Genomic DNA, 111834 nt, shown 5'->3' on the forward strand with positions numbered 1-111834 from the left:
GGCGGCGCTCGCCGCGCTGCTGGTCGGCGACGGGCGGGATCGCCACGTGACCGCCGAATGGCTGCACCAGGCGGCCGAGGATGCGGGCGAGCGCGTCAGCCTGGCCACCGTCTACAACACGCTGCGCGCCTTCTGCGAGGCAGGCCTCGTGCGCGAGATCACCGTGGACGGCTCGCGCAGCTATTTCGACACGCGCGTGGACGACCATCCCCATTTCTACTGGGAGGACACCGCCACCCTGTCGGATGCGCCCGCCGCCGACCTGGAGATCGCGCGCCTGCCCGAGGCGCCCCCGGGCGCGGAGATCGCCGCCGTGGATGTGGTGATCCGCCTGCGCCGGACCTGAGGACGGCGCCGCGTCAGAACCACTGGCCCGGTTCCATCAGTCCGAGGTCGAGAAGCTGCTGGCTGTGCCAGGTGAAGCGCGTGGAGTTGCGCCACCGGAACGTGTCGATGTCGAAGGTGGAACCCGGATTGCGGCGCAGCGCCTTGGCGGTGCGAAACGAGCAGAGCGCCGCCGTGATCGAGTGATGCCACGGGCAGGCATAGGTGTTGTATTCCTCGATGCTGAAGGTGTGATCCGGCCGGAGCCTCAGATCGGGTCGCGCACGGAACAGGCTGATGCGGTCGATGCGGCGGCGCGCGGGAGGGACGTGCTCCTCGAAGCGCCAGCGCAGGCCGCCGAAGAAGTCGAGCTGCCGCTCGCGGGCATGGCCGTCGCGCGTCTTGCGGGCCAGCGCGTAATAGCCCGTCCGGTCGAGATGCGCGTCCTCGATCGACACGGCGGAGGGATGGCGGTCGAGGTCGCCCGCATACAGGTCCACCACATAGGTGAGGATCGCATCCCGCCGCTCCTCGGCCGCGAAGGTGCACATCTCGCCCACGGTCCGGTGTTCGCAGAACGGATAGAACAGGTATTCCGCGTTGTAGAAGTAGCAGAGCCACGTCCCCCGCGGCGTCGCCCCGATGCAGCCGTTGACGATGCGGGTCAGCGCGTCGGGAGCCAGGGTATCCGTCGCGACGGTCCGGATGCGCGGATCGTCCGCTTCGGGGGGCAGGGCGATCTCGGGATGGGCGAAGACGACGATCGCGCGGAAGCCCGTGTCGAGATGGTGCCGCAGCGTGGAGCCGATCTCCGCGTCGTCCTCCACCAGCATCAGCCCCACCGGACCGCGCGCCAGCACGTCGCGGCCGCGGCGCAGGAACTGCTCGAGCGAATCGTGCCGCATGGACCCCCTCCTGCCGGGGCGCACCATCGCGTCGGCGGCGCCGTTCTTGCAAGATGGCGCCTGCACCGCTAGGACAGGCCGCCCCGCCCCTCCCGAGCCCCAGGTCCGCCCATGCCCCGGTTCCACGTCAAGACCTATGGCTGCCAGATGAACGTCCATGACGGCGAGCGCATGGCCGAGACGCTGGTCGCCCGCGGATGGACCGCGGCCGACAGTCCCGAAGATGCGGATCTGGTGGTCCTCAACACCTGCCACATCCGCGAGAAGGCGGCAGAGAAGGTCTATTCGGACATCGGCCGGCTGCGCCCCCTCAAGGCGGCCCGGCCGGGCATGCGGATCGCCGTCGCGGGCTGCGTCGCCCAGGCCGAGGGGGCCGAGATCGTCGCCCGCGCGCCAGCCGTGGACGTCGTGGTGGGACCGCAGGCGATCCAGGATCTGCCCGCGCTGCTGGATCGCGCAGCCCTCGGCGAGGCGGTGGTCGAGACGGGCTTCCGCCCCGACGAGAAGTTCGCGCGCCTGCCGCCGCGGCGGGTGCGGGGGCCGTCGGCCTTCCTCACCGTGCAGGAGGGATGCGACAAGTTCTGCTCGTTCTGCGTGGTTCCCTATACTCGGGGTGCCGAGATCAGCCGTCCGCTCGCGCGGCTCGTCGCCGAGGCGGAGATGCTCGTGCGGCAGGGCGTGCGCGAGGTGACGCTGCTCGGGCAGAACGTCAATGCCTGGCACGGAGCGGAAGGGGGGCTCGCGGCGCTGATCGCGGCACTGGCGCGGATCGAGGGTCTCTGGCGGATCCGCTACACGACCTCGCATCCCAACGACATGGACGAGGCGCTGATCGAGGCGCACGGCACCCAGCCCAAGCTCATGCCCTATCTGCATCTGCCGGTGCAGTCCGGATCGGACCGGATCCTGAAGGCCATGAACCGCAAGCACCGGGCGGAGGACTATCTGCGCCTCGTCGAGCGGCTGCGAGCGGCCCGGCCCGATCTGGCGCTCAGCTCCGACTTCATCGTGGGCTTTCCCGGCGAAACGGAGGACGATTTCGCGCAGACGCTTGCGCTGGTGGAGGCGGTCGGCTTCGCCTCGGCCTATTCCTTCAAGTTCTCGCCCCGGCCGGGCACGCCCGCGGCCGACCGTCCCGCCGTCGATCCCCACGAGGCGGACGACCGGCTGCGTCGCCTTCAGGCTCTGATCGACCGCCAGGCCCGCGCCGCCCAGCAGGCCGCGCTGGGCCGGACGGTGCGGGTGCTGTGGGACAAGCCGGGGCGTCATCCCGGCCAGATCGCGGGCCGCAGCGAGCACGCGGCCGCGGTCCATGCGGAGGGCGAGGCGCGACTCATCGGCACGATCACGCCCGTCCGGCTGGTCGCTGCAGCGCCCCATTCCCTCCGCGGGGAGATCGTGCCCGCCGCCTGAGGGCGCCATTCCTTCCTGCAGCAGCGACAATCCCGCCCTTCGGGCGGGAACTGTTATCCTTTTGTCCATGTTGGGCGATTGTGGCTTTTCAAGGGCGCGGATCGGGCCCGATAATGGCGTCCAAGCCACAGGGCTGCGGTCGTGGCTGGACGGCCGCTCTTGGCCCCTCGGGGGCCGCGGGAAAGGGCAAGGAGACGACATGAGAACGCTGATCTTGGGGCTTCTGGCCTCGGTCGGTCTGGCCGTTCCGGCCATGGCCGACCACACGCATCGCGGGCACGGGCATCAGTATCACGCGCTCGACCAGGCCGGACATCGCCATGTGTCCGCCTCGGGCGGCACGATCGTCGTGCAGTGCTTCCGTGGTCCCTGGGTGGAGACGATCTGGGACCGGCCCACGGCCGTGTTTCTCGATTCGCTGGTGGCGGTGGGCTACGATTATGCCACGGCGCACGCGATCGCGTTCCGGATCTGCAAGGACGTGAACCTTGTCGGCGATCTCGGCGCGCTGCGGGCGGAGATGGAGCGGATCGTCGCGGAATCGCCGCGCTACCGCCGCCGCTGAGCCGGGGGCGCGCCGGCACGGCGACGGAGTGTCGCCGGGCCTGCCACAAAACCGGTCGGTTCCGGGTTGCAATTGCCGCCGATCCGGCCAATCTGTGACCGACGCGGCCGGGGCGGCGGGATCGTCGCGGCGGCCGGCTCCATGTCACTCAGGGTTCCCGGATGGCCTCTCCGGGACCGCACCGAAGGGGCCGCAGTCCACGGGCTGCGGCCCTTCTCCTTGATCTCCGCCGAGGAAACGGACCCCACCGGGGCCGTCGCGCGTTCAGGAGGCAGGCGCGGGACCGCTTGCGCGGCGGACCCGGCCGCGCCACCATGCCGACGAGGCGCACCGAGAGGAGACACGACCCTGCCCGTCACCGCCCTGACCGCCTCTGCCGCTCCCGCTGCGGGCGAGACCGTGCTGGAGTTTCCGGACAACTTCCTCCTCATCGACCTGTGCGGCGAGCACGACCGCCACATCGCCCAGCTCGAGGACCGGCTGTCCGTGCAGGTCGCGCGCCGCGGCAACCGTCTGGCGATCCACGGCGAACCCGACTCCCAGACCCGCGCGGCCGAGGTTCTCCGGGCGCTGTATCAGCGGCTCGAATCGGGCCGCGGCATCGAGCCCGCCGACATCGACCGCGAGTTGCGGATGGGCCGGAGCCTGGGCGATGCAGGGCTGCAGGACGGCGACCAGGCGGAGCTGTTCGGCGACAGGATGGGCGATCGGGTGGAGATCAAGACCCGCCGCAAGGTCGTCGAGCCCCGGACCCAGACGCAGCGCGCCTATGTGCGCGCCCTCTACGACCACGAACTGGCCTTCGGCATCGGCCCGGCAGGCACCGGCAAGACCTATCTGGCGGTGGCCGTCGGGGTCTCGCTGTTCCTGGGTGGGCACGTGGACCGGATCGTGCTCTCCCGGCCTGCCGTCGAGGCGGGCGAACGGCTGGGCTTCCTGCCGGGGGATGCCAAGGAGAAGGTCGATCCCTACATGCAGCCGCTCTACGACGCGCTGCACGACTTCCTGCCGGCGCGCCAGGTGCAGAAGATGATCGAGGAGAAGATCATCGAGATCGCGCCGCTCGCCTTCATGCGCGGGCGCACGCTGAGCCATGCCTTCGTGGTGCTGGACGAGGCGCAGAATGCGACATCCATGCAGATGAAGATGTTTCTCACCCGGCTGGGCGAAGGGTCGAGGATGGTCGTGACGGGCGACCGGACCCAGATCGACCTGCCCCGCGGCGTCTCCTCGGGGCTTCTGGAGGCGGAGCGTCTTCTGGCGGACATCCCGCGCATCTCCTTCACGCGGTTCACTTCGGCCGATGTGGTCCGCCATCCGCTGGTGGCGGCGATCATCGAGGCCTACGACGCCGATGCCGCAGCCTCCTCCCGGCGGGAGGCCGGCGCCGCCGCTGCGGGAGGCTGATCCCATGTCGGGCGCTCCGCTGGTCGAGACGCTCTGCGAGGATGCCCGCTGGGAGGCCGCCGGGCTGGACGTCCTGGCCGAGCGCGGCGCGGAAGCCGCGCTGCGCCGCCTCGGGCTCGATCCGGCGCGCTACGAGATCAGCCTCCTGGGCTGCAACGATGCCCGCATCGCCGATCTGAATGCCGACTTCCGCGGCAAGCCGCAGCCGACGAACGTCCTGTCCTGGCCGTCGGCCGAACGCGCTGCCGCGCGGCCGGGCGAGCTGCCCCGCCTGCCGCCTCCCTCGGCGGCCGGGCCGGTGGCGCTGGGCGATATCGCCATCGCCTTCGAGACCTGTCAGCGGGAGGCGGAGGAGGCCGGGCGTCCGCTGGCCCATCACGCCCTTCACCTCGTCGTCCACGCGACGCTGCACCTGCTGGGCTTCGACCACGACCACGAGGCCGATGCCGAGCTGATGGAACGGATCGAAAGCGAGATCGTGACCGGCCTCGGTCTTGCCGATCCTTACGGGCCTCTGGCAGAAGGGGCCGCGACGGAGGGAACCCCCCAGGATGTCTGACGCAACCCTGCCTGCCTCGGCCGAAGGCCGCGGCGAGGAGCCCGCTCCCGAAGGCCACAGTCGAGGCGGCTTCCTGTCCCGGCTGATCGAGGCGCTCAACCCGATCGACGAGGCTCACCCGGCCGCGCGCGCGTCTGCGGCCACGCCGAGCCTCGGGACGTTGCGGCGGCTGCGGGTGGAGGATGTCGCCGTTCCCAAGGCCGAGATCGTGGCCGTTCCCGACACGATCACCCTGCCCCAGCTCGTCGAGGTGTTCCGCAGTTCCGGCCGCACCCGCGTGCCGGTCTACGAAGGCTCGCTCGATCAGCCCATCGGGATCGTGAACCTCAAGGACGTGGCCCTGCGGCACGGCTTCGGCGCGGAGGGCGAGTTCCGCCTGCGCGACCTTCTGCGGCCTCTCCTCTACGTCCCGCCGACCATGCCGCTCGCCGTGCTGCTGCAGAAGATGCAGGCCGAGCGCATCCACATGGCGCTGGTGATCGACGAATACGGAGGCACCGACGGGCTGTGCACGATCGAGGACCTTCTCGAGACGCTGGTGGGTGACATCGCCGACGAACATGACGAGGCCGAGCCGCCGCCCTTCGTCGCCGAGGGACCCGGCGTCTGGATCGTCGATGCCGGGGCCGAGCTCGAGGAGTTCGAGGAGCAGATCGGCCTCGACCTGACCGCCCACGAGGAGATCGACGCCGAGGAGGTGGATACGGTCGGCGGCCTGGTCTTCTATCTGGCGGGGCACGTCCCCAAGCCGGGGCAGGTCGTCCTGCATCCCGACGGTCACCGGTTCGAGGTTCTGGAGGCCGACGGTCGCCGCATCCGCCGCCTCCGGGTCCGTCTGGCGCCGGCCGACGGGACCGGAGAGCCGTGACAGCGGCCCTCCGCGGCCGGGCGTTGCCCGGCCTCGCGGCCCGGTCCCGGCCGCTCCGCCTGCTCGCCTGGACGGGGCTCGGCGGGATTCTGGCGCTGGGGCAGGTCCCCTTCGGCCTCTGGCCTCTGGCCCTCGCGGCGCTGGCCGCCGCCATCGGGGCGGCGGACCGCCGGTCGGCGGGGTTCGCCGAAGGCTGGGCGCTCGGACTCGGGCATTTCGGCGTGGCGCTGCACTGGATCGTCGAGCCGTTCCTGGTCGAACCCGACCTGTTCGGCTGGATGGCGCCCTTCGGGCTGGCGCTGATGGCCGGCGGGCTCGCCCTGTTCTGGGGGGCGGCGTTCGGCGCGGCGCGGGCGCTGCGCGGCGGCGGTCTGGGGCTCGTGGCGCTCTGGTCCGGTGCCGAGGCGCTGCGCTCGCTCGCCTTCGACGGCTTTCCCTGGGCCCTGATCGGGCATGTCTGGATCGGCACCCCGATCATGCAGGCGGCCGCCCTCATCGGACCGCATGGCCTGACCCTCGGCACGCTCCTGTTCGCGCTCTGGGTGGTGCGGCTCGGGGCCGGCCCCCGGCTGGCGGCGCCGGCGGCGCTCGGGCTGGCTGTCTGGCTCCTGCTCGCCCCCGGACCTGCAGGCCCCCCCGATCCCGCCGCGCCCGTGCTGCGCCTCGTCCAGCCCAACGTCCCCCAGGCGGAAAAGTGGGACCCCGCCCGCCAGCAGGAGCATCTGGACCGCCTTCTCGCGCTGTCGGACGGGGAGGCCGGCGCCGCCCTGACCGTCTGGCCCGAAACCGCGCTGGCCCAGCCGCTCGACCGCGCGGGACCGATCCTCGCCGAGGGTGCGCGGCGCGCCCGGTCGCCGGTGGCCAGCGGTGTCATCCGCAGCGAGGGGGGGCGCTGGTTCAACAGCCTGGTGCTGACCGATGCGGCCGGTGCGCCCGTCGCGCTCTACGACAAGGCCCACCTGACCCCGTTCGGCGAATACATCCCCTTTCAGGCATGGCTGTCGCGCTGGGGATTGCGCGGTCTGGCCGATGTCATGGGCGAGGGTTTCGCAGCCGGACCGGGGCCCGCCTTGATGGATCTGCCCGGCGTCGGACCTGCGCGGCCGCTGATCTGCTACGAGGGCATCTTTGCCGAAGAGATCGCGGCGCCGGGCGGGCGGCCGCGCCTCCTGCTGCTCGTGACCAACGATGCCTGGTTCGGCAACTGGGCCGGACCGCGGCAGCACCTGTCGCTGGCGCGGCTGCGGGCGGTGGAGCAGGGCGTGCCCGTGGCCCGGGCCGCCAATACGGGCATCTCCGCCATGATCGACGCGCAGGGCCGCGTCCTGGCCTCCCTGCCGCTCAACGCCGCGGGCGCCATCGAGAGCCCCCTGCCGCCGGTGCGCCCCCCCACGCCCTACGGCCGCTGGGGCGACTGGCCCGCCCTTCTGGCGATGGGCTGTCTCCTCGGCGCGGCGATGCTGCGGCGCCGGGGTGGAGCGGGGATTGACCCCGGGGCGGCGCGGCCCTAGGCCGGAGCGGTTCCCGTCACAACGGCTTCCTGGCGTGGCGGGTGAAATCCCAATGGAGCGCCCCCCATGTCCCGCCTCGATTATGTCTTCACCTCGGAATCCGTCTCCGAGGGGCATCCCGACAAGCTGTGCGACCGCATCTCCGATTCCGTCCTCGACGCCTTCCTGGCCGAGGACCCGCGCGCCCGGGTCGCCTGCGAGGCGTTCGCCACCACGGGCTTCGTCGCCATCGGAGGCGAGGTGGGGCTGACCGACCGCAGCAAGATGCGCGAGTTCTTGGACCGCGTGGAGGGGATCGCGCGGGACTGCATCCGCGACATCGGCTACGAGCAGGACAAGTTCCACTGGCGCACCTGCGAGATCCGCAACCTCCTGCACGAGCAGTCGGCCCACATCGCCCAGGGCGTCACCGGAGAGCGGGGCGAGGAAGGGGCGGGCGACCAGGGCATCATGTTCGGCTACGCGACCCGCGAGACGGCCGAACTGATGCCTGCCCCCATCCACTATGCCCATGCGGTGCTGCGCCGCCTGGCCGAGGCGCGCAAGTCCGGGGCCGAGCCGCTGCTGCGGCCCGATGCCAAGACCCAGCTCACGCTGCGCTATGCGGGCGGGCGGCCCGTGGAAGTCACGACCATCGTGCTGTCCACCCAGCACGAGAGCGAGGCCCAGTCGAGCGCCGACATCCGCGCCATCGTCGAGCCCTATGTGCGCGAGGTGCTGCCCGAGGGCTGGATCACCCGCGACACGCAATGGTGGGTGAACCCGACGGGCGCCTTCGTGATCGGGGGACCCGACGGGGATGCGGGGCTGACGGGGCGCAAGATCATCGTGGACACCTATGGCGGCGCGGCGCCGCACGGGGGCGGGGCCTTCTCGGGCAAGGACCCGAGCAAGGTGGACCGCTCGGCCGCCTATGCGGCGCGCTACCTCGCCAAGAACGTGGTGGCGGCGGGGCTGGCCGAGCGCTGCACGATCCAGCTCTCCTACGCGATCGGTGTCGCAAGACCGCTGTCGATCTATGCCGACCTGCACGGGACCGGCGCGGTCGATGCCGCCGCGATCGAGCGGGCGATCCCGGAGGTCATGGACCTGACCCCGCGGGGCATCCGCGAGCATCTGGGGCTGAACCGCCCGATCTATGCCCGCACGGCCGCCTACGGCCATTTCGGCCGGCCGCCCGAGGCGGACGGGGGCTTTTCCTGGGAGCGGGTGGACCTGGCCGACAGCCTGCGCCGCGCCGTGGCCCTCGCCGCCTGAGCCCGCCTTGACCCCCCCGCGAAGCGGGGCGACAGGGCCGGTCCCATGAGCGACGGCAAGACCGAGGCGGAGGGGGCGCGGCCGTGGCGCAACCTCTACGGGCGGCGGCACGGCAAGGCGCTGCGGCCGCAGCAGGAGGAGCGGATGGCGCGGGGCCTCGCGGCGCTGCGGCTGCCCGGCGTGGACTGGGACGAGAACCCGGAGCGCCGCCCGCTCGGGGGGCTGCCGGCGCGCGTCTGGCTCGAGATCGGGTTCGGGGGCGGCGAGCACCTGCACCATCTGGCGCGCGCGCATCCGGGCGTGCTGATGCTGGGGGCCGAGCCCTTCGTCAACGGGATCGCAAGCCTCTGCGGGCACTGGGACCGCGAGCGGGTGGAGAACCTGCGCATCCATCCGGGCGATGCGCGCGACCTGCTCGACGTGCTGCCCGAGGGGGCGGTGGAGCGGGCCTTCCTGCTCTATCCCGATCCCTGGCCCAAGGCGCGCCACCATCGCCGCCGCTTCGTCACGCCGGAGCCGCTGGCGCAGTTGCGGCGCGCCTTGCGGCCGGGGGCCTTGTTCCACCTCGCCACCGACATCGAGGACTATGTCCGGCAGGCGCTGGAGGAGGTGCCGCGGGCGGGCTTCGTCCTCGAGACCGGGCCCGCGGGCGAGCCGTGGGAGGGCTGGCCGGGGACGCGCTACGAGCGCAAGGCCCTGCGGGAGGGGCGGCGGCCCCTCTACGCGACCTTCCGCCGCCCGTGAGCCTTGGCTAAAGGGGGCGCGACCAGAGGAGAGTCCATGTCCGGCCATGCCAGCCCCAGACCCCTTCGCGCCCGCCCGGGCCATCCCCTGCGCGGCACGGCCGACGTGCCGGGCGACAAGTCCGTCTCGCACCGGGCGCTGATCCTGGGCGCGCTCGCGGTGGGGGAGACGCGGATCGAGGGGCTGCTCGAGGGGCAGGACGTGCTGGACACCGCCGCCGCGATGCGCGCCTTCGGGGCCGAGGTCCTGCGGGACGGCACCGGGTGGGTGGTCCACGGCGTGGGCACCGGGGGCTTTGCCGAGCCGGGCGACGTGATCGATTGCGGCAATTCCGGCACCGGGGTGCGGCTGGTCATGGGGGCGATGGCGACCACGCCGATCGTCGCAACCTTTACCGGGGACGCCTCGCTGCGGCGCCGTCCCATGGGGCGGGTGACGGAGCCGCTCGCGCTGTTCGGGGCGCGCGCGCTGGGGCGCGAGGGCGGGCGGCTGCCCATGACGGTGGAAGGCGCGCGCGATCCGGTGCCCGTCCGCTATATTCTGCCCGTGGCCTCGGCGCAGGTGAAGTCGGCGATCCTGCTCGCCGGGCTCAATGCGCCGGGCGAGACGGTCGTGATCGAACGGGAGGCCACGCGCGACCATACCGAGCGGATGCTGCGCGGATTCGGCGCGGAGGTCTCGGTCGAGGAGGGGCCGGAGGGGCGCGTCGTCACCCTGTCGGGCCAGCCGGAGCTGCGGGCGCAGCGCGTCGCCGTGCCGCGCGACCCGTCCTCGGCCGCCTTTCCGGTCTGCGCGGCGCTGGTCGTGCCGGGCTCGGAGGTGCGGGTGCCGCGCATCGGGCTCAACCCCACGCGGGCGGGCCTCTACGAGACCCTGCGCGAGATGGGGGCGGACCTGTCCTTCGAGAACCGCCGCGAGGAGGGGGGCGAGCCGGTCGCCGACTTGGTGGCGCGCTTCGGCGGCGCGCTGCGGGGCGTGGAGGTCCCGCCCGAGCGGGCCGCGAGCATGATCGACGAATACCCGATCCTGGGCGTCGTCGCGGCCTTTGCCGAGGGGCCCACCGTGATGCGGGGGGTGCGCGAGCTGCGCGTCAAGGAGAGCGACCGGATCGACGCCATGGCCCATGTGCTGCGCGCGGCCGGCGTGGAGGTCGAGGAGGGCGAGGACTGGTGGATCGTCCACGGGCGCGGCGCGGACGGCGTGCGGGGCGGGGCCGTGGCCGAGGCGCGGCTGGACCACCGCATCGCCATGAGCGCGCTGATCCTGGGCATGGCCGCCCGCGAGGGGATGGCAGTGGACGATGCCGGGCCCATCGCCACGTCCTTTCCGGTCTTCGAGCGGCTGATGGCGGATCTGGGCGCCGTGCTGGAGCCGGGCTGAGTGCCGTTCACGGTCGCCATCGACGGGCCCGCGGCGGCCGGCAAGGGCACGGTTGCCCGCGCCGTGGCCGAGGCCACGGGCTTTGCGCATCTGGACACGGGGCTGCTCTACCGCGCCGTGGGGCTGGCCGCTCTGGAGGGGGCCGACCCGGTCGAGGCGGCGCGGAGCCTGACGCCCGGCGCTCTGGAGGACGGGCGGCTGCGGGGGCCCGAGGTGGCGCAGGCGGCCTCGCGCGTGGCGGCCGACCCGGCGGTGCGGGCGGCGCTCCTCGAGATGCAGCGGCGATTCGCCCGGCGCGAAGGGGGTGCGGTGCTGGACGGGCGCGACATCGGCACCGCCGTCTGCCCCGAGGCCGAGGTCAAGCTGTTCGTCACCGCGAGCGACGTCACGCGCGCCGAGCGGCGCTGGCGCGAGCTGCGCGCGGCCGGGCGCGAGGTCGGACTGGAGGAGACGCTGCGCGAGCTGCGCGCGCGCGACGCCAGGGATGCCGGCCGCGAGGCCGCGCCCCTGCGCATCGCCCCCGATGCCGTGGTCCTCGACACCACCGCCATGGGCATCGACGAGGCCGTGGCCGCCGCCCTGCGCGTGGTGCGCGAGCGGCTGGGGCGCTGAGGGGACGACGACGAGGCGCGGCAGGCGGGTGCGCGCGCGGGCCCGGCGGCGGATCTGCTCGATCGCGCGGTCGCGGTGCACCACCGGTTCCCAGACGGGCAGGCAGAGAAAGATCCAGCGGGTGCGGTCGCGCAGATGGTCGGCCAGCCGGGCGAGCCCCGCGTCCGGCAGCGGGCCGCGCAGGTGCAGCGCGAGCGTGGCGAGGGCGGCGGCGACGGGTTGTGCCATGGGCGCGAAGCCGCCGTAGAGGCGCGCGAGGTCGTTGCGGAGGGCGTCGAGGATGGCGAGGCGGGCGGGGGTCATGGCGGGTCTCCTTTGCCCCCGAGGCTGCCCCGAAAGGGTTAACAAGGCGTTGGCGCACCGCGCGGTCCATGGGTTGACGAACGGTTAACGGAGGGCGGGGCCGGAAGTCGTGCCGGGGCGGGGGCTTGGGTCCGGGGCGGCGGCCGGCCCTGCATCGGGTGTTGCGCGGCGCGGGTGGTGCGGGCCGGGCGGGGCCGGGTTGCGCGCGCGGCCGATCCGCGCTAGGGGGCGCGCGTCCCCGTGACATTCCCCACCCGAGACCGGCGGAGACAACCGCCTGGCCCGCAACATCAGAGGATACGCATTTGACAGCCAGCCCCAGCATGGCGGAGTTCGAGCAACTCCTGAACGAGAGCCTCCAGATCGACACGCCGCAGGAAGGGACCGTGGTCCGCGGCAAGGTCCTGGCCATCGAGGCCGGGCAGGCGATCATCGACGTGGGCTACAAGATGGAAGGCCGCGTGGACCTCAAGGAGTTCGCCGCCCCCGGCGAGCAGCCCGCCATCAAGGTGGGCGACGAGGTCGAGGTCTATCTGCGCAACGTCGAGAACGCGCGCGGCGAGGCGGTGATCAGCCGCGAGATGGCCAAGCGCGAGGAGGCCTGGGACCGGCTGGAGAAGGCCTTCGAGCGCGAGGAGCGCGTGGAGGGCGCGATCTTCGGCCGCGTCAAGGGCGGCTTCACGGTGGATCTGGGCGGCGCGGTGGCGTTCCTGCCCGGCTCCCAGGTGGACGTGCGCCCGGTGCGCGACGCGGGCCCGCTGATGGGCCTCAAGCAGCCGTTCCAGATCCTGAAGATGGACCGCCGGCGGGGCAACATCGTGGTCTCGCGCCGCGCCATCCTGGAGGAGTCCCGCGCCGAGCAGCGCGCGGAGGTGATCGGGTCGCTCTACGAGGGCCAGACGATCGAGGGCGTGGTCAAGAACATCACCGAATACGGCGCCTTCGTGGACCTGGGCGGGGTGGACGGCCTTCTGCACGTCACCGACATGGCCTGGCGGCGGGTGAACCACCCGAGCGAGATCCTGTCGATCGGCGAGACGGTGCGGGTGCAGGTCATCAAGATCAACCGCGAGACGCACCGCATCAGCCTCGGGATGAAGCAGCTGCAGGAGGACCCCTGGGACAGCGTGGAGCGGAAGTATCCGCTGGGCTCGGTCCATCAGGGGCGCGTGACCAACATCACCGATTACGGCGCCTTCGTGGAGCTGGAGCCGGGGATCGAGGGCCTCGTGCATGTCTCGGAGATGAGCTGGACCAAGAAGAACGTCCATCCGGGCAAGATCGTGTCCACCTCGCAGGAGGTGGAGGTGATGGTGCTGGAGATCGACGGGCAGAAGCGGCGCGTGAGCCTGGGCCTGAAGCAGACGCAGCGCAACCCGTGGGAGGTCTTCGCCGAGACCCATCCCGAGGGCAGCGAGGTCGAGGGCGAGGTCAAGAACATCACCGAATTCGGCCTGTTCATCGGCCTGCCCGGCGACATCGACGGGATGGTGCACCTGTCCGACCTGAGCTGGGACCAGCGCGGCGAGGACGCGATCCAGAACTACCGCAAGGGCGACGTGGTGCGTGCGCGCGTCCTCGAGGTGGATACGGAGAAGGAGCGCATCTCGCTCTCGATCAAGGCGCTGGAGAACGACCCCCATGCCGAGACGCTGGGCGGCGTGAAGCGCGGGGACGTGATCACGGTCACCGTCTCGAAGATCGAGGACGGCGGGATCGAGGTGGACTATCAGGGCATGAAGTCCTTCATCCGCCGCTCCGACCTCTCCCGCGACCGCTCCGAGCAGCGGCCCGAGCGCTTCCAGCCGGGCGACAAGGTGGACGTGCGCGTGGTGTCGGTGGACGCCAAGGCGCGGCGGCTGGGTCTGTCGATCAAGGCGCGCGAGATCGCCGAGGAGAAGGAGGCCGTGGAGCAGTACGGCTCGTCGGATTCGGGGGCCAGCCTGGGCGACATCCTGGGGGCGGCCCTGCGCGGCGAGCGCTGAGCGTCCGCGGAACGGATCGGAGGGGCCCTGCCGGGGACGGCGGGGCCCCTTGTCCTGTCCGGGGGAACGGACCGGGGGGCTTGGGGGTTGACCTGGCGGACCCCTCGCGCGCCGGTCCTGACGAGGTGCGCGCGACTGTCGGGCGGCCCGGACCGGGCGTGCCGCCCCCGGACAAGGAACCGAACGCCATGACCATCACGCTGAAACCCCTGCGGGAGCAGACGATCGTCGTCACGGGCGCCACGTCGGGAATCGGGTTGTCCATCGCCGCCATGGCCGCGGGGCGCGGGGCGCGCGTCGTGCTGGTGGCGCGCAGCGAGGACGACCTGAAGAAGGTGCGCGCCGGGATCGAGGAGGCCGGCGGGCGGGCCGACCACATCGTGGCCGACACGGGCCGCCGCGAGGACATGCGGCGGGTGGTGGAGACGACCGTCGATCGCTTCGGCGGCTTCGACACCTGGGTGAACAATGCGGGCGTGGGCGCCTATGCGACGCTCTGCGAGATGAGCGACGAGGACCACGAGCAGATCTTCCGCACCAATTACTGGGGCGTGGTCTATGGCTCGACCGAGGCGCTGCGGCATCTGCGCCGGCGTGGCGGGGCGCTCGTCAACATCGGCTCCATCGCCTCGGACATCCCGACCCCGATCCTGGGCGCCTATGCGGCGAGCAAGCATGCGGTGAAGGGATTCACCAACTCGCTGCGGCTGGAACTGCAGCAGGAGGAGGCGCCGGTCTCGGTCACGCTGATCAAGCCGAGCGGCATCGACACGCCGTTCCCCGATCACGCGGCCAACCGGATGGAGGAGGGCGCGAGCCTGCCGCCGCCGGTCTATCATCCCGACGAGGTGGCCAAGGCCGTGCTGCGGGCGGCCGAGGTGCCGATGCGCGAGGTGGTCATCGGCGGCGCGGGGGCGATGCAGACGGCGATGTTCGGCGTCCTGCCCGCCCTGACCGAGCGGATCATCCGCACGATGTTCTACAACACCGCGATGGACCCCGAGAAAGCGCCCAAGCGCGGCGAGGACGGGTTCAGCGAGCCGGGCGAGGGCGGCCACCAGCTCGGCTCGGACGACACCTGGCGGAGGGGGACGAGCCTCTACACGGCTGCGCGCCTCAACCCCGGCGTGACCGCGGGTCTCGCGGCGGCGGCCGGAGCGGCGGCGCTGGCCGCGGTGGCGGCCCGGCGGCGCTGAGGCCGGAGGCCCGGCGGGGGGGCGCGCTGCCCGCCGCGCGGGGGGTCAGACGAGCCGCGCGCTCTCCACCGCGGCGCGGATGAAGCCCGCAAAGAGCGGGTGGGGATCGAAGGGCTTGGACTTCAGCTCCGGGTGGAACTGGACGCCGATGAACCAGGGGTGGTCCTTCCACTCGACGATCTCGGGCAGGCGGCCGTCCGGGGACATGCCCGAGAAGCACAGCCCCACGCCTTCGAGCTTCTCGCGATAGGCGGTGTCCACCTCGTAGCGGTGGCGGTGGCGCTCCTCGATCTCGGTCGCGCCATAGACATCCGCCACCAGAGAGCCGGGCTGGAGCAGCGCGGTATAGGCCCCGAGGCGCATCGTGCCGCCCTTGGCGTCGTCCGGGCGGCGCTCCACCACGCGGTTGCCCTGCACCCATTCCTTGAGGTGATAGACCACCGGCGTGAAGCGCCTGGCCCCCGCCTCGTGGTCGAACTCCTCGGAGCCCGCGTCGGGCAGGCGGGCGACGTTGCGGCTGCCCTCGATCACGGCGAGCTGCATCCCGAGGCAGATGCCCAGATAGGGGACCTTGTGCTCGCGCGCGAAGCGGGCGGCGGCGATCATGCCCTCGGTCCCGCGCTCGCCGAAGCCGCCGGGGACGAGGATGGCGTCGAACCCCTCGAGATGGGGGGCGGGGTCCTCGCGCTCGAAGATCTCGGAATTGACCCATTCGGCGCGTACGCGCACGCGGTTGGCGATGCCCCCGTGGGTCAGCGCCTCGGCGATGGACTTGTAGGCGTCCTCGAGCTGGGTGTACTTGCCGACCACGGCCACGCGCACCTCGCCCTCGGGGTTCTCGAGCGCGTCCATGACGGCGTGCCACTTGGCGAGGTTGGGACGCGGCGCGGGATGGATGCCGAAGGCGTCGAGCACGGCCTGGTCCAGCCCCTCGCGGTGATAGGCGAGCGGGGCCTCGTAGATCGACTTGAGGTCGTAGGCGGCGATGACCGCCTCCTTGCGGACGTTGCAGAACAGCGCGATCTTCTCGCGCTCCCGCTCGGGGATGGGCTGCTCGGAGCGGCAGACGAGCACGTCCGGGGCGATGCCGATGGCGCGGAGTTCGCGGACGGAATGCTGGGTGGGCTTGGTCTTGAGCTCGCCCGAGGCGGCCAGATAGGGCAGCAGCGTCAGGTGCACGAAGATGCATTGCCGCGGCGGGCGGTCCTGGGCGAACTGGCGGATCGCCTCGAAGAAGGGCAGGCCCTCGATGTCGCCGACCGTGCCGCCGATCTCGCACAGCTGGAAGTCCACCTCGTCCTCGCCGATGGCGAGGAAGTCCTTGATCTCGTTGGTGACGTGGGGGATGACCTGGATCGTCTTGCCCAGATAGTCGCCGCGCCGCTCCTTTTCGAGCACGGTCTGGTAGATGCGGCCCGACGAGATGGAATCGGTCCGCCTGGCGGCGACGCCGGTGAAGCGCTCGTAATGGCCGAGGTCGAGATCGGTCTCGGCCCCGTCGTCGGTCACGAAGACCTCGCCATGCTCGAAGGGCGACATGGTGCCGGGATCGACGTTGAGATAGGGGTCGAGCTTGCGCAGCCGGACGGAGAAGCCGCGCGCCTGGAGCAGCGCCCCCAGCGCCGCGGAGGCCAGCCCCTTGCCCAGCGAGGAGACCACGCCCCCGGTGATGAACACATAGCGAGCCAAGCGGAACCCCCGTGGAATCAGGCAACACGATCTGGTCCGGCGGGCGCGGCCCGCCGCCACGGGGCTTCCTCTTAGCCCGAAGCGCCCCGTGCGCGCAACGGGCCGGGCGGGCCGGTCACTCGCCCGCGGGGACGAGCGGAACGGTGGCGGGCGTCTCGGCAGCCGGCGGCGGCAGGAGGTCCGCGCCTTCCCCCAGCGTGGGGGCGGCGGGGGCACCGGGCGCCGGGGCGGGCGTGCCGCGGATCTGGTCCACGACCGAGGAGGTCGCCGCGCGCTCGGCCGCGATGATGGTGAGCGCCAGCGAGGCGGCCATGAAGGCGCCGCCGAGCCACCAGGTGAGCTTGCCCAGCGCCGTGGCCTGGGATCGGCCGGTCATCAGCCCGCCCGCTCCCATGCCCAGACCGCCGCCTTCGGACCGCTGGAGCAGCACGACCACGATGAGCACGAGCGCAAGCAGGAGCAGGACGACGAGGACGACGGTTTCCATGGGGCCTCCGGGAGGCGCGCGGGGGCAGGGTGCGGCGCAACGGGGGGCTTCTAGGGGTTCCGGGGCCGCCGGGCAAGCCCCGCCCGCGCGGGCCGGGCGTCGCGGTCAGCGCGGCCGCGGAGGCAGGCCGTGCCAGACCACGCCGACCTCGGCCAGGGCGGCGGCGAGGCGGGGGGGCAGGTCGGTCTCTCCGGGGGCAAGGGGGCGGTCGTCGGGGGGCGCCTCGTCGGCCGGAAGGTAGCGCCAGCCCTGGAAGGGGCGGCGGGGGACGGGGACGACGCGGACCAGTTCGGGGTCGAGGACGAGGGCGCAGCGCAACGTGCCGTCGCGGCCGCGCGCCTCCTCGAGCCGCAGGATGCGCTGGCGGCACAGGATGGTGCGGCGGATGACCCAGAAGATCGAGCCGCCTTCGAGCAGCTCGGCCTCGCGCCGGGGCCACATGCGGGTGAGGTGGCGGGGCAGGCCGTCGGGGCCGCGGCCGCGGCCGGCCTGCCAGCGGGCGAGGTCGGCCACGTCCTCGGTGCCGACGGAGAGCTTGAGGAGGTGGAGGGCGGGCATGGGCAGCGGCGCTGGGGGGTTCCGGGCGCGCAGGATGGGGCGGCGGGGGCGGCAGGGCAAGGGGGCTGCCCCCACATCTCGTTGACCGGGGGCGGGAGGGGCCCTAGCCTTCGGGTCCGCGCCGCGCCCCGCCCGATTCCCCCCGGAGGCTTTCATGGCCAACGACCAGCGCCCCCCCTTGGCCGCGCCGTCCCGCTTTCCCGCCCCGATCGCGGAGGCGGTGTGGGACATGAAATACCGCCTGAAGGACGAGAACGGGGCGCCCGTGGACCTGACCGTGGAGGACAGCTGGCGCCGGGTGGCGCGGGCGCTGGCCTCGGTCGAGGCGGAGCCCGCGCGCTGGGAGGGGCCGTTCTACGCGGCGCTGGAGGATTTCCGCTTCCTGCCCGCGGGGCGCATCCTGGCCGGGGCGGGGACGGCGCGCAACGTGACGCTGTTCAACTGCTTTGTCATGGGGCGGATCGAGGATTCGATGGCCGGCATCTTCGAGGCGCTGAAGGAGGCGGCGCTGACGATGCAGGCGGGCGGCGGGATCGGCTACGACTTTTCTACCATCCGCCCCCGGGGCGCGCCGGTGCGGGGGGTCGGGGCGGACGCGTCGGGACCGCTGTCCTTCATGGACGTGTGGGACGCGATGTGCCGCACGATCCTGTCGGCGGGCTCGCGCCGGGGGGCGATGATGGCGACGCTGCGCTGCGATCACCCGGACATCGAGGACTTCGTTGCCGCCAAGGCGGACCCGGCGCGGCTGCGGATGTTCAACCTCTCGGTGCTGGTGACGGACGCCTTCATGGCGGCGGTGGAGGCGGACGGGCCCTGGGACCTGGTGTTCGGCGGTCAGGTCTTCCGCACGGTCCGGGCGCGGGCGCTGTGGGACCGGATCATGCGCGCGACCTATGAGCAGGCCGAGCCGGGGGTGATCTTCATCGACCGGATCAACGCGCGCAACAACCTGCGCTACGCCGAGACCATCGCGGCCACCAATCCGTGCGGCGAGCAGCCGCTGCCGCCCTACGGGGCGTGCCTGCTGGGATCGGTCAACCTCGTGCGGCTGGTGCGGGACCCGTTCGGGGCGGGGGCGGCGCTGGACGGCGAGGCGCTGGCGGGCCTCGTGCGCGTGGCCGTGCGGATGATGGACAACGTGGTGGACCTGAGCCGCTTTCCCCTGCCGCAGCAGGCGGAGGAGGCGCGGGCCAAGCGGCGGATCGGGCTGGGCGTCACGGGGCTCGCGGACGCGCTGGTCATGCTGGGGCTGCGCTACGGCTCGGAGGAGGCGGCGGAGTGGACGCGCGGGACGATGCGCGCGATCGCGCGGGCGGCCTATCTGGCGAGCGCAGAGCTGGCGCGGGAGAAGGGGCCGTTTCCGCTCTGGGACCGCGAGGCGTTCATGGCCTCGGACATGATGGGGCGGATGGACGAGGAGGTGCGCGAGGCGGTGGCCGCGCACGGGGTGCGCAACGCGCTGCTGACCTCGGTCGCGCCGACGGGGACGATCTCGCTTTATGCGGGCAACGTGTCGTCGGGGATCGAGCCGGTCTTTGCGGCGTCCTACCGGCGCAAGGTGCTGCTGCCCGACGGGAGCCGGCGCGAGGAGGAGGTGGTGGACTGGGCCGTCGCGCTGTGGCGGCGGCTGCGGGGGGAGGCGCCCCTGCCCGAGGCCTTCGTGACGGCGCAGGACCTGACGCCGATCGAGCATGTGCGGATGCAGGCGGCGGCGCAGGAATGGGTGGATTCGAGCATCTCGAAGACCGTCAACGTGCCCGAGGACATCCCCTTCGAGGCGTTCCGCGACGTCTATCGCGCGGCCTGGGAGATGGGGTGCAAGGGCTGCACGACCTATCGGCCGAACCCCGTGACGGGGAGCGTGCTGAGCGTGGGGGCGCCCCGCCCGGAAGCGGGGGCGGGGCATCCGATCCTGGAGCGGCCCGAGGTGGTGGAGGGGGCGACCTACAAGCTGCGCTGGCCGGGATCGGAGCACGCGCTCTACATCACGATCAACGACGTGGTGGGCGAGGACGGGCGGCGGCGGCCCTTCGAGATCTTCGTCAACTCCAAGAACATGGAGCATTACGCCTGGACGGTGGCGCTGACGCGGATGATCTCGGCGGTGTTCCGGCGCGGCGGCGACGTGTCCTTTGTGGTCGAGGAGCTGAAGGCGGTGTTCGATCCTCGGGGGGGCGCGTGGATGGGGGGGCGCTATGTCCCCTCCATCCTGGCCGCCATCGGGGGCGTCATCGAGCGGCACCTGCGGCGGACGGGGTTCCTGCCCGAGGGTGCGGCGGCGCTGACCGCGGACCCGCTGGGGGCTGGGCAGGGCGCAGGGCACGGCGCGGCGGCGGCCGAGCCGCTGGACCGCGACATGCCCGTGCGGTTGGGCGCGCCCTGTCCCGCCTGCGGCAGCGCCGAGACGCGGCTGGAGGAGGGCTGCCTGACCTGCGCGACCTGCGGCTTCTCGCGCTGCGGCTGAGGGGAACCCGGGGGGCGGCCGTCCGTTGAAGGGACGGAGCCGCAGGAGGGGAACCATCATGCAGGGCGAACGGACGGAAGCCGGCGCGGGACGTGCCATCGAGGCGGCCTGGGCCCGGCGGCACGGGGCCTCGGCCTCTGCCGGACCGCAGCGCGAGACCACGGCCGCCGGATCGGGTTCCGACGCGGATGCAGAGCCGGGCGCGGACCGGCCGGCGACGGACGGCGACGGACAGCAGGGCGGCATCGCGGGGCCGGGCTACCCCGTCGCCGACCGGGACGGGACCGAGCCCGGGGCGATCGAGGAGCTGGAGAACGACGGCTGGGCCGACCTGGACCTGGACGGCGACGACGAGGGGCCGATGGACGACGGCGATCCCGGCCCCGGCGGCGTGCCCGGCGCGGGGCTGGCGCCGCCCGAAGCAGGCACGCTGAGCATCGAGGAGGAGCCGTTCGACACCTCGATCCTGCCCGATGCCCATGCCGAGAAGGCGGCGTGGAACCGGGCGCGGCTGGCCGCGGCCGAGCCGGGGGCGTTCGGCGGCCCCGAGCAGGGCGACGACCCGGCGCTGGACCCTGCGGCGCGGTCGGTCCCCGAGCCCGACCTGGACCCCGACCTGCCCGTGCGCGGCGAGGGGGCCGAGCGGCTGGGCGACATCGCCGGGACGGGGGGCGGCGCGGGCGAGGAGGGCCGCCGCATGGGACTGGGCCGCCGCGGCACGGAGACGCAGCACGGCGACCTGTCGCTGCGCCCCGAGCACGAGGAGCTGGACCCCGACGTGATCCCCGAGGTGGCGCTGGGCGAGCAGGTGGGCGCCTTCGAGGACGAGGGCACGGTGATCCCCGAGGGCGGGCCGGTCCTGCCCGAGCACCGCGACTTCCTGCAGGACGGGGCCGACGAGGAGATCCCGCTGGAGGAGCGGCTGCTGGACGGGGAGGGCGAGGACCCGAGCTTTGCCGGCGGCGAGATCGGCACCGTGGAGAGCCTGGAGCCCGAGGACCTGAACGAGACCGACGACATCACGCGCAGCTTCGAGGAGACCCGGGCCGACCTGAACGATTCGGCCGACGGCAACGAGCGGCACGGCGGCCGCGACGACTGAGCCGCGGGCCGGGAGGGGCCGGGCCCGGACCTCTTGCGCCGCGGCACGGAAGGACTAGGTCGGGCGGCGAGGGACGACCCTTCCCGATGCGGGTTGCAGCGACCAGGACGGCCTGGCCTCGACGGAGGATGCCATGGCTTGGGTGTTTCTGATCGTTGCAGGGGTCCTGGAGGTCGTCTGGGCCTTTGCCATGAAGCTGTCGAACGGGTTCACGCGGCTGGGCCCGACGCTGGTGATGGGCGCGGCCATGGCCGGCAGCTTCGGCCTGCTCGCGGCGGCGATGCGGACGCTGCCGCTGGGCACGGCCTACACGATCTGGGTGGGGATCGGGGCGGTGGGCGCCTTTGCCGTGGGCGTCCTCGCGCTCGGCGAGGGGGCGAGCGCGACGCGTCTGCTCGCCGCGCTGCTGATCGTGCTGGGGCTGGCTCTGATGAAGCTGGGGGACGGGGCCTGAAACCGCCTCAGCCGAGGTCCACGAGCACGCGGGTGCCTTCGACCCGGACGGGGTAGGTGCGCAGGGCGGTGCAGACGGGGGCGCGCAGCGGCGCACCGGTGCGGTAGTCGAACTGGCCGTTGTGCTTGGGGCATTCGATGATGTGGTCCATCACCAGCCCGTCGGCGAGGTGGACCTGCTCGTGGGTGCACAGCCCGTCGGTGCAGAAGAACTGGTCGTCCGGGGAGCGGTAGAGGGCATAGGTCCGCCCCCCGTGGTCCCAGCGGATCACGTCCTCCTCCTCGATGGCGTCGGTGGCGCAGGCGTCGGTCCAGGGCATGGGAATTCTCCTCCGGTCATTCGGCCGCGACGGGGGCGGCATGGAACTCGTCGCGATAGGGGCGGGCCGTGGGCGGAAGCGCCCGCCGCAGGGCCACGTCCTCGCCCCGGAGCTGGCGGCGCAGGATGGGCAGCATCTCGCGGTAGCCGGCCCAGATCGAGGGCGCGGGAGCGGGCAGGTCGTGGCGGATCAGCGCGTGCAGCCGCGGCAGCGCGTGATAGGGCACCATCGGGAACATGTGGTGCTCCACGTGGTAGTTCATGTTCCAGTAGATGAAGCGCGAGACGGGGTTCATCAGCACGGTGCGCGAGTTGAGCCGGTGGTCGGTCACGTCGTCGGCCAGTCCCCCGTGCTGGAGAAGCCCCGTCAGCACGTGGTGCCAGGCGCCGTAGAGGCGCGGCCCCCCGATCAGCAGGAGCGGCAGCCAGGAGGACAGGAGCAGCGCGGCGGCGACGGTGGCGGCGTAGATGGCGAGCCAGAGGCGCGCGATGCGCACGACCTTCGGCGCCTCGGAGGGGGGAATGAAGGTCGCCTCCTCCGGGTGGAGGCGGCCCGCGGCGTTGAGGATCATGCGGCGGAGGGCGGCCAGCACATCGGGGATGCCGACGAGGTTGAGCACGAGCCGCGCCAGCGCCGGGGGGCGCATCACCGCGATCTCCGGGTCGCGGCCGACGATGATCGTGTCGGTATGATGGCGCGCATGGCTCCAGCGCCAGGAGACGGGATTGCGCATCATCATGAACGAGGCGAGCTGATAGACGGCCTCGTTCATCCAGCCGGTGCGGAAGGCCGTGCCGTGCCCGCATTCGTGCCAGCGCGAATCGCCGCCCGAGCCGTAGAGGACCCCGTAGCCGAGCCAGAAGGGCAGGGACCACCAGGCATGTCCCGCGACCCAGAGCCACGAGGCGGTCCCGGCAAGGAGCGCCATGGCCCCGAGCCAGACGAGCGTGTCGCGGATCGCGGGGCCGTCGCGGCGCTGCATCAGATCCTTCATGGTCTTGCGGGGGATCTCCGAATGGTACCACTCGGCCGCCGCGAGGCCGGTTTCGACGGCGCGGCGGGCATCGGGTCCTCTCAGGCTGTAGTCGCGCGGGCGCATGGTGGTTCTCCTCCGGTGCGGGTGCCGCAGGCGGCCTAGCGCAGCGGATGGCGCGGCCGAAGCGAGGGGGATGGACTTTTCCGCAGGTTTCGTCAGGGATGAGGGGATCACGTGATGCAATTCCTTCAGGATCGGGCATGGGCCGTCGGCCGACCATCCGCGATGTCGCCACGGCCGCCGGCGTGAGCCCGGCGACGGTGGATCGCGTGCTGAACGGGCGCGAGGCAGTGCGCGAGGAGACGGCGCGCCGGGTCTACGAGGCGGCGCGGCGGATCGGCTATCACGCCGCGCCGCTGATCGCCCAGCGCCTGCGGCCCGATGTGCCGGAGCTGCGGCTGGGCGTGGTGCTGCACAAGGAGAAGCAGGCCTTCTACCGTGCCTTTGCCGCCGAGCTGGAGGCGGCGGCGCGACGGGCGACCGGGCTGCGCGTGCGTCTGGCGATCGAGTTCTCGCCCTCGCAGGCGCCGGGGGACTTCATCCGCCTGATCGAGGGGATGCGAGGGAGGGCGGACGCGGTGGCGGCCACGGCCGTCTCGCACCCGGACGTGACGGAGGCCATCGCCGCGCTCAAGGCCGAGGGCGTGCCGGGATTCGCGCTGCTCAACGACTTCGCGGCCGGGGTGCGGCAGAGCTATCTGGGCCTCAACAACATCAAGGTCGGGCGGATCGCCGCCTCGGCCATCGCGATGGCGGCGCACCGGCCGGGCAAGGTGGCGGTGTTCGTGGGTGGCTACCGCTGGCACGGCCACGAGTTGCGCGAGACGGGATTCCGCTCCTACTTCCGCGAGTTCGCCCCGCATTTCGCGGTGCTCGACACGCTCGTGAACCTCGAGACGCGGCAGCTGACCTACGAGGCGACGCTGGACCTGCTCGAGCGGCACCCGGACCTGCGGGGGATCTACTGCGCGGGCGGCGGCATGGAAGGGGCCATCGCCGCGCTGCGGGAAGTGCGCGATCCGGGGGCGGTGCAGCTCGTCGTCAACGAGGTGACGCCAGAAAGCCGGGCCGCGCTGGTGGACCGCTATGCGACCATGGTGATCGCCACGCCGCTGCCGCAGCTCTGCGACGACCTGATCCGCCTGGCGGCCGAGGCGGTGCGCGGCGGTCTCTCGCCCGTGCCGGGGCAGCATTTCCTGCGCCCCGAACTGGTCCTGCCCGAATCGGTGTGACGTCTTTTCGTCAGGATTGCGCGGGACGGCGCCTCAGGCTCTGAGGTGAAGATCGCACCCTGCGGTTGACGGGCCGGGCGGCGGGGGCGAGCGTCGAACCGGACCGCCGGCGGATCGGAACCGCCGCGCGGGCAGGGGGAGAGAGGGCCATGCCGGCGTTCGCGATCAACCACATGACGGCGCCGGCCCTGTCCTTTGCGCGTCTGGCGGATCTGGCGGCCACGCTGGGCTGTGCGGGAGTCGAGGCGCGCACCGATCTGGGCAGGCCCCCCTTCGACGGGGCGGAGCCGGCGGCGGCGGGGGCGGCGCTGCGCGCGCGGGGGCTGCGGCTCCTGGCCCTGGCCGAACTGGCGCGCTTCAACGACTGGACCGGCGACCGGGAATCGGAGGCGCTCTCGCTGATCCGCGCGGCCGCGGCGGCGGGCGCGGAGGGCGTGGCGCTGATCCCGCGCAACGACGGGGCCGGACTGAACAACGGCGAGCGGCAGGCCAACCTGCGCGTGGCGCTGCGCGCGCTGGGGCCGATCCTGGAGGATCACGGCCTGATCGGGCTGATCGAGCCGCTGGGCTTCGAGACCTCCTCGCTGCGGCTGAAGGAGGAGGCGGCGGAGGCGGTCGAGGCGCTGGGCCTGCGCGGGCGGTTCCGGCTGGTCCACGACACGTTCCACCATCACCTGGCGGGCGAGGCGGCGCTGTTTCCCGACCTGACGGGACTCGTCCATGTCTCGGGCGTGGAGGACCCCGCGCCCTCGGCCTCCGAGATGCGCGACGGGCACCGGGTGCTGCCGGGGCCGGGCGACCGGCTGGGCAGCGTGGCGCAGATCCGTGCCCTGGAGGCGGCGGGCTGGCGCGGGGTGGCGAGCGTGGAATGCTTTGCCGCCTCGGTCCATGCGCTGCCCGACCCGGAGGGCGCGCTGCGCCGGTCGATGGAGTTTCTCCGGGACGGGGTCGCCCGCGAGGCGGCCTGACGGAGGGAAAGGGGCCGCCGCCCGAGGGGTGCGGCTTTCCGGCCGAGGAGGAACGGCGCGCCGGACGCCTGAACGGGAGGACACGGATGACACGCAACACCATCGCAGCGGGCCTGATCGGGATTCTGGCCGGCACCGCCAGTGCCGAGACGATCGGCGTTTCCATGGCGCTGTTCGACGACAACTTCCTGACCGTGCTGCGCAACGGGATGATCGCGCATGCGCAGGGCTTGGAGGGCGTGGACCTGCAGGTGGAGGATGCGCAGAACGACGTGGGCCGGCAGCTCAACCAGATCGAGAACTTCATCGCCGCGGGCGTGGATGCGATCATCGTCAACCCGGTGGACACCTCGGCCACGCAGGCGATGACGGATGCCGCCGCGGCGGCGGGTGTGCCGCTGGTCTTCGTCAACCGAATGCCGATCAACCTCGAGAGCCTGCCGGACAACCAGGCCTTTGTCGGCTCGAACGAGCGGGACTCGGGCACGTTGCAGGGCACGGAGGTGTGCCGTCTGCTGCGCGAGCAGGGCACCGACCCCGCCCGGGTCATCCTGATCATGGGCGAGCTGTCCAACGAGGCGGCGATCACGCGCTCGCAGATGATCCGGGACACGGTGGCGCGCGAGGATTGCGCGTTCATGGAGATCGTGGAGGAGCAGACGGGCAACTGGAACCGCCAGCAGGGCGCGGACCTGATGACCAACTGGCTGGGCGCGGGGGTCGAGTTCGACGCCGTGGTCTCGAACAACGACGAGATGGCGATCGGTGCGATCCAGTCCCTGAAGGCGGCCGGGATCTCGATGGACGACGTCATCGTGGCCGGGATCGACGCCACGCAGGACGCGCTGGCCGCGATGCAGGCGGGCGATCTGGACGTGACGGTGTTCCAGGACGCGGCCGGGCAGGGCGCGGGCGCGGTGGACACCGCCCTGGCGCTGGCGCGCGGGGAGGAGGTCGCGCGCGAGGTCTGGATCCCCTTCGAGCTCGTGACGCCGGAGAACATCGACGGGTACCTGACCCGCAACTGAGGGGTGGGGCGGCGCGGGGGCGATCCCGCGCCGCCCCGTGCGCGCGAGGAGGAGACCGCCCATGGCCGACATGGCGATCAATCCGGGTGCGGCCGCCCCGAGGGGCCGGCGCGCCTGGCCCACGGAACTGAACGCGCTGATCGGCCTGGTGGCCATCGCGCTGGTCTTCGAGGCGCTGGCCTGGGCGATCCGGGGTCAGACCTTCCTGGGCAACACGGCGATCCTGCGGATCATGATCCTGCAGGTGGCGGTGGTGGGGATCATCGCCATCGGGGTGACGCAGGTCATCATCACGGGGGGGATCGACCTGTCCTCGGGCAGCCTCGTGGGGATGGTGGGGATCATCGCCATGAGCTTTGCCCAGGCGGGCACGCGCAACGGCGCGGACTTCACCGGCGCGGTGTTCTGGGAGCAGGGCTGGGTCGATCTGCCGGTGGCGGTGCCCATCGCCGTGGGCCTGGTGCTGGGGCTGATCGCGGGGGTCGTGAACGGGGCGCTGGTGGCCTATGCGAAGATCCCGCCCTTCATCGCCACGCTGGGCATGATGGTGACGGCGCGCGGCGTGGCCAAGTGGTGGACGGCCGGGGAGGCCGTCTCCAATCCCACCCCGTCCTTCGCCGCGCTGGGGCAGGGGATGATGCCGGTGCTGATCTTCGTGGCGCTGGCCGTGCTGTTCCAGGCGCTGCTGAGCTTCACGCTCTACGGGACGCGCACCTATGCGATCGGCTCCAACCGCGACGCAGCGCGCATGTCGGGGATCAATGTCGAGCGCCACCTGGTGCTGGTCTATGCGCTGGCCGGCAGCCTCGCCGCGGTGGCGGGCCTGATCGCGGTGTCGCGGCAGCTGACCGCGCAGGCGGGGCTGGGGGTGATGTACGAACTCGACGCGATCGCCATGGCGGTGATCGGGGGCGTGAGCCTGGTCGGCGGGCGAGGCTCGATCATCGGCACGGCGCTGGGGATGCTGATCTTCGGCATCATCATCAGCGGGTTCACCTTTCTGCGCGTGGACGCCTACTATCAGGAGATGATCAAGGGCGGCATCATCGTCGGCGCCGTCGCGCTGGACGTCTGGCGGCAGCGGCGCCGCGCGCTGAGGGGGTGAGGCGATGGCGGAGGTGGTGCTGCGGACCGAGGGGCTGACCAAGCATTACGGCGGCGTCCATGCCCTGGTGAACGCGGATTTCGAGCTGCGCCGGGGCGAGCATGTCGCCATCGTCGGCGACAACGGCGCGGGCAAGTCCACCTTCGTGCGCCAGATCACGGGGGTGGAGCAGCGCACCGCGGGGCGCATCTGGTTCGACGGCCGCGAGGTCCATTTCGCGGGTCCCCTGGAGGCGCGCGAGGCGGGGATGGAATGCGTGTTCCAGAACCTCGCATTGGCCGACGATCTGGACGTGCCCTCGAACCTGTTCCTGGGGCGCGAGATCATCCGCTGGAACCTGGGGCCGTTCTCGATCCTGGACCGGCGGGCCATGCGGCGGGCGACGGAGGAGGGGCTGCGGCGGACGGGCGTGCGCATCCCGCGGCTGGACAACGCGATCCGGCACATGTCGGGCGGGCAGCGGCAATGCGTGGCCATCGCGCGGTCGGCCACCTTCGCCTCCAAGCTCATCATCATGGACGAGCCCACGGCGGCGCTGGGTGTGCAGGAGACCGCGCAGGTCGAGAACATCATCCGCAACCTGAAGGATCAGGGCATTCCCCTCATCCTCATCAGCCACAACCTGCGGCAGGTCTTCGACCTGGTGGACCGGATCGTGGTGTTCCGGCGGGGGCACATCGTCGCCTCGCTCCGGCGGGAGGAGACGGACGGCAACGACATCGTGGCCTACATCACGGGCGTGAAGTCGCAGAACGCGGCGGCGGCGCTGATCTGATGGGGGCGCATGAGCAGACGGTCGCCGTCGTCACGGGCGGGACGCAGGGCCTCGGGCTGGCGGTGGCGGAGGCGCTGCGGGCGGAGGGCTGCACCCGGCTGCTGCTGGCGGGGCGCGACCGCGCCAGGGGAGAAGCGGCGGCCGCGCGGGTCGGCGGCGTCTTTGTGGCGGCCGACATGGGCGATCCGGGGCAGGCGGCGGGGCTGATCGACGCGGCGGCGGCGCGCTGGGGGCGGGTGACGGCGCTGGTCAACGCGGCGGCGGTGACGGACCGCGCCTCGGTGCTGGACTGCACGGTGGAGGAGTGGGACCGGCAGTTCGCCGTCAACGCGCGGGGGCCGTTCTTCGCGCTCCAGCGGCTGGCGCAGCGGGCCGTGGAGGGCGGGCATCCGGCGGGCTGCGTCAACATCCTGAGCATGGTCGTCCATTGCGGGCAGAGCTTTCTCGCGCCCTATTCGGCGTCCAAGGCAGCCCTTGCCAACGTGACCAAGAACGCGGCGCAGGCGCTGCGGCGGCACCGCATCCGGGTGAACGGGATCAATTGCGGCTGGATGGACACGCCAGGCGAGGATGCCACCCAGCGCCGCTGGCACGGGGCGGGCGACGACTGGCTGGAGCGGGCGGAGGCGTCCGCGCCGATGGGGATGCTGGTCAAGCCCGAGCACGTGGCGGCGCTGGTCTGCTATCTGCTGTCCAAGCGGTCGGGCGTGATGACCGGCGCGCTTGTCGATTTCGATCAGAACGTGGCCGGAGCCTATCCGGAATGAGGGACGCGACATGGCGGTGAGGATCGGGCTTCTGGGGGCGGGGCGCATCGGGCGGGTCCATGCGCGCGCCATCCGGGGCGAGGGGGGGGCGGAGCTGGTGGCGGTGGCCGATGCCGTGCCCTCGGCCGCGGAGGCGCTCGCGCGAGAGCACGGGGCGGAGGTGCGCCCGGTGGAGGCGATCGAGCGGGCGGCGGACGTGGACGCGGTCGTGATCTGCACGCCGACCGACACCCATGCCGACCTGATCGAGCGGTTCGCGCGCGCGGGCAAGGCCGTGTTCTGCGAGAAGCCCATCGACCTGTCTCTGGCGCGGGTGAGGGCCTGCCTGCGCGTGGTGGAGGAGGCGGGGGCGGTGCTGATGGTGGGCTTCAACCGCCGCTTCGACCCCGATTTCTGCGCCGTCAAGGCGACGATCGAGGAGGGAACGATCGGAGCGGTGGAGATGGTCACCATCGCCTCGCGCGATCCGGCGGCGCCCCCGCTCGACTACATCGCGCGCTCGGGCGGGATCTTCCGGGACATGACGATCCACGATTTCGACATGGCGCGCTGGCTGCTGGGCGAGGAGCCCGAGACGGTGTGGGCCGCGGCCTCGGTCCTGACCGATCCGGCGATCGGGGAGGCGGGCGACTTCGACAGCGCCAACGTGATCCTGCGCACGGGTTCGGGGCGGCAGGCGATCATCACGAACTCGCGCCGGGCCGCCTATGGCTACGACCAGCGCATCGAGGTGCTGGGCGCGAAGGGGGCGGTCGCGGCCGAGAACCACCGGGAGGCCAACATCGAGGTGGCGACGGCCGCGGGGTTCGTGCGCCCGCCCCTGCTGGGCTTCTTCATGACGCGCTATGTGGCGGCCTATGCGGCCGAGATCGCGGCCTTTGTCCGCGCGGTGCGGGACGGGGAGGCGCCCTCGCCCTCCGGCGAGGACGGGATGCGGGCGCTAGCGCTGGCGGATGCGGCGCTGGTGTCGGTGCGCGAGGGGCGGGCCGTGCGCGTGGCCGAGATCACGGGCTGAGGGAGGGCGGGGCGGTGCTGGACGTCGTGACGATCGGGCGGGCCTCGGTGGACCTCTATGGCGCGCAGGTGGGCGGCCGGCTGGAGGACATGGGAAGCTTCCGAAAGTATGTCGGCGGCAGTCCCACGAACATCGCGGCGGGCTGCGCCCGGCTGGGGCTGCGGGCCGCCCTCGTCACCCGCGTGGGCGACGAGCATATGGGACGCTTCGTGCGCGAGGAGCTGGCGCGCGAAGGGGTGGACGTGCGCGGGGTCAGGACCGATCCCGAGCGGCTGACCGCGCTGGTGATCCTGGGCATCCGCGACCGCGACACCTTTCCCCTGATCTTCTATCGCGAGAACTGCGCGGACATGGCGCTGTGCGAGGACGACATCGACCCCGCGCTGATCGCGGAGGCGCGCGCGGTGGTGGCAACGGGGACGCATCTGAGCCATCCGCGCACGGAAGCCGCCGTGCTGAAGGCGCTGCGGCTGGCGGGCGAGGCGGGGGCGCGGCGCGCGCTCGACATCGACTACCGGCCCAACCTGTGGGGCCTGGGGGGGCACGGCGACGGCGAGAGCCGCTATGCCGAGAGCGCGGCGGTGACCGCGCGGCTGCAGGCGCATCTGCCGCTGTTCGACCTGATCGTGGGCACGGAGGAGGAGTTCCACATCGCCGGCGGCACGACCGACACGGTTGCCGCGCTGCGGGCGGTGCGCGCACTGACCGGGGCGGTGCTGGTCTGCAAGCGGGGCGCGGCCGGTGCGGTCGCCTTTCCCGGCGCGATCCCCGAGCGGCTGGAGGACGGCGAGGCGGGCCCCGGCTTTGCGGTCGAGGTCTTCAACGTGCTGGGCGCGGGCGACGGGTTCATGGCCGGGCTGCTCAAGGGCTGGCTGGAGGATGCGCCCTGGGGAGAGGCGCTGCGCATTGCCAATGCCTGCGGGGCCCTCGCCGTGAGCCGGCACGGCTGCACGCCAGCCTATCCGTCGGCCGCGGAGCTGGACTTCTTCCTGCAGCGCGGGGTGGTGCGGCCGGACCTGCGCCACGACGAGGCGCTGGAGCAGATCCACTGGTCCACCACGCGGCACGGGCGCTTCGACGCGCTGCGGGTCTTCGCCTTCGACCACCGGGCGCAGATGGAGGCGCTGGAGGGTGCGACGCCCGAGCGGATCGGCGCCTTCAAGCGGCTCTGCCTGCGGGCGGCGCGCGAGGTGGCGGGGGGGCGCGAAGGCTACGGCATCCTGTGCGACGGGCGGCTGGGGCGCGACGCGCTGCACGAGGCGGCCGGGACGGGCCTGTGGATCGGGCGGCCCGCGGAATGGCCGGGCTCGCGCCCGCTGCGGCTCGAGCCGGAGCTGGGGCCGGATGGCGGGGGGCTGGGGGAGTGGCCGCTCTCGCATGTGGTCAAGGTTTTGTGCTTCTGCCACCCGGACGACGACGCGCGCCTGTGGGCCGAGCAGGAGGAGACCCTGCGCCGGCTGTTCGCGGCGGCGCGGCGCCACCGGCTGGAGGTCCTCCTGGAGGTGATCCCGTCCAAGGTCGGCCCGGTGGAGGACGACACGACCGCGCGCATCGTGGATCGGGTCTATGGCTGGGGCCTCTACCCGGACTGGTGGAAGCTCGAGCCGTTCCGCACGGAAGGGGCCTGGCGCGCGGCCTGCGAGGCGATCGGGCGGCACGACCCCCATGTACGCGGGGTGGTGGTGCTGGGCCTCGAGGCGCCCGCGGCGGAGCTGGAGGCGAGTTTCGCGCTGGCCGCGCGCGAGCCCCTGGTCAAGGGGTTCGCCGTGGGGCGGACGATCTTCGGCGCGGCGGCGAGGCTGTGGATGCGCGGCGCGATCACGGATGCGGAGGCCGTGGCGCAGATGGCCGAGCGCTACGGCGCGCTGTGCGCGGCCTGGGACCGGGCGCGGGCGGCGGCAGGCAGGGGAGAGGCGGCATGAGCACGATCCGGCTGACGGCGGCGCAGGCCATGGTGCGCTGGCTGACCCGCCAGATGGCCGAGGACGGGGCGCCGGTGGTGGCGGGGGCCTGGGCGATCTTCGGGCACGGCAACGTGGCGGGGCTGGGCGAGGCGCTGCACGCGCATCGCGAGGCCTTTCCGACCTGGAGGGGCCACAACGAGCAGACCATGGCCCATGCCGCCATCGCCTTTGCCAAGCAGACGCGGCGGCGGCACGCGATGATGGTGACGTCCTCGATCGGGCCGGGGGCGACCAACATGGTCACGGCCGCCGCTCTGGCGCATGTCAACCGCCTGCCGGTGCTGTTTGTGCCGGGCGACGTGTTCGCGGGGCGGGGGCCCGACCCGGTGCTGCAGCAGGTGGAGGATTGGGGCGACGGCACCGTGTCCGCGAACGACTGCTTTCGCCCCGTCAGCCGCTATTTCGACCGGATCGAGCGGCCCGAGCAGCTGGTCGCGGCCCTGCCGCGGGCGCTGCGGGTGATGACGGACCCGGCCGAATGCGGGCCGGTGACTCTGGCCTTTCCGCAGGACGTGCAGGCGGAAGCCTGGGACTGGCCGGAGGCGTTCTTCGCCCCGCGGGTCTGGCGGGTGCGGCGGGTCCGGCCCGATCCGGCCGAGCTGGAGGCGGCGGCCGTGCTGCTGCGCGAAGCGCGCCGGCCCGTGCTGGTCGCGGGGGGCGGCGTGCACTACGCGGACGCGGCCGACGCCTTGCGCCGCTTTGCCGAGGCGCATGGGCTGCCGGTGGTGGAGACGCAGGCGGGCAAGTCGGCGCTGCCCTGGGACCATCCGCTGAACCTCGGGCCCGTCGGCGTGACGGGGGCGGAGAGCGCCAATGCCCTCTGCCGCGAGGCCGACGTGGTGCTGGGGGTGGGCACACGGTTTCAGGACTTCACCACGGGGTCCTGGGCGCTGTTTCCGGCCGGGGCGCGGCTCGTCTCGCTCAACGTCAATGCCTTCGACGCGGCCAAGCGGGGGGCGGAGCCGCTGCTGGCGGATGCGCAGGCCGGGCTGGAGGCGCTGGGGGCGGCGCTGGAGGGCTGGCAGGCGCCGGCCTTCGACGAGGGAATGAAGGCGCGGTGGTTCGCGCTGGTGGACCCGCTGACGGCGGCACCGGGGCCCGAGGACAATGCGCTGCCCACCGACCAGCAGGTGATCGGCGCGGTCCAGCGCGCGGCGGGGCCCGCGACGGTCGTGATGGGCGCCGCCGGGACCATGCCGGGCGAGCTGCACAAGCTGTGGAAGGCGGGGCGGCCGCTCTCCTATCACATGGAATACGGCTATTCCTGCATGGGCTACGAGATCGCGGGCGCGCTGGGCATCGCGATGGCCGAGCCCGGCGCGGACGTGATCTGCATGGTGGGCGACGGGTCGTATCTGATGGCCAACAGCGAGCTGGCCGCGGCGGCCGCCATGGGGATCGGCTTCACCGTCGTGCTCACGGACAATCGCGGCTATGGCTGCATCAACCGTTTGCAGCGGGCGACCGGAGGGGCGGCGTTCAACAACCTGCTGCGCGACGCGCGCGGCGTGCGCCCGCCGGCGGTGGACTTCGCCGCCCATGCGGCCGCGCTGGGGGCGGAGGCGGTCAAGGTCGGGGGTATCGCGGAGCTGGAGGCGGCGCTGGCCGCCCGCGGCGGGCGCGACCGGCCCTATGTGGTGGTGATCGACACGGACCCCGACCCCTCGACCCCGCACGGCGGGCACTGGTGGGACGTGGCGGTGCCCGAGGTCTCGGACCGGGCGGAGGTCCGCGAGAGCCGCCGGGGCTACGAGCGGGCGCGGGCGGGTCAGGTCCGGGCCTGAGCGGGTCTTGCGGCGGGCGGCCCGGGCGACGACGTTCGGAGGGTCTGCCTGGAGGATGCGATGGACCGTCTGTTCGACCTGAACCACCCGTTCTTCATTCCGCTCTGGCGGCGGGTCGTGATCGTTGCGCTGAGCTGCGGCTGGGCGCTGGTGGAGTTCGCGGGCGGCAGTCCGTTCTGGGGCATCCTGTTCGGCGCGATCGGCCTCTATGCCGGATGGCACTTCTTCTTCAACTTCAACCCGAGGGAGCCCGACAAGTGAGCCGTCTCCTGCTGCGTCCTGCGGCCGCGCGCGGTCTGGTCCATGACGTGACACCCGCGAGCGCGGGCTGGTCGCATGTGGGGTTCGCGCTGTGGCGGCTGGGGCCCGGCGAGGGGGCGGAGGGCACGGTGCCGCAGGGGCGCGAGGCGATCCTGGTCGTCGCCGAAGGGCGCGTGCGGGTGCGGGCCGCGGGGCGGGACTGGGGCCCGATGGGCGGGCGGATGAGCGTGTGGGAGCGGACGGCGCCCCATGCCCTCTATCTGCCGCCGGGGGCGGAATGGGCGGTGGAGGCCGACACGGAGGCCCATGTGGCGCTGTGCTCGGCGCCATCGGGCGGGGGGCGGCCGGCGCAGAGGCTGGGCCCCGAGGGGATCGCGCTGCGCGAGCGGGGGCGAGGCACCAACCTGCGGCTGATCCACGACATCGCGATGGAGGGCCGCGACGTGGCCGATTCGCTGCTGGTGACGGAGGTGTTCACGCCGGCCGGGCACTGGTCGTCCTATCCGCCGCACCGCCACGACGAGGACGATTTTCCCCGCATCACCCTTCTGGAGGAGACCTACTGGTTCCGGCTGGAGCCGCGCGCGGGATGGGGTGTGCAGCGCGTCTATACGGAGGACGGCACCCTGGACGAGACGATGGCGGTGCGCGACGGGGACGTGACGCTGGTGCCGCGCGGGCACCATCCCTGCGCGGCGCCCCATGGCTTCGAGATGTACTATCTGAACGTGATGGCGGGGCCGCGGCGGGCCTGGCGGTTCCAGCCGGACCCCGAACATGCCTGGCTGCTGGAGCGCGACCGCTAGACGCCGCCCAGCCGTGCGGTCAGCCCGCCGTCGATGCGCAGGTCCGTCCCCGTGAGGAACCCCGCCTCGTCCGAGCATGCGAAGGCGATCAGGGCGGCGACCTCCTCGGCCTCGCCCACGCGGCCGATGGGATGGCCGCGCCCCCATTCGGCGATCACGTCCTCCGCCGTCCGGCCCTCGCCCGCGACCTGGCCCGCGCCCCATTCGAGGAGCGGCGTGCGGATCGAGCCGGGGCTGACGGAGAGGACGCGCACCCCGTGGGGGGCGCAGTCCACGGCCATGGCCCGGGTCATGGCATGAACCGCGCCCTTGGCGGTGGCGTAGGCAAGCACGTTGCGCTGGTTGGCGAAGCCCTGGACGGAGGTGACGTGGACGATGCAGCCGCGCCCGCGCGCGCGCAGGTGCGGCCAGGCATGGTGGCTGGTCACGAACAGGGCGCGCAGGTTGACGGCAAGCGAGCGGTCCCATTCGGCCGGCGTGGTCGTGCCGAGATCGCCGTAGGTCTGCACACCGGCCGCGTTCACGAGGATGTCAAGGCCCTCCGCGGCCGCCCCCTCGACCCAGTCGCGCACGGCCGCGTCGTCGGTCAGGTCCACGCGCGAGACGGTGACGGGGAGGCCCTCCGCGGCGCGGCGGGCCTCGGCATTGCGCGCCTCGTCCACGCCGCAGAGATGGACCCGCGCCCCCTCGCGCGCGAGGCGGAGCGCGGTGGCGAGGCCCATGCCGCTGGAGCCGGTGACAAGGGCGACCCGGTCGGCGAAGCGGGCGGTCACGGGCGGATCTCCACGGCGGGGTGGGTAAGCGCCCGGATGATGCCGCGCAGCTCCGCGAGGCCCTTGAGGCGGCCGATGGCGGAATAGCCGGGCAGCGTCTCCTTGGACTGGTCGTCGAGCAGCAGGTGGCCGTGATCGGGGCGGAAGGGGATCTGCCAGTCGGGGCGGCCCGCCTCGCGCCGGCGCGCCTCCTCGGCGAGGAGCAGCGCGAGGAGGCGGACCATGTCGGCATTGCCGGTGAGGTGGTCGTCCTCGGTGAAGGAGCCGTCGGGATCGGTGCTGACGTTGCGCAGATGGACGAAATGGGTGCGGTCGAGATGCGCCGCGAGGATCGCGGGCAGGTCGTTGTCGTCGCGCGCGCCGAGGCTCCCTGCGCAGAAGGTCAGGCCGTTCTCGCGCTCGGGGACGGCGTCGAAGATGGCCCGGAGATCCCCGGCGGTGGAGACGATGCGGGGCAGGCCGAAGATGGGAAAGGGGGGGTCGTCGGGGTGGATGCAGAGCCGCACGCCGAGGTCGCGTGCGACGGGCACCACCGCCTCGTGGAAGGCCCGGAGCGCGGCGCGCAGGTCGTCGGGCGAACGGTCGCCGTATTCGGCGATCAGGCGGCGGACCCCGTCGCGGTCGTGCGAGCCCTCGGCGCCCGGAAGGCCCGCGATGACGGTGTGCTCGAGCGCGTGGACCTCCTCGGGGGTCATGGCGGCGAGGCGGGCCTCGGCGGCGGCGGCGCGCTCGGGCGGGTGGTCGCGCTCGGCGCCGGGGCGGCGGAGCACGAACAGGTCGTAGGCGGCAAAGTCGGTCCAGTCGAACCGCATGGCCAGACCGCCCGAGGGCATCGGGTGGCGCGAGGCGGTGCGCGTCCAGTCCACCACGGGCATGAAGTTGTAGCAGATCGTCCGCAGGCCGCGCGCGGCGAGGCGGCGCATCGTCTCGGTCCAGGCGGCGATGGCGTCGCGCGCGGCGGGGCCGCCCAGCTTGATGGCGTTGGGGACCGGGATCGATTCGACCACCGACCAGACGAGGCCCGCCGCCTCCACCTCGGCCTTGCGGGCGTCGATCGCGGCTTCGGGCCAGACCTCGCCGCGGTAATGCTCGTGGATGGCGGTGACGACGCCGGTGGCGCCGGCCTGGCGGACATGGGCGAGGGGGACGGGATCGAGCGGGCCGAACCAGCGCCAGGTCTGTTCCATCGGTGCCCCCCCTCTGCCCCGGCGTCAGAGAAGCCCAGTCCGCGGGGGGTTGCAAGCGGGGGCGGCCGGGGGGCAGGAGGGAGGGGGCGGCCGCCGTTCCGCCGCCGGTGCACGCGAAAAGGGCCAGACACGATGGGACGACCCCCCGCCATCGCCACACTGGGCGAGCTGCTGGTCGAGTTCGTGCGCGAGGGGCGCGGGGGCGGCCACGGGGAGGGCGGGGTCTATGCGGGGCCCTTTCCGTCCGGGGCGCCCGCGATCTTCATCGACCAGGCGGCGCGGGCGGGCGCGCGGACGGCGATCGCGGGGGCGGTGGGCCGGGACGCGTTCGGCGCCGTGGTGCTGGGGCGGCTGGAGGCGGCCGGGGTGGACGTGTCGCTGGTCGAGCGCGACCCGGCCCTGCCCACGGGGATCGCGTTCGTGTCCTATGACGCGGCGGGCGCGCGCGAGTTCGTCTATACCATCGCCGCCTCGGCCGCGCCGCGCTTCCCGCACGGGCACGAGGTGGCGGCGGCGTTCCTGCGCATGGGGGTGGGGGTGGTCCATGTCACCGGGTCCTCCCTCGGCGACGGGGGAATGCGCGCGCGGCTCCTCGCCACGCTGGACGCGCTGGAGGGGCGGGGGGTGCGGCTGTCCTTCGACCCCAACCTTCGGCCCGAGCTGATGGCCGAGGCGGCGGCGGGCGAGGCGGTGCGGCGGCTGCTCGGGCGCGCGGCATTCGTCCTGCCGTCCGAGGCGGATGCGGCGGCGCTGTTTCCCCACGAACCTTTCGAGGTCTGGGCGCCGCGGCTGCTGGGGCAGGGGGCGGAGGCGGTGGCCTTCAAGCGGGGCGCGGCGGGCGCCTCGCTGTGGGTGCGGGGCGCGGCCGGGCCGGTCCACGCGCCGCCCCTGCCGGTGCGGGAGGCGGACCCGACCGGGGCGGGCGACTGCTTCGGGGGCACGCTGGTCGCGCGGCTGGTCCTGGGCGACGCGCCGGAGGAGGCGCTGCGGCTGGCCGCAGCGGCGGGCGCGCTGGCGGTGACGCGGGTGGGGCCGATGGAGGGCAACAGCGACCTGGACGCCCTGCGGCGGGCGGCGGCGGGCGCCTAGCCCTCGGGCAGGAGGGGCTGGCGGCCGTCTTCGGTCAGCAGGAACACGTCGCGCCCCTCGATCACCGCCGGGCGGAGCGGTCGGCCGTAGCCGGCGCCGCCGTCGAGGTTGACGCGGTTGCCGTGATGGCGCGGCGCGGGAAGGGCGGTGTGTCCGTGCACGACCAGAACGCCGTGGTCGCGCCCGTCCTCGAGAAAGCCGCGGCGGATCCAGAGCAGGTCCTGCGGCTCCTGAAGGATGAGGGGGACCCCCGGCCTGATGCCCGCATGGACGAACACCGCTGCCTCCGTCCGCCACAGGAGAGGGCGGTTGTCGAGAAAGACGCGGTGGGCGGCGGGCACGCGGGCCTGCGCCTCGGCCCAGATGTCCCCGGCCGGACGGTCCGGCGAGGCGTCCACCCCGTAGGAGCGCAGCGTCGCCCGGCCCCCCAGTTCCGGATCGAGCCAGGTATGGCGCTCGCTGAGGCCGGGATCGCGCGTCCGGTGGTCGTCGAGGAACAGGCGGAACATCAGGTCGTGGTTGCCGCGCAGCACGATCCAGGGGCCGCCGCGCGCGGGACCCATGCGCAGGTATTCGACGACTTCGGCGCTTTCCGGGCCGCGGTCCACGAGATCGCCCAGATGGACCACGGGGGCGTCCTCGCCCGTGCGGGCGGCGTCCGCGGCGATCAGGGCGTGGGCCTCGGCGAGGGCGTCGAGCTGGCCGTGGATGTCGCCCACGGCATAGACGCGGGCGGTCACAGGACCACATCCGGCAGCGAGTCGAACGCGCTCTTGAGCGCGTCGCCCCAGCCGTGGCTGATCGTCTGGAAATAGGGATCGTCGGCCCTGAACCGCCGCTGGAGCCCGCGCCGGAGCGCGTCGCGTTCGTAGATGTGCAGGTCGAGCGGCAGGCCCACGGACAGGTTGGCCTTGACGGTCGAATCGAAGCTGACCAGCAGGAGCTTGACGGCGGCCTCGAAGCTCATGTTGGCATCGAAGGCGCGCACGATGATGGGGCGGCCGTACTTGAACTCGCCGATCTGGAGAAAGGGCGTGTCCTCGCCAGCCTCGATGAAGTTGCCCTCGGGGTAGATCAGGAACAGGCGCGGCTCGGAGCCCTTGACCTGGCCGCCGACGATCAGCGTCGCATTGAAATAGGTCTCGGCGCGCTCGCCCTCGTCGCCGGCCTGGGCGATGACCTCGCGCAGGGTCTGGCCGACATGGCGGGCGACCTGGAACATGGAGGGAAGCTCGAGGATGGCGGGGTGGCGCTCGGACGGGGCCTTGTTGCGCTCGTCGATCAGCGAGACGACGGCCTGGGTGGTCGCGAGGTTGCCGGCGGTCATCAGGGTGATGACCGTCTCGCCGGGATTCTCCCAGGTGAACAGCTTGCGGAAGGTGGAGATGTTGTCCATGCCCGCATTGGTGCGGGTGTCGGCCATGAACACGAGCCCCCTGGCCATCTTGAGCCCCACGCAATAGGTCATCGCGTCCCGTTCCCCGGTTGTCCGGCCTTCACTGGGCCTGCACCTCGACATGAACCGACAGGCGCTCCTCGCCCGCCGCATGGCGCGTCCCCGATACCGGAGCGGCCTCGGCATAGTCGAGTCCCGTTGCCAGACGGACATAGCGCGCATCGGGCGAGATGCGGTTGGCCGGGTCGAAGCCCACCCAGCCGAGATCGGGCAGCCAGGCCTCGGCCCAGGCGTGGCTGGCCTCCTGCACGTCACGGTCGGGCATGAGCAGATAGCCCGAGACGTAGCGCGCCGGCACGCCCATCGCGCGGGCGCAGGCGACAAAGACATGGGCCTGATCCTGGCAGACGCCGCGACCCTCGGCCAAGGCGTCCTCGGCGGTCCAGCCCACGCCCGAGACCCCCGGACTCCAGCGGACCGCATCGGCGACCGCGTTCTTGAGGTCGTGCAGCCGCAGGAGCAGGTCCGCCTCGCCGCGAAGCCGGGCGAGGAGGCGGCGGCATTGCGGGCCGGCCGCGGTCAGAGGAGTCTGGCGCTCGAACAGCCAGAGGGGCGCGAAGCCGCCATGCGGGCCCAGCACCCCGGCCGCATCCGTCACCTCCACCTCTCCCTCGCAGGTAGCCGACAGCCGCGTGGCGCCGCGCTCGGCGCTGACGAGGTCCACGGCGTTGCGGTGGTGGTCCTCCCACGAGACCTCGATCCGCGCGCCTTCGAGCCGGAGGTCCCAGGACAGGATCCGCTGGAGCCGGTGCGGCTTGGGCCGCAGCCGCAGCCGCAGCAGGCCCCAGGCGAGCGGCTCGGAATAGTCGTAGGTGGTGACGTGGCGCACCCGCAGGCGAAGCGTCTCAGGCATGGAAGCGGTAATCCGTCTCGATCTGCGTGCCGATGGCGGCGAGGTCGCGCAGGAAGTCCTGGATGTATTCGTGAAGGCCCGAGGCGAAGATGTCGTCGATGTCGCGGTCGAGCCGCGCCGTGCGCAGCGCGTCCACGAGGTCGTGGGAGGGGGGGCGGTCGCCGTAGTCGAGCGCGAGGTAGCCGAGGTTCTCGGCCACCTTGCCCATGGCGAAGGCGAGCGACCGGGGCATCCGGCGGTCGAGGATGAGGAAGCGCGCGATCAGGCGCGGGCGCACCTCCTGTCCCCACGTCATGCGGTAGGCGCCCTCGGCGGAGACCGAGCGCAGGATCGATTCCCACTGCACGTTGTCGAGCGAGGAGCCGACGGCATGGGCGGAGGGCAGCAGCACGTAATACTTGACGTCGAGCAGCCGCGCGGTGCTGTCGGCGCGCTCGATGAAGGTGCCGATGCGGGCGAAGTCGTGGATGTCGTTGCGCAGCATCGTCCCCGCGAAGGCCCCCCGCACCTGGTGCGACCGGGCGCGGATCAGGGCGGTCGCCTCGGGCAGGTCGCGCTCGGTCACGCGGCGCGACAGCGCCTCGCGCAGGACCATCCAGCTTTCGTTCACGCTCTCCCACACCTCCCGCGTGAGCGCGGTGCGCACCATGCGGGCGTTGGATCGCGCCATCTCGATGCAGGAGAGCGCCGAGGACGGGTTGGAGCGGTCGCAGAGCAGCCAGTCGATCGCGGTCTCGCGCCGCACCGCGTCGTGCCGGGCGCGGTAGCTCGCGAGCGAGCCCGTCGTCTCCAGCACGGAGGCCCACTCGTCGTCGGCATGGCTGCGGGTGAGCGCGATGCGCTGGCCGGCCGCGGCGAGACGGGCGGTGTTCTCGCACCGCTCGAGGTAGCGGAACATCCAGTAGAGGCCGCCCGCGGTCTTGCCGAGCATCACTCCTCCAGCACCCAGGTGTCCTTGGTCCCGCCGCCCTGCGAGGAATTGACGACGAGGCTGCCCTTCCTGAGCGCCACGCGCGTGAGCCCGCCGGGCGTGATCGTCACCCCCTCGGGCGAGACGAGCACATAGGGGCGCAGGTCCACGTGCCGCGGCGCGAGGCCCGCCCGCGTGAGCACCGGCACGGTGGAGAGCGCGAGCGTGGGCTGGGCGATGTAGTTGCCGGGATTGGCCCGGAGCTTCTCGCGGAAGGCCGCGATCTCGCGGCGGGAGGCGGTGGGGCCGATCAGCATGCCGTAGCCGCCCGATCCGTGGACCTCCTTGACGACCAGTTCGGACAGGTGGGCGAGGACATGGGCCAGCGCCTCGGGCTCGTGGCAGCGCCAGGTGGGCACGTTGGGCAGGATGGGCTTCTCGCCGGTGTAGAACTCGACGATCTCGGGCATGTAGGAATAGATGGCCTTGTCGTCGGCGATCCCGGTGCCGGGCGCGTTGGCGATCGTGACGCGGCCGGCGCGGTAGATGTCGAACAGGCCCGGCACGCCCAGCGCGCTGTCGGGGCGGAAGGTCATCGGGTCGAGGAAGTCGTCGTCCACGCGGCGGTAGAGCACGTCGATGGGGCGGTAGCCGCGCGTGGTGCGCATGGCGAGGCGGCCGTCCACCACGCGGAGGTCCTGTCCCTCGACCAGCTCCACACCCATCTTGTCGGCGAGAAACGAGTGCTCGTAATAGGCCGAGTTGTAGAGGCCCGGCGTGAGCACGGCGACGACGGGCTCGCCCTCGGCGCAGGGGGGGGCGCAGGCGGCCAGCGAACGGCGCAGCGCGGCGGGGTAGTTGGAGACGGGACGGACGCGGTTGCGCGCGAACAGCTCCGGGAACATCTGGAGCATGGTTTCGCGGTTCTCGAGCATGTAGCTGACGCCTGACGGAGTGCGGGCGTTGTCCTCGAGCACGAAGAACTCGTCCTCGCCCGTCCGCACAAGGTCGATGCCCACCACATGGGTATAGACGCCGCCCGGGGGTTCCATCCCGATCATCTGGGGCAGGAAGGCGCGGTTGGGCGCGACCATGGCCTGCGGCAGGCGGCCGGCGCGGACGATCTCCTGCCGGTGGTAGATGTCGTGGAGAAAGGCGTTGAGCGCGCGCACGCGCTGCTCGATCCCGCGGGCGAGGCGGGCCCATTCGCGCGCCGACAGGATGCGCGGGATGATGTCGAAGGGGATGAGCCGCTCCTCGGCCTCGGCGCGGCCATAGACGTTGAAGGTGATGCCGGTCAGCCGGAACACGGCCTCGGCCTCGTGCTGCTTGCGACGCAGGCGGGCGGGCTCCTCCTCGCGCAGCCAGGCGTCGAAATCGGCATAGGGCGCGCGCGTGCCTTCGTAGAGGGTCTGGGCCTGCGAGAGGGGCGGGAGCGGGCCGCCCTCGTCGCCCTGCGACTGGCGCTGCACGAGGCCGTGGCCCCACATCTCGTCGAACGTCCGTCCCGGCCCCATGGGGCGATCATAGGCGCCGCGCCCCGGCGGGCAAGCGGCATGGGCCGGGCCTCAGGGCGCGCGGCCGAGCGTCTCGTCCGTAACGGCGCCGAGGGCGAGGGCCACGGCGCCCTGCGCCCAGACCAGATCGCCCCAGGCATGGACCTCCACCCGCGCGGGCTCGCGTCCCGAGGGCAGGGCGAGCGCGCGCATCTCGGCCATCACCTCCTCGGCATAGAGGAAGTCGTAGCGCATCCGTTCGCCCGACAGGATCACGAGAGCTGGATCGAACACCTGCACCACGTTGGAGAGCCCGAGCGCGAGATACCGGCCTGCCCGGGCAAAGATCGCGCGGGCGGCCTCGTGCCCGCGCTTGGCTTCGGCATACAGGGTCTCGAGAACGGCCTGGGGCGTCTGCGGCGCCCGCAGCGAGCGGCCGAGCGCGGTGGAGGCCTCGCGCACCAGCGCATAATCGGCCAGATAGGCCTCGAGACAGCCGCGCCGGCCGCAACGGCAGAGCGCGCCGTCGAGCGCGACCTTGGTATGGCCCAGTTCCAGCCCCATGCCCCTTGTGCCGCGGAACAGCCGTCCGTCGAGCACGAGACCCATGCCGACGCCGTGCTCGATCGTCACCACGGCGAAGTCCGAGATCGCGCGGCCGGCACCGAACCACAATTCGGCCAGGGTGAGAACATGCGCGTCGTTGTCGATATGGACGGGCAGGCCCAGCCGGTCCTCGCAGGCTGCCCGGAAGGGCAGCGCCGAACCTTCCAGAAGGGGGGACCAGGCAACCTCTCCCGTGGCGTGGTCCACGAGGCCGGACAATCCGATGCCCACGGCCTGAGGCGGTGCGTGCGGCGCGCGCTCGCGCAGCGCGGCCACCAGCGCCGCCACCTCGTCCACCGCCTCCGCCAGCGAGCGGCGCCCCGGTGCGGTGGGCCGGATCGCATCGGCGAGGATGCGACCCCCGAAGTCGGCTAGCGCGGCGGAATGGCGCTCCTCGGCGAGCTTGATCCCGGCGACGTGACGCCCCTCAGGCACGATCTCGAGCGCGACGGGCGGACGTCCCCGGCCCGCTTCGCGCCCCTCCAGCGGCGCGCCGCCCACCTCGCGCAGGAGGCCCAGCGCGATGAGCTCGGCGGTGAGCGCAGTCACCGAGGCGGCCGATACCGAAAGGGCGCGCGCGATGTCGGCCCGAGCGGCACGGCCCTGGGCGCGGACATGCTCGAAGACGGATTGGCGCAGCGGTTTGGGGTTGCGGGGGGAGGGCGGCGCGAGCGGGCCGCAACCCGGAGGCGCATCGGCCCCGGAGCCCGGCCTGATCGGCACATCGCCCAGCAGTTCCGCCTCGGTCATCGTTCAGCCCACGAAGGATTTCCCGACATATCTCAGCCGCTATTTCGAGTGTGCCCCTTTTTGGGGCGCGCGAACAGGGAAATCTTCTGTCGCGGGGCACCGCGCGCTTTCTTTTCCTTTGACAAGGGAAATTAATATGGCACTCTCAGGGCGACCTCGCCCGAAGGCGGGGCGTGCGAGATCCAGGGAGGAATCACATGCGCAGAGCCATTCTGGCTGCCGTCGCCGCGACGGTGGCCTTCGGCGGGGCCGCCGTGGCGCAGGAGGACGGGCTCACCGTCGGCGTCAGCTGGTCCAACTTCCAGGAGGAACGCTGGCGGACGGACGAGGCGGCGATCCGCGCGGCGCTGGAGGCGGCCGGTGCCGAATACGTCTCGGCGGACGCGCAGAGCTCGTCCTCCAAGCAGCTGTCGGACGTGGAGGCGCTGATCGCGCAGGGTGTGGATGCGCTCATCATCCTGGCGCAGGACAACGAGGCGATCCGCCCTGCCATCGACCTGGCCGCGGACGAGGGCATCCCGGTGATCGCCTATGACCGCCTGATCGAGGACCCGCGGGTGTTCTACCTGACCTTCGACAATGTGGAGGTGGGACGGATGCAGGCGCGCGCCGTGCTGGAGGCCGCGCCCGAGGGCAATTACGTGATGATCAAGGGCTCTCCCACCGATCCCAACGCGGACTTCCTGCGCGCCGGCCAAGGCGAGGTGATGCAGGAGGCGATCGACTCGGGCGCCATCACGATCGTGGGCGAGGCCTATACGGACGGCTGGCTGCCCGCCAACGCCCAGCGCAACATGGAGCAGATCCTGACCGCGCAGGACAACCAGGTGGACGCGGTCGTGGCGTCCAACGACGGCACCGCGGGCGGCGTGGTTGCCGCGCTGGCCGCGCAGGGGATGGACGGCATCCCCGTCTCGGGTCAGGACGGCGATCATGCGGCGCTGAACCGCATCGCCATGGGCACGCAGACGGTCAGCGTCTGGAAGGACGCGCGCGAGCTGGGCCGCGCGGCGGGCGAGATCGCCGTGGCGCTGGCGCAGGGCACCGCGATGGCCGAGGTGGAGGGGGCGCAGACCTGGACCTCTCCGGCCGGCACGGAGATGACGGCCATCCTGCTCGAGCCCGTGCCGATCACGCGCGACAACCTGAACGTCGTGGTGGAGGCCGGCTGGATCACGCAGGAAGCCCTGTGCCAGGGTGTGCAGGGCGGCCCGCCTCCCTGCAACTGATCGCGGACCCCTGACGCGCGCCGGGGCCGCGGCCTCGGCGCCACCTTCCGGAGAGACCGGCCATGGCCGATACCGCCTCCGCCCCGCCGGCCGCGCCCCGCCGGGCGCTTCTCGAGCAGATGGAACTGGACCTGCGGCTGGTCGGCATGATCGCCGCACTCGTCCTGATCGCGCTGGGCTTCCATCTGGTCACGGACGGGCGGTTCCTCACCCCACGCAACGTCTTCAACCTGGCCATCCAGACGGTGAGCGTCGCCATCATGGCGACCGGGATGGTCTTCATCATCGTCACCCGCAACATCGACCTCTCGGTGGGATCGCTGCTCGGCGTGTGCTCGGCCGTGATGGCGATGACGCAGACCCAGTGGCTGCCGCAGATGCTGGGGCTGGGCTTCGGGCATCCGCTGGTCGCGCCGCTGACGATCCTTGTGGGCCTGGCCGCGGGGACGGGGATCGGGGCGCTGCACGGCTGGCTCGTGGGGTATCAGGGCATCCCCTCCTTCATCGTCACGCTGGGCGGGCTCCTCGTGTGGCGCAACATCGCCTGGTACCTGACGGGCGGGCAGACGATCGGGAACCTCGACCCTGCGATCCTGCTCCTGGGAGGCACGAACGGCACGCTGGGCGAGGGGCTGAGCTGGGTGGCGGGCCTGATCGCCGTGGCCGCCGCCGCCTGGGCGCTCATGGCGGCACGGCGGTCCAAGCGGGCGCACGGCTTCGCGGTCAAGCCGCTCTGGGCGGAAGGGCTGCTGATCGCGCTGCTGGCGGCGGCGATCCTCGGATTCGTGGCCGTGCTCAACGCCTATCAGGTGCCGGAGGCACGGCTGAGGCGAACCTTCGAGCTGCGGGGCGAGATCATGCCCGAGGGCTACACGGAAGGGTTCGGCATCCCGTTCTCCGTCCTGATCCTGATCGGGGTCGCGGTGGTGATGACCGTGATCGCGCGCCGCACGCGCTTCGGCCGCTACATCTTCGCCACCGGGGGCAACCCCGAGGCGGCGGCCCTGTCGGGGATCAACACCCGCGCGCTGACCGTCAAGGTGTTCGCGCTGATGGGCGCCCTCTGCGCCATCTCGGCCGTGGTGGCGCAGGCGCGGCTGACCAACCACACCAACGACCTCGGCACCCTGGACGAGCTGCGCGTGATCGCCGCCGCCGTGATCGGGGGCACGGCGCTGGCCGGCGGCGTGGGAACGATCTGGGGCGCGATCCTGGGCGCGCTCATCATGCAGTCGCTGCAATCGGGGATGGCGATGGTCGGCGTGGACGCGCCGTTCCAGAACATCGTCGTGGGCCTGGTCCTGGTGGCGGCCGTGTTCATCGACAGCGTGTATCGCCGCCGCCTGGGGAGCCGACCATGACCGAACCCCTTCGCACGGGAACCCCTCTGGTCGAGATGCGCGACATCCGCATCGCGTTCGGCGGCGTGCAGGCGGTGGACGGGGTCTCGATCGACCTGTGGCCGGGCGAGGTGGTGGGCCTGCTGGGCCATAACGGGGCGGGCAAGTCCACGCTCATCAAGATCCTGTCGGGCGCCTACCGCGCCGATTCGGGAGAGATCCGCATCAACGGCGAGCCGGTCGAGATCCGCTCGCCCCGGGACGCGCGGGCGGCGGGGATCGAGACGATCTACCAGACGCTCGCGCTCGCGGACAATCTCGACGCGGCCTCGAACCTGTTCCTGGGGCGCGAGCTGCGCGACCGGTTGGGATTCCTGGACGACGCGCGGATGGAGGCCGAGACGCGGCGGATCATGGCGCGGCTCAACCCCAACTTCCGCAAGTTCGCGGTGCCGGTCGCCGCCCTGTCGGGCGGGCAGCGCCAGTCGGTCGCCATCGCGAGGGCAGTCTATTTCAACGCCCGCATCCTGATCATGGACGAGCCCACCGCCGCGCTGGGCGTCCACGAGACCCGCATGGTCGCCGACCTGATCAAGGAGCTGAAGGCGCAAGGTCTGGGCATCTTCCTGATCAGCCACGACACCCGCGAGATGATGGAATTGTGCGACCGCGTGTCGGTGATGAAGAACGGTCGCCTCGTGGGCACCGAGCGCGTCGAGGACGTGACGGAGGACGACATCCTGAGCATGATCATCCTCGGGAAGAATCCGCGACGGGAGGCGGCGTGATGTATCTGGGCCTCGATCTGGGGACCTCGGGGCTGAAGGGAGTCCTGCTCGACGGCGAGGGGCGGATCGCGGCGGAGGCGTCCGCGCCGCTGTCGGTCTCGCGCCCGCGGGACGGCTGGTCCGAGCAGGACCCGGCCGACTGGATCGCGGCCGCCGAGACCGTGCTGGAGGCGCTGGCGCCGAAGGCCGCGGGGCTGCGCGGGATCGGGCTGTCGGGGCAGATGCACGGGGCGACGCTGGTCGATCGCGAGGGACGCGCGATCCGGCCCTGCATCCTGTGGAACGACACGCGCAGTCACCGCGAGGCGGCCGCGCTCGACGCCGATCCGCGCTTTCGCGAGCGGACCGGCAACATCGTCTTTCCGGGCTTCACGGCGCCCAAGCTGGCCTGGCTGCGCACGCACGAGCCCGACGCCGTCGCGCGCGCGGCCCTGGTGCTGCTGCCCAAGGACTTCCTGCGCCTGTGGCTCACGGGCGAGGCGGTGGCCGAGATGTCGGACGCGGCCGGCACCTCGTGGCTCGATGTCGGGCGGCGGGACTGGGACGACGATCTGCTGGCCGCGACGGGGCTGGGGCGCGAGCACATGCCGCGGCTCGTGGAGGGCTCGGAGCCCTCGGGGACCTTGCGGGGGGAGCTTGCCCGGCGCTGGGGCCTGCCCGAGGGGGTCGTCGTCGCGGGTGGCGGGGGCGACAACGCGGCCTCGGCCGTGGGGGTGGGCGTCGTGCGGGCGGGGGATGCCTTTGTCTCGCTCGGCACGTCGGGGGTGCTGTTCGCGGCCTCGGACGCCTACCGGCCCGACGCGGCCAGCGCGGTGCACACCTTCTGCCACGCGCTGCCCGACACCTGGCACCAGATGGGCGTGATCCTGGCCGCGACGGACGCGCTCAACTGGTATGCGCGGCTGGTGGGCGAGGCGCCGGCGGCGCTGACGGGTGGTCTGGGGGAGCTGCGCGCGCCAGGGCGGACGCTGTTTTTGCCCTATCTGGGCGGCGAGCGGACGCCCCACAACGACGCGACCGTGCGGGGGCATCTGCTGCATCTCGACCATGCGAGCGACCGCGCGGCGCTGACGCGCGCGGTGCTGGAGGGGGTGACCTTCGCCGTGCGCGACTGCTTCGACGCGCTGCGGGGCACGGGGACCCGGTTCGACCGGCTGATCGCGGTGGGCGGGGGATCGCGGTCGGACTACTGGCTGCGGGCCATTGCGACGGCGATCGGCATGCCGGTCGAGGTGCCCGAGGCGGGCGATTTCGGCGGCGCCTTCGGGGCAGCGCGGCTGGGGATCATGGCCGCGACGGGGGCGGGGGCCGAGATCGCGACGCCGCCGCGGATCGAGCGTGTGGTCGAGCCCGACCCGGCCCTGTCGCCCGCCTTCGCCGAGGCGCAGGCGCGGTTTCGCGACGCCTACCGCGCGCTCAGGGGGCGCGCCTGACCGGAAGGGATCACGATGACCGACTTCTTCAAGGGGATCGCGCCGCTCCGCTACGAGGGGCCGGACACCACCAACGAGTTCGCCTTTCGCCACTACGACCCGGACGAGGTGGTGATGGGCCGGACGCTGCGCGACCATCTGCGCTTTTCCGTGACGTGGTGGCATTCCTTCGCCTGGGAGGGGGGGGACCCCTTCGGCGGGCGCACCTTCGAGCGGCCGTGGTTCGGAGACACGATGGACCATGCCCGTCTCAAGGCCGACGCGGCCTTCGAACTGTTCACCATCCTGGGCGTGCCCTTCTACGCCTGGCACGACCTCGACCTGCGGCCCGAGGGCGCGACCTTTTCCGAGAGCCGCGACCGCCTGACGGAGATCACCGACTATCTGGGCCAGAAGCAGGAGGAGACGGGGGTGCGCCTCCTCTGGGGCACCGCCAACATGTTCTCGCACCGCCGCTGGATGGCCGGCAGCGCCACGAACCCCGACCCGGAGGTGTTCCTCTATGCCGCCGCCACGGTGAAGGCCTGCCTCGACGACACCAAGAAGCTGGGCGGGCAGAACTACGTCCTGTGGGGCGGGCGCGAAGGTTACGAGACGCTGCTCAACACGGACCTGAAGCGCGAGCGGCAGCAGGCGGGCCGCTTCCTGTGCATGGTGGTGGACTACGCCAAGAAGATCGGCTTCGACGGCACCATCCTGATCGAGCCCAAGCCGCAGGAGCCGACCAAGCACCAGTACGATTTCGACGTGGCGACGGTCTATGGCTTCCTCAAGGACTTCGGCCTCGAGGGCGAGGTCAAGATGAACATCGAGCAGGGCCACGCCATCCTGGCCGGCCACAGCTTCGAGCACGAGCTGGCGATGGCGGCGTCGCTGGGCCTGCTCGGCTCGATCGACATGAACCGCAACGACTATCAGTCGGGCTGGGACACGGACCAGTTCCCCAACAACGTGCCCGAGGTGATGCTGGCCTATTACGAGATTCTCAAGGCGGGCGGCTTCACCACGGGGGGCACCAACTTCGACGCCAAGCTGCGGCGCCAGAGCCTCGACCCGGAGGATCTGGTCCTCGCCCATGCGGGGGCGATGGATGTCTGCGCGGCCGGTCTGAAGGCTGCCGCCCGGATGCTCGAGGACGGCGAGCTGGAGCGGCGGCGCGCCGAACGCTACGCGGACTGGGAGCGCGAGGGGGCGATCCTCGAGTCGGACCTCGAGACGCTGGCCGCGCGGGTGGTGCGCGAGGGGATCGATCCCCGGCCGCGGTCGGGGCGGCAGGAGCGTCTCGAGAACCTCGTCAACCGCTATCTCTAGGCGGCCTCGGCCTCGTCGAGGCGCGTCTGCGCCTCGGCCCAGAGGGTCTCGGCGCGGGCGAGGGCTTCGAGGATCTCGGCATACTTGCGGTTCATGGCTTCGAGGTCGGCCACGCGGCCGTCCTCGTAGAGAGCCGGATCGGCGAGCCGGGCGGCCAGCGTGTCGCGCATCGCCTCGATCTTGGCCACGCGCTCCTCGCAGCGACGCACTTCGGCCCGCAGGGCGAGGATGGCGTCGCGCGAGGGGCGCACAGGCCGGGGCGGCGCGGGGCGGGAGGAGGTCGCGGGCGCCGCGGGCTCGGCCGCCAGCAGCAGGGCGCGATAGGCCTCGAGGTCGTCGTCGAAGGGGCGCACGCGCCCGCCCCTGACCAGCCACAGCCGGTCGGCCACCAGCGAGAGCAGGTGCATGTCGTGGCTGACCAGCACCACCGCGCCCCGGTAGGCGGCCAGAGCCTCGATCAGCGCCTCGCGGCTCTCGATGTCGAGGTGGTTGGTCGGCTCGTCGAGAATCAGCAGGTGCGGCGCGTCGAGCGTCGCGAGCAGGAGCGACAGGCGCGCCTTCTGCCCGCCCGAGAGGCGGCCCACCGCCGTCTCGGCCTGCGCGGCCAGAAGGCCGAAGCCCGCCAGCCGCGCGCGCAGCCGCGCGGGCGCCTCGTCCGGCAGGCGGCGGCGGAGGTGGTCGAGCGGCGTGTCGGCGAGGTCGAGCTCGTCCACCTGATGCTGGGCGAAATAGCCCGTCCGCAGCCGGGGCGAGTGGATCAGCCGGCCCGATTGGGGCGACAGGCGCCCGGCGATCAGCTTGGCCAGCGTGGACTTGCCCTCGCCGTTGCGGCCCAGAAGGGCGATGCGGTCGTCCGGGTCGATCCGCAGGTCGAGCCGCGACAGGACGGGCGGACCGCCATAGCCCACGGCCGCGCCCTCGGCCACCCAGAGGGGGGGCGCCATTTCCTCGGGTTCGGGAAAGGTGAAGACGGTGCGGGCGGCGTCCTCGGGCAGGCGGATCGTCTCCATCCGCTCGATCATCTTGAGGCGGGACTGCGCCTGCCGGGCCTTGGACGCCTTGTAGCGGAAGCGGTCCACGAAGCTCTGGAGATGGGCGCGGGCGGCGTCCTGCCGGGCCTTTTCGGCCTGGAGGAGGGCGCGGCGCGCGGCACGGGCGCGGGCAAAGGCGTCGTAGCCGCCGGTCCAGTATTCGAGCCGCCGCTCGGACAGGTGGAGGATGCCGGTCACCGACCGGTTCAGGAGGTCGCGGTCGTGGCTGATGATGACGACTGTGTGGGGATAGCGCGCGATGTAGCCCTCGAGCCAGAGCGCCCCCTCGAGGTCGAGGTAGTTGGTCGGCTCGTCGAGGAGCAGGAGGTCGGGCTGGGCGAACAGGACGGCGGCCAGCGCGACGCGCATCCGCCAACCGCCCGAGAAGGCCGAGCACGGGAGGCGCGTCTCCTCGTCGGAAAAGCCGAGGCCGCGCAGGATGGAGGCGGCGCGCGCCTCGGCCGACCAGGCGCCGATGTCCTGCAGGCGGGCCTGGATCTCGGCGATGCGGACGGGGTCGTCGGTGCGCTCGGCCAGAAGGGCCGCGCGCTCGGTGTCGGCGGCGAGGACGGTGTCGAGCAGCGAGGTCTCCGAGCCCGGCACCTCCTGGGCCACGCCGCCGATGCGGGCGCCGCGCGGCACCTCGATCCGGCCCGCCTCGAGCGGCAGCTCGCCCCGGATCAGGCGGAACAGCGTGGTCTTGCCCGATCCGTTGCGCCCCACCAGCCCCACCTTGTGGCCCGCAGGGATCGTGGCCGAGGCGTTCTCGAACAGGGGTCGGCCCGCCACCGAGGCGGAGATGGACTCGATCCGGAGCATGGCGCCGGCCTGCCCCAACAGGGCCGCCGCGTCAATCGTGACCGGTCCCGCGGGAACCGGCCGGATCGTCCGGGGGTTTGCCCGGCGATGCCTACCGCATGGGAGAGATCGGCATGAAGGCCTATCGGGGCGCCTGGCGCCGCCGGACGGATGGACCCCGGGTCCTGCGCGGCGGCAGCGCCACCCTGGTGACCGGCGGAGCTTGGACGGGGGCCGAGCCGACCCTCGCGGACGGCGCGGGTGGACCCGTCGGACGCATGCCCGAACCCGGCGGCGGCGCGCTGGCCCTGCGCGTCCGCTTCGGAGGCTGTCTGTGCGGTGCGGTGCGGTTCGAACTGCGCGGCGAGCCGATGCGGGTGGGGCTCTGCCACTGCGAGGATTGCCGCAAGGCATCGGGCGGGCTCGCGCTGCACTTCGCGGACTGGCCGCGGGCGGCGCTCCGCCTGACGGGCGAGCTGCGCAGCCATGCAGGTCGCAGCTTCTGCCCCTGCTGCGGCGGACGGGTTGCGCATCTGTCGCCGGAGGTGGCGCAGATCAATCTCGGGGCGCTCGACGATCCGCCCAACGATCTGGTGCCCGATCACGAGATCTGGACCGTCCGGCGCGAGCCGTGGCTGCCTCCGGTGCTCGGCGCGCAGCAATGGCCCCGCGACCCGACCTGAGGCTTTCCCCGGCGCATTCCGCATGTTAGGCGCGCCGCGCAAGCGCCGGGGCACGGGGCCTCGGCCGCAGGGGACGCAAGCATGGCCACGGAACGCACGCTTTCCATCATCAAGCCCGACGCGACGCGCCGCAATCTGACCGGCCGGATCAACGCCAAGTTCGAGGAGGCCGGTCTGCGCATCATCGCGCAGAAGCGCATCCGCCTCACGCAGGCGCAGGCCGAGCAGTTCTATGCCGTCCACAAGGACCGGCCCTTCTTCGGCGAACTGACGGCCTTCATGGCCTCGGGCCCCGTGGTGGTGCAGGTGCTCGAGGGCGAGAACGCGGTGCTGAAGAACCGCGAGGTGATGGGGGCGACCAATCCCAAGGATGCCGCCCCCGGCACGATCCGCGCCGAATTCGCGGAGTCGGTGGGTGAGAACAGCGTCCACGGCTCGGACGCGCCCGAAACGGCCCGGGAGGAGATCGCCTTCTTCTTCGCCGGGATCGAACTGGTCGGCTGACAGCCCCGCGGGGCAGATCGTGGACGAGGCCGATCCCGAGGAGGAGGAGCCGGTCCCGCCGCCCCTCCACGCCTTTCCGCTGCATCTGCGGGAGGGGCGGCTCGGCTTCCTGCGGGCACTCGCCGACTACCATGGTGAGGCGGGGTTGTTTGCGGCCGTCGCCCATGTCTGGGCGTCCTTGGCCCCGCCCGAGGAGGTACGGTGCGCCGTCATGGCGCAGCGCGCGGGCTGCTCCGGCCGCGGCAAGGTGGCACTGCGCCGGGTGCTGAGACGCTTCCTCTGCGAGACGTTCGACTGTTTCGAGCGTCCGGCGCTCTGGCGGGACGTCGAGGGGATGGAGGCCATGCATGCCGCCTTTCTGGCCCACGCGGAAGCGATCGCCGCGGACATGGACGCGGTCGCGGCACGCTACGAGACGATCCTCGACGGGCGCGATCCGGCCGCTCCGCCTCCGACCGGGATCGTGGTGATCGGTCCCTGGCGCGGCAGCGGCGCCTGAGGTCTTTCGCGTCCGCACCGGACAGGGCAGGCTGGACACGACGAGGGAGGTTCCATGCAGACGTTCTTCAGCGAGGATCACCGTTACCACTTCCCGCAGGCGGAGCTGTCGGGGGGACAGTTCGTGACGCCCTACGAGCGCCCCTCGCGGGTCGAGTTCGTCCTGTCGCGCCTGAAGGAGCGCGGGCTGGGCGACATCGTGGCGCCGCCCGGGGCGGACCTGAAGCCGGCGCGGCGCATTCTCGACGAGGGGTTCCTGCGGTTCCTCGAGACCGCCTGGGACGAGTGGAAGGCGGCCGGCATGAAGGGCGAGGTGATTGCCGCGGGCATGCCCACGCGCCGGCAGCGCCACGACCGCATCCCCCGAAACATCGACGGCAAGGTGGAATACTACTGCCATGCCAGCGAGACAGCGATCACGCAGGGGACGTGGCGCGCGGCGCTGTCCTCGCTCGCCTCGGCGCAGGCGGCGCAGCGGGCGGTGGCGGGCGGCGCGCGGGCGGCCTTCGGCCTCTGCCGTCCGCCGGGGCACCATGCCACCTCGGACCAGTACGGGGGCTACTGCTTTCTCAACAACGCGGCCGTGGCGGCCGAGATGTTCCGGCTGGACGGGGCCGCGCGGGTGGCGGTGCTCGACATCGACTTTCACCACGGCAACGGGACGCAGGACATCTTCTGGCGCCGCGGCGACGTGCTCTTTGCCTCGATCCACGGGGACCCGCTCGACTCGTATCCCTATTTCGCGGGCTTTGCCGACGAGACAGGGGAGGGCGAGGGCGAGGGGTGCACCCTCAACGTGCCGCTGCCGCCGGGGACGGGGTACGGGCCGTGGTCGGCGGCGCTCGACGACCTGATCGCGCGCATCCGCGACTTCGGAGCCGAGGCGCTGGTCGTCTCGCTGGGCGTGGACGCCTACAAGGACGATCCGATCAGCTTCTTCCGGCTCGACTCGCCCGATTTCACGGATGCGGGGCGGCGGATCGGGCGGATGGGGCTGCCGACCGTGTTCCTGATGGAGGGCGGCTATGCGATCGAGCAGGTCGGCGTGAACACGGTCAACGTGCTGGAGGGTTTCCTGGATGCCTGATCTCACGGTGGCGGCGATCCAGTTCGCCGCTGCGGCGGACCCGGCCGGGAACCTGGACACCGCCGAGCGGCTGGTGCGGAAGGCGGCTGGGGCGGGCGCGCGGCTGATCCTGCTGCAGGAACTGTTCGAGAGCCGCTACTTCTGCATCACCGAGGACCCCGCGCATCTGGCGACCGCCCGACCCTTCGAGGGCAACCCGCTGATCGCGCGGTTTGCCGCGCTGGCCGGCGAGCTGGGCGTGGTGCTTCCCATTCCCTTCTTCGAGGAAGCCGGGCAGGCGCGCTTCAACTCGGTCGCGGTGGCGGATGCGGACGGGCGCGTGCTGGGCACCTATCGCAAGGCGCATATCCCGCAGGGGCCCGGCTACGAGGAGAAGTTCTTCTTCTCGCCCGGCGACACGGGCTTCCGGGTCTGGGACACGGCCGCGGGGCGGATCGGCGTCGGCATCTGCTGGGACCAGTGGTTCCCCGAATCGGCGCGCGTCATGGCGCTGATGGGGGCGGAGATCCTGCTCTATCCGTCGGCGATCGGGAGCGAGCCCGAGGCGCCGGATTGGGACAGCCAGCCCCATTGGGAGACGGTGATGCGCGGCCATGCAGGCGCGAACCTGATGCCGCTGGTCGCCTCGAACCGGGTGGGGACCGAGATCCAGGGGGGGCGGACGGTGACGTTCTACGGGTCCTCCTTCGTGGCGGACGCGACGGGCCGAATCGTCGCAAAGGGCGGCCGCGAGAGCGAGGAGATCGTCCTCGCCACGCTGGACATGGATGCGGCGGCCGAGCTGCGGCGGTCGTGGGGTCTGTTCCGCGACCGGCGGCCGGACCTGTATGGCCGGATCGGGGCGTTCTGAGCGGGCGATTCTCCCTGTGCGGGTGGCGATGGTCCTGACACTCGCACAGAATCATTGAGAAAGGGTTAGGCGACATTATACTTGCCGTACCGCCGTCCATAGGTAGGTCAAGCCCCTTGTGCGGCCGAGCGGCGGCTCACTTGTCCTGGGGCTTCTTTGGCTCCAGCGCCGGGGTTAGCTTCGTCCGCAGGTTCAGCTTGCCCATCGCGCGATCAAGCGAATCAGACGATTCGTCGGCGCCCACCGCACGCGCTGCGGCCTCAAAGCGCCTACGTTGCGCTTCTGCGGCATCAATATCCTTCTTAATCATTGTGAAACCTCGATATTTTCCCTTATCGACTTGATGCGAATATTGCATCGCAGCGGTCCTTGACGGTAACCGACCGCTCCGCCTAGGATTTCTTTGGGGCGGCAATGGCGCAGCCCCGAGCAAGAGGCCCCGTGGCGGAACTGGCAGACGCAGCGGTCTTTAAAACCGAAACCTTCGCAGGGTGTGCGGGTTCGAACCCCGCCGGGGTCACCAGCGACCAAGGAGAGGAAATGGCGAGAGAGACCAAGAACATGAAGGCCCTTCAAAGCCGTCTCGACATTGTCCGCAGGGAGATCGACCGTATCGGCCGAGAAATGGAAAAGGCCCGGGCGCAGGAGGCTCTTCTTCTGGACATGATGCGGGAAGAAAGCGGAAAGCCACCGGCGGAGGCCAGCAAGGTGCGGGCGCGTCGGTTCAACATCAAGACAACCGTCCTGGAGTTGCTCGAGCGGACTGGCGACTCGGGTCTGAACGCCGCTATCGCTGTGGACATGGCGGCGACGGAGGGCAAGGCCATCGAACGCGGATCGGTTTCGAGCGTACTCAGCCGGCTCAAGAATGATGGCGTCGTCCAGTACGACGGCAACGTGTACCGCCTCATCCAGCGCCGTTCCGATGATGGCGCTGTTGTCCATCTTCGAACCTCGGGGGTGCTGCAATGACGTAGACCCTCAGCAGGCCCCGCACCCTCAGGTGATGCCCTGGAAAAGCTTCCTGAGAGTGCGGGTACATGACCATCAAGGAGAACCCTAATGGTCACCAAGCACGACGACGCCAAGGTCGTCATCTACCGGCCCTGGATCACGACCAAGGATGGTCGCAAGATTTGGGCCAAGTGGTTCGGCAAGAAGGCGTTCAGGATCGAAGTCGATCCTTACACCGAAACCACCTGACCCACCGGGCCAGCAGGAGGGGGCGGGGAACCGCCCCCTTTCGTTATTGGGCTTTGGCAGACGCGACGGCGAACCGTCACCTTCGCAGGGGTTTGACCGCCAACTCCCACGGTTCAAGATAATCGAGCCTGAGCTGCGTACCAGCTTCGGTTGAAGCGGGCGATTCCGCTGCGGGCAATGCAGCGGTTGCGCACTATTGCGCGTAGGTCAGCCGCTTCCCGATCACGCCTAGCAACGCGCGCGCCGTCCGCTCACCGTCCACGACACCATTCGCCACGCGGTTGTTGTACCGGAAGTCGAACTCCGCAAGGTAGCGGTGCAGGTGCTTCTTGGCGCAGTGCTGGTAGGTGCCCTTCATGCCGCGCTTGAAGATGGAGAAGTAGCCCTCGACCGTGTTGGTGTGGTCGGTGCCGCGCGCATACTCGCCCACGCCATGCTCTACGATGCCGTGCGCTGCGAACTCGCGGCCGACGCGGAGGTAATGGCGAGCTTCGTCGGTCATCAGATGCGCCTCGCGGGCGATGTTCTCGCGCAGGATCGGCACCAGCGTGGCGGGCTTGAGGTCGTCCACCACCACGGAACGGGCCTGCTTCGTCTCGCGGTCCACGAGGCTCAGCACCTTCATCTTGTGATGATAGGCGCGCTTCACCTCGCGGCCCGGCTCGCGGCCGATGAACGTCTCATCTACCTCGACGGCGCCGCCGTTGCCGCCGAAGGGCGCCAGATCGCCGGAGCGCATGGCCTCGCGGATGCGATGGGACATGAACCATGCGGTCTTGAGCGTGACGCCCAGCGTCCGGTGAAGCTGATTGCTGCTGATGCCCTTCTTGGAGGAGCACATCAGGTAGATGGCCTGAACCCAGAGCGTCATCGGGACGTGACTGGCCTCGAAGATCGTGCCCACCTTGACCGTGAACGGCTTGCGGCAGGCACGGCACTTATAGGTGCCGGGGCGGGTGGACTTGCCCTTGAGCTTCGTCGCCTCGTCCACCGTGCCGCACTTGGGGCAGACCGGGCCCTGCGGCCAGAGCAGCCCTTCGACATAAGCCAGCGCGGCTTCTTCGTCGTGAAACTCGGGACGGGACAGGACGGACATGGCGGCGACCTCAGTTCGTACTTGACATCTAGCCCTTGCGGTTTGGTACGTCAAGTATAATATTGCCAAGGGTTAACGCTGCGCGGATCGCACCGGCGAAAAGGCCGCCGGACGGTGCATCCAGCGGCCGGGGGCGCCAGAGGGGCGCCGGACGGCGCCCCATGCGCCCGTCAGCGCAGAAGCTGGGTCCAGATCTGCGAATAGAGGTCCGTGACCTCGGCCGGGCAGGTCGGCAGGAACACCCCATTGGGGAGATGTTCGGCCGGGACGACGATCTCGGGCGCGTCGCGCATCACCTCGTCCATGAACTCCTCGGACCCCTCGATCCCGTTGGCGTAGCGGGCATAGTTGGAGATGAGGGCGGCATTCTCGGGCTCCATGATGAAGTTGAGGAACTCGTAGGCCTCGTCCACGTTGCGCGCGTCCGACAGCAGCGCCACGGAATCCATCCAGACCACATAGCCCTCGACCGGGTAGCCGTAGCGCACGGGCGGGTTGTTGAGGCGGGCGCGCATGGCCGGGCCGTTCCAGGTCAGCGCGGCCATGATGTCGTTGGCCGACAGCTTGGCCTCGGAATCGTAGTCCATCGAGAGCCAGTGCGGCTTGGCCGCCAGAAGCATGTCGCGCACCTGGCGGAGGATCTCGCGGTCGCCGGTGCAGGGCTCTCCGCCGACATTCAGGATCGCGAGCGAGATGACGTCCGTCATCTCGGGGACCACGTTGATGCGGCCGCGCAGCTCCTCGGGCGGGTCGAACACGATGTCGGAGGTGTTGATGTCGCCGTCATAGACGGACGTGTTCACGGCGATCCCGGTCGTGCCCCATTGCCAGGGGATCGTGTGGGCCCGGCCAGGGTCCCAGGCCACGTCCACCCATTCGTCGGCGATGTTGCCGAGATTGGGCAGGCGAGAATGGTCGAGCGGCTGGATCAGGCCGAGCTCGACCCAGATGGGGACGTAGTTGGCGGACGGCACCACGAGGTCGAAGCCGTGCCCGCCCGCGCGCACCTTGGCGAGTGCCGTGTCGTTGCTGTCGTAGTCGGTGATGGTGACGTCGATGCCCGTCTCGGCCTCGAACTTGGCGATGAGCTCGGGCGAGGTGTAGTCGCCCCAATTGTAGAGCTGGAGTTGCCGGGACTGGGCCGCGGCGCCCGTGGCGAGTGCGAGAAGCGCGGCGGTGGCGAGAAGGCGTGGCATGGCGGGTTCTCCCTGTTGGTGGGCCGTCAGCGATGCGTGGGCGGCCGGCGGCGGGTGACGAGAAAGAAGGCTGTGAGGGGCACGAGCGTGAGCGCGAGGATGGCCGTGGAGATGGCGTTGACCTCGGGCGTGAGGGTGCGGCGGAACTGGCCCAGCATCCAGGTGGGCAGCGTGTCCTGGCCCGCGGACTTGACGAATTCGGTGATGATGACGTCGTCGAGCGAGATGACGAAGGCGAGCATCATCCCGGCCGCGATGCCGGGCGCGAGAAGGGGCAGGGTGACGCGCCGGAACGCCTGCCACGGCGAGGCGTAGAGGTCGGCGGCGGCCGTCTCGAGCGTGCGGTCCATCGTCTCGAGCCGGGCGCGGATGGGCAGATAGGCGAAGGGGATGCAGAAGGCCGTATGGGCGAGCATCAGGTAGCCCAGCCCCTGATAGCCCGTCCAGGCGCGCACCTGGCCGAACACGATCAGCAGCGCGACGCCCGTGACGATCTCGGGCACCATGAGGGGCAGGTTGATCGTCCCCCAGATCGCCATGCGACCCCGGAAGCGGCCCTGACGGGTGGTGCCGATGGCGGCCAGCGTGGCGAGCGCCGTGGAGGCGAGCGCGGCCACGGTGGCGATGACGAGCGAGCGGACCGCCGCGTCCTGAACGGCGCGGTTGTTCCAGGCGGCCTCGTACCAGCGCAGCGAGAAGCCGCCCCAGTTCACGATCGAGTTGGAGGCGTTGAAGGAATAGACGATCAGCGCCGCGATGGGGAGGTAAAGGAGCAGGAACACCGCGACCGCGACCGCGGTGAAGCCCGGAAGGCCCGTGGCCGAGAAGGGCCGCACGCGGCGCCCCGGCCGGGCGGCGGCCGCCATGGCGGGGCGGGAGAGGGCGGCCTCACTCATCGCGGGCCCTCGCCGGCTGGGTGACGCGGAGATAGAGAAGGAGCGCCCCCATCACGACCACGAGCAGCGTGACGGCGAGCGCGGCCCCCAGCGGCCAGTTGCGGCCCTGGCCGAACTGCAGCTCGATGAAGTTGCCGATCATCATGTTGGTGCCCCCCCCCAGCACGCGCGGCGTGACATAGGCGCCGAGCGAGGGGATGAAGACGAGGATGCAGCCCGCGACGATCCCCGGCCGGATCAGCGGCAGCACCACGCGGCGCAGGACGCGCCAGCGCGAGGCGTAGAGGTCGTAGCCCGCCTCGAGCAGGCGCATGTCGAAGCGGTCGATGGCGGCATAGAGCGGCAGGACCATGAGCGGCAGGTACACATAGGCCATGCCGATCAGGGTGGCCCAGTCGGTGAACAGGATCTGGATGGGCCGCTCGATCAGGCCGAGGCGGAGCAGGAGCGAGTTCAGGATGCCCTCGTTGCGGATCACCTCCATGACCGCGAAGGTGCGGATGAGCAGGTTGGTCCAGAACGGGATGGTGATGAGGAAGAGCCAGAGCGCGCGCGTGCGCTCGGGGCGGGTGGCGATGAACCAGGCGGTGGGCAGGCCGAGGACGAAGGTGATCGCCGTGGTGGCGAGCGAGAGCCAGACGGAGCGCCACAGGATCGCCAGATGCGCGGTGTTGAGGGAGATCGTGTCGTCGAAGATGTCGCGCTGGAACAGCACGCGGAACCAGCCTTCGCCGCTGAGGGGGAGCTGGACCCCGCCATATTCGCCCCGTGTGAGGACCGAATAGGCGAACACGATCAGCAGGGGCCCCGCCGCGCCTACCAGCAGGACGAGAAGGGCCGGTGCCGACAGAAGCCATCCCGTGCGGGCGCGCCGTGCCGCCCGCGCCTGCTCGGCCAGGCCGGCGGCGCTCATTCGGCGAGCACCTGCACCGCGCCGCGGACCGGCGCGAGCCCGACCTCCGTGCCCGGCGCCGGCACGGATTCGCCGCCGGGGACGGAGGGGATGCGGGCGACCATCTCGGTCCCGTCGGCCAGACGCAGGCGCAGCCGGCTGTCCGTGCCGAGATAGGTCGCCCCCGTCACCGTCGCGCGCAGCGCCCCGTCCTCCCATGGAGGGGCGAGGCGGAGCTGCTCGGGCCGGACGGCCAGCGTCACGGGACCGGAACAGGCGGCAGGAAGGGCGAGCGTCTCGCCCGTGGGCAGGCGCGCCACGGCTCCCTCGGCCATGCCAGAGAGCACGTTGGTCTCGCCGATGAAGTCCGCGACGAAGCGCGTGGCGGGACGGTCGTAGATGTCGCGCGGCGAGCCGACCTGGAGGAGCCGGCCGCCGGACATGACCCCGATCCGGTCGGACATGGCCAGCGCCTCCTCCTGGTCGTGGGTCACGAAGACGAAGGTGATCCCCGTCTCGTGCTGGAGTCGCTTGAGTTCGGCCTGCATCTCCTTGCGCAGCTTGAGGTCGAGGGCGGAGAGCGGCTCGTCGAGCAGGAGGACCTCGGGGGCCGGGGCGAGCGCGCGGGCGAGCGCCACGCGCTGCTGCTGGCCGCCCGAGAGCGCGTCGGGGCGGCGGTCGGCCATGGCGTCGAGCTGGACGAGGGCAAGCATCCGGTCGGTGGTATCGCGGATCTCGGCCCGCGGGCGGCCCAGCATCTCGAGGCCGAAGGAGACATTCTCGCGCACCGTCAGGTGGGGAAAGAGGGCGTAGCTCTGGAACACGGTGTTCACGCGCCGCCGGTTGGGCGGCTCGGCCGTGATGTCGCGGCCGCCCAGCAGGATGGCGCCGTCCGTGGGCGTCTCGAAGCCCGCGATGCAGCGCAGGAGCGTGGTCTTGCCGCAGCCGGACGGGCCCAGGAGGGTGAAGAACTCGCCCGCCGCCACGGCGACGGACACCTCGTCCAGGGCTCGCACCGCGGCGTTGCCCTGGCCGAACAGCTTGACGACGGATCGCGCCTCGACGGCCGGAACGGGGCTGCTCATGGCGCCGATGCTGCCCCGGAGCAGGCCCCGCTGTCCAGCGGGGGCGGGCGCCGTGTCCACCACGGTCGCGCGAGTTCCATCTCGCGGCAGAGGGCGAGAAGGGTCTCGTCCTCGCCGAAGGGGGCGGCGAGCTGGACGCCGATCGGCAGGCCCTCGGCCGACCAGAAGAGCGGCACCGAGGCGGCGGGCTGGCCCGAGGCGTTGAAGGCGGTGCAGAAGGGCGAATAGGGCCAGACCCCTTCCGGCCCCAGCCGGTAGGCGACGTAATCCTCCGTGTCGTGGGCAAAGCGGCCGATCCGCGCGGGCGGTTCGGCCATCACGGGCGACAGCAGGATGTCGATGCCCGAAAAGGCGGCGGCCATGCGGCGTCCGTAGGCGTGGATCGTGCCGAGGGCGGCGAGGTAATCCTCGGCCGAGAGGGTGGCGGCATGGGCCAGCGCGCCGCGCGTGACCCCCTCGACCCAGTCCGCGGGGTCGCGCCCGCGCAGTTCTCGCCGCACCGACAGCGCCGTTCCGGCCGCCACGATGTCCACCCAGGCGCGGATCATGGCGGCGTGGTCGGCGTCCGGGCGGAAGGGCTCCACCCGGTGGCCCAGATCCTCCAGCAGGCGCGCGGCGTCGCGGGCCGCCTCGGCGCAGTCGGGATGGACCGGGCCGCCCTCGAAGGTGGTCTCGCACAGGCCCACGCGCAGGCGGGGGGGTGGGCGGGAGATCGCGTCCATGTGGCTGCGGCGGAGCGGCGGCGCGTGATAGGGGGCGCCGAGATCCGCCCCGTGGCAGGCGTCGAGCAGCGCGGCCGTGTCGCGCACCGAGCGCGTGAGAAAGCCGTCCGTGGCCATGCCGCCCCAGCCCTCGCCCGCATAGGGGCCGTCGGGCAGGCGCGCGCGCGTGGGCTTGAGCCCGAACAGCCCGCAATTGGAGGCGGGAATGCGCACGGAGCCGCCCCCGTCCGAGCCGTGCGCCGCCGGCACGATCCCGGCCGCGACCGCCGCGCCCGCGCCCCCCGACGAGCCGCCGGGCGTGCGCGAGAGGTCCCAGGGGTTGCGGGTGGGGCCGCCATAGACCGCCGCCTCGGTCGCGGGGCCGATGCCGCCCTCGGGCGCGGTGGTGCGGCCGAAGATCACGAGCCCCGCCGCGCGCAGCCGGGCGACGATGGACGAATCCTCCGGGTCGGACTGGTCGGCGAAGAGGCGCGAGCCGGAATGGGAGGGAAATCCCACCGCCTCGGCGCCGAGATCCTTGAGCAGGAAGGGCACGCCGCGGAAGGGCCCCCGCGGCAGTCCCGAGCGGATGGCGCGGCGGGCCTCCTCCTCCTGGATCAGGACCACGGCGTTGATATGGGAGTTGAGCCTGCGGGTGCGCGCGAGCGCCTCGTCCAGAAGCTCGTCGGGGCTCGCCTCGCCGGAGGCGACAAGGGCGGCGAGGCCCAGCGCGTCGTGGTCGTCGTAGGTCATCGGTGGTCTCCCTGCGGCGCGGAGGCTAGGCGGGCGCGGCGGCGGAGGGAAGGGGGCCGCTTGCGCCCGGCCGTGCGGGGGCGTAGCGGGGGCGGGAGAGCGGAAGGACCGGCGGGATGACGGCGACGGCGCAGGGCGGCCCCGTGGCGGGGCCGGGGACGGCTACGGCCTGGACGGTGCTGGGCGGCGTGTCGCTGTGCCATTTCATCAACGACACGATGCAGTCGATCCTGTCGGCGGTCTATCCGATCCTGCAGGCCGAGTTCGCGCTGGCCTACTGGCAGATCGGGCTTCTGACCTTCGCCTTCATGGCGACGGCCTCGGTCCTGCAGCCGGTCGTGGGGGCGGTGACGGACCGCCGGCCGATGCCGATGCTGCTGCCCCTGGGAATGGCGTCCACGCTGGTGGGGGTGGGGCTGCTCGCCGGGGCGCCGGTCTACGGACTGCTGCTGGTGGGGGCGGTCGCTGTCGGGCTCGGCTCGGCGGTGTTCCACCCCGAGGCGGGGCGGGTGGCGCGCGCGGCCTCGGGCGGGCGGTTCGGGACGGCGCAGAGCGTCTTTCAGGTGGGGGGCAATGCGGGGCACGCGGCGGGGCCGCTGATGGCGGCCTTTGTGGTGGCGCCCTGGGGGCGGGGCAGCGCGGGGTGGTTCACCCTGCTGGCGGCGCTGGGAATCTGGGTGCTGTGGCGCGTGGCGCGCTGGCATCAGGCGCAAAGGCGGGCCGAGGCCGCCCGCCCGCGCCCCGCAAGGCCCGGGCCCACCCTGTCGCGGGGCCGCGTCGCGGGCGCGCTGGTCGTGCTGGCGGTGCTGGTCTTCACCAAAAACGCCTACACGGCGGCGATGGGCAGCTTCTGGACCTTCTACACGATCGAGCGTTTCGGGCTGTCGGCGCAGGGCTCGCAGATCATGCTGTTCCTGTTCATGGGGGGCATGGCGCTGGGCGTGCTGGGGGGCGGCGTGGTGGGCGACCGGATCGGGCCTTTGACGGTGATCTGGGTGTCGATCCTGGGCGTGCTGCCCTTCTCGCTGCTCCTGCCGCATGCGGGGCTCGTCGGCTCGGCCGTGCTCAGCGTGGTGATCGGGGTGGTGATCGCCTCGGCCTTTCCGGCGATCGTGGTGTTCGCGCAGGAGCTGGTGCCGGGCCGGGTAGGATTTATCAACGGCGTGTTCTTCGGCCTGGCCTTCGGCATGGGGGGCATCGCCGCGGCGGTGCTGGGGCTGGTCGCGGACGCGCGCGGGCTCGAATGGGTGTTCGGCTGGGTGGCGTGGCTGCCGGCGCTGGGCCTCTTGACGATCCTGCTGCCGCGGGGTGTCGTGGGCGCGCGGGGCTGACGGGGACGGCGGGATGCGGCTGCTGGTGACGGGCGGGGCCGGCTTCATCGGCTCGGCCGTGGTGCGGCGCGCGGTGCGGGCGGGGCACCGGGTCGTCAACCTGGACGCGCTGACCTATGCCGCCAACCCCGAGAACGTGGCCGAGGTGGCGGACAGCCCGCTCTATGCCTTCGAGCAGGCCGACATCCGCGACCGCGACGCGCTGGAGCGGGTGTTCCGCGAGCACCGGCCCGAGGGAGTGATGCACCTCGCGGCCGAGAGCCATGTGGACCGGTCGATCGACGGGCCCCGCGCCTTTGTCGAGACCAACGTCGTGGGGACCTTCAACCTGCTCGAGGCGGCGCGGGCGCACTGGCTGCGCGAGGGGCAGCCCGGGGGGTTCCGGTTCCTCCATGTCTCGACCGACGAGGTGTTCGGCTCGCTGGGGCCGGAGGGGCGGTTCGACGAGGGGACGCGCTACGACCCGCGCAGCCCCTATTCGGCGTCCAAGGCGGGGTCCGACCACCTGGTGCGCGCCTGGGGCGAGACCTTCGGGCTGCCGGTGCTGGTCACCAACTGCTCGAACAATTACGGACCGTTCCACTTTCCCGAGAAGCTGGTGCCGGTGACGATCCTGGCCGCGCTCCACGGGCGGGAGATCCCGGTCTACGGGCGGGGCGAGAACGTCCGCGACTGGCTGTTCGTGGAGGACCATGCCGCGGCGCTGCTTCTTGTCATGGAACGGGGGGTTGCGGGGCGGACCTACTGCATCGGCGGAGAAGCGGAGGCGCGCAACATCGACCTCGTGCGGCTGATCTGCCGGGTCATGGACGAGGAGCGGCCCGAGGGCGCCCCGCACGGGCGGCTGATCGCCTTCGTCGCGGATCGCCCGGGGCACGACCTGCGCTATGCCATCGATCCGTCACGCATCCGGGCGGAGCTGGGCTGGCGTCCCACAGTCACGCTGGAGGAGGGCATGCGCCGCACCGTCCGCTGGTTCCTGGACAACGAGAGATGGTGGCGGCCCCTGCTGGCGCGCGACGGCGTCGGCCGACGGCTGGGGACTGGGCAATGAGGCTTCTGCTGTTCGGCGCCACGGGGCAGGTGGGCCGCGCGGTGCGGCGTCTGGCCCCGGCCGGCACGGAGGTGGTCGCGCCCGGCCGGGACATCGCCGACCTGTCGGACCCCGACAGCTGCGCGCGCGCGGTGCGCGACCTCGGGGCGGAGGCGATCATCAACGCGGCCGCCTGGACGGCCGTGGACCGGGCCGAGGCCGAGGAGGTGGCGGCGCGGGTGGTCAACGCCGAAGCGCCCGGCGCGATCGCCCGGGAGGCCGCGCGAAGGGGCCTGCCCGTCGTCCATATCTCGACCGATTACGTCTTTCCGGGCACGGGCGAGGTCCCCTGGCAGCCCGGCGACCGGCCGGACCCGCCCAACGCTTATGGCCGCACCAAGCTGGCGGGCGAGCAGGCGGTGGCGGAGGCCGGCGGGCCGTGGGTGGTCCTGCGCACCTCGTGGGTGTTCGGAGCGGAAGGGGCGAACTTCGTGCGCACCATGCTGCGCCTCGGCCGCGAGAGGCAGCGTGTCCGCGTGGTGGCGGACCAGATCGGCGGGCCGACCCCGGCCGATGCCGTGGCGCGGACCTGCCTCGCCCTCGCCCTGGCCCTGCGCGACGGCGCCGCAAGCGGAATCCACCACCTGTCCGGTGCGCCCGACACCTCCTGGGCGGGGTTTGCCGAAGCGGTCTTTGCCGAGGCGGGTCTGCCGGTCGCGGTCGAGCCCATCGCGACGGCCGAGTTCCCGACCCCGGCGCGACGACCGCTCAACTCGCGCCTCGACTGCCGCTCGCTCCGGCGGGATTTCGGGATCGAACGGCCCGACTGGCGGGCCGCTCTGCCGGCTGTCGTGACCGAGATCCTGTCGTCCTTCCGGGAAGTTGGAGGCTGATCCTCCCTTCGCGTCTCAGGTCCGGGCGATCAGGGCGCCGTTCGGCCCGAGATGCAACCGCCCGTCCAGCCATTCCGCATCCTGCGCCATCAGGATCTCGCCTCCGCCGGCCAGCGCATGAACCTGCTCCTCGGGGCCGAGGTTGAAGGCACACAGGAGGTTCTCGCCCCGCCGGAAGGCGAGAACGGGTTCGGGCAGGTCGAGAAACGCTGTCCGGCCGGCGCGCAAGGCGACCTCCTCGTGCCTGAGCGCGATCATCCGGCGGTAGGTCTCGAGGACGGAGCCGGGACCCATGGAGGAATCAGCGGCGAGGTCGGCGGCGCGGGCGCGCTGGGGCTCCTTGATCGGCAGCCACGGCGTGCCCTCGGTGAAGCCGCCCTGGGGGTGGGCGGCCTCCCAGACCATCGGGGTGCGGCAGCCGTCGCGGCCCTTGTCCTCGGGCCAGAAGGCGATGCCCTGCGGGTCGGTCAGTTCCTCGAAGGCGAGGTCGGTCTGGGGCATGCCCAGCTCCTCGCCCTGGAACAGGAACACCGAGCCCTCGAAGGACAGGAGCAGCATGGCGCAGAGGCGGGCGAAGCGGTCGTGGTCGGCCGCGTGCGCCGCCCAGCGCGTGACGTGGCGCGGCACGTCGTGGTTGGAAAAGGCCCAGGCGGGCCAGCCCTCGGGGGCGAGGCGGTGGAAATGCTCGATGCAGCGGCGGAAATGGGCGGCCCCCCAGCGGTCGTCGAGCATCTCGAAGGAATAGGCCATGTGGAGGCGGTTGGCCGAGGTGTATTCGCCCATGATCTCGATCGGGTGGTGCGATTCGCCGACCTCGCCCACGGTGGTGCGCGCGCCGAACTCGTCCATCAGGCTGCGCACGCGCTCGAGGAAGGCGAGGTTCTCGGGGCGGTTCTTCGAGAACAGGTGGTATTGCATGTCGTAGGGCTTGAAGGCCGGACGGGGCATGGAGCGCGGATCGGCCGCGTCATTCCGCAGCAGCGGGTCGTGGAAGTAGAAGTTGACCGTGTCGAAGCGGAACCCGTCCACCCCGCGCTCGAGCCAGAAGCGCAGCACGGAGAGCGCCCAGTCCTGCACCTCGGGGTTGTGGAAGTTGAGGTCCGGCTGGGCGGCGAGGAAGTTGTGGAAATAGTACTGGCGCCGGCGCGCGTCCCAGGTCCAGGCGGGCCCGCCGAAGATCGCCTGCCAGTTGTTGGGAGGCGTGCCGTCATGGTGCGGATCGGCCCAGACATACCAGTCGGCCCGGGGGTTGTCGCGCGAGGACCGGCTTTCACGGAAGAACGGATGCTCGTCCGAGGTGTGCGACAGGACCTGGTCGATCATCACCCGGAGGCCGAGGCGATGCGCCTCTGCCACCAGCGCGTCGAAATCGGCCATGGTGCCGAAGAGCGGGTCGATGGCGCAGTGGTCCGACACGTCATAGCCCATGTCCTTCATGGGCGAGCGGAACACGGGGGAGAGCCACACGGCGTCCGCGCCGAGATCGGCGACATGGCCGAGGCGGCGGGTGATGCCGGGCAGGTCGCCCACGCCGTCGCCGTCCGAATCCTGGAACGAGCGGGGGTAGATCTGGTAGATCACCGCACCGCGCCACCATTCGCGATCCATCGCGTTTCCCTGTTTCCAAAGCGCTTCGGTTCCCTCATGCTGGAATCCGGCGGCGGCTTTGGCAAGGCCCCGCGGGGAGGAGACCATGACGACGCTCAGGGATCTGAGCCGCCATCTGGGCCTGTCGGTCACGCAGGTCAGCCGGGCGCTGAACGGCCATGCGGACGTCGCGGCCGAGACGCGCGACCGGGTGGCGGCCGCGGCGGCGGCGCTCGGCTATCAGCCCAACCTGTCGGCGCGGCGCCTGGCCACGGGCCGCTCGGGCATGCTGGGCCTGGTCCTGCCCGACCGGCCCCGGGCCGAGGAGGACAGCCTGTTCGTCCAGATCGTCGGCACGTTGTCCCAGCACCTGTCGCGCGTCGGGCGGCTGTTCGTGCTGCACATCGCCGATCCGGGCGAGGACGTGGTGGACGTGTACCGGCGGCTGATCGGGGCGGGCGCGCTGGACGGGTTCCTTCTCCTGGAGCCCACCTTGCGGGACCGGCGCGTGGCCTTCCTGCGGGAGGCGCGGGTGCCCTTCGTGATCCACGGACGGATCGAGGAGCCGCACGACTATCCCTTCTACGACATCGACAATCGCGGCGTGGCCGAGCGGCTGACGCGGCTTCTGGTCTCGGCCGGGCATCGGCAGATCGCCTTTCTCAACGGGCCCAAGGGGATGACCTATGCCGAATCGCGGCGGCAGGGGTGGAAGGCCGCCCTTGCAGCGGCCGGTCTGCCGGCCGATCCCGCCCTTCACCGGTTCGGACCGATGACGGAGGGGGAGGGGTTGCTGGCCGCGGTGGCGCTGTGGGGTCCCGGAGGACCGCGGCCGACCGCCCTGGTCTGCGGCAACACGCGGCTGGCCGCGGGCGCGATGCGGGCGCTGCGGGCGATGGGACTCGGGGTGCCGCGCGATGTCTCGGTCGTGGCCCATGACGACGCGCTGCCGGGCCTTCGCGCGGAGGCTTTCGACCCGCCGCTGACGGCCACGCGGTCCCCGCTGGCGGACGGGTGGCCGCATCTGGCGCGGCTTCTCGCCGCAGCGCCGGAGCGGCAGGAGGCGATCGGGCCCGATCTTCAGGTCGTGGGCTCCGTCCGGCTGGATCTGCGCGGCTCCGTGGCGCCGCCGCGACGTCGCTGAGAGCCCTGCGGCCGCGCCGGGGAGATGCAACCCCGTTGACGCCCCCGCCCCGGCGCCCGTATCATTCCAAAGCGTTTCGGACGAACCCGCTGCGGACCTCCGGAACTCGGAATCTGGTGCGGGCGCGGCCCGCTCATGGGAGGATGACAATGCTGCACATCACCAAGGCGGCCGCCCTGCGGTCGTCGGCCCTTGCCGCCGCGGTGGCGGTCGTCGGTTCGGCTGCCGCGGCCCAGGGCGTGACGATCACCTATGTCTCGGGTGCCGTGGGCGCGGCGGTGGAGAACTTCGACCGCCTCGTGGCGCCGTGGGAGGAGCGGACGGGCAACGATGTCGTCCTCGTGCCGATGCCCGCCTCGACCACGGACCAGTTCGGGCAGTACCGCCTGTGGCTGGCGGCGCAGAACGGCGACATCGACCTCTACCAGACGGACGTGATCTGGGCGCCGCAGCTGGCCGAGCACTTCGTGGACCTCACGGAGGCCGCGGCCGGGATCGTGGACCAGCACTTCCCCTCCATCGTCGAATCGCAGACGGTCAACGGCCGTCTGGTTGCCCTGCCCATCTTCACCGACGCGCCGGCGCTCTACTACCGCACCGACCTGCTCGAGAAGCACGGAGCCGAGGTGCCGACGACCTGGGCCGAGCTGACCGAGACCGCCCAGCGCATCCAGGATGCCGAGCGCGCCGAAGGCAACAGCGAGATCTGGGGCTTTGTCTGGCAGGGCAATGCCTACGAGGGGCTGACCTGCAACGCGCTCGAGTGGATCAAGTCCTTCGGCGGCGGCCAGATCGTCGAGCCGGACGGCACCATCTCGGTCAACAACCCGCAGGCCGTCGAGGCGCTGGAGCTGGCGGCGAGCTGGGTCGGCACGATCAGCCCCGAGGGCGTGCTGGCCTATCAGGAGGAGGAGGCCCGCGGCGTCTGGCAGACCGGCAACGCCGTGTTCATGCGCAACTGGCCCTATGCCTACCTGCTGGGCAACGGCGAGGACAGCGCCGTGCGCGGGCTGTTCGACGTGGCGCCGCTGCCGGTCGGCGAGGGCGAGGGCGCGACCTCGGCGGCGACGCTGGGCGGCTGGAACGTCGCCGTGTCGCGCTACGGGCGCAACCAGGAGGTCGCGCTGGACCTCGCGCTCTATCTCGCCTCGGAGGAGGCGCAGAAGCAGCGCGCGATCAACGAGGGCAACCTCCCCACCATCATGTCGCTCTATGAAGACCCCGAGGTGCTGGAGGCGAATCCCTATTTCGAGCGGTGGCAGGAGGTGTTCCTGAACGCCGTGCCGCGTCCCTCGGCGCCCACGCAGAACGCCTACAACCAGGTCTCCTCGCTGTTCTGGTCGGCCGTCCACGACGTGCTGTCCGGCAACCAGTCGGCAGCGGACGCGCTGGAGGTGCTCGAGGCCGATCTCGAGGACCTCAAGGGCGACGGCTGGCAGTAAGGTCGGCATCACGCGGCCGGGCGGCAGGCGCCGCCCGGCCCGGCTTCGGAGGGCCGCCGCCCCCGCACGGGCCATCAAGCGACCGGCGCCGGCGACCTTTCCCCTGAGGGAGGAGGACCGCCCATGACAACGACCGCCACGGGGGCGGCTGCCTACGCGCCGGATCGCGGCGAGACCGGCCTGCAGGAACAGAGAGCGCGCGCCGCGTTCTGGTTCCTGGCCCCGATGCTGCTGATGCTGTTCTTCGTGGCGGCCTGGCCGCTTCTGCGGTCGATCTGGTTCTCGTTCACGGACACCACGCTCAACAACCTCTACGGAGGGGAATGGGCGGGCTTCCAGAACTACCTGACCTGGCGCGAGCTGCCCTCGGGGCGCATCCGCTGGGGGGGCACGCTGGCCGACCCCGCGTGGTGGAACGCCGTCTACAACACCGTGCGCTTCGCCGTCATCTCGGTCGGGCTCGAGACGCTGTTCGGCCTGCTGATCGCGCTGATGCTGAATGCCGAGTTCAAGGGACGCGGTATCGTGCGCGCGGCCATCCTGATCCCCTGGGCCATCCCCACCATCGTCTCGGCCCGGATGTGGGGCTGGATGCTCAACGACCAGTTCGGCATCATCAACCACATGCTGCTGAGCGTCGGCCTGATCGACAGCCCGATCGCCTGGACCGCGCGGGCCGACACGGCGATGATCGCGGTGATCGTGGTGGACGTCTGGAAGACCACGCCCTTCATGGCGCTGCTGATCCTGGCCGGCCTCCAGATGATCCCGCGCGACATGTACGAGAGCGCGCGCATCGACGGCATCCATCCCGTCCGGGTGTTCTTCCGGGTCACGCTGCCGCTGCTCAAGCCCGCGATCATGGTCGCCGTGATCTTCCGCCTGCTCGACGCGCTCAGGATCTTCGACCTGATCTACGTCCTGACGCCGAATTCGAGCGCGACCAAGACCATGTCCATCGTCGCGCGCGAGAACATGATCGACTTCAACCGCTTCGCCTATGGCTCGGCCCAGTCCACGCTTCTGTTCGCGATCATCTTCCTGTTCGTGACGCTGTATATCTGGCTCGGCCGGGTGGACCTGACAGGGGAGGGCCGGCGATGACCGCGCGCGCGATCTTCTGGAACACGATGTTCTACATCGCGGTGGCGATTGTGGTCGTCGTCGCCGTGTTCCCCTTCTATTATGCGGTCCTGACCAGCTTCAAGACGGGCACCGCGATCTTCCGCGTCACCTATCTGCCCGATTTCGGCAATCTCAACTGGGGCAACTACCAGTCGGTCCTGTCGGGCCGGAACTTCCCACGGTCGGTGGCCAACTCGGTCTTCATCGCCACGGTCACGGTGATCGCGGCGCTGCTTCTGGCGGTCACCGCCTCCTATGCGCTGTCGCGGGTGCGGTTCCGGGGGCGGGGGCTCCTGCTGATGACGATCCTGGCCGTGTCCATGTTCCCGCAGATCGCGGTGCTGGCGGGCCTGTTCGAGCTGATCAACTTCCTCGGCCTCTACAACACGCCCTGGGCGCTGATCCTGAGCTACACGATCTTCACCCTGCCGTTCACGGTCTGGGTGCTGACCACCTTCATGCGCGACCTGCCCGTGGAGATCGAGGAGGCCGCAATCGTGGACGGCGCCAGCCCCTGGGTGATCATCACCAAGGTGTTCATGCCCCTTCTGTGGCCGGCGCTGGTGACGACGGGCCTTCTGGCCTTCATCGGCGCCTGGAACGAGTTCCTGTTCGCGCTCACCTTCACCATCACCGAGACGCAGCGGACCGTTCCCGTCGCCATCGCGCTTCTCTCCGGGGCCTCCCAGCAGGAGATCCCGTGGGGGCCGATCATGGCGGCTTCCGTGATCGTGACGGTGCCTCTGATCGTCCTCGTCCTCGTCTTCCAGCGCAAGATCGTGGCGGGCCTGACCGCCGGCGGCGTCAAGGGGTAAGCCATGGCCAACATCCAGCTTCGCAACGTCACCAAGTCCTATGGCGCGGCCCATGTCATCAAGGGGGTGGACCTCGACATCCGCCGGGGCGAGTTCATGGTCTTCGTCGGCCCCTCGGGCTGCGGCAAGAGCACCCTCTTGCGCCTGATCTCGGGGCTGGAGACGATCACCTCGGGGGACCTGCTGTTCGACGGCCAGCGGGTCAACAACGTGCTGCCGTCCAAGCGCGGCATCGCGATGGTGTTCCAGTCCTACGCGCTCTACCCGCACATGACCGTGTACGACAACATGGCCTTTGGCATGAAGCTGGCGGGCTCGAGCCGGGCCGAGCAGGATGCCCGCGTCCGCAAGGCGGCCCGGATGCTCCAGATCGAGCATCTGCTGGACCGGCTGCCCAAGCAGCTTTCGGGCGGGCAGCGCCAGCGCGTGGCGATCGGCCGCGCCATCACGCGCGACCCGCGCGTGTTCCTGTTCGACGAGCCCCTGTCGAACCTGGACGCCGCGCTACGGGTGGCCACACGGCTCGAGATCGCCAAGCTCCACCACGAGATGAGCGATGTGACGATGATCTACGTCACCCACGACCAGGTGGAGGCGATGACGCTGGCCGACCGGATCTGCGTGCTGCGCGACGGACGCGTGGAGCAGGTGGGCACGCCGACCGAACTCTACGAGAGGCCGGGCAACATCTTCGTGGCAGGCTTCATCGGCAGCCCGAAGATGAACTTCCTCCGGGGGCGGTTTGCGGCCGAGCATGCCTGCCACACGCTGGGCGTGCGATCCGAGCATATCGACGTGGTGGCCGAAGGCGAGGGGCCCTGGACGGGGCGCGTCGTCCATACGGAGGATCTGGGCTCGGACAATTACCTGTTCGTGGACCTGGGCGCCGAGGAGCCCGTGATCGTCCGCCAGCCGGGCAAGGTGGCGATCCACGAAGGCGCGGTCGTGACGCTGCGACCCAAGGCCGGGATGCTGCACCGGTTCGACGAGGACGGCCTGCCCGTGCAGAGGCCGCTCGCGGCGGAGTGACGCGGGGGCACCGACCTTCTCACCCTTGCGCGCGCAGGGGACCCGCGTCTTGATTCCGGCGCCCGCCGCCCCCATTCCCAAGGGGCGGCGGTCTCCGGCGTCGCGGAGCCGGCGAGGGCGCCATGGCCAAGGACATGCCAAACACGCGCGCCGAGGCGCCCGCCAAGCCCGAATGGGCCTGGACGCGGCGCGAGATCATCGCGGACTGGCGCGCGAGAAACGGCCTGCCGCCGCGGCGGCGCTGGCCCTGGATGCTCCTTGTCCTCCTGGTCCTGGCCGGGGTCGCGGCCTTTGCCGCGCGGGACCGTCTGATGGCTCTCGTGCCGCCCCCGGCGGCGGGCGATGCCCCGGCCGAGGAGGTTGCTCCGGCCGAGCCGCTCCAGATCAACAGCCGCGAGTGGGCAGTCGTGGAGCCCGCGACGCTGCGCCGGACGGTGCGCGTCCTGGGCCCGCTCGCCCCCGTGCGCCGCGCCGAGATCGCGGCCGAGACGGGAGGGCGCGTCGATGCCGTCCCCCTCCGGCCCGGCGATGCGGTTGCGCAAGGCGACGTCGTCATCCAGGTGGATGTGGAACGGCTGACCCTGGAACTGGCGGCGGCCGAGAGCAACCGCGACGCCACCCGCGCGCAGCTTGAACTGGCCGAGGCCCAGCTCGAACGCTCCGAGGCGCTGGTGGAGCGCGGCGTCGCGCCGGCCACGACGCTGGATGAGGTGCGCACCAACGTCGCCGGGCTGCGTGCCAACCTGGCCGTGCAGGAGGAGCAGGTCCGCCTGGCCGAACTGGCTCTCGAGCGCGCCACGGTCACGGCACCGTTCGACGGGGTTGTGGCCTCGCGCAGCGTCGAGCCCGGTGCGGTGGTGGGGGCGGGAACGCCGCTTCTGTCCATCGTCGATCTGAGCCGCGTCGAGATGCTGGGTGCCGCGCCGGTGGCCGAGGGGGCCTCGATCCGGCCCGGCCAGGCCGTGGATGTGCGGGTCGATGGCGTCCCCGGCCGGAGCTTCGCGGGGGAAGTCGTCCGCATTGCGCCGGTGGCCGAGGAGGGCACGCGCACTCTCACCGTCTTTGTCGGGATCGACAATGCCGAGGGGCTGTTGCTCGGGGGCATGTTCGCGACGGGCGAGATCGTCCTGGAGGAGCGGCCGGACGCGCTGGCCGTTCCGGGCACCGCGCTGCGGGAGGATGCCGAAGGCGCCTTCGTGCTGGTCATCGAGGAGGGAATCGTCCTGCGCCGGCCGGTCGAGCCGGGTCCCTCCTGGCCCGGCGGGCTGGTCGAGATCGTCGCGGGTCTGAGCCCCGGCGACAGGGTGGTGACCGCGCCGCTCGATCTCGAGCCCGGCGCGCCCGTGCGCCTCGTGGATTTCTGAGATGTTCCTGACCCGCATCAGCGTGGCGCAGCCGGTCTTTGCGGCCATGGTGATGCTCGCCATCACGATCTTCGGCCTCGTCTCCTACTCGCGCCTGCCGATCGAGCAGTTCCCGGACGTGGATTTCCCGGTGGTGGCGGTGGTCGTCGCCTATCCGGGCGCCAGTCCCGAAGCCGTGGAACAGGACGTGGTGCGCCCCATCGAGGACGCGGTGGCCACCGTGTCGGGGATCGACGACATCCGCTCCACCGCCCAGCAGGGGCAGGCGATCGTCGTCATGTTCTTCGATCTGGAGGTGCGCTCGGCCGACGCCGCGCAGGATGTGCGCGACAAGATGGCCGGCCTTCGGGCCGTCCTGCCGGACGGCGTCGAGGAGCCGACCGTCCTGCGCTTCGACCCGGCCGAGCAGCCCATCGTCTCGCTCGCCCTGTCATCCGACACGGTCGCGCTGCGCGACCTGACGGCGCTTGCCGACGAGGTGGTGGCGCGGCGCATCCTGGCCATCCAGGGGGTCGGCCGCGCCTCGGTCGTGGGGGGCACCGGGCGGCAGGTGGACATCCTGCTCGATCCCGACCGGATGAATGCCTACGGCATCGGCGTGGGCCAGATCACGGCCGCCCTGGCCGCCGAGAACCGCGACCGGCCCGCGGGCGAGATCGCCGACGATCAGACCGTACAGGCCGTCACGGTCGAAGGCCGGCTGCAGGATGCCGAGGACTTCCTCGCCATCAGCGTGGGACAGACCGGCGGCCTGCCCGTGACGCTGGGGGATGTCGCCACCGTCCATCTGGGCGAGGGAGAGACCACCTCCCTTGCCCTGCTCGACGGAGAGCGGGCCCTGGCCGTGGACGTGGTCAAGCAGCAGGGGGCGAACACGGTCGCGGTGGCCCGCGCCATCCGCGCGGCTGCGGCCGACTTGCAGGAAAACGTGCTGCCGCCCGGCGTCCACCTCGAGATCATCCGCGACAATGCCGTGGCCGTGGAGGAGAGCTTCGAGAGCGTGCAGGCCATGCTGATCGAAGGGGCGGCCCTCGCCGTCGTCATCGTGTTCCTGTTCCTGAACTCCTGGCGGAGCACGGTCATCACCGGGCTGACGCTGCCCATCTCGATCATCGGCACGATGACGGCCCTCTATGCGCTGGGCTTCACGCTCAACATCATGACGCTGCTCGCGCTGTCGATCGCGATCGGGATGCTGATCGACGACGCCATCGTGGTGCGCGAGAACATCACGCGCCATCTGCACATGGGCAAGAGCCATGTCCGCGCGGCGCTGGAGGGCACCCGCGAGATCGGCCTCGCGGTGGTAGCGACGACGCTGACGATCATCGCGGTCTTCCTGCCGGTGGCCTTCATGGAAGGAATCCTCGGGCGGTTCTTTCTCCAGTTCGGGGTGACCGTGTCCGTGGCGGTAGCGATCTCGCTCTTCATCGCCTTCACGCTCGATCCGATGCTGTCGTCGGTCTGGTACGACCCGGCCTCGGACCCGCGCACCCGCAAGGGGATCGTGTGGCGCACGGTCGCCTGGTTCGACCGCGGATTTCAGGCCGTGGGGCGCGGCTACGGGCGACTGCTGCGCTGGTCGCTGCGTCATCGGCTGATCGTGACGCTGGTTGCGGTGGCGGTCTTCGCGGGCAGCTTTGCCCTGGTCCCGCGCGTGGGCGTCGAGTTCTCGCCGGCGGTGGACAACAGCGAGTTCCAGGTCGAGATCGTGACTCCCACCGGATCGTCGCTCGACTACACCGCGTCCAAGATCCGGCAGGTGGAGGCGATCCTGCGGACCTTCCCGGAGGTCACGCGCACCTATGCCACCGTCAATTCCGGCACGCAGACCGGCGGGACCAACTCCGCGCGCATCACCGTGAGCCTGGTGCCGCCCGAGGAGCGCGACCGGACCCCGCAGGAGATGACCGCTCCCGTCCGGCGGGCGCTGGCGGTCGTGCCGGGAATCGATGTCAATGTGGGTGCGGCGGGCGGTCTGGGGCAGATCAGCACGCCCATCGAGATCACCATTCAGGGCGACTCGTTCGAGATCCTCGAAGGGATTGCCGACGATCTCGCCGCGCGGCTGGCCGCCATCGAGGGCGTGGAGGATGTCACCACCAGCCTGGCCGACACGCGGCCGACGCTGGCCGTGCGGCTGGACCGGGACGCGGCCGACGATCTGGGCGTGTCGATCGGGGGGCTGGGGGATACGCTGTCCACCCTGCTCGGCGGGCAGCGGGTCGGGGACTGGACGTCGCCGGACGGGCGGGCCTGGGCTGTCAACGTGCAGCTGCCCGAGGGGATGCGCAACGATCCCGCACAGCTGGGCGCGCTGCCTGTCGCCACGCAGGGCGGGCGCCTCGTGCGGCTGGATCAGGTCGCGCAGATCGCGCCGTCGGTCGGGCCTGCCGAGATCACCCGCTCCGGTCAGTCCCGCACGGTCACCGTCGAGGCGAACCTCTCCGGCGTCACCCTGGGCGAGGTCCAGCCCCGGATCGCCGCGGCGCAGGACGAGGTCCCGCTGCCGCCGGGCTACCGGATCCTCCAGCGGGGCGAGGCCGAGCAGCTGGCGCGGTCGGCTGCCTCGGCCGGACAGGCGCTGGTGCTGGCGATCGTGTTCATCTACCTCGTTCTCGCCTCGCAGTTCGGGTCGTTCCTCCAGCCGCTCGCGATCATGACGTCGCTGCCGTTGTCGCTGATCGGGGTCCTGCTGGGCCTGATCGTCGGAGGATCGACGCTCAACATCTTCTCGGCCATCGGATTCATCATGCTGATGGGCCTGGTGGTGAAGAACGCCATCCTGCTCGTGGACAATGCCAACCAGCGCGTGGCGGAGGGGATGCACCTCTACGACGCGCTGGTGGAGGCGGGGCTGACCCGGTTCCGGCCCATCGTCATGACGACGCTCGCGATGATCTTCGGGATGATGCCGCTCGCGCTCAACCTCCATGGCGGGTCGGGGCAGAACGCGCCCATGGCTCATGCAGTGATCGGCGGACTGATCTCGTCGTCGCTGCTGACGCTGGTGGTGGTGCCCGTGGCGCTGACGGCCTTCGACGCCTTTGGACGGCGCATCCGGCGCTGGCTGCCCCGGCATCCCGACCACCACGGCGCCCCGGCCGAGTGACACGGCCGGACCGGCGGGGCATGGTGGCGCCGGATCAGGGGAGAAGGAGAACGGCATGGACCTGCCCGAGGATGGCCTGTTCGTGGGGCGCGTGTGGCGGCCCGATCTCGGACCCAGCGTGGTCGTTCTGCGTGCCGGACGCCTGTTCGACGTGACCGCGCCCCGTCATCCCACCCTCAGCGCCCTGCTCGAGCAGGACGACATCCCTGCGGCCTGTGCGGGCGGCGAGGACATCGGCAGCCTCGCGGAATGGGAGGCGGCCAGTCTTGCCGCCGCGCGGGCGCGGGATGGCCGGGCCATGCGCCTGCTCGCGCCCTGCGACCTGCAACCGGTCAAGGCCTGCGGCGTGACCTTTGCCCGGTCCATGATCGAGCGCGTCATCGAGGAACGCGCCGGCGGCGACCCGGCCCGGGCCGAGGCCGTGCGGTCGCGCATCGCCGAGGCCGTCGGGACGCGCCTGCGCGACCTGCGCCCCGGCTCGCCCGAGGCGGCGGAGGTCAAGCGGGTCCTTCTGGCCGAGGGGCTGTGGTCCCAGTATCTGGAGGTCGGCATCGGCCCCGACGCGGAGGTGTTCACCAAGGGGCCGCCGCTCTCGGCTGTGGGGTACGGAGCCGAAGTCGGTCTGCATCCGGTCTCGCGCTGGAACAACCCGGAGCCCGAGGTGGTGCTGGCGGTCGACTCGCAGGGTCGCGTGCGAGGCGCGACGCTCGGCAACGACGTGAACCTGCGCGACGTGGAGGGCCGCTCGGCGCTGCTGCTCGGCAAGGCCAAGGACAACAATGCCTCGGCTGCGATCGGCCCCTTCGTCCGCATCCTCGACGGCAGCTTCGGCCTCGACGACGTGCGGGCGCTGGAGCTGGAACTCGTGGTCGAGAACGACGCGGAAGGATACCGCATGGAGGGGCGCTCCTCCATGCGCGAGATCAGCCGCGACCCCCTGGACCTCGTGGCGCAGGCGATGGGGCGGCATCACCAGTATCCCGACGGAATGATGCTGTTTCTGGGCACGCTGTTCGCGCCGGTGGAGGACCGGGACGCGAAGGGGCAGGGCTTCACGCACCATCTGGGCGACCGTGTCACCATTCGGGCGCCGGGTCTCGGCGCTCTCGTCAACAGCGTCGCCCTGTCCACGCAGGCGCCGCCCTGGACCTTCGGTCTGGGCGCCCTGATGCAGAACCTGGCGGAGCGCGGGCTGCTCCGCGGCACGTGACGGAGGATCGCAGGACGATGGGTGCGACGACCGACCTTCTGCTGGACCAGATCCGGGACCCGCTCCGCCTGGCGCTCGTGACGCTGCTCGTGGTGCTGGTGCTGGGCGGGCGGCGGCATCTCGGCCGGTGGGCGGCTCTCGGGCTCGGGGCGGCTGCCGTGGCGGTGGGCCTCGCCCTTCTGCGCGCGGAGCCCGTGGGTGGCGCGCCGCTGCTGACCGAGCTGGCCGCGACACTCCTGCTGCTGGCGGTCGTCCTGGCGATCCGGCAGGTCGTCTTGCGGCTGCTGCCCTAGAGCGCGGTGCAGGCCGCGCGCAGGACCTCGTCATCCGGGGAGACCTGCTCCCACGGTGTAGAGGGGTCGCCCGGGCTGGGGATGGGAGCCTCGCCCGTGAGCGGCAGGCGACGCGCCCCGGGGCAGTCGAACAGCACCGGCACAGATTCGGTCCCCTGCCAGCGCGCGACGAACAGGACCGGGACGATACCCTGGCCTAGCGCCTCCGGTGCCGTCCGGGGGGCACGGGTGTCCACGGCGATGAACCGCGTCACGATGGGGCGCAGGTAGGTCCAGGGGCGCCAGGGGGCGCGGCTCTCGACGGTGCGGGCGACGATCACGCCGGGGGGCAGGGTCGCCGCGGTACGGGAAAACCATGTGTACTCGTTCCAGATCGCGAAACCCAGCATCCCGAGCCCGGCCGCCGCAGGCACGAGCCAGCTTGGTGCCCGCCCCCGCAAGAGAGACCGCAGGATCAGCGCCAGCCCGGCGAGACCCAGTCCGGCCGATACCGTCGCGATGAAGTCGAGCAGCATGGGACACCCCCGCAGAAGGAACGGCGCGCCCCGGGGGGCGCGCCGCGGATCGTGGCCCTGACGGGCGCTCAGTGCATCTGGGTGGCGGCCTGCGAGCCGCGGGGCACGCGGATGCTCTCGACCATCTGCTGCACCTCGACCGGAGGCGCCTTGGTCACGGCCGAGACCGCATAGGCGACGGCGAAGTTCAGCAGTGCCCCGACCGAGCCGATCGCCGTCGGCGCAATGCCGAAGACGTGGTTCTCGGGGACGTTCTCCACCCAGTTGGTGCCGGGGATGAAGAACCAGCCCAGATAGGCGAAGATGTAGAGGCAGGTGAAGACGAGGCCCGCCAGCATCCCCGCAATCGCGCCCTCGCTGGTCACGCGCTTGGAGAAGATCCCCATCATCAGCGCCGGGAACAGCGTCGCCGCGGCGAGTCCGAAGGCCAGCGCCACCACCTGCGCGGCAAAGCCGGGCGGGTTGATGCCGAGCCAAGTCGCCACCACGATCGCCACCGCCATCGAGATGCGCGCCGCGATCAGCTCGCCCCGCTCGGAGATGCCGGGGTTGATCGTGCGCTTGATGAGGTCGTGGCTGATCGCCGAGGAGATGGCGAGCAGGAGCCCCGCGGCCGTGGACAGCGCCGCGGCGAGGCCGCCCGCCGCGATCAGGGCGATGACCCAGCCCGGCAGGTTGGCGATCTCGGGGTTGGCGAGCACGATGATGTCGTTGTCCACCGTGAGTTCCGACCCCGCCCAGCCGCGCTCGGCCGCCGTGGCCGCGAAGGCCTCGGAGCGGTCGTTGTAGAGCTGGATGCGTCCGTCCTCGTTGCGGTCCTCCCAGCGCAGGAGGCCCGTCACCTCCCAGTTGCGCATCCAGTCGGGGCGTTCCTCGTAGAGCAGCGCCTCGGCCTGGGGTCCCTGGGGATAGATGGTCGAGAGCAGGTTGAGCCGCGCCATCGCGCCCACGGCCGGCGCCGTGAGGTAGAGCAGCGCGATGAACACCAGCGCCCAGCCCGCCGAGAGGCGCGCGTCCGACACCTTGGGCACGGTGAAGAAGCGGATGATGACGTGCGGCAGGCCCGCCGTGCCGATCATCAGCGAGAGCGTGAACAGCACCATGTTCAGCGTCGAGCCGGACATGCCCGTATAGGCGCCGAAGCCGAGATCGGTCACGACTTGGTCGAGCCGGTCGAGCAGCGGCTGGCCCGAACCCTGGTACTCGGAGAACAGGCCCAGCGGCGGGATGGGGTTCCCGGTGAGCTGGAGCGAGATGAAGATGGCCGGGATCGTGTAGGCGATGATCAGCACGATGTACTGGGCCACCTGCGTGTAGGTGATCCCCTTCATGCCCCCCAGCACCGCGTAGAAGAATATGACCCCCGCGCCAATCAGCAGGCCCGTCGTGACGTCCACCTCGAGGAAGCGCGAGAAGGCGATTCCTGACCCCCTCATCTGCCCGATCACGTAGGTGACCGAGATGATGATGAGGCAGAGCACCGCCACCAGCCGCGCCCCCGACGAGTAGAACCGGTCGCCGATGAAGTCGGGGACGGTGAACTTGCCGAACTTGCGCAGGTAGGGCGCGAGCAGCAGCGCGAGGAGCACGTAGCCCCCCGTCCAGCCCATCAAGTAGGAGGAGTTGACATAGCCCACGGTCGAGATGAGCCCGGCCATGGAGATGAAGGAGGCGGCCGACATCCAGTCGGCGGCGGTGGCCATGCCGTTCATGACCGGGTTCACGCCGCGGTTGGCGGCATAGAACTCGGACGTGGTGCCGGCCCGGGCCCAGATGGCGATGCCGATATAGAGCGCGAAGGACGCGCCGACGATCAGCAGGTTGAGCGCATATTGCGACATCGGCTCAGCCCCTGTCCTCGTCCACGCCGAATTCGTGGTCCAGCCGGTTCATGCGCCAGGCGTAGAAGAAGATCAGCGCCACGAAGACGAGGATCGATCCCTGCTGAGCGAACCAGAAGCCCAGATCCGTGCCCCCGACCGGGATGCCGGCCAGAAGCGGGCGCAGGACGATGCCGAAGCCGAAGGAGACGAGCGCCCAGATCGCCATGCAGAGGCCGATCAGGCGGAGGTTCGCGCTCCAGTATTCATGGGCGGCCCGCGTCGAGACGGGGGGCGCCGCCGGGATTGTTGTCTGGTCTGCCATACCATCCTCTTGGCTCATGCGGACCGGCGCCGCGACGCGCGGTGCCGTCGTCCCGTTCCACGGGGCGAGCCGGGATGCGCCCGGCGCCAGCCCCTCCCTGCCCCCCGCCTCGGGCCGTTCTGCGCGGCCCTGCCCGGGGGTTCCGTTGCCCTCAGCCGCCGGGGCCGTGGGCCTGTCTGTTGGCGATCAGGTCGTCCACCACGCTGGGATCGGCGAGGGTGGTGGTGTCGCCGAGGCTGCCGAAATCGTTTTCGGCGATCTTGCGCAGGATGCGCCGCATGATCTTGCCGGACCGCGTCTTGGGCAGACCCGGTGCGTACTGGATCACGTCGGGCTTCGCGATCGGCCCGATCTCCTGGCGGACCCAGTCGCACAGCTGCCTGGTCAGGGCCTCGGACGGCTCGGTCCCGCGCATCAGGGTCACATAGGCATAGATGCCCTGGCCCTTGATCTCGTGGGGAAAGCCCACGACCGCCGCTTCGGCGACCGCCTCGTGGGCGACCAAGGCCGATTCGATCTCGGCGGTGCCGAGGCGATGGCCCGACACGTTGAGCACGTCGTCCACCCGGCCCGTGATCCAGTAATAGCCGTCCGCGTCCCGCCGGCAGCCGTCGCCCGTGAAGTAGAGGCCCGGATACTGGGAGAAATAGGTCTCCTCGAAGCGCTTGTGATCGCCCCAGACGGTGCGCATCTGGCCGGGCCAGGAATCGGCGATGCAGAGGACCCCTTCGGCGGCCGTTTCGGTGACTTCGCGCCCCGTGGCGGGATCGAGCACGACCGGCTTGACGCCGAAGAAGGGCAGGGTGGCCGATCCGGGCTTGAGCGGCGTCTGGCCGGGCAGGGGGCAGATCAGGTGCCCGCCCGTCTCGGTCTGCCAGTAGGCGTCGATGATCGGCAGCCGGCCCTTGCCTACATGCTTGCTGTACCAGTTCCACGCCTCTGGGTTGATCGGCTCTCCCACCGTGCCGAGGACCCTGAGCGAGGAGAGGTCGTGCTTCTCGACCCATTCGGGTCCCTGCGCCATCAGCGACCGGATCGCCGTGGGAGCCGAGTGGAAATGCGTGACCTTGTGCTTCTCGACCACCGCCCAGAAGCGGCCCGGATCGGGCCAGGTGGGGATGCCCTCGAACATCAGCACGGTGGCGCCGTTGGCGAGCGGGCCGTAGACGATGTAGCTGTGCCCCGTGACCCAGCCCACGTCGGCCGTGCACCACCACACGTCCCCGGGCCTGTAGTCGAAGCAGACCTCGTGCGTGTAGGAGGCATAGACGAGATAGCCCGCCGAGGTGTGCACCACGCCCTTGGGCTTGCCCGTCGAGCCCGAGGTGTAGAGGATGAAGAGCGGGTCCTCGGCGTTGACCTCGGCATAGAGGCAGTAGGGCTGGTGCTCCTCCATGGCGGCGAGCAGATCCACGTCGCGCCCGTCCACCCAGGTCGTCTGGTCACCGGTGCGGCGGACCATCAGCACCTTGACCGGGTGCATCACGTGGAGCAGCGCCGCGTCCGTGTTGGCCTTGAGCGGGGTCTTCTTGCCGCCGCGGGGACCGTAATCGGCGGTGATGACCACCTTGGCGTCGCAATCGTTGATCCGGTTGGCCAGCGCGTCGGGCGAGAAGCCCCCGAACACGACCGAATGGATCGCCCCGATCCGCGCGCAGGCCAGCATGGCCATCGCGGCCTCGGGGATCATGGGCATGTAGATGACGACGCGGTCGCCCTTCTGGACCCCCTCGGCCTTGAGGACCGAGGCCATCCGGCAGGTCTGCTCGAGCAACTCGGCATAGCTGATGCGGCGGACGGGCTCGGACGGGTCGTCGGGCTCCCAGATGATGGCGGTGCGGTCTCCGTGGCGGACCACGTGCCGATCGATGCAGTTGGCGCAGACGTTGAGCGTGCCGTCCTCGAACCACCGGATCGAGACCGCACCCGGCGCGAACGAGGTGTTCTTGATCCGCGTCGGCCGGCGGACCCAGTTGATGCGCCGCATCTTCTCGGCCCAGAAGCGGTCCGGATCGTTCGCCGCGGCGTCGTAGGTCCGGCGGTAGGCGGCGAGCGGCGCCTCGGCATCGTCGGACGGGCCGGACTGGGCGCCCGGTGCGTGCTGATCGAGCATGGGTTCTCCTCCTCCGCGCCGGTTGGCTCCGGCCAGCGCCCGTGCCGGCGGCAGCGGACGCTCCTCGTGTTCTTGGATGCCGAGATTACCGCGCAAGGCGAGATCTGGCCGGACCGGCTTCGGGCCGAGTCGGTCTTTTGTCAAAATCTTCACGAAATCTCGGCGCTGGTTGTGAAATCAGGGCCGGAAACGACAGGCAAGTCCCTGTCTTCCTGACAAAGCCATTTGACAGGGTGCGCCGGCGAGCTCCGGTGGACAAGGGCGCATCGGGCGACAAGGATAGGCACGATCGAGAGGGAGGTTCGGCATGGATGTCACACAGGCGGCCGGGGAGGGACGGGGACGGCACCTCGTCGCGGGCGAGTGGCTGGAAGGCGAGAGCACCTTCCTCTCCGCGCCCGCCAGCGGCGAGCCCCGGCCCTATGCCGTCGGCTCGCCCGCTCTGGTGGATCGGGCGGTGCGGGCGGCCGAGGCCGACTTTGTCGCCTATGCCGGCCTGAGCCGCGAGGCGCGCGCAGCCTTTCTCGACCGCATCGCGGCCGAGATCGAGGCGCGAGGAGACGCGATCACGCGCATCGCGCAGGAGGAGACGGGCCTGCCTGCGGCCCGGCTGGAGGGAGAGCGGGGGCGGACGGCCGGGCAGCTCCGGCTGTTTGCGACGCATATCCGTGCGGGCGACTACCTCGACCGTCGCCACGATCCGGCGCTTCCTGACCGCAAGCCCCAGCCCCGGCCCGACCTGCGGCTGATCCAGCTTCCGGTGGGGCCGGTGGCTGTCTTCGGCGCCTCCAACTTCCCGCTCGCCTTCTCCGTCGCCGGCGGGGATACGGCCTCGGCGCTGGCGGCCGGATGCCCTGTCGTCGTCAAGGGCCACAGCGCGCATCCCGGCACGGGCGAGGTCGTGGCCGAGGCGGTGCTGGCCGCCATCCGGGCCTGTGGCGTGCCGCCGGGCGTGTTCTCGCTCGTGCAGGGTGGAGACCGTTCGGTGGGCGAGGCGCTGGTGACGCATCCGCTGATCCGGGCGGTGGGCTTCACCGGATCGTTGCGGGGCGGGCGGGCACTCTTCGACCTCTGCGCCAGCCGCCCCGAGCCAATCCCCTTTTTCGGCGAACTGGGCTCGGTCAACCCGGTCTTCCTGCTGCCGGCCGCTCTGGCCCTGCGCGGGGGTGCCATCGCCGAGGGGTGGGCGGCGTCGCTCGCGCTCGGGGCCGGGCAGTTCTGCACCAATCCCGGCCTTGCCATCGTGCTGGACGGCCTGCCCGCCGACCGCTTCGCCGCCGCAGCGGCCGAAGCGCTGGGCCGGGTGGGGCCGCAGACGATGCTCACCGAGGGGATCGCTGCCGCCTACCGGGAGGGTGCATCGCGGGTCGCGTCTGCCGAAGGCGTCCGGCCGCTGCTCCAGACGGTGCCGGAGGGGCGCAATGCGACCCCGCTGCTCTACGAGGTGGAGGGCGAGCGTTTCCTGGCGCAGCCCGGCCTCGCGGAGGAGGTGTTCGGACCGCTCGGCCTGCTCGTGCGGGTGCGCGATGCGGACGAGATGGTGCGCGTGGCCGATGCCATGCAGGGGCAGCTGACCGCCACTCTGCATCTGGAGCCCGCCGATCTAGACCTGGCGCGGCGGTTGACGCCTCTTCTGGTCCGTCGCGTCGGCCGTCTGATCGCCAACGGCTTTCCGACCGGCGTGGAGGTCGCCGATGCGATGGTGCATGGCGGGCCCTATCCGGCCTCGACCAATTTCGGTGCCACGTCGGTCGGCACGCTCGCGATCCGCCGCTGGCTGCGGCCCGTGTGCTTTCAGGACTGGCCTGAGGCGCTCTTGCCGACCGATCTCCGGAGCGAAACGCCGCCCGGTCCCCCCGGTGGAGCGGCGTGGTAGGCCGGGAGGGATTCGAACCCCCATCCAAGGCGTTATGAGCGCCCGGCTCTAACCGTTGAGCTACCGGCCCCCGCGGCCGTCCTGCGCACGAAGCCCGACGGAGGTCAAGCGCCGGCCGGCCCGGCGCTAGAACAGGAACATGTCGGCGCGCAGTTCGCTGGGATCGACGCCGCGCAGCAGGATCGAATCGTCGCCCAGCCGGATCAGGGTATCCGCCCCGTCCGGGCCGGAGCGCTCGATCGACAGGTTGGGCAGGTCGATGTTGCGTCCAGACAGGTCGATGACGTCCGCGCCGCGGCCGAAATCGACGATGGTGTCGCGGCCGAACCGCCCGGCGAAGACGAAGGTGTCGGCCCCCTCGCCCCCCGAAAGCCGGTCGTTGCCCCGGCCGCCCTCCAGCCGGTCGCGCCCGGCGCCACCCCACAGCGTGTCCTGTCCGGCTCCGCCCAGCAGCACATCGGCCCCGGCTCCGCCGAGGAGGGTGTCGGCCCCCTTGCCGCCGTCGAGCCGGTCGCGCCCGGCGCCTCCCTCCAGCCGGTCGGCGCCCGATCCGCCGGACAGGCTGTCGTGGCCCTGCAGGCCGCGGATCAGGTCGTCGCCCGCCAGTCCGCTCAGGTGATCGGGCCCGGCCGTGCCGATGAGCGTGTCGGGGCCGGCACTCCCCTGCCGGGAGCGCCCGGCGCCCGCCTCGTGAGGCTGCATGCCGGCAGAGCCCTGCAGGACGGATGGCGGGTCGGGTTGCGCCTCGGCAATCCCCGGATCGGCGGAACTGGCGTCCCCGATGCCGTCCCCGTCGAGCAGGCCGACCGGCGCATGCCCCGGGGAATCGTCCGGCAGGGCGCGGATGCTGGGTGGCATCGGCGATCCTCCCTCTCTGGGGGCGACGCGTCGCGCCCCCCTTCGTCACCGTCTGATCCTAGCCGATGCACCGCGCGGACCCAAAGGGGAAAGCGGCCACGGAGCAGCTCTGGCCTTGATCCCTCCCCTCGGCTATGCCCGCGCTGCACCGAAAGGGGGGAGAGGGCAATGAGCGGCCTGACCTATGCGGGGGCGGGGGTAGACATCGCTGCGGGCGAGGCGCTGGTCGAGCGGATCAAGCCCTTCGCCCGGGCGACCGAGCGGCCCGGCACGGTCGCCGGGCTCGGCGGGTTCGGCGCGCTGTTCGACCTGCGAGCAGCCGGATACCGGGACCCGATCCTGGTCGCCGCGACGGACGGAGTGGGGACCAAGCTGCGGGTTGCCGCAGAGACCGGTCTGCTCGACGGCCTCGGGCAGGATCTGGTGGCGATGTGTGTCAACGATCTCGTCTGCCAGGGGGCCGAGCCGCTGCTGTTTCTCGACTACTTCGCCACCGGTCGGCTCGACGTGGAGGAAGCGGCCCGCATCATCCGCGGGATCGCCGCCGCCTGCGCCGCCTCGGGCTGTGCGCTCGTCGGCGGCGAGACGGCCGAGATGCCCGGCCTCTACCGCGCGGGCGAGTTCGATCTGGCAGGCTTCGCCGTGGGGGCGATCGAGAGGGGAGGGGATCTGCCCCGGGACGTGGCGGAGGGCGATATCCTGCTCGGCCTGTGCTCAGACGGGGTCCACTCGAACGGCTTCTCCCTCGTGCGCCGGGTGGCGGAGGCCACGGGCCTCCGGTGGTCCGATCCCTGCCCCTGGGACGACGGGCGGAGCCTGGGCGAGGCTCTTCTGGTTCCGACGCGCCTCTATGTCCGGCCTGCCCTTGCGGCGATCCGGGCGGGCGGTGTGCATGCCGTGGCCCACATCACCGGCGGCGGCCTGACCGAGAACATCCCGCGTGTCCTGCCGCCCGGCCTCGGCGGGCGGATCGAACTCGGCGCATGGTCACTACCCGAGCCCTTCCGCTGGCTGCGCGAGGCGGGTTGCATCGCCGAGGCCGAGATGCTGCGCACGTTCAACTGCGGCATCGGCATGGTTCTCGTGGTCGAGCCCGGCCGGGAGGACGCGCTGACGGCCCTGCTGTCGGGGCAAGGCGAGCGCGTCGTCCGGCTGGGCACGGTGGTGCCCGGACAGGGCATCGCCTATCGGGGCGTTCTGGCTTGAGCGACCTGCGGGTCGCCGTTCTCCTGTCCGGGAGCGGCTCCAACATGGAGGCGCTGGTACGGTCCATGACGGGCGACCACCCGGCGCGGCCGGTTCTGGTCCTGTCGGACCGCCCCGAGGCGGGTGGCCTCGGACGCGCGCGGGCTCTCGGCGTGCCGGCCGTCGCGGTGGACCGGCTGGCCTTCGGCGGCGACCGGGGCCGCTTCGAGGCCGCGCTGGCCGAGGTCCTGGAGCAGGCACGCCCCGATCTCGTCTGCCTGGCAGGCTTCATGCGGGTCCTGTCGCCCGACTTCGTCGCCGGCTGGGCCGGACGGATGCTGAACATCCACCCCTCGCTGCTGCCGCGTCATCGCGGTCTCCACACCCACCGCCGGGTGCTCGAGGCGGGCGAGCGCGAGCATGGCTGCACCGTCCACGAGGTGACGGCCGAACTCGATGCCGGACCGATCCTGGGACAGGCGCGGATCGACGTCAGGCCGGACGATACCGAGGACTCGCTCGCGGCGCGCGTCCTGGCCCGGGAGCATGTCCTCTACCCGGCGGTGCTGCGGCGCGTCGCGCAAGGCGTTCGGGGACCGCTCCTGCTGGACGGCGACGACTGACGGCAGACAGGCTGCGGCGCGGGCGCTGGGTTCCCGCGTCATCCTGCCGGGCCGCGTCACCGAGCCGATCTCTTTCCAAGCGTCGGTACTTCCCCTATGGGAACAGGAGGGCTTGGGGTCCTGCCGGATGACGGGCCCGGGGCAGCAGAGCCGGAGCGGATGCAGATCATCACCACGACCAAGGCGCTGGCCGCATTCTGCGAGCGGGCTGCGCGCCACCCCTATGTCACCGTCGATACCGAGTTCCTCCGCGAGCGCACGTATTGGTCCAAGCTGTGCCTGGTCCAGCTGGCCCATCCGGGCGACGACGAATCCAGCGTGGCGATCATCGATCCGCTGGCCGAGGGCCTGAACCTCGATCCGCTCTATGCGCTGCTCGCGGCCCCATCCGTGGTCAAGGTGTTCCACGCCGCGCGGCAGGACATCGAGATCTTCGTCACTGACCGGGGCGTGGTGCCTGCGCCGCTGTTCGACACGCAGGTGGCGGCCATGGTGTGCGGCTTCGGCGAGCAGGCCTCCTACGAGACACTGGTGCGCAAGATCGCCAAGGCCGAGATCGACAAGTCCTCGCGCTTCACGGACTGGTCGCGGCGACCGCTGTCGGAGGCGCAGTTGCGCTATGCGGCGGCCGATGTGACCCTGCTCAGGCCGGTCTACGAACATCTCTCGCAGAGGTTGCGCCAGACCGGCCGCGAATCCTGGGTGGCCGAGGAAATGGCGGTCCTGACGGATCCGGCTACCTACCGCACCGATCCCGCCGACGCCTGGGAGCGCGTCAAGGCCCGGCCCGGCTCGGCGCGCATGATGGCCGCCCTGGTCGAACTGGCCCGGTTCCGCGAGGAATACGCGCAGGCGCACGACGTGCCGCGTTCGCGGGTGTTCAAGGACGATGCCTTGGTCGAGCTGGCCACGGTCCGGCCGATGACCGAGGCGGATCTGGCCAAGTCGCGCCTGCTGCTGCGCGAGGCGCGGCGCGGGGAGATCGCCGAGGGCATCTTGGCCGCGATCCGCCGCGCCGCCGAGCGAAACCCGGACGACCTGCCGCGCCCCGCCAACGGGCGCGAGCAGTTGCAGGTCAACCCGGCGCTGGCCGAGCTTCTGCGCGTGCTGCTCAAGGCGAAGGCCGAACGCGAGGACGTGGCGCCGCGGCTGATCGCCTCCTCGGCCGAACTCGATGCCATCGCCGCGGGGCGCCGCGGCCTGCCGGCCCTGCAGGGCTGGAGGCGGGAAGTCTTCGGCGAGGATGCGTTGCGCCTCTGCGAGGGGAAGGTGGGCCTGGCCGCCCGTGGCCAGAGCGTCGTCACCGTCAACCTTCCCAGCGGCGGCGAGCGCAGGACGGAACGCGACATCGCGTGACGGAAGCCGGCGCCCCTTCGGCCAGATCTCTTGCCAAGATCGGACCGATCGGGCAGGAACGCCCGTCGAAGGGGGATCGGGCGGTCGATGCGCTATTCGGGATTCCGCGTGGCCCTCGAGGGGCTGAGGGGCAACCGCGGCTGGACGCGGGCCTGGCGCGACCCCGAGCCCAAGGCCGCCTACGACACGCTCATCGTCGGCGGCGGGGGACATGGCCTGTCCACGGCCTACTACCTCGCCCGCAACCACGGACTGCGCGACATCGCCGTGCTCGAACGGGGCCTGCTCGGGCAGGGCAATGTGGGGCGCAACACCACCATCGTGCGCGCCAACTACTTCCTGCCCGGCAACAGCGAGTTCTACTCGTTCTCGCTCCGGCTGTGGGAGGGGCTCGAGGCCGAGCTGAACTACAACGTCATGCACTCGCAGCGCGGGCTCATCAACCTGTTCCACTCGGACGGGCAGCGCGACGCCTTCGTGCGGCGGGGCAACGCGATGCTGGCGCAGGGCGACGATGCGATCCTGCTGGACCGCGACGGCGTGCGCGAGCATCTGCCCTATCTCGACTTCGACAATGCGCGGTTTCCGATCCACGGCGGCCTGCTGCACCCGCGCGGCGGGACGGCGCGGCACGACGCGGTGGCCTGGGGCTATGCGCGGGCGGCCGACCGGCTGGGGGTGGACCTGATCCAGCGCTGCGAGGTGACTGGGATCGACGTGGAAAACGGCCGCGTCACCGGCGTGCAGACCACGCGCGGGCCGATCCGCGCCAACCGCGTGGGCCTCGTCGTCGCCGGGCGGTCGAGCCAGGTCGCCGCCATGGCGGGCCTGCGCCTGCCGATCGAGAGCCACATCCTGCAGGCCTTCGTGACCGAGGGGCTCAAGCCCGTGATCGACCATGTGGTGAGCTTCGGCATGGGCCACTTCTACATCAGCCAGTCCGACAAGGGCGGGCTGGTGTTCGGGGGCGACCTCGACTTTCACGCGAGCTATGCGAGCCGCGGCAACCTGCCCATGATGGAGCATGTCATGGAGGCGGGCATGGCGCTGATGCCGATGATCGGGCGGGCGCGGGTGCTGCGGTCCTGGGGCGGGATCATGGACATGACCCCAGACGGAAGCCCGATCATCGACCGCACGCCGGTCGAGGGGCTGTTCGTCGATTGCGGCTGGAACTACGGCGGCTTCAAGGCGGTGCCGGCCTCGGGCTGGTGCATGGCCCACCTGATGGCCACCGGAGAGCCGCACGAGGTGGCCGCGCGCTTCCGGCTGGACCGGTTCCGCACCGGGCGCGGCCTGATGGACGAGGAAGGGACGGGGTCCCAGCACTCGCTGCACTGACCATGACCAGCTTCGGCCCGGAGAGACCATGCGCGTGACCTGCCCCTTCTGCGGCGAACGGGACCGGCGCGAGTTCACCGTGCAGGGCGATGCCACCGCGCTGGCGCGGCCCGACCGCGACGCCGGCGCTGAGGCGTGGGACGCGTTTCTGCACCTGCGCGACAACCCGGCCGGACGGCTGCGCGAGATGTGGTACCACGACCCCTGCGGCGCCTGGCTGGTGGTGGACCGCGACACCGTCACCCATGCGGTCCACGGCGCGATCCCGGCGCGCGAGGCCGCACGATGAGGCTGGCGGGGCGAGGCCTCTATGCCGGGGCGCGGCCGGTCGCGTTCCGCTTCGACGGGGCGACCCTGCGGGGGGTGGAGGGCGACACGCTGGCCTCGGCGCTCCTCGCCGAGGGAGTGCGCCTCGTGGGGCGGTCCTTCAAGTATCACCGCCCGCGCGGCATCCTGTCGGCGGGTCCCGAGGAGCCCAACGCGCTGGTCACGGTCGAGGGGGTGCCCAACACCCGCGCCACCGTGCAGGAGATCTGGGAAGGGATGGAAGCGCGCAGCCAGAACGCGCGCCCGTCGCTGTCGTTCGACTGGATGGCGATGAACGACCGGCTGTCGGCCTTCCTCGGCGCAGGCTTCTACTACAAGACCTTCATGTGGCCGCGCTCCTTCTGGGAGCGGGTCTACGAGCCCTTCATCCGCCGGGCAGCGGGCTTGGGGGCGCTGACGGGTCTGCCTGACGGGGCGCCGTTCGAGAAGGCCTGGGCGTTCTGCGACCTTCTGGTGATCGGGGCCGGGCCCGCGGGCCTTGCGGCGGCGCTGGCCGCGGGGCGGGCCGGGGCGGACGTGATCCTCGCCGACGAGGGACCGCGCATGGGCGGCCGGCTGCTCGCGGAATGGGACCGGGTCGGGGGCGAGGCGCCGCATCTCTGGGCAGAGGCGGTCCTGGCCGAGCTGGCCTCCATGCCCAACGTCCGGCTGATGCCGCGCACCACCGTCACGGCCGCCCATGACGGGCGGATGTTCGCCGCGCTGGAGCGGGTGGGGCTGCATCGCGCCCCGGTGCCGGACCTGCCGCTCGAGTGCTTCTGGCGCATCCATGCCCGCCACGCGATCCTCGCCTCGGGCGCGATCGAGCGGCCGATGGTCTTTCCCGGCAACGACCGGCCTGGCGTGATGCTGGCGGGCGCGGTGCGGGCCTATCTCAACCACTGGGGCGTGGCCGCCGGAAAGCGGGTCGCGGTCTATGGCGCGCATGACGACATCCACCGCACCGCCCGCGACCTGCGCGCGGCGGGCATCGAGGTGGCGGCCGTGATCGACGCGCGCCGCGAGGCCGCCGTGCCGGACCGCGCGGACTGGCCGGTGATCCTGGGCGGCCGCGTGACGGGCACCCGAGGCCGTCTGGGCCTGCGCCGGGTCGTCGTGGAGGCCGCGGGCGAGCGGCGGGTGATCGAGGCGGACGCGCTCGCGCTCGCCGGGGGGTGGACGCCGAGCGTGCATCTGGCCTGCCACCTCGGCGCCCGGCCGCGCTGGGACGAGGGGCGGGGGGCCTTTCTCGCTCCGCCGGGCGCCGTGCCGTGGATGGAGGTCGCAGGCGCCGCCGCGGGGGAGACCTCTACCGCCGCCTGCCTGCGCTCGGGCCTGGCCGCGGCGGGGGCCGCTCTCGAGGCGCTGGGCCGAGGGCCAGCGCGGCTCGACCTGCCCGATGCAGAGGACGGCGCCGGAGCGCCCGCGCCCTTCGTGATCGTGCCGGGGTCCAAGGCGTTCGTGGATTTCCAGAACGACGTGACCGTCAAGGACATCCGCCTGGCCGCGCAGGAGGGGTTCGTCGCGGCCGAGCACATGAAGCGCTATACCACGCACGGCATGGCCACCGATCAGGGCAAGACCGGCGGCGTGCTGGGCCTGGCGGTCCTGGCCGAGGCGCTGGGCCAGCCGGTGGATGCCGCCGGCACCACGACCTTCCGCCCGCCCTATACCCCCGTCTCCATCGCGGCGATGGGCGCCGGGGGCGAGGGGCACGGCTTCGCGCCCCGGCGGCTTCCCACCTCGCACGCGGCGGCGGTCGCGCGGGGGGCCCCGGTCGTCGAGGCGGGGCTGTGGTACCGGCCGCTCTTCTTCCCCATCTCGGGCGAGACCCACTGGCGCGAGAGCTGCGACCGCGAGGTGCTGACCGTGCGCGGGCGGGTGGGGGTGTGCGACGTCTCCACCCTGGGCAAGATCGACGTGCAGGGACCCGATGCGGCGGCGCTGCTCGATTTCGTGTACAGCAACACCATGTCCAGCCTGCCCGTGGGGCGGGTGCGCTACGGGCTCATGTTGCGCGAGGACGGTCACGTGATGGACGACGGCACCTGCGCCCGGCTGGGCGAGGGGCATTTCGTCGTCACCACCACCACGGCCGCCGCCGGTCAGGTCATGCGCCACATGGACTGGGCCGCGCAGGTGCTGCGGCCGGATCTGGACGTGCAACTCCTCTCCGCGACGGAGGAATGGGCGCAGTTCGCCGTGGCGGGGCCGCTGGCGCGCGATCTGGCCGCGAGCGTGGTGGAGGCCGACCTGTCGGACGCGGCGCTGCCCTTCATGGGCTGCGTGGCGGCCCCGGTGATGGGGGTGCCGGGGCGGGTGTTCCGCATCTCCTTCTCGGGGGAACTGGGCTTCGAGATCGCGGTGCCCGCGCGCTTCGGCGCCTCGCTCTGGCGGCTGCTCGTGGCGCAAGCCGAGAGCCTGGGGGGCGGTCCCTACGGGCTCGAGGCGCTCAACGTCCTGCGGATCGAGAAGGGGTTCCTGACCCATGCCGAGCTGCACGGGCGAACGACGGCCTTCGACCTCGGGCTCGAACGGATGGTGGCGAAGGGCAAGGACTGCATCGGCTGGGCCGCCTCGCGCCGGCCGGGGCTGCTCGAGGAGGAGCGCGAGCGCCTGGTGGGCCTGCGGCCCCTCGCGCCGGAGGCGCCGGTGACGGCCGGGGCGCATCTCTACCGCCGCGACGACCCGGCCACCCGCGAGAACGGGCAGGGCTATGTCACTTCGGCCTGCTGGTCGCCGGTCCTGCGCACCCATCTGGGCCTGGCCTTCCTGCGCCGGGGGCCGCAGCGGCACGGCGAGGTGGTGCGCCTGGTGGACGGGCTGCGCGGGCACGAGACGTTGTGCGAGGTCGTGCCGCCCGCCTTCTACGACCCGGAGGGAGGGCGGATGCGTGGCTAGGCTGATCGCGACCTCGCCCTTCGAGGGGCTGGACCTGCCGCTGGAGGGGGGCGGGGCGACCTTGCGTGCGGCCGGGCCGGGGCCGGTCTGGTCGATCGCGCCGTTCCGGGGGCGCGAGGCGGCCGTGGCGCGCGACCTGGGCGGCGTGGCGCTGCCAGAGCCGGGGCGCAGCGTCGCCTGGGGCGAGGGGCGGCTGCTGTGGTCGGGGCCGGGCCGCGCGCTGCTGGTGGGCGCGGACCCGCCCGCGGGACTGTCGGCCCATGCAGCGCTGGTCGCGCAGGGGGACGGGATCGCCTGCGCGGTGCTGGAGGGGCCGGGAGCGCGTGCGGTGCTGGCGCGGCTGGTGCCGCTGGACCTGCGCGAGGGGGTCTTCGGGGTGGGCGCGACGGCGCGCACGCTGCTCGTCCACATGCCCGTCCAGATCACGCGGATCGCGTCCGCAGCCTGGGAGATCATGGCGATGCGGAGCATGGCGGGCACGCTGGTCGAGGAGGTGCGGCGCGCCATGCGGCATGTCGGGGCGCGGACGAGGGCCTGAGGGGTCACGAGGCCACCTCGGCCAGAAGCGAGGCGTTGCCGCCCGCGGCGGTGGTGTCGATGCAGACATGCCGCTCGAGCAGGACATGGGCCGCGTCCGGCCGGCCGCGCAGGAGCGGCACGAGGGGCCCCTCGCGCGCCGCCAGCGCGCGGTCGAGCGCGGAGGCCGTCGCCTCGTCGCCCCACCAGAGCACGCCGCCGAGCGGGTCCATCCCCGCCACGGCCGCCGGGTCGAGCGTGCCCCGCGCCTCGACCGCGCGGCCCCCGAGGCTGCGGACCGCCTCGGCCTGGGCGTGGGCGGCGTCCTCTCCGGGGCCGAGGCAGAGGAGGGCCGCGCGGGGGGCGTGGTGGAGGCGGTTCGACTCGCCCGTGGGGCCCGGCATGGTCAGCGGCTCGGGCCGGGGGGCGGGAGCGCGGTCGGCCTCGATCAGCAGCGCGACGACGCGGGCGGGATCGTCGGGGCCGCTCCAGCCGCCGGTGGCGCTCTCGGGCGGGAAGGGGCCGAAGCGGGGCAGGTAGTGGGGACCCCCGGCCTTGGGACCCGTGCCCGAGAGCCCCTCGCCGCCGAAGGGCTGGGAGCCCACCACGGCGCCGATCTGATTGCGGTTGACGTAGATGTTGCCCGCGCGGACGGTCTCGATCGCCTGCTGGACGCGGTCGTCGATCCGGGTGTGGAGGCCGAAGGTCAGGCCGTAGCCCGTGGCGTTGACCGACCGCAGGGTGGCGGCGAGGTCCTCGGCCCGGAAGGTGGCGATGTGGAGGACGGGGCCGAACACCTCGCGCGTGACGGCGGCGATCGAGGGGACGCGGATCGCGACCGGGGCGACGAAGGTGCCGCCGGAGGGGGCGCCGAGTTCGGCGAGGATGCGCCCCTCGGCCCGGGCCTGTTCGACATGGGCGAGGATGGCGCGGCGCGCGCCCTCGTCGATGACGGGGCCGATATCGGTGGACAGCGCCCAGGGATCGCCGAGGCGCAGTTCGGCCATGGCGCCCCGGAGCATCTCGAGCACGCCCCCGGCCACGTCCTCCTGCACGAGGAGGCAGCGCAGCGCCGAGCAGCGCTGGCCGGCGGAGCGGAAGGCGGAGGCGATGACGTCGCGCACGGCCTGTTCGGGCAGGGCGGTCGAGTCCACGACCATGGCGTTGATGCCCCCCGTCTCGGCGATGAGGCGGCGGCCGGGGGGGCCCTCGGCCAGGGTGCGGCGGATGGCCTGCGCCGTGGCGGTGGAGCCGGTGAAGGCCACGCCCGCGAGTTCGGGCCGCGCGGTCAGCGCGGCGCCCGTCCCGGCCCCGCCGGGCAGCAGTTGCAGCGCGGCGCGGGGGACGCCGGCCTCGTGCAGCCAGGCGGTCGCGCGGGCGGCGATCAGCGGCGTCTGGGGCGCGGGCTTGGCGAGCACCGCGTTGCCCGCGGCCAGCGCGGCCGCGATCTGCCCCGTGAAGATGGCGAGCGGGAAGTTCCAGGGCGAGATGCAGGCCCAGATCCCGCCGCCGGGGGGCGGGGCGGTGCGCTCGGCCTCGGCGGCGTAGAAGCGCAGGAAGTCCACGGCCTCGCGCAGCTCGCCCACGGCGTCGGGGAGCGTCTTGCCCGCCTCGCGCGCGAGCAGCGCGAGGATCTCGCCCTCGTGTGCCTCGAGAAGGTCCGAGGCACGGCGGAGCGTGGCGGCGCGCTGGGCGAGGGGGGCGTCCCAGGGGCGGGCCAGCGCGGCGGCGCGGGCGACGGTCTGCGCGGCGGCCTCGGCCGCGCGGCCGGTGGGGCGGCCGGTCGCGGGCTCGCGCGTCTCGTGCGCGGGGCCGGCGGGGGGCGCGTCGTCGGCGAGGATCGGGGCGGCCTGCCAGAGGGCGTCGCGGAAGGGGGCGCGGGCGGCCTCGAGGGCGGAGAGGGTGGCGCGGTCCGAAAGGTCGCGGCCGCGGGAGTTCAGCCGGGCGGGCAGGAACAGTTCGGGCGCGGTCCGCACGCGGCGTGGCGGCAGGGGGGCGAAGGGGTCGGGCGCCACCTGTTCGGGGGGGATGGAGGCGTCCACGATGCGGTTGACGAAGGACGAGTTGGCGCCGTTCTCCAGAAGCCGGCGGACGAGATAGGCGAGCAGGTCGCGATGCGCGCCCACGGGGGCGTAGATGCGCAGGCGCGTCCCCTCCTGCGCGGCGAGCAGGTCGTGCAGCGCCTCGCCCATGCCGTGAAGGCGCTGGAACTCCCACGAATCGGGGCCGAGGCCGGCCTGCCGCGTCATGTGGAGGATGGCGGCGGCGCTGTGGGCGTTGTGGGTCGCGAACTGGGGATAAAGGCGGTCGGCGCGGGCCACGAGACGGCGCGCGCAGGCGAGAAACGAGATGTCGGTCGCGGCCTTGGCGGTGAAGACGGGGAAATCGGGCAGCCCCTCGACCTGGGCGCGCTTGATCTCGCTGTCCCAGTAGGCGCCCTTGACGAGCCGGACCATGAGGCGGCGGCCCAGACGCTGCGCCTGGGCGTCGAGCCAGTCGATCACCGCCCCCGCGCGCCGCCCGTAGGCCTGAACCACGACGCCGAAGCCGTCCCAGCCCGCGAGCGAGGGATCGGCGAGGACCGTCTCGATCACGTCGAGCGAGAGGGCGAGGCGGTCCTGCTCCTCGGCGTCGATGTTGAGGCCCATGCCGGCGGCGGCGGCCGCTTGCGCGAGCGACAGGAGGCGGGGGGCGAGCTCGGACAGCACGCGGTCGCGCTGGGCCTCTTCGTAGCGGGGGTGCAGCGCGGAGAGCTTGACCGAGATGCCGGGATTGCGCGCGACCCCGCCCCGGCTGCAGTCGGTCGCGACCGCGGCGATGGCGCGGGCATAGGCGTCGTGATAGGCGTCGGCGTCGGCCATCGTGCGCGCGGCCTCGCCCAGCATGTCGTAGCTGTGGGTCTGGCCCCTCTCCTCGCGCGGGCGCGCGCGGGCGCGGGCGTCCTCGATCGTCTCGCCCAGGACGAACTGGCGGCCCATCTCGCGCATGACGCGGGCGACGGCGGCGCGGATGACGGGCTCTCCCAGGCGGCGGACGGCGCCGCGCAGGCGGCCCGCGATGCCCGGCGGCGTGTCGTCGAGCACGCGCCCCGTCAGCATCAGCGCCCAGGTGGAGGCGTTCACCAGGGGCGAGGCCGAGCGGCCCAGATGGCGGCCCCAGTCGGAGGGGGCGATCTTGTCCTCGATCAGCGCGTCCATCGTGGTGGGATCGGGCACGCGCAGCAGCGCCTCGGCCAGGCACATGAGCGCCACGCCCTCGTCGGTCGAGAGGCCGTATTCGGCGAGAAAGGATTCCATCAGGCCGGGGCGGCCGGCGGCGCGGATGTCGCGCACGAGCCGCGCGGTGCGGTCGGCGAGCGCGGCGCGGGCGTCCTCGTCGAGCGCGGCCTCGGCGCGGAGGCGATCGAGGAGGGGTTCCTCGGGGGCGAGGGCGTCGCGTTCGATGGCCTCGCGGAAGGGGGCGGGATCGGTTCCGGCCGGGGTCCGGTCGGGGCGCGGCGGGGCTTGGCGGTTCATGGGCGGGCACCGAGCTGATTCGGGTGTTTCGGCCAGACTACACCCGTCGCGGGGGGCGTTGCGTCCGTCGGCCGGGGAGCGCACGGTCGCTTTACCTTTTCTTAAGGATCAGCATGGACGAATCGCCTCCGCTGGACCGGATCGACCGCCGCATCCTGGAGGTGGTCGAGCGCGAGGGGCGCATCACCGTCGCCGCGCTGGCCGAGCGGGTGGGGCTGTCGCGCAGCCCGGTGCAGGCGCGGCTGCGGCGGCTGGAGGAGGCGGGCGCCATTCGCGGCTGGCGCGCGGTGCTGGACCCCGGGGCGGTGGGGCGGGCGCATGTCGCGTTCGTGGAGGTGAAGCTGTCTGACACGCGCGAGGCGGCGCTGGCGGCGTTCAACCGCGCCGTCCTGGCGCTGCCCGAGGTGGAAGCCTGCCACATGATCGCGGGGCGGTTCGACTATCTGCTGAAGGTGCGCACGCGCGGGATCGCGGAGTACCGCGCCGCCCTGGCCGAGCGGATCTCGACCCTGCCGCATGTGGCGGCGACCTCGACCTATGTGGCGATGGAGACGGTCAAGGAGGAGGGGCTTCCGGCCGGCGGGCGGCGGGGCTAGGGTCCCGTCCGCGCCCGTGGCGGGCGGCCCGCGTGGTGGAACGGCAGACACGGGCGACTTAAAATCGCCTGCCTTCGGGCATCCGGGTTCGACCCCCGGCGCGGGCACCAGCCCTTCAGGACAGGTGGCGCAGGTCGGCGGCCTGGGTCGAGAGGCGGGCGGGGTCCGGTTCGGGCAGGTCCGCGACGAGGAGCGCCGGCCCCTCTCCGGCCAGCGCCAGCACCTCTCCGTGCGGGCCCGCGATCTGGGAGCCGCCGACATAGCGCAGGTCGCCCTCGGTGCCGCAGTAATTGGCGTAGGCGATGGCAAGGCCGTGATTGGCGGCCATGGCGGGGATCGTGTGGCGCACGACATGGACAAAGGGCGCCATGTTGGCCGTGGGCACGCAGACGAGGCGGACGCCGCGGGCGGCGAGCGCGGCCATGTGGGGAGCGAATTCGGCGTCGTAGCAGATGAGGAGCGCGACGCGGAGGCCCCCTGCCTCGAAGGTGGCGTAGGCGTCGCCGGGCTCGTAGAGGGCGCGTTCGCGCGGGCCGTAGAGCTGGATCTTGCGGTAGTTCGCCACCTCGCGGCCTGCAGGGTCGAAGACCACCGCGCTGTTGCGCAGGCGGTCGCCGTCGCGTTCGGCATAGCCGAGGACGAGGCCGCAGCTCGCGTCGCGGCAGAGGTCGGCGGCGCGGGCCATCGCGTCGTCGTCGCGGCGCAGGGCGCGGGCGGCAATCTCGGGGTGGTTGTAGCCGGGCAGGAACGCCTCGGGGGCGACGAGGAGCGCGGCCCCGGCGGCACCGGCCGCGCGGAGCGCGCAACCGAGCCGGTCGAGCGCGCGGGGGATGTCGCCCCCGGGCGAGGGCTCCTGCAGGACGGCGATGCGCATGGGCTGGTCTCCTGTCCCTGCTGCCGCGGGGCGGTCAGTGGTTGTCGCGCGGCAGGTCGTGGACGATACGCCGGTAGGCGGTGGCGAGCTCGAGGCAGCCGCCGTCGGCGAGCTGGCCCACATGGGTGCGGTAGATCTCCTGCCAGGGGGTCTGGTGGTGGAGCGGGGGCGGGGTCCAGGCGGCGCGGCGCCTCTCCCATTCCTCCTCGGGGACGAGGGCGTTCAGCGTGCAGGCGTTGAGATCGAGCCGGACCCGGTCGCCGGTCTGCAGGAGCGCGAGGCCGCCGCCCACCGCCGCCTCGGGGGAGGCGTTGAGGATCGAGGGGCTCTCGGAGGTGCCGGACTGGCGGCCGTCGCCGACGGTGGGCAGGTGGTTGATGCCCGCGCGCAGCAGCGCGTCGGGGGGTTGCATGTTCACCACCTCGGCCGAGCCGGGATAGCCCACGCAGCCCACGCCGCGGATGAACAGGATGGTGCGGTCGTCGATGGCGAGCGCGGGGTCGTTGATCCGTTCGTGGTAGTCCTCGGGGCCCTCGAAGACGACGGCGCGGGCCTCGAAGACGCCTTCGCGGCCGGGCTCGGACAGGAAGCGGTCGTGGAAGTCGCGCGAGATGACGCTGGTCTTCATCAGCGCCGAGTCGAAAAGGTTGCCGGACAGGACGAGAAAGCCCGCCCGGTCGCGCAGGGGCGAGTCGTAGGGCCGGATCACGGCGTGGTCGCGGCTCTCCCAGCCGGCGAGGTTCTCGCCCATCGGGCGGCCGGTGACGGTCATGGGGGTGTCGTGGAGGCGGCCGGCCTTGCGCAGTTCTCCCATCACGGCCGGCACGCCGCCGGCGCGGAAGAACGCCTCGCCCAGAAACTGGCCCGCAGGCTGCATGTTCACGAGGAGGGGCACGTCGAAGCCCACGCGCTGCCAGTCGGTCACGTGGAGGTCCACGCCGGCATGGCGCGCCACGGCCTGGAGGTGCGGCGGCGCGTTGGTCGAGCCGCCGATGGCCGAGCAGACGACGATGGCGTTCTCGAACGCCTCGCGCGTGAGGATGGCGGAGGGGCGCAGCTCCTCGTGGACCATCTGCACGATGCGGCGGCCGGTCTCGTAGGCCATGGCCATGCGCTCGCGGAAGGGGGCGGGGATGGCCGAGCAGCCGGTGAGCGACATGCCCAGCGCCTCGGCCATGGCGTTCATGGTGCTGGCCGTGCCCATCGTGTTGCAATGCCCGAGGCTGGGCGCGCTGGCGCAGACGCGGGCCATGAACTCGGCGTAGTCGATGACTCCTTCGGCCAGCAGGCGGCGGCTTTCCCAGACGATGGTGCCCGAGCCCGCAAGCTGGCCGTTCCACCAGCCGTCAAGCATCGGCCCGCCCGAGAGGACGATGGCGGGCAGGTCCACGGTGGCCGCGCCCATCAGCATGGCTGGCGTGGTCTTGTCGCAGCCGGTGGTGAGCACCACGCCGTCGATCGGGTAGCCGTGGAGCACCTCGACGAGGCTGAGATAGGCGAGGTTGCGGTCGAGCGCGGCGGTGGGGCGCTTGCCGGTCTCCTGGATGGGGTGGACGGGGAATTCCATCGGCACGCCGCCCGCGTCGCGGATGCCCGCCTTGACGCGGTCCATCAGGAAGACGTGGATCTTGTTGCAGGGGGCGAGGTCGCTGCCCGTCTGGGCGATGCCGATCACCGGGCGGTCGCCCTGAAGCTCGCCCCGCGTGTATTCCTGGTTGAGGTAGCGCTCGATGTAGAGCGCGGTCATGCCGGGATTGTTGGGGTTGTCGAACCATTCCTGGCTGCGGAACTTCTTGCGGGCGCGGGTGTCGGCCATGGCGGGTCCTCGGGCGGTGTGAAGGGAAGCGGGGCGGGAGCCGGGATCGGGCGGCGGGCGCGGGGGAGGGGTCATCCGGCCCCCTCGGGCAGGCGGCGGGTGCTGGCGCGGACGACCAGCTCGAAGCCCGTGTCGCGGACCGGGTCCGCGGGCCTGTCGCCCGCGAGCGCGGCGGCGATCATCGCCATGGCCTCGGACCCCATCCGGTAGCGGTGGGTGCGCACGGTCGTCAGGCCCGGCTCCGCGCCGGCGGCGAGGTCGAGGTCGTTGAAGCCCGCGATGCCCATCTGGGCCGGGACGCGGATGCCGCGGGCGGTACATTCGAAGAGGGCCCCCAGCGCGACGTCGTCGTTGTTGGAGAACACCGCATCCGTGTCCGGGTGGAGCGCGAGCAGGTCGCCCATGAGCTGGCGGCCCACGGTCACGGAGGAGGGGCGAGGCGTGGTCAGCACGCGCTCGGGCAGGCCGGCCGACGCGATCTCCTGCCGGTAGCCGAACAGGCGTCGCTGGGCGCGCGGGTCCATGCGGGCGCCCAGAAAGGCGATGCGGCGGTAGCCCTGGTCGATCAGGTGGGCGACGGCGGCACGCGCGGCCTCGGCCTGGGGGCCGCCGATCATCATGTCGATCGGGTCGGGGCCGATCTCCATGACCTGCACTACCGGGCAGCCCATCCCGCGCAGGATCGCGCGCGAGGCGTCGGACTGGTCGATGCCGGCGACGATCATGCCGGCGGGGCGCTGGCTGGCGAACAGGCGCAGGATCGCCTCCTCGCGCGAGGAGAGATAGCGGGTGTTGGCGATCTGGGGCTGGAAGGGGCCGTCTCCGGCCGCGTCCATGACCCCGCGCAGGAGGTCGGCGAAGACGGAGTTGGTGACGGAGGGGATCACCACGCCGATCACCCGCGACCGCCCCGAGGCGAGGGTCTGGGCCGCCGGGTTGGGCACGTAGCCCAGCCGCGCCACCGCCGCGCGGACGCGGGCCAGCGTCTCGGGCGCCACGCGGTCGGGCGTGCGCAGCGCCCGCGACGCCGTGACAGCGCTAACACCCGAGGCCCGGGCAACGTCCCTCAGAGTATGGATCTGATTCGACTTGTATTTCTTGGCCATCGTGCGAGCCGGTCCACCCAGCGGGAGAGGACGGCATTGACAGTGACATACGCTGTCATCTATGCCGAGACAAGCGCGGACAGCCCCTGAAGAGCGATCGCGCGGGTTCGCGGACCATGCCTGGGAGGAGGGTTTGGACGGGTTTCGGCGGGTCGAGCAGTGGGTGGTCCGCGCGGTCGAGGCGGTGCTGGTGCTGCTTCTGGCCGGCATGGTCGTGATGGTCTTCACCAACGTCGTGCTGCGCTACGGCTTCAACAGCGGGCTGACCGTCTCGGAGGAGATGTCGCGCTATTTCTTCGTCTGGCTGACCTTCATCGGCGCGGTGCTGGCGTTCCGGGACCATGCGCATCTGGGGGTGGAGACGGTCGTGCGGCGGCTGGGCCCGCGAGGGCGGCTGGTCTGCGTGGCGCTGTCGAACGCCATCATCCTGCTCTGCGCGGTCGTGCTGGTCTGGGGCACGTGGCGGCAGCACGCGATCAATGCCTCCATGACCGCACCGGTCGTGGGGCTGTCGATGATCTGGGTCTTTGGCGTCACCTATGTCACCGGGCTGGCCGTCGGCGCGATGGCGCTGGCGCGGCTGGTGCGGGCGCTCCTGGGGCGCGTCTCGGCCGAGGAGATGGCGCGCATCACCGGAGAATACGAGCCCGGCGAGGTGCGCCGGTGAGCGGTGCCGAGGCAGGGGCGGGACCGGTCCGATGATCCTCGGCGTCTTTCTTGGCACGTTGTTCGCGGGGCTGGCCATCGGGCTGCCCGTGGCCTTTGCCCTCATCTTCTGCGCGATCGTGCTGATGACCTGGATGGGGATCTTCAACCCCCAGATCATCAGCCAGCAGATGGTGTCGGGCGCCAACACCTTCACGCTCCTCGCCATTCCCTTCTTCCTGCTGGCGGGCGAGCTGATGAACGCGGGCGGGCTCTCCAAGCGGATCGTGGCCTTTGCGGTGTCCTGCGTGGGGCACTTGCGGGGGGGGCTGGGCTATGTGGCCGTCATCGCGGCCGTCGTCATGGCCTCGCTCTCGGGGTCGGCGGCGGCGGATTCCGCGGCCCTGGCGGCGATCCTGATCCCGATGATGAAGTCGGCCGGCTACCACGTGCCGCGCTCGGCCGGGTTGATGGCGGCGGGCGGTGTGATCGCGCCGGTGATCCCGCCCTCGATCGCCTTCATCATCTTCGGCGTCGCGGCCAACGTGTCGATCACGGCGCTGTTCCTGGGAGGGATCGTGCCGGGCCTCCTGATGGCGCTGGCGCTGGTGGGCGCCTGGGCGATCGTGTCGCGGCGGGACAACGTGGCCCCGCTGCCGCGCCAGTCGGGGCGCGAGCGCTGGCAGGCGGCGCTGCGCGCGGCCTGGGCGCTGGTGATGCCCGTCATCATCCTGGGGGGCATCCGCTTCGGCGTCTTCACCCCCACGGAGGCCGCGGTGGTGGCGGCCGTCTATGCGCTGTTCGTGGGACTGTTCGTCTATCGCGAGCTGCGGCTGCGCGACCTTTATGCGGTGTTCCTGAACGCGGCCAAGATGACCGCGGTGGTGCTGTTCCTGGTCTCCGCCGCGCTGGTGACGTCGTGGCTGATCACGCGGGCCAACATCCCGGCCGAACTGACGCGGTTCCTGTCGCCGGTGATCGAGAGTCCGCGGCTGCTGATGCTGGTGATCGTTCTGCTGCTGTTGCTGGTGGGGATGGTGCTGGACCTGGCGCCGACGATCCTGATCCTGTCGCCGGTGCTGATGCCGGTGATCGGCGCGGCCGGGATCGACCCGGTCTATTTCGGGATCATCTTCGTGATGACCTGCTGCATCGGCCTGCTGACCCCGCCCGTGGGCGTTGTGCTGAACGTGGTGAGCGGGGTCGCGCGCGTGCCGCTGGGGCAGGTCGTGGTCGGCGTCTCGCCGTTCCTGGTGGCGCAGGTCTGCGTCCTGCTGCTGCTGATCCTGTTTCCCGAGATCGTCACCGTGCCGCTGGCCGCGCTGCGGTGACGCCGAACCCCATCATCCGAGGGAGGAGACGACCCATGAGACTTCGCACCCTGACGCTGACCACGGCCCTGACGCTGTCGCTGGGCCTGCCCGCGGCGGCCGAGATCCAGACCCGGACCATCACCGTGTCGAACGGCGTGGCCGAGACGCACCCGGTGGGCAACGGCGTGGAGGCCATGCGCGAATGCATGACCGAGCGCACCGGCGGGGCCTGGACGCTCAACGCCTTCTGGTCGGGGGCGCTGGGCGGCGACCTCGACGCGACGCAGGCGCTGCGCTCCGGCACGCAGGAGATGGTGATCACCTCGACCTCGCCGCTGGTCGGGATCGAGCCGGCCCTGGGCGTGTTCGACCTGCCCTTCCTGTTCAGCAGCGCCGAGGAGGCCGATGCGGTCCTCGACGGCGAGTTCGGCGCGATGATGTCGCAGAAGCTGGAGGATTCGGGGCTCGTGAACCTCGCCTGGTGGGAGAACGGGTTCCGCAACGTGACCAACTCGGTCCGGCCGATCACGCGGCTGGAGGATTTCGAGGGGCTGCGCGTGCGGGTGATGCAGAACAACATCTTCCTCGACACGTTCCAGACGCTGGGCGCCAACCCGACGCCCATGGCCTTCGGCGAGGTGTTCACCGCGCTCGAGACGCGGGCGATCGACGCGCAGGAGAACCCCTTCGTGACGATCGACACGTCCAAGTTCTACGAGGTGCAGGACTACGTCTCGAACACCCAGCACGCCTACACGCCCTTCATGGTGCTGTTCTCCAAGCCGATCTTCGACACCTATTCCGAGGAGGAGCAGCAGATCCTGCGCGACTGCGCGGTCATCGGCCGCGACGTGCAGCGCCGTGTCAGCCGCGAGCTGTCCCAGCAATCGCTCGCGAACATCGAGGCGGCGGGGATGGAGTTCAACGAGCTGGACGTGGCCGAGATGGAGCGCATCCGCGAGGCGGTGGCGGGCGTCTACGAGCGCCATGCCGAGACGATCGGGCAGGACGTGATCGACGCGATCCAGGCCGAACTGGACCGGCTGCGCCAGTAGTGCGGCCGCCGGGGCGCCCCGGACGGGCGCCCCCCTCTTTCCGGGAGATCCCATGACCCGCATTCCGGCGGCGCAGGCCGGCATCCTTCTGATGCTGCTCGGCATGGCGCTGTTCTCGCTCAACGACGCGCTGGGCAAGTGGCTGGTGGCGACCCATTCGGTCGGGCAGGTGCTGCTGATCCGCAGCCTTGCGGCGCTGGTGGTGCTGCTGCCGGTGCTGTGGTCCTTCGGGCCGAGGCGGCTTCTGGCGGTGGAGCGGCCGGGATTGCAGGCGCTGCGGGTCGCGTTCTCGACCGCGGAGGTGTTCTGCTTCTATCTCGCCGTGCGGGACCTGCCGCTGGCAGACGTGATGACCTTCTGGCTGGCGGTGCCGATCTATGTCGCGGCCATCTCGCCGCTGCTTCTGGGCGAGCGGGTGGGGCCGGTCCGCTGGCTGGCGATCCTGCTGGGCTTCGGCGGGGTGCTGGTGGCGCTCGCGCCCTCGGGCGAGATGTCGGGGACGGCGACGGTCGCGGCGCTGGTGGGGTCGGCCTGCTTTGCGGCGATGATCCTGACGGGGCGCTCGTTGCGGGGAACGCCGGATACGGCGCTGGTCTTCTGGCAGCTGGTGGGGGCGGGGCTGGCGGGGCTGGTGGCGGCGCCGCTGGCCTGGACGACGCCCTCGGCCTTCGACTGGGGCCTGCTGTCGCTGCTGGGCGTGGTGGCGATGCTGGCGCATCTGTGCATCACGCGGGCGCTGAAGCTCGCGCCCGCCGCGCTGGTCGCGCCGCTGCAATACACGCTGCTGCCCTGGGCGATCGTGCTGGGCTGGCTGTTCTTTGCGGACCTGCCGACCTGGCCGATGCTGGCCGGCGGCGCGATCATCGTCGGTGCGGGGCTGCTGCTGCTCGTGCCCGAGCGGCGCGCGGCCCCGGCTCCGCGCTAGGACAGCGCCCCGAAGAACCCCTCGCGGAAGGGCAGCGTCCGCGACGTGCCCCCTTCGCCCGTGACCGAAAGGCTGCTGCCGCGAAGGGCCACATCGGCGACGGGCTCCCCCTCCGGCCAGGGGATGGCGCCGATGGCGTGGCGCGTCTCGGCCGTGCCGGCGGGGTGGAGGCGCAGCGCGCCGGGGCCGGGCAGGCCCCCTTCGGAGGTCAGGCCCAGCATGGCGGCGGCCGCGCCCTCCTCGACCCCGAGGCAGCCGACATGACGGCCCGACCACGGCGGGTAGTCGCGCCCGCCGTTGGAGTGCCAGAGCATCGTCATGGGCAGCGCACGCGGGTCGCGCAGGGACAGGAACAGCGTGCCCGTGCCGAGGATCGTCACCGCCGTCCAGCCCAGCGCGCGGCCAGGCTCCTCCACGGCGACGACGAAATCCTCGTGCCGGGGCGCCCAGGGGTAGCGCAGCAGGTCCGCCGTTCCGCCGTCGGCGCACGGAAAGGCGCGTGGGTCGCCGGTGCGGGCGGGGTAGAGAAGCGCCGAGCGGCCGCGAGCCGGGTCCTCCTCCTGCGGGCGGGCGGGCGTCTCCCAGAACGCCTTGGGCGAGGTGCGGATGATCGCGCCGCGCGGCAGGGCCAGGTTGGCGTGGTTGGCCACCGGCACCCGCCCCTCGCCGCCGAGGAACAGGTGGCGCTGATAGACGAAGGGATGGCCGTCGAGCAGCACGAGTTCCTTGAGAACGGTTGCGCCGCAGACGGGGCGCGACAGGGCCGCGCGCAGCAGGCCCGGCGCCTGGTGCAGCAGCGTCCAGGGCGCATTCGCCGTCCAGCCGTGCATGGGCGAGCCCTCCTCGGAGGCGGCAAAGGGCGCGCAGAGGAAATCGCCGCCCAGCCGCGCGAGATGGGGCGGCAGGTCGGGCGGCAGCGCCTCGCCGCTGTCCACCCAGGGGGCGCGGTGCAGCGGCGAGACCGTCCGGCCTCCTGCGGTCACCGAGAAGGAGGCCAGAAGGCCGAGCGAGGGGTCGAAGGTCGCCGCGATCCCCGCGGCGCGGAGCGTCAGGTCCGTCATGCGGCAAGGTGCTCGCCGGTGATGACGGCCTCGACCTCGGCGATGGAGGCGGTGCGCGGCGTCAGGTCGTCGGCCACGATCGTGCCGCGGCGCATGACGACCATCCGGTCCACGACCTGGAAGACATGGTGGATGTTGTGGGCAATGAAGATGCAGGAATGGCCCGTGTCGCGCGCCTCGCGCACGAAGCGCAGCACACCTTGCGTCTCCGCCACGCCGAGGTTGTTCGTGGGCTCGTCCAGGATGATGAGGTCGCTGTCGAAATGCATGGCGCGTGCGATGGCGACGGCCTGCCGCTCGCCCCCCGAGAGGGAGGAGACGGGCGTCGTGGGCGGGATCGCCTTGGAGATGCCCACGCGCCGCAGGAGCGCCGAGGCGACCTCGTTCATGGTCTTCTGGTCCATGCGGTCGAACAGGCGGGGGCCCCGGCGCGGCTCGCGCCCCAGGAACAGGTTGCGGGCGATCGAGAGCTGGGGGACGAGGGCGGAGTCCTGGTAGATCGTCTCGATCCCGCGGGCGATGGCGTCCTGGGTGGAGCGCATCCGCACCGGCTCGCCCTTGATGCGGATCTCGCCCGAAGTGTAGGGCACGGCGCCCGAGAGCACCTTGATGAGGGTGGACTTGCCGGCGCCGTTGTCACCCAGAAGGCCCACGATCTCGCCCCGGCGGATCGTGAGGTTGACCGAACGCAGGGCATGGACGCGGCCGTACCACTTCTCGATGGCACGCATCTCGACGAGGGGGAGGTCTTCGGCCATGGGTCACACGCCTGCATTGTGGCGCCGCTCGAGCGCGGAGTGGAGGGCCATCATCCCGAGGATGATCGCACCGATGAAGATGTTGTAGGCGAGGCCGGGCACGCCGATCATGACGATGCCGTTGCGCATGAGCCGCAGGATGAGGACCCCGAGGACGGTGCCGATGATCGTGCCGCGCCCGCCCATCAGCGCGGTGCCGCCGATCACCACCATGGCGATGACCTCGAGCTCGTAGCCCTGGCCCGAATTGGGGTTGGCGGCGGAGACCCGGATGGAGGAGATGATCCCGGCAAGCCCTGCCATCGCGGCGGAGAGCATGAACAGGACGACCTTGACCTGCCCGGTGCGCACGCCTCGCGCGCGCGCCGCACCGGGATTGCCGCCGGTGGCCTGGATCCAGTTGCCGAAGCGCGTCCGGGTCAGGATGTAGTGGAACAGCAGCGCGAGCAGGATGAACCAGATGAGGCTCATGTAGATGCGCAGACCCCCGGTGCAGGTCGGACCCGTGCCGCCGAGGCACAGGTTGCCCACGAGCACCCGGGCGAGCCACTGGTCGCCCGCGTTCCAGGTCCGCTGGGGAAAGCCGTCCGTCAGCCACAGGGCCGAGCCGCGCACCACGAGCAGCATTCCCAGCGTCACGAGAAAGGACGGGATGCTCAGCCGGGTCACGAACTGGCCGGAGGTGAAGCCGATGGCGAGCGCGATCAGCAGCGCCACCAGAAAGGCGAGCGGCAGGGACAGGGTGCCGGTATTGAACAGCGTCCACATCACCACGGGCGTGAAGCCGAACACCGAACCCACCGACAGGTCGAACTCGCCCGAGGTCATCAGGAGCGTCATGGCCAGCGCGATCAGGCCCAGCTCGACGGTGAAGGTCAGCGCATTGCCGATATTGGTGAGCGACAGGAAGGCCGGGTTGATGGCGGTGAACGCCACCAGCATCGCGACGAGCAGGACGAGGGGACCGAATTCGGGCCTCGCGATCAGGGTGCGCAACGGGTTCGGCCGTGCGGGTGCGGGCGGCGAGAGGGCTGCGGCGGGATCGGACATGACGGACTCTCCATGGCAGGAGCCCGCGCCGCTGGCGCGGCGCGGGCCGGGTCGCGCGGGACTCAGTCGCCCGACATGATGTCGTCGTAGATCTGCGCCGTGTCGGCCTCGTAGAGTGCGCCGGTGATGATGTCGAAGCCCACGGGGATGCCGCTCGTCTCCATCAGGAGGGCCGACAGGCACATGTAGGAGGTGGCCTGGGGGTCCTGCCACATGGCGGCGTTGACGTAGCCCTCCATGACCGCGCGGCTGGTGTCGAGCGAGTTGCCCCAGCCGACCACCGGGATTTCGCCCGGCGCGACCCCGACCTGGTCCCAGACGCGCTGGACCGAGCCCGTCACCATGTCGCCGAGGCCGATCATGGCGGCGATGCGGTCGCGGTTCGCGGTCAGATAGTCGGTCATGCGGGTGATGACCTCGGCCTGGTCCAGCGTGGCATCGGTGACTTCCCAGGTGATCCCCAGCGGCTCGAACACCTCGCGGATGCCGCGCTCCTCCTCCACGCCGTAGGAGGCGCCGGGCACCTCGACGGGCATCCAGACGAAATCGCCCTCCTGCACGAGGTCGTTGTCCACGAGATACTGGGCCCACTGCCGACCCACGGAGACGAGGTCCCCGCCGACATAGGCGTTCCAGTCCGCCTGCGGATCGGGGGTGTTGAAGTTCACGATGGGGATGCCCGCCGCGCGGGCCTCGGCCACGGGAGCGACCATCGAGCCCGGATCGGGGCTGGTGGAGCAGATCCCGTCCGCGCCCGCGGCGATGGCGGCGCGGACCGCCTCCTGCTGGGACGGCACGTCGCCCGAATGGAAGGACGTGTTGACGGTGTGGCCGGTATCGCGGGCCCACTGCTCCGCCCCCTGGAGGAAGTAGGTCCAGACCGGGTCCGCCGGCGAGCCGTGCGAGACCCAGTAGAAGGTGCGCGTCTCCTGCGCGAGCGCGAGGGCCGGGGCGAGCGCGAGGGCCGCGGCCGAAAGAAAGAGCGAGCGTCTGTTCATCATGTCCTCCGCTGTGGAGCCGCCGGGGCATCTGCGACCCCGTCCGGCCGATCCGGGCATCCGGTCCTGCCGCGGCGCGCCGCCCGTTCGCGCCTGCGCCTGCTCGCCTCCTTCTCCAGATCAGCCGATTTGCTGACGCAGGGGAAGCTTCTTCGTGCCTCAGCCGCCCGTCCTGTGCTCCAGCGCCTCGAGAAAGCGGTCGCGCTCGGCCTCGGGCATGGGGACGAGGTGGCGGGGTTCGGGAAAGGCGCCCGATTCCACGTCCGCGGCGAACTCGCGGAAGGCGGCCGTGCGCTCGGCCTGCAGACGGGCGTATTCGGCCTTGAAGTCGCGGTAGACCTTGGAGTGGCGCGGGATATGCCCCTCGGTGTAGCCGAGGATGTCGTTCGCGAAGAGATACTGCGCGTCGCAGCCCGCGCCCGCCCCCATGGACCACAGGAGCAGCGTCGTGCGGCGGGCGATCGCCTCGGCCACCTCGGGAGGGACCACCTCGATCTCGACGGCGAAGGCGCCGGCGCGCTCGTAGCCCTTGACCTCGTCGAAGAGGCGCAGCGCCTCCTCGGCGGTCTTGCCGACGGCGCGGAAGCCGCCCGTCCAGGTGGCGCGGGAGGGCACGAGGCCGACATGGCCGACCACGGGGATGTGCTCGCGCGAGAGGTGCTCGACGGT

General features: G+C 71.7%; 102 protein-coding genes, 2 tRNA genes and 1 riboswitch (2 of these 105 running past the window's edge). Of the genes, 66 read left to right on the plus strand and 38 right to left on the minus strand.

What is annotated here, in order from left to right; translation table 11 throughout:
• Window positions 1-346, plus strand: partial view of an iron response transcriptional regulator IrrA gene (gene irrA / locus GT358_RS04630; RefSeq protein ID WP_166581411.1) — the 3' portion only. Its footprint begins 104 nt before the window's first position; only the last 346 of its 450 coding nucleotides appear in the window; the start codon falls outside the window, past its left edge; its stop codon occupies window positions 344-346.
• Window positions 347-359: 13 nt separating this feature from the next.
• Here irrA and GT358_RS04635 read toward each other — a convergent pair whose 3' ends face one another.
• Window positions 360-1229, minus strand: a complete 870-nt coding sequence (locus GT358_RS04635; protein ID WP_166581412.1) for a glycosyltransferase family 2 protein — start codon at window positions 1227-1229, stop codon at window positions 360-362.
• A gap of 111 nt (window positions 1230-1340) precedes the next feature.
• Here GT358_RS04635 and miaB point away from each other — a divergent pair, with 111 nt between their 5' ends.
• The 12 genes from miaB to GT358_RS04695 all read left to right on the plus strand — a co-directional run bounded on the left by miaB (window position 1341) and on the right by GT358_RS04695 (window position 15029).
• Complete coding sequence (gene miaB / locus GT358_RS04640; protein WP_166581413.1) at window positions 1341-2642, plus strand: tRNA (N6-isopentenyl adenosine(37)-C2)-methylthiotransferase MiaB; 1302 nt, start codon at window positions 1341-1343, stop codon at window positions 2640-2642.
• 199 nt (window positions 2643-2841) lie between these two features.
• Entirely contained in the window at window positions 2842-3207 is a 366-nt protein-coding gene (locus GT358_RS04645) for a hypothetical protein (RefSeq protein WP_166581414.1), read from the plus strand.
• A 348-nt stretch (window positions 3208-3555) separates the two neighbouring features.
• Window positions 3556-4614 (plus strand): PhoH family protein, encoded by a 1059-nt coding sequence (locus GT358_RS04650; protein ID WP_243730725.1) that lies wholly within the window; start codon window positions 3556-3558, stop codon window positions 4612-4614.
• Window positions 4615-4618: 4 nt separating this feature from the next.
• Window positions 4619-5173, plus strand: a complete 555-nt coding sequence (ybeY, locus tag GT358_RS04655; RefSeq protein WP_166581416.1) for an rRNA maturation RNase YbeY — start codon at window positions 4619-4621, stop codon at window positions 5171-5173.
• Window positions 5166-6041 carry a transporter associated domain-containing protein gene (locus tag GT358_RS04660; RefSeq protein ID WP_166581417.1) on the plus strand — a complete coding sequence of 292 codons (876 nt, stop codon included), beginning with the start codon at window positions 5166-5168 and terminating at the stop codon, window positions 6039-6041. Before ybeY ends, GT358_RS04660 begins: the two co-directional genes overlap by 8 nt.
• The gene (lnt, locus tag GT358_RS04665; protein ID WP_371416218.1) at window positions 6038-7552 is read left to right on the plus strand and encodes an apolipoprotein N-acyltransferase; all 1515 of its coding nucleotides are present in this window, start codon (window positions 6038-6040) and stop codon (window positions 7550-7552) included. Before GT358_RS04660 ends, lnt begins: the two co-directional genes overlap by 4 nt.
• A gap of 10 nt (window positions 7553-7562) precedes the next feature.
• Window positions 7563-7612: riboswitch (SAM-SAH riboswitch) on the plus strand.
• A gap of 6 nt (window positions 7613-7618) precedes the next feature.
• Window positions 7619-8809 (plus strand): methionine adenosyltransferase, encoded by a 1191-nt coding sequence (gene metK / locus GT358_RS04670; protein ID WP_166581418.1) that lies wholly within the window; start codon window positions 7619-7621, stop codon window positions 8807-8809.
• A gap of 45 nt (window positions 8810-8854) precedes the next feature.
• Window positions 8855-9553: a tRNA (guanosine(46)-N(7))-methyltransferase TrmB gene (locus GT358_RS04675; RefSeq protein ID WP_166581419.1), complete on the plus strand. Its 699-nt coding sequence runs from the start codon at window positions 8855-8857 to the stop codon at window positions 9551-9553.
• Between the two features lie 36 nt (window positions 9554-9589).
• A complete protein-coding gene (aroA, locus tag GT358_RS04680; protein ID WP_166581420.1) occupies window positions 9590-10933 on the plus strand; it encodes a 3-phosphoshikimate 1-carboxyvinyltransferase in 1344 nt (447 codons plus the stop codon).
• Window positions 10934-11545, plus strand: coding sequence for a cytidylate kinase (locus tag GT358_RS04685; RefSeq protein WP_166581421.1), 612 nt, complete (start codon window positions 10934-10936; stop codon window positions 11543-11545).
• Between the two features lie 608 nt (window positions 11546-12153).
• Window positions 12154-13833 carry a 30S ribosomal protein S1 gene (gene rpsA / locus GT358_RS04690; RefSeq protein ID WP_256371793.1) on the plus strand — a complete coding sequence of 560 codons (1680 nt, stop codon included), beginning with the start codon at window positions 12154-12156 and terminating at the stop codon, window positions 13831-13833.
• 188 nt (window positions 13834-14021) lie between these two features.
• Window positions 14022-15029 carry an SDR family oxidoreductase gene (locus GT358_RS04695; RefSeq protein ID WP_166581422.1) on the plus strand — a complete coding sequence of 336 codons (1008 nt, stop codon included), beginning with the start codon at window positions 14022-14024 and terminating at the stop codon, window positions 15027-15029.
• A gap of 45 nt (window positions 15030-15074) precedes the next feature.
• On the opposite strand, the gene GT358_RS04700 is transcribed toward GT358_RS04695, so the two are convergent.
• From GT358_RS04700 to GT358_RS04710, 3 genes are all read right to left on the minus strand, one after another.
• Window positions 15075-16718 (minus strand): CTP synthase, encoded by a 1644-nt coding sequence (locus GT358_RS04700; RefSeq protein WP_166581423.1) that lies wholly within the window; start codon window positions 16716-16718, stop codon window positions 15075-15077.
• 115 nt (window positions 16719-16833) lie between these two features.
• Entirely contained in the window at window positions 16834-17205 is a 372-nt protein-coding gene (gene secG / locus GT358_RS04705; protein WP_166581424.1) for a preprotein translocase subunit SecG, read from the minus strand.
• A gap of 105 nt (window positions 17206-17310) precedes the next feature.
• The gene (locus GT358_RS04710) at window positions 17311-17763 is read right to left on the minus strand and encodes a DUF1489 family protein (RefSeq protein WP_166581425.1); all 453 of its coding nucleotides are present in this window, start codon (window positions 17761-17763) and stop codon (window positions 17311-17313) included.
• Between the two features lie 154 nt (window positions 17764-17917).
• On the opposite strand from GT358_RS04710, the gene GT358_RS04715 reads away from it, so the two are divergent.
• The 3 genes from GT358_RS04715 to GT358_RS04725 all read left to right on the plus strand — a co-directional run bounded on the left by GT358_RS04715 (window position 17918) and on the right by GT358_RS04725 (window position 21786).
• Entirely contained in the window at window positions 17918-20230 is a 2313-nt protein-coding gene (locus GT358_RS04715) for an adenosylcobalamin-dependent ribonucleoside-diphosphate reductase (protein ID WP_166581426.1), read from the plus strand.
• A 58-nt stretch (window positions 20231-20288) separates the two neighbouring features.
• Window positions 20289-21332 carry a hypothetical protein gene (locus GT358_RS04720; RefSeq protein WP_166581427.1) on the plus strand — a complete coding sequence of 348 codons (1044 nt, stop codon included), beginning with the start codon at window positions 20289-20291 and terminating at the stop codon, window positions 21330-21332.
• Window positions 21333-21465: 133 nt separating this feature from the next.
• Window positions 21466-21786, plus strand: coding sequence for a multidrug efflux SMR transporter (locus tag GT358_RS04725; RefSeq protein ID WP_166581428.1), 321 nt, complete (start codon window positions 21466-21468; stop codon window positions 21784-21786).
• A gap of 7 nt (window positions 21787-21793) precedes the next feature.
• On the opposite strand, the gene GT358_RS04730 is transcribed toward GT358_RS04725, so the two are convergent.
• Together GT358_RS04730 and GT358_RS04735 are read right to left on the minus strand one after the other, a co-directional pair.
• Entirely contained in the window at window positions 21794-22105 is a 312-nt protein-coding gene (locus GT358_RS04730) for a MocE family 2Fe-2S type ferredoxin (protein WP_166581429.1), read from the minus strand.
• A 16-nt stretch (window positions 22106-22121) separates the two neighbouring features.
• Entirely contained in the window at window positions 22122-23204 is a 1083-nt protein-coding gene (locus tag GT358_RS04735; RefSeq protein WP_166581430.1) for a fatty acid desaturase family protein, read from the minus strand.
• A 137-nt stretch (window positions 23205-23341) separates the two neighbouring features.
• Between GT358_RS04735 and GT358_RS04740 the strand changes: the two genes are divergently transcribed.
• The 11 genes from GT358_RS04740 to iolB all read left to right on the plus strand — a co-directional run bounded on the left by GT358_RS04740 (window position 23342) and on the right by iolB (window position 34846).
• Entirely contained in the window at window positions 23342-24373 is a 1032-nt protein-coding gene (locus GT358_RS04740) for a LacI family DNA-binding transcriptional regulator (protein ID WP_166581431.1), read from the plus strand.
• Between the two features lie 149 nt (window positions 24374-24522).
• Entirely contained in the window at window positions 24523-25341 is an 819-nt protein-coding gene (locus tag GT358_RS04745) for a TIM barrel protein (protein WP_166581432.1), read from the plus strand.
• A gap of 86 nt (window positions 25342-25427) precedes the next feature.
• Entirely contained in the window at window positions 25428-26369 is a 942-nt protein-coding gene (locus GT358_RS04750; protein WP_166581433.1) for a sugar ABC transporter substrate-binding protein, read from the plus strand.
• 61 nt (window positions 26370-26430) lie between these two features.
• Complete coding sequence (locus tag GT358_RS04755; protein ID WP_166581434.1) at window positions 26431-27474, plus strand: ABC transporter permease; 1044 nt, start codon at window positions 26431-26433, stop codon at window positions 27472-27474.
• 4 nt (window positions 27475-27478) lie between these two features.
• Window positions 27479-28249, plus strand: a complete 771-nt coding sequence (locus GT358_RS04760) for an ATP-binding cassette domain-containing protein (RefSeq protein WP_166581435.1) — start codon at window positions 27479-27481, stop codon at window positions 28247-28249.
• Window positions 28249-29016, plus strand: a complete 768-nt coding sequence (locus GT358_RS04765; RefSeq protein ID WP_166581436.1) for an SDR family oxidoreductase — start codon at window positions 28249-28251, stop codon at window positions 29014-29016. The genes GT358_RS04760 and GT358_RS04765 overlap by 1 nt, the downstream gene beginning before the upstream one ends.
• 10 nt (window positions 29017-29026) lie before the next feature.
• Window positions 29027-30031 carry an inositol 2-dehydrogenase gene (gene iolG, locus GT358_RS04770; protein WP_166581437.1) on the plus strand — a complete coding sequence of 335 codons (1005 nt, stop codon included), beginning with the start codon at window positions 29027-29029 and terminating at the stop codon, window positions 30029-30031.
• 14 nt (window positions 30032-30045) lie between these two features.
• Window positions 30046-31953: a 5-dehydro-2-deoxygluconokinase gene (gene iolC, locus GT358_RS04775; RefSeq protein WP_166581438.1), complete on the plus strand. Its 1908-nt coding sequence runs from the start codon at window positions 30046-30048 to the stop codon at window positions 31951-31953.
• Window positions 31950-33779, plus strand: a complete 1830-nt coding sequence (gene iolD / locus GT358_RS04780) for a 3D-(3,5/4)-trihydroxycyclohexane-1,2-dione acylhydrolase (decyclizing) (protein WP_166581439.1) — start codon at window positions 31950-31952, stop codon at window positions 33777-33779. The genes iolC and iolD overlap by 4 nt, the downstream gene beginning before the upstream one ends.
• Before the next feature lie 60 nt (window positions 33780-33839).
• Window positions 33840-34040 carry a hypothetical protein gene (locus GT358_RS04785; RefSeq protein WP_208103323.1) on the plus strand — a complete coding sequence of 67 codons (201 nt, stop codon included), beginning with the start codon at window positions 33840-33842 and terminating at the stop codon, window positions 34038-34040.
• Window positions 34037-34846: a 5-deoxy-glucuronate isomerase gene (gene iolB / locus GT358_RS04790; RefSeq protein ID WP_166581440.1), complete on the plus strand. Its 810-nt coding sequence runs from the start codon at window positions 34037-34039 to the stop codon at window positions 34844-34846. The genes GT358_RS04785 and iolB overlap by 4 nt, the downstream gene beginning before the upstream one ends.
• Here iolB and GT358_RS04795 read toward each other — a convergent pair.
• The gene (locus GT358_RS04795; protein ID WP_166581441.1) at window positions 34843-35619 is read right to left on the minus strand and encodes an SDR family oxidoreductase; all 777 of its coding nucleotides are present in this window, start codon (window positions 35617-35619) and stop codon (window positions 34843-34845) included. The two genes, iolB and GT358_RS04795, sit on opposite strands and share 4 nt — an antisense overlap.
• Window positions 35616-36806 (minus strand): mannonate dehydratase, encoded by a 1191-nt coding sequence (gene uxuA, locus GT358_RS04800; protein ID WP_166581442.1) that lies wholly within the window; start codon window positions 36804-36806, stop codon window positions 35616-35618. The genes GT358_RS04795 and uxuA overlap by 4 nt, the downstream gene beginning before the upstream one ends.
• Before the next feature lie 132 nt (window positions 36807-36938).
• On the opposite strand from uxuA, the gene GT358_RS04805 reads away from it, so the two are divergent.
• Entirely contained in the window at window positions 36939-37895 is a 957-nt protein-coding gene (locus GT358_RS04805) for a sugar kinase (RefSeq protein ID WP_166581443.1), read from the plus strand.
• On the opposite strand, the gene GT358_RS04810 is transcribed toward GT358_RS04805, so the two are convergent.
• The 6 genes from GT358_RS04810 to GT358_RS04835 are packed head-to-tail and all read right to left on the minus strand — an operon-like array spanning window position 37892 to window position 43966.
• Complete coding sequence (locus tag GT358_RS04810) at window positions 37892-38635, minus strand: metallophosphoesterase (protein WP_166581444.1); 744 nt, start codon at window positions 38633-38635, stop codon at window positions 37892-37894. The two genes, GT358_RS04805 and GT358_RS04810, sit on opposite strands and share 4 nt — an antisense overlap.
• On the minus strand, window positions 38632-39363 hold the full coding sequence (locus GT358_RS04815; RefSeq protein WP_166581445.1) for a proteasome-type protease: 732 nt from the start codon (window positions 39361-39363) through the stop codon (window positions 38632-38634). Before GT358_RS04815 ends, GT358_RS04810 begins: the two co-directional genes overlap by 4 nt.
• 28 nt (window positions 39364-39391) lie before the next feature.
• A complete protein-coding gene (locus GT358_RS04820) occupies window positions 39392-40204 on the minus strand; it encodes a transglutaminase family protein (RefSeq protein WP_166581446.1) in 813 nt (270 codons plus the stop codon).
• Entirely contained in the window at window positions 40197-41135 is a 939-nt protein-coding gene (locus tag GT358_RS04825) for an alpha-E domain-containing protein (protein ID WP_166581447.1), read from the minus strand. The genes GT358_RS04820 and GT358_RS04825 overlap by 8 nt, the downstream gene beginning before the upstream one ends.
• Window positions 41135-42631: a circularly permuted type 2 ATP-grasp protein gene (locus GT358_RS04830; protein WP_208103325.1), complete on the minus strand. Its 1497-nt coding sequence runs from the start codon at window positions 42629-42631 to the stop codon at window positions 41135-41137. The genes GT358_RS04825 and GT358_RS04830 overlap by 1 nt, the downstream gene beginning before the upstream one ends.
• A 51-nt stretch (window positions 42632-42682) precedes the next feature.
• The gene (locus tag GT358_RS04835; protein ID WP_166581448.1) at window positions 42683-43966 is read right to left on the minus strand and encodes an ROK family protein; all 1284 of its coding nucleotides are present in this window, start codon (window positions 43964-43966) and stop codon (window positions 42683-42685) included.
• Between the two features lie 197 nt (window positions 43967-44163).
• Here GT358_RS04835 and xylF point away from each other — a divergent pair, with 197 nt between their 5' ends.
• The 5 genes from xylF to xylA all read left to right on the plus strand — a co-directional run bounded on the left by xylF (window position 44164) and on the right by xylA (window position 50067).
• Window positions 44164-45195: a D-xylose ABC transporter substrate-binding protein gene (xylF, locus tag GT358_RS04840; RefSeq protein ID WP_166581449.1), complete on the plus strand. Its 1032-nt coding sequence runs from the start codon at window positions 44164-44166 to the stop codon at window positions 45193-45195.
• 62 nt (window positions 45196-45257) lie between these two features.
• Window positions 45258-46556, plus strand: coding sequence for a sugar ABC transporter permease (locus GT358_RS04845; protein ID WP_166581450.1), 1299 nt, complete (start codon window positions 45258-45260; stop codon window positions 46554-46556).
• Window positions 46553-47323 carry an ATP-binding cassette domain-containing protein gene (locus GT358_RS04850; protein ID WP_166581451.1) on the plus strand — a complete coding sequence of 257 codons (771 nt, stop codon included), beginning with the start codon at window positions 46553-46555 and terminating at the stop codon, window positions 47321-47323. The genes GT358_RS04845 and GT358_RS04850 overlap by 4 nt, the downstream gene beginning before the upstream one ends.
• Complete coding sequence (xylB, locus tag GT358_RS04855) at window positions 47323-48756, plus strand: xylulokinase (RefSeq protein WP_166581621.1); 1434 nt, start codon at window positions 47323-47325, stop codon at window positions 48754-48756. Before GT358_RS04850 ends, xylB begins: the two co-directional genes overlap by 1 nt.
• 15 nt (window positions 48757-48771) lie before the next feature.
• Window positions 48772-50067: a xylose isomerase gene (gene xylA, locus GT358_RS04860; protein WP_166581452.1), complete on the plus strand. Its 1296-nt coding sequence runs from the start codon at window positions 48772-48774 to the stop codon at window positions 50065-50067.
• Here the strand turns inward: xylA and GT358_RS04865 are convergent.
• Entirely contained in the window at window positions 50064-51917 is a 1854-nt protein-coding gene (locus tag GT358_RS04865; RefSeq protein ID WP_166581453.1) for an ABC-F family ATP-binding cassette domain-containing protein, read from the minus strand. The two genes, xylA and GT358_RS04865, sit on opposite strands and share 4 nt — an antisense overlap.
• Window positions 51918-52030: 113 nt before the next feature.
• Between GT358_RS04865 and GT358_RS04870 the strand changes: the two genes are divergently transcribed.
• The 5 genes from GT358_RS04870 (at window position 52031) to aguB (ending at window position 55518) form a co-directional block, all read left to right on the plus strand.
• Window positions 52031-52579: a GFA family protein gene (locus GT358_RS04870; protein ID WP_243730704.1), complete on the plus strand. Its 549-nt coding sequence runs from the start codon at window positions 52031-52033 to the stop codon at window positions 52577-52579.
• An 81-nt stretch (window positions 52580-52660) separates the two neighbouring features.
• Window positions 52661-53083 carry a nucleoside-diphosphate kinase gene (gene ndk / locus GT358_RS04875; protein ID WP_166581454.1) on the plus strand — a complete coding sequence of 141 codons (423 nt, stop codon included), beginning with the start codon at window positions 52661-52663 and terminating at the stop codon, window positions 53081-53083.
• A 19-nt stretch (window positions 53084-53102) separates the two neighbouring features.
• Window positions 53103-53582 carry a hypothetical protein gene (locus tag GT358_RS04880; protein WP_166581455.1) on the plus strand — a complete coding sequence of 160 codons (480 nt, stop codon included), beginning with the start codon at window positions 53103-53105 and terminating at the stop codon, window positions 53580-53582.
• A gap of 54 nt (window positions 53583-53636) precedes the next feature.
• On the plus strand, window positions 53637-54668 hold the full coding sequence (locus tag GT358_RS04885) for a histone deacetylase family protein (RefSeq protein ID WP_166581456.1): 1032 nt from the start codon (window positions 53637-53639) through the stop codon (window positions 54666-54668).
• The gene (gene aguB, locus GT358_RS04890) at window positions 54661-55518 is read left to right on the plus strand and encodes an N-carbamoylputrescine amidase (RefSeq protein ID WP_166581457.1); all 858 of its coding nucleotides are present in this window, start codon (window positions 54661-54663) and stop codon (window positions 55516-55518) included. The genes GT358_RS04885 and aguB overlap by 8 nt, the downstream gene beginning before the upstream one ends.
• 136 nt (window positions 55519-55654) lie before the next feature.
• Here the strand turns inward: aguB and GT358_RS04895 are convergent, their stop codons facing one another.
• A complete protein-coding gene (locus GT358_RS04895) occupies window positions 55655-55876 on the minus strand; it encodes a hypothetical protein (RefSeq protein ID WP_166581458.1) in 222 nt (73 codons plus the stop codon).
• Between the two features lie 83 nt (window positions 55877-55959).
• Here GT358_RS04895 and GT358_RS04900 point away from each other — a divergent pair, with 83 nt between their 5' ends.
• The gene (locus GT358_RS04900) at window positions 55960-56490 is read left to right on the plus strand and encodes a hypothetical protein (RefSeq protein WP_166581459.1); all 531 of its coding nucleotides are present in this window, start codon (window positions 55960-55962) and stop codon (window positions 56488-56490) included.
• A gap of 90 nt (window positions 56491-56580) precedes the next feature.
• Window positions 56581-56721: a hypothetical protein gene (locus tag GT358_RS04905; protein ID WP_166581460.1), complete on the plus strand. Its 141-nt coding sequence runs from the start codon at window positions 56581-56583 to the stop codon at window positions 56719-56721.
• Window positions 56722-56914: 193 nt separating this feature from the next.
• Here the strand turns inward: GT358_RS04905 and GT358_RS04910 are convergent, their stop codons facing one another.
• From GT358_RS04910 to GT358_RS04935, 6 genes are all read right to left on the minus strand, one after another.
• On the minus strand, window positions 56915-57817 hold the full coding sequence (locus GT358_RS04910; protein WP_166581461.1) for an IS1595 family transposase: 903 nt from the start codon (window positions 57815-57817) through the stop codon (window positions 56915-56917).
• A gap of 170 nt (window positions 57818-57987) precedes the next feature.
• Window positions 57988-59013 carry an extracellular solute-binding protein gene (locus GT358_RS04915; protein WP_166581462.1) on the minus strand — a complete coding sequence of 342 codons (1026 nt, stop codon included), beginning with the start codon at window positions 59011-59013 and terminating at the stop codon, window positions 57988-57990.
• A 26-nt stretch (window positions 59014-59039) separates the two neighbouring features.
• Window positions 59040-59879 carry an ABC transporter permease gene (locus GT358_RS04920; RefSeq protein WP_208103354.1) on the minus strand — a complete coding sequence of 280 codons (840 nt, stop codon included), beginning with the start codon at window positions 59877-59879 and terminating at the stop codon, window positions 59040-59042.
• A 22-nt stretch (window positions 59880-59901) separates the two neighbouring features.
• Entirely contained in the window at window positions 59902-60822 is a 921-nt protein-coding gene (locus GT358_RS04925) for an ABC transporter permease (protein WP_166581464.1), read from the minus strand.
• Window positions 60819-61886, minus strand: coding sequence for an ABC transporter ATP-binding protein (locus GT358_RS04930; RefSeq protein WP_166581465.1), 1068 nt, complete (start codon window positions 61884-61886; stop codon window positions 60819-60821). Before GT358_RS04930 ends, GT358_RS04925 begins: the two co-directional genes overlap by 4 nt.
• Window positions 61883-63340: an amidase gene (locus tag GT358_RS04935; RefSeq protein WP_166581466.1), complete on the minus strand. Its 1458-nt coding sequence runs from the start codon at window positions 63338-63340 to the stop codon at window positions 61883-61885. The genes GT358_RS04930 and GT358_RS04935 overlap by 4 nt, the downstream gene beginning before the upstream one ends.
• A gap of 116 nt (window positions 63341-63456) precedes the next feature.
• Between GT358_RS04935 and GT358_RS04940 the strand changes: the two genes are divergently transcribed.
• From GT358_RS04940 to rfbD, 3 genes are read left to right on the plus strand one after another with little or no spacing between them, the layout of a single operon-like run.
• A complete protein-coding gene (locus GT358_RS04940) occupies window positions 63457-64671 on the plus strand; it encodes an MFS transporter (protein ID WP_166581467.1) in 1215 nt (404 codons plus the stop codon).
• A 13-nt stretch (window positions 64672-64684) separates the two neighbouring features.
• Window positions 64685-65725, plus strand: coding sequence for a dTDP-glucose 4,6-dehydratase (gene rfbB / locus GT358_RS04945; protein ID WP_166581468.1), 1041 nt, complete (start codon window positions 64685-64687; stop codon window positions 65723-65725).
• Window positions 65722-66597, plus strand: coding sequence for a dTDP-4-dehydrorhamnose reductase (rfbD, locus tag GT358_RS04950; protein WP_166581469.1), 876 nt, complete (start codon window positions 65722-65724; stop codon window positions 66595-66597). The genes rfbB and rfbD overlap by 4 nt, the downstream gene beginning before the upstream one ends.
• A 15-nt stretch (window positions 66598-66612) precedes the next feature.
• On the opposite strand, the gene GT358_RS04955 is transcribed toward rfbD, so the two are convergent.
• On the minus strand, window positions 66613-68205 hold the full coding sequence (locus GT358_RS04955; RefSeq protein ID WP_166581470.1) for an alpha-amylase family glycosyl hydrolase: 1593 nt from the start codon (window positions 68203-68205) through the stop codon (window positions 66613-66615).
• Between the two features lie 85 nt (window positions 68206-68290).
• Between GT358_RS04955 and GT358_RS04960 the strand changes: the two genes are divergently transcribed.
• The 9 genes from GT358_RS04960 to GT358_RS05000 all read left to right on the plus strand — a co-directional run bounded on the left by GT358_RS04960 (window position 68291) and on the right by GT358_RS05000 (window position 79718).
• Window positions 68291-69328 (plus strand): LacI family DNA-binding transcriptional regulator, encoded by a 1038-nt coding sequence (locus GT358_RS04960; RefSeq protein WP_166581471.1) that lies wholly within the window; start codon window positions 68291-68293, stop codon window positions 69326-69328.
• 149 nt (window positions 69329-69477) lie between these two features.
• A complete protein-coding gene (locus GT358_RS04965) occupies window positions 69478-70770 on the plus strand; it encodes an ABC transporter substrate-binding protein (protein ID WP_208103326.1) in 1293 nt (430 codons plus the stop codon).
• 123 nt (window positions 70771-70893) lie between these two features.
• Window positions 70894-71874: a carbohydrate ABC transporter permease gene (locus GT358_RS04970; RefSeq protein WP_166581473.1), complete on the plus strand. Its 981-nt coding sequence runs from the start codon at window positions 70894-70896 to the stop codon at window positions 71872-71874.
• Window positions 71871-72710, plus strand: coding sequence for a carbohydrate ABC transporter permease (locus GT358_RS04975; RefSeq protein ID WP_166581474.1), 840 nt, complete (start codon window positions 71871-71873; stop codon window positions 72708-72710). Before GT358_RS04970 ends, GT358_RS04975 begins: the two co-directional genes overlap by 4 nt.
• A gap of 3 nt (window positions 72711-72713) precedes the next feature.
• On the plus strand, window positions 72714-73739 hold the full coding sequence (locus GT358_RS04980) for an ABC transporter ATP-binding protein (protein WP_166581475.1): 1026 nt from the start codon (window positions 72714-72716) through the stop codon (window positions 73737-73739).
• Between the two features lie 122 nt (window positions 73740-73861).
• Window positions 73862-75103, plus strand: coding sequence for an efflux RND transporter periplasmic adaptor subunit (locus GT358_RS04985; protein WP_243730705.1), 1242 nt, complete (start codon window positions 73862-73864; stop codon window positions 75101-75103).
• Between the two features lies 1 nt (window position 75104).
• A complete protein-coding gene (locus GT358_RS04990; RefSeq protein WP_166581476.1) occupies window positions 75105-78215 on the plus strand; it encodes an efflux RND transporter permease subunit in 3111 nt (1036 codons plus the stop codon).
• A gap of 55 nt (window positions 78216-78270) precedes the next feature.
• The gene (locus GT358_RS04995) at window positions 78271-79425 is read left to right on the plus strand and encodes a fumarylacetoacetate hydrolase family protein (RefSeq protein WP_166581477.1); all 1155 of its coding nucleotides are present in this window, start codon (window positions 78271-78273) and stop codon (window positions 79423-79425) included.
• A gap of 17 nt (window positions 79426-79442) precedes the next feature.
• Window positions 79443-79718 carry a hypothetical protein gene (locus GT358_RS05000; RefSeq protein ID WP_166581478.1) on the plus strand — a complete coding sequence of 92 codons (276 nt, stop codon included), beginning with the start codon at window positions 79443-79445 and terminating at the stop codon, window positions 79716-79718.
• Here the strand turns inward: GT358_RS05000 and GT358_RS05005 are convergent.
• The 4 genes from GT358_RS05005 to acs form a co-directional block, all read right to left on the minus strand.
• Entirely contained in the window at window positions 79715-80233 is a 519-nt protein-coding gene (locus tag GT358_RS05005; RefSeq protein ID WP_166581479.1) for a hypothetical protein, read from the minus strand. The two genes, GT358_RS05000 and GT358_RS05005, sit on opposite strands and share 4 nt — an antisense overlap.
• Before the next feature lie 68 nt (window positions 80234-80301).
• Complete coding sequence (locus GT358_RS05010) at window positions 80302-82074, minus strand: sodium:solute symporter family protein (protein WP_166581480.1); 1773 nt, start codon at window positions 82072-82074, stop codon at window positions 80302-80304.
• 4 nt (window positions 82075-82078) lie between these two features.
• On the minus strand, window positions 82079-82378 hold the full coding sequence (locus tag GT358_RS05015; protein ID WP_166581481.1) for a DUF4212 domain-containing protein: 300 nt from the start codon (window positions 82376-82378) through the stop codon (window positions 82079-82081).
• 151 nt (window positions 82379-82529) lie between these two features.
• Window positions 82530-84491, minus strand: coding sequence for an acetate--CoA ligase (gene acs, locus GT358_RS05020; RefSeq protein WP_166581482.1), 1962 nt, complete (start codon window positions 84489-84491; stop codon window positions 82530-82532).
• Between the two features lie 307 nt (window positions 84492-84798).
• Here acs and GT358_RS05025 point away from each other — a divergent pair, with 307 nt between their 5' ends.
• Window positions 84799-86367 (plus strand): aldehyde dehydrogenase (NADP(+)), encoded by a 1569-nt coding sequence (locus tag GT358_RS05025; protein ID WP_166581483.1) that lies wholly within the window; start codon window positions 84799-84801, stop codon window positions 86365-86367.
• On the opposite strand, the gene GT358_RS05030 is transcribed toward GT358_RS05025, so the two are convergent.
• Window positions 86362-86437, minus strand: a tRNA-Ile gene (locus tag GT358_RS05030). The genes GT358_RS05025 and GT358_RS05030 overlap by 6 nt on opposite strands.
• Window positions 86438-86493: 56 nt before the next feature.
• Window positions 86494-87225 carry a calcium-binding protein gene (locus GT358_RS16845; RefSeq protein ID WP_166581484.1) on the minus strand — a complete coding sequence of 244 codons (732 nt, stop codon included), beginning with the start codon at window positions 87223-87225 and terminating at the stop codon, window positions 86494-86496.
• A gap of 168 nt (window positions 87226-87393) precedes the next feature.
• Between GT358_RS16845 and purM the strand changes: the two genes are divergently transcribed.
• The 7 genes from purM to GT358_RS05070 all read left to right on the plus strand — a co-directional run bounded on the left by purM (window position 87394) and on the right by GT358_RS05070 (window position 95475).
• Window positions 87394-88431, plus strand: a complete 1038-nt coding sequence (gene purM / locus GT358_RS05040; RefSeq protein WP_166581485.1) for a phosphoribosylformylglycinamidine cyclo-ligase — start codon at window positions 87394-87396, stop codon at window positions 88429-88431.
• Window positions 88428-89033, plus strand: coding sequence for a phosphoribosylglycinamide formyltransferase (gene purN, locus GT358_RS05045; RefSeq protein WP_166581486.1), 606 nt, complete (start codon window positions 88428-88430; stop codon window positions 89031-89033). Before purM ends, purN begins: the two co-directional genes overlap by 4 nt.
• Window positions 89034-89192: 159 nt before the next feature.
• Window positions 89193-90389, plus strand: a complete 1197-nt coding sequence (rnd, locus tag GT358_RS05050) for a ribonuclease D (protein WP_166581487.1) — start codon at window positions 89193-89195, stop codon at window positions 90387-90389.
• 87 nt (window positions 90390-90476) lie between these two features.
• Window positions 90477-91730, plus strand: coding sequence for a sarcosine oxidase subunit beta family protein (locus tag GT358_RS05055; RefSeq protein ID WP_166581488.1), 1254 nt, complete (start codon window positions 90477-90479; stop codon window positions 91728-91730).
• A 28-nt stretch (window positions 91731-91758) separates the two neighbouring features.
• A complete protein-coding gene (locus GT358_RS05060) occupies window positions 91759-92019 on the plus strand; it encodes a sarcosine oxidase subunit delta (protein WP_166581489.1) in 261 nt (86 codons plus the stop codon).
• On the plus strand, window positions 92016-94937 hold the full coding sequence (locus tag GT358_RS05065) for a sarcosine oxidase subunit alpha family protein (RefSeq protein ID WP_166581490.1): 2922 nt from the start codon (window positions 92016-92018) through the stop codon (window positions 94935-94937). Before GT358_RS05060 ends, GT358_RS05065 begins: the two co-directional genes overlap by 4 nt.
• Window positions 94930-95475 carry a sarcosine oxidase subunit gamma gene (locus GT358_RS05070; RefSeq protein WP_371416219.1) on the plus strand — a complete coding sequence of 182 codons (546 nt, stop codon included), beginning with the start codon at window positions 94930-94932 and terminating at the stop codon, window positions 95473-95475. Before GT358_RS05065 ends, GT358_RS05070 begins: the two co-directional genes overlap by 8 nt.
• A gap of 4 nt (window positions 95476-95479) precedes the next feature.
• On the opposite strand, the gene putA is transcribed toward GT358_RS05070, so the two are convergent.
• A complete protein-coding gene (gene putA, locus GT358_RS05075; protein WP_166581491.1) occupies window positions 95480-98968 on the minus strand; it encodes a bifunctional proline dehydrogenase/L-glutamate gamma-semialdehyde dehydrogenase PutA in 3489 nt (1162 codons plus the stop codon).
• 113 nt (window positions 98969-99081) lie between these two features.
• Between putA and GT358_RS05080 the strand changes: the two genes are divergently transcribed.
• Together GT358_RS05080 and GT358_RS05085 are read left to right on the plus strand one after the other, a co-directional pair.
• Entirely contained in the window at window positions 99082-99564 is a 483-nt protein-coding gene (locus tag GT358_RS05080; protein ID WP_166581492.1) for an Lrp/AsnC family transcriptional regulator, read from the plus strand.
• A gap of 26 nt (window positions 99565-99590) precedes the next feature.
• Window positions 99591-99674: transfer RNA gene (locus tag GT358_RS05085), tRNA-Leu, on the plus strand.
• A 5-nt stretch (window positions 99675-99679) separates the two neighbouring features.
• On the opposite strand, the gene GT358_RS05090 is transcribed toward GT358_RS05085, so the two are convergent.
• The 3 genes from GT358_RS05090 to GT358_RS05100 all read right to left on the minus strand — a co-directional run bounded on the left by GT358_RS05090 (window position 99680) and on the right by GT358_RS05100 (window position 103360).
• On the minus strand, window positions 99680-100438 hold the full coding sequence (locus GT358_RS05090; protein WP_166581493.1) for a nitrilase-related carbon-nitrogen hydrolase: 759 nt from the start codon (window positions 100436-100438) through the stop codon (window positions 99680-99682).
• 34 nt (window positions 100439-100472) lie between these two features.
• Complete coding sequence (locus GT358_RS05095; protein WP_166581494.1) at window positions 100473-102254, minus strand: IlvD/Edd family dehydratase; 1782 nt, start codon at window positions 102252-102254, stop codon at window positions 100473-100475.
• A 71-nt stretch (window positions 102255-102325) separates the two neighbouring features.
• Window positions 102326-103360 carry a LacI family DNA-binding transcriptional regulator gene (locus tag GT358_RS05100; RefSeq protein WP_166581495.1) on the minus strand — a complete coding sequence of 345 codons (1035 nt, stop codon included), beginning with the start codon at window positions 103358-103360 and terminating at the stop codon, window positions 102326-102328.
• 133 nt (window positions 103361-103493) lie between these two features.
• Between GT358_RS05100 and GT358_RS05105 the strand changes: the two genes are divergently transcribed.
• From GT358_RS05105 to GT358_RS05120, 4 genes are read left to right on the plus strand one after another with little or no spacing between them, the layout of a single operon-like run.
• Window positions 103494-104027, plus strand: a complete 534-nt coding sequence (locus tag GT358_RS05105) for a TRAP transporter small permease (protein WP_243730706.1) — start codon at window positions 103494-103496, stop codon at window positions 104025-104027.
• A gap of 31 nt (window positions 104028-104058) precedes the next feature.
• Complete coding sequence (locus tag GT358_RS05110) at window positions 104059-105336, plus strand: TRAP transporter large permease (RefSeq protein ID WP_166581497.1); 1278 nt, start codon at window positions 104059-104061, stop codon at window positions 105334-105336.
• A 35-nt stretch (window positions 105337-105371) separates the two neighbouring features.
• The gene (locus GT358_RS05115; RefSeq protein WP_166581498.1) at window positions 105372-106373 is read left to right on the plus strand and encodes a TRAP transporter substrate-binding protein; all 1002 of its coding nucleotides are present in this window, start codon (window positions 105372-105374) and stop codon (window positions 106371-106373) included.
• A 52-nt stretch (window positions 106374-106425) separates the two neighbouring features.
• On the plus strand, window positions 106426-107298 hold the full coding sequence (locus GT358_RS05120; RefSeq protein ID WP_166581499.1) for a DMT family transporter: 873 nt from the start codon (window positions 106426-106428) through the stop codon (window positions 107296-107298).
• Here GT358_RS05120 and GT358_RS05125 read toward each other — a convergent pair.
• The 5 genes from GT358_RS05125 to GT358_RS05145 form a co-directional block, all read right to left on the minus strand.
• Window positions 107295-108359, minus strand: a complete 1065-nt coding sequence (locus GT358_RS05125) for a hypothetical protein (RefSeq protein ID WP_166581500.1) — start codon at window positions 108357-108359, stop codon at window positions 107295-107297. The two genes, GT358_RS05120 and GT358_RS05125, sit on opposite strands and share 4 nt — an antisense overlap.
• A complete protein-coding gene (locus GT358_RS05130) occupies window positions 108356-109117 on the minus strand; it encodes an ATP-binding cassette domain-containing protein (RefSeq protein ID WP_166581501.1) in 762 nt (253 codons plus the stop codon). Before GT358_RS05130 ends, GT358_RS05125 begins: the two co-directional genes overlap by 4 nt.
• Before the next feature lie 3 nt (window positions 109118-109120).
• The gene (locus tag GT358_RS05135; RefSeq protein WP_166581502.1) at window positions 109121-110167 is read right to left on the minus strand and encodes an ABC transporter permease; all 1047 of its coding nucleotides are present in this window, start codon (window positions 110165-110167) and stop codon (window positions 109121-109123) included.
• A gap of 62 nt (window positions 110168-110229) precedes the next feature.
• On the minus strand, window positions 110230-111168 hold the full coding sequence (locus GT358_RS05140) for a substrate-binding domain-containing protein (RefSeq protein ID WP_166581503.1): 939 nt from the start codon (window positions 111166-111168) through the stop codon (window positions 110230-110232).
• A 156-nt stretch (window positions 111169-111324) separates the two neighbouring features.
• On the minus strand, window positions 111325-111834 hold the 3' portion of the coding sequence (locus GT358_RS05145) for a 3-methyl-2-oxobutanoate hydroxymethyltransferase (protein ID WP_166581504.1). Its footprint extends 300 nt past the window's final position; the window shows 510 of its 810 coding nt (coding positions 301-810); its start codon lies off the right edge, out of view; the stop codon is at window positions 111325-111327.

Origin of the sequence: Rubellimicrobium sp. CFH 75288, assembly GCF_009904055.1 — a bacterium.
Classification (GTDB): Bacteria; Pseudomonadota; Alphaproteobacteria; order Rhodobacterales; family Rhodobacteraceae; genus Rubellimicrobium.

Coding starts and splice junctions, on each gene's coding strand:
- GT358_RS04915 (WP_166581462.1), bottom strand. CDS start 59,013: ATGCCACGCCTTCTCGCCACCGCCGCGCTTCTCGCACTCGCCACGGGC.
- miaB (WP_166581413.1), top strand. CDS start 1,341: ATGCCCCGGTTCCACGTCAAGACCTATGGCTGCCAGATGAACGTCCAT.
- GT358_RS04935 (WP_166581466.1), bottom strand. CDS start 63,340: ATGACCTACGACGACCACGACGCGCTGGGCCTCGCCGCCCTTGTCGCC.
- GT358_RS05000 (WP_166581478.1), top strand. CDS start 79,443: ATGGGTGCGACGACCGACCTTCTGCTGGACCAGATCCGGGACCCGCTC.
- GT358_RS05090 (WP_166581493.1), bottom strand. CDS start 100,438: ATGCGCATCGCCGTCCTGCAGGAGCCCTCGCCCGGGGGCGACATCCCC.
- purM (WP_166581485.1), top strand. CDS start 87,394: ATGAGCGGCCTGACCTATGCGGGGGCGGGGGTAGACATCGCTGCGGGC.
- GT358_RS04905 (WP_166581460.1), top strand. CDS start 56,581: ATGGTCACCAAGCACGACGACGCCAAGGTCGTCATCTACCGGCCCTGG.
- GT358_RS04820 (WP_166581446.1), bottom strand. CDS start 40,204: ATGCCTGAGACGCTTCGCCTGCGGGTGCGCCACGTCACCACCTACGAC.
- GT358_RS04975 (WP_166581474.1), top strand. CDS start 71,871: ATGACCGCGCGCGCGATCTTCTGGAACACGATGTTCTACATCGCGGTG.
- ybeY (WP_166581416.1), top strand. CDS start 4,619: ATGTCGGGCGCTCCGCTGGTCGAGACGCTCTGCGAGGATGCCCGCTGG.
- secG (WP_166581424.1), bottom strand. CDS start 17,205: ATGGAAACCGTCGTCCTCGTCGTCCTGCTCCTGCTTGCGCTCGTGCTC.
- GT358_RS04920 (WP_208103354.1), bottom strand. CDS start 59,879: ATGGCGGCCGCCGCCCGGCCGGGGCGCCGCGTGCGGCCCTTCTCGGCC.
- xylA (WP_166581452.1), top strand. CDS start 48,772: ATGACCGACTTCTTCAAGGGGATCGCGCCGCTCCGCTACGAGGGGCCG.
- GT358_RS04645 (WP_166581414.1), top strand. CDS start 2,842: ATGAGAACGCTGATCTTGGGGCTTCTGGCCTCGGTCGGTCTGGCCGTT.
- iolD (WP_166581439.1), top strand. CDS start 31,950: ATGAGCACGATCCGGCTGACGGCGGCGCAGGCCATGGTGCGCTGGCTG.
- GT358_RS04715 (WP_166581426.1), top strand. CDS start 17,918: ATGGCCAACGACCAGCGCCCCCCCTTGGCCGCGCCGTCCCGCTTTCCC.
- GT358_RS16845 (WP_166581484.1), bottom strand. CDS start 87,225: ATGCCACCCAGCATCCGCGCCCTGCCGGACGATTCCCCGGGGCATGCG.
- GT358_RS05115 (WP_166581498.1), top strand. CDS start 105,372: ATGAGACTTCGCACCCTGACGCTGACCACGGCCCTGACGCTGTCGCTG.
- GT358_RS04925 (WP_166581464.1), bottom strand. CDS start 60,822: ATGAGCGCCGCCGGCCTGGCCGAGCAGGCGCGGGCGGCACGGCGCGCC.
- GT358_RS04910 (WP_166581461.1), bottom strand. CDS start 57,817: ATGTCCGTCCTGTCCCGTCCCGAGTTTCACGACGAAGAAGCCGCGCTG.
- GT358_RS05065 (WP_166581490.1), top strand. CDS start 92,016: ATGAGGCTGGCGGGGCGAGGCCTCTATGCCGGGGCGCGGCCGGTCGCG.
- GT358_RS04940 (WP_166581467.1), top strand. CDS start 63,457: ATGACGGCGACGGCGCAGGGCGGCCCCGTGGCGGGGCCGGGGACGGCT.
- iolG (WP_166581437.1), top strand. CDS start 29,027: ATGGCGGTGAGGATCGGGCTTCTGGGGGCGGGGCGCATCGGGCGGGTC.
- ndk (WP_166581454.1), top strand. CDS start 52,661: ATGGCCACGGAACGCACGCTTTCCATCATCAAGCCCGACGCGACGCGC.
- GT358_RS04695 (WP_166581422.1), top strand. CDS start 14,022: ATGACCATCACGCTGAAACCCCTGCGGGAGCAGACGATCGTCGTCACG.
- GT358_RS04745 (WP_166581432.1), top strand. CDS start 24,523: ATGCCGGCGTTCGCGATCAACCACATGACGGCGCCGGCCCTGTCCTTT.
- GT358_RS04895 (WP_166581458.1), bottom strand. CDS start 55,876: ATGCAATATTCGCATCAAGTCGATAAGGGAAAATATCGAGGTTTCACA.
- aroA (WP_166581420.1), top strand. CDS start 9,590: ATGTCCGGCCATGCCAGCCCCAGACCCCTTCGCGCCCGCCCGGGCCAT.
- GT358_RS04720 (WP_166581427.1), top strand. CDS start 20,289: ATGCAGGGCGAACGGACGGAAGCCGGCGCGGGACGTGCCATCGAGGCG.
- GT358_RS04845 (WP_166581450.1), top strand. CDS start 45,258: ATGGCCGATACCGCCTCCGCCCCGCCGGCCGCGCCCCGCCGGGCGCTT.
- rnd (WP_166581487.1), top strand. CDS start 89,193: ATGCAGATCATCACCACGACCAAGGCGCTGGCCGCATTCTGCGAGCGG.
- acs (WP_166581482.1), bottom strand. CDS start 84,491: ATGCTCGATCAGCACGCACCGGGCGCCCAGTCCGGCCCGTCCGACGAT.
- GT358_RS04725 (WP_166581428.1), top strand. CDS start 21,466: ATGGCTTGGGTGTTTCTGATCGTTGCAGGGGTCCTGGAGGTCGTCTGG.
- GT358_RS05120 (WP_166581499.1), top strand. CDS start 106,426: ATGACCCGCATTCCGGCGGCGCAGGCCGGCATCCTTCTGATGCTGCTC.
- GT358_RS04995 (WP_166581477.1), top strand. CDS start 78,271: ATGGACCTGCCCGAGGATGGCCTGTTCGTGGGGCGCGTGTGGCGGCCC.
- GT358_RS04825 (WP_166581447.1), bottom strand. CDS start 41,135: ATGCTCGGCAAGACCGCGGGCGGCCTCTACTGGATGTTCCGCTACCTC.
- xylF (WP_166581449.1), top strand. CDS start 44,164: ATGCGCAGAGCCATTCTGGCTGCCGTCGCCGCGACGGTGGCCTTCGGC.
- GT358_RS05055 (WP_166581488.1), top strand. CDS start 90,477: ATGCGCTATTCGGGATTCCGCGTGGCCCTCGAGGGGCTGAGGGGCAAC.
- GT358_RS05110 (WP_166581497.1), top strand. CDS start 104,059: ATGATCCTCGGCGTCTTTCTTGGCACGTTGTTCGCGGGGCTGGCCATC.
- GT358_RS04815 (WP_166581445.1), bottom strand. CDS start 39,363: ATGACCTATTGCGTGGGGCTCAAGATGGCCAGGGGGCTCGTGTTCATG.
- GT358_RS04760 (WP_166581435.1), top strand. CDS start 27,479: ATGGCGGAGGTGGTGCTGCGGACCGAGGGGCTGACCAAGCATTACGGC.
- GT358_RS04980 (WP_166581475.1), top strand. CDS start 72,714: ATGGCCAACATCCAGCTTCGCAACGTCACCAAGTCCTATGGCGCGGCC.
- GT358_RS04930 (WP_166581465.1), bottom strand. CDS start 61,886: ATGAGCAGCCCCGTTCCGGCCGTCGAGGCGCGATCCGTCGTCAAGCTG.
- GT358_RS05005 (WP_166581479.1), bottom strand. CDS start 80,233: ATGCTGCTCGACTTCATCGCGACGGTATCGGCCGGACTGGGTCTCGCC.
- GT358_RS05015 (WP_166581481.1), bottom strand. CDS start 82,378: ATGGCAGACCAGACAACAATCCCGGCGGCGCCCCCCGTCTCGACGCGG.
- GT358_RS05140 (WP_166581503.1), bottom strand. CDS start 111,168: ATGATGAACAGACGCTCGCTCTTTCTTTCGGCCGCGGCCCTCGCGCTC.
- xylB (WP_166581621.1), top strand. CDS start 47,323: ATGTATCTGGGCCTCGATCTGGGGACCTCGGGGCTGAAGGGAGTCCTG.
- GT358_RS05125 (WP_166581500.1), bottom strand. CDS start 108,359: ATGACGGACCTGACGCTCCGCGCCGCGGGGATCGCGGCGACCTTCGAC.
- GT358_RS04730 (WP_166581429.1), bottom strand. CDS start 22,105: ATGCCCTGGACCGACGCCTGCGCCACCGACGCCATCGAGGAGGAGGAC.
- putA (WP_166581491.1), bottom strand. CDS start 98,968: ATGAACCGCCAAGCCCCGCCGCGCCCCGACCGGACCCCGGCCGGAACC.
- rfbB (WP_166581468.1), top strand. CDS start 64,685: ATGCGGCTGCTGGTGACGGGCGGGGCCGGCTTCATCGGCTCGGCCGTG.
- GT358_RS05135 (WP_166581502.1), bottom strand. CDS start 110,167: ATGTCCGATCCCGCCGCAGCCCTCTCGCCGCCCGCACCCGCACGGCCG.
- GT358_RS04865 (WP_166581453.1), bottom strand. CDS start 51,917: ATGCTCCGGATCGAGTCCATCTCCGCCTCGGTGGCGGGCCGACCCCTG.
- GT358_RS04805 (WP_166581443.1), top strand. CDS start 36,939: ATGGGACGACCCCCCGCCATCGCCACACTGGGCGAGCTGCTGGTCGAG.
- metK (WP_166581418.1), top strand. CDS start 7,619: ATGTCCCGCCTCGATTATGTCTTCACCTCGGAATCCGTCTCCGAGGGG.
- GT358_RS04660 (WP_166581417.1), top strand. CDS start 5,166: ATGTCTGACGCAACCCTGCCTGCCTCGGCCGAAGGCCGCGGCGAGGAG.
- GT358_RS04675 (WP_166581419.1), top strand. CDS start 8,855: ATGAGCGACGGCAAGACCGAGGCGGAGGGGGCGCGGCCGTGGCGCAAC.
- GT358_RS04970 (WP_166581473.1), top strand. CDS start 70,894: ATGACAACGACCGCCACGGGGGCGGCTGCCTACGCGCCGGATCGCGGC.
- GT358_RS05010 (WP_166581480.1), bottom strand. CDS start 82,074: ATGTCGCAATATGCGCTCAACCTGCTGATCGTCGGCGCGTCCTTCGCG.
- GT358_RS04885 (WP_166581456.1), top strand. CDS start 53,637: ATGCAGACGTTCTTCAGCGAGGATCACCGTTACCACTTCCCGCAGGCG.
- aguB (WP_166581457.1), top strand. CDS start 54,661: ATGCCTGATCTCACGGTGGCGGCGATCCAGTTCGCCGCTGCGGCGGAC.
- GT358_RS04740 (WP_166581431.1), top strand. CDS start 23,342: ATGGGCCGTCGGCCGACCATCCGCGATGTCGCCACGGCCGCCGGCGTG.
- uxuA (WP_166581442.1), bottom strand. CDS start 36,806: ATGGAACAGACCTGGCGCTGGTTCGGCCCGCTCGATCCCGTCCCCCTC.
- GT358_RS04955 (WP_166581470.1), bottom strand. CDS start 68,205: ATGGATCGCGAATGGTGGCGCGGTGCGGTGATCTACCAGATCTACCCC.
- GT358_RS05100 (WP_166581495.1), bottom strand. CDS start 103,360: ATGGCCAAGAAATACAAGTCGAATCAGATCCATACTCTGAGGGACGTT.
- GT358_RS04990 (WP_166581476.1), top strand. CDS start 75,105: ATGTTCCTGACCCGCATCAGCGTGGCGCAGCCGGTCTTTGCGGCCATG.
- GT358_RS04985 (WP_243730705.1), top strand. CDS start 73,862: ATGGCCAAGGACATGCCAAACACGCGCGCCGAGGCGCCCGCCAAGCCC.
- GT358_RS04835 (WP_166581448.1), bottom strand. CDS start 43,966: ATGACCGAGGCGGAACTGCTGGGCGATGTGCCGATCAGGCCGGGCTCC.
- GT358_RS04765 (WP_166581436.1), top strand. CDS start 28,249: ATGGGGGCGCATGAGCAGACGGTCGCCGTCGTCACGGGCGGGACGCAG.
- GT358_RS05060 (WP_166581489.1), top strand. CDS start 91,759: ATGCGCGTGACCTGCCCCTTCTGCGGCGAACGGGACCGGCGCGAGTTC.
- GT358_RS04735 (WP_166581430.1), bottom strand. CDS start 23,204: ATGCGCCCGCGCGACTACAGCCTGAGAGGACCCGATGCCCGCCGCGCC.
- GT358_RS04710 (WP_166581425.1), bottom strand. CDS start 17,763: ATGCCCGCCCTCCACCTCCTCAAGCTCTCCGTCGGCACCGAGGACGTG.
- GT358_RS04635 (WP_166581412.1), bottom strand. CDS start 1,229: ATGCGGCACGATTCGCTCGAGCAGTTCCTGCGCCGCGGCCGCGACGTG.
- GT358_RS04750 (WP_166581433.1), top strand. CDS start 25,428: ATGACACGCAACACCATCGCAGCGGGCCTGATCGGGATTCTGGCCGGC.
- GT358_RS04755 (WP_166581434.1), top strand. CDS start 26,431: ATGGCCGACATGGCGATCAATCCGGGTGCGGCCGCCCCGAGGGGCCGG.
- rfbD (WP_166581469.1), top strand. CDS start 65,722: ATGAGGCTTCTGCTGTTCGGCGCCACGGGGCAGGTGGGCCGCGCGGTG.
- GT358_RS04850 (WP_166581451.1), top strand. CDS start 46,553: ATGACCGAACCCCTTCGCACGGGAACCCCTCTGGTCGAGATGCGCGAC.
- GT358_RS04960 (WP_166581471.1), top strand. CDS start 68,291: ATGACGACGCTCAGGGATCTGAGCCGCCATCTGGGCCTGTCGGTCACG.
- GT358_RS05080 (WP_166581492.1), top strand. CDS start 99,082: ATGGACGAATCGCCTCCGCTGGACCGGATCGACCGCCGCATCCTGGAG.
- GT358_RS04830 (WP_208103325.1), bottom strand. CDS start 42,631: ATGGGGCCGGGACGGACGTTCGACGAGATGTGGGGCCACGGCCTCGTG.
- GT358_RS05095 (WP_166581494.1), bottom strand. CDS start 102,254: ATGGCCGACACCCGCGCCCGCAAGAAGTTCCGCAGCCAGGAATGGTTC.
- GT358_RS05130 (WP_166581501.1), bottom strand. CDS start 109,117: ATGGCCGAAGACCTCCCCCTCGTCGAGATGCGTGCCATCGAGAAGTGG.
- GT358_RS04785 (WP_208103323.1), top strand. CDS start 33,840: ATGGACCGTCTGTTCGACCTGAACCACCCGTTCTTCATTCCGCTCTGG.
- GT358_RS05025 (WP_166581483.1), top strand. CDS start 84,799: ATGGATGTCACACAGGCGGCCGGGGAGGGACGGGGACGGCACCTCGTC.
- GT358_RS04870 (WP_243730704.1), top strand. CDS start 52,031: ATGAAGGCCTATCGGGGCGCCTGGCGCCGCCGGACGGATGGACCCCGG.
- GT358_RS04965 (WP_208103326.1), top strand. CDS start 69,478: ATGCTGCACATCACCAAGGCGGCCGCCCTGCGGTCGTCGGCCCTTGCC.